We start from the raw sequence: 113,362 nt of genomic DNA on the forward strand, positions 1-113,362 counted from the left end.
TTCGTCACGGAGGCGATGCGGAAGGTCGTCGTGGCGTTGATCGGCACGCCATGCTCGATGTTCGCGAGCCCCGCGCTGCGATGCAGCACGAGCGCGCCGTCGCGCAGGATCCCGATGGTGCAGCCAGGCGATCCGGGGATTCCGAAGGGCGCGAGCAGCGCCTCCACCCGGCGTTCGAGGGCGAGGGCATCAAGGTCGCGCGCTGTCATGTTAAGCAGCCTGCCCTTCGCAAAGGCATGACACAAGCAGGGGGTTGCCGTCCCAGTCATGCGGTGTCTAGGCTGCCATAGCAGCCGGGCCCCTGAGAGCGCCGGCCATGAGGAAACGACGGAATGAAGCTGGGTGCGGCGATCGCCGAGATCATGAAGCGTGAGGGCATCGAGATCCTCACGGGCTACCCGGTGAATCACCTGATCGAGCACGCGGCGGCGATCGACATCCGTCCGATCATGGTGCGCCAGGAGCGTATCGGGCTGCACATGGCCGACGCGATCAGCCGCGTCACCTCCGGCCGCACCATCGGCGCGTTCTGCATGCAGCACGGCCCGGGATCCGAGAACGCCTACGGCGGCGTCGCGCAGTGCTATGGCGAGAGCATCCCGGTCCTGGTGCTGCCGATGGGCTATGCGCGGCGCCTCGCGCATGTCGACCCGAACTTCAATTCGTCGATCCAGATGCGCGGCATCACCAAATCCGCAGAGCCGATCACCTCGGCCGCCGAGTTGCCGAACATCCTGCGTCGCGCCTTCACCCGGCTCAGGAACGGCCGCGGCGGTCCCGTGCTGGTCGAGATCCCGACCGACATGTGGAACGAGGAGGTTCCTGAGCCGCTGAACTACACGCCGGTCATCGCGACGCGCTACGGGCCTGATCCGGCGGACGTGGCGCGTGCGGCCGAGGCCCTGGCGGCGGCGAAGCGGCCCGTCATCTACGCCGGCACCGGCGTGCATTGGGCGCGGGCCTGGCCGCAGCTGCGGCGGCTGGCGGAGCTGCTGGCGGCGCCGGTGACGACGAGCCTCGGCGGCAAGTCCGCCTTCCCCGAGGATCATCCGCTCGCGCTTGGGTCCGGCGGACTCGCCATCCCGAAGCCGGTGCGGCATTTCCTCGACAATGCCGACCTGATCCTCGGCATCGGCTGTTCGTTCACGGAGACGAATTTCGGCGTGAAGATGCCGGCGGGGAAGAAGATCATCCACGCCACGCTGGACCCCGACCATCTGAACAAGGATGTCGCCTGCGATATCGGCCTGGTGGGCGATGCGGCCCTGACGCTCGATGCGCTGATCGCGGAACTCGAGGGCCGCGTGAAGGAAGCGCGCGACGCCGGCCCGGTGGCGAAGGAGATCCAGGGACATCGCGCCGAATGGCTTGCCGCCTGGGCGGCCAAGACCGACAGCGATGCGGAGCCGCTGAATCCCTATCGCGTGCTGCGCGACCTGTGGCGCACGGTCGATGTCGACAACACCATCATCACCCATGATGCGGGGTCGCCGCGCGACCAGCTCTCGCCCTTCTGGGTGGCGCGCACGCCGCTGTCCTATCTCGGTTGGGGCAAGACGACGCAGCTCGGCTATGGGCTTGGCCTTGCGATGGGGGCGAAGCTCGCCGCGCCGGACAAGCTGTGCATCAACGTCTGGGGCGATGCGGCGATCGGCTTCACCGGCATGGATTTCGAGACGGCGGTGCGCGAGCGCATCCCGATCCTGTCCATCCTGCTCAACAACTTTTCCATGGCGATCGAGCTGAAGGTGATGCCCGTCAGCACGGAGAAGTATCGCTCGACCGACATTTCCGGCGATTATGCCGCGATGGCCCGCGCCTTCGGGGGCTATGGCGAACGCGTGACGAAGGTCGCGGACATCGTGCCTGCGATCCGGCGCGGCATCGAGCAGACGAAGAACGGGACTCCGGCGCTGCTGGAGTTCATCACGTCGAAGGAAACCGCCGTGTCCCGTCTGTAGGTCAAGGACGCGGCCACGAGGCGGGGGGAACCCGCCCGGGACACCCAGGGAGGCTGAATGGCGACGGTCGATATCCGCGACGTGCGGAAGGCGTTTGGCAGCACGCAGATCCTGCACGGGGTCAGCGTGGGCATCGAGGACGGGCAGTTCGTGGTCCTCGTCGGACCGTCGGGGTGCGGGAAGTCGACGCTGCTGCGGATGCTCGCGGGGCTCGAGAACATCACGGGCGGCGAGATCGCGATCGGCGGGCGGGTGGTGAACAACGTCCCGCCCAAGGACCGCGACATCGCCATGGTGTTCCAGAACTACGCGCTCTATCCGCACATGACCGTGTTCCAGAACATGGCCTTCTCCATGAAGCTCGCGGGCGCACCGAAGGAGGTGATGGAGCGGGAGGTGCAGAAGGCCGCGAAGATCCTCGGCCTCGAGCAGCTGCTGCATCGCTTCCCGCGCCAGCTCTCGGGCGGCCAGCGCCAGCGTGTCGCGATGGGCCGCGCCATCGTGCGCAACCCGCAGGTCTTCCTGTTCGACGAGCCGCTGTCCAACCTCGACGCCAAGCTGCGCGTGCAGATGCGCTCCGAGATCAAGGAGCTGCACCAACGCCTCAAGGTTACGACGGTCTACGTCACCCACGACCAGATCGAGGCCATGACCATGGCCGACCTGATCGTCGTGATGAACCATGGCCGCATCGAGCAGGCCGGCGCGCCGCTCGAGCTCTATGACCGTCCGGCGAATACCTTCGTCGCGGGATTCATCGGGTCGCCGGCGATGAACATGATGGAAGGACGCATCGAGGGCGGCGCCTTCCGGGGACCCGGCGGCGTGGCCTGGCCGCTGCCGCCGGGCGCGCCGGCCTCGGGCGAGGTGATCTACGGCATCCGGCCGGAGCATCTGCGCCTCGACCCGAATGGCCTGCCCGCTTCCGTGCATGTCATCGAGCCCACGGGTTCGGAGACGCAGGTCGTGATGCATCTGGGCGATGCGTCCGTCATCGGCGCCTTCCGTGAACGCATCACGGCGCGCCCCGGGGAGACCCTGCCGGTCAGCCCCGACACCTCGCTGGTTCATCTCTTCGACAAGGGAACCGGCCAGCGCATCTAGAGTTGGGGCAACACCGACCAGGGAGAGGAAACATGGCGAACATCATCACGCGGCGCAGCATCCTGGGGGCGGGGGCGGGCATGGCTACGCTCGCGGCCGGCGGCGGCGCCTACGCGCAGTCGCGCGTGCAGGCCGCCTCCGGCGTCTCGGCGCCGAACCTGCCGATCGAAAGCGGCGCGACGCTGCGCATGCTGCGTCCCGTCCGCTTCGTCGCGCCGGATGAGGAAGTGTTCCGCGCCAACTGCGCCCGCTTCACCCAGCAGACCGGTGTGCAGGTGCGCGTCGACTTCGTGGGCTGGGAGGATATCAATCAGCAGACGGCGGTGACGGCGAACACCGGCGCCGGGCCGGACGTCATCATCGGCTTCGGCGATGCGCCGCACATCTATGTCGACAAGCTGGTCGAGGTCTCCGACATCGCCGAATACGTCGGCCGCAAGTACGGCGGCTGGATGTTCGTGGGCGAGAAGTACGGCAAGCGGCACGGCACCAACAACTGGATCGGCCTGCCCTTCGGCGGCACCGCCGGCCCCCTGGTGTGGCGCAAATCCGCGGTCAACGCGGTTGGCTACCAGACGCCGCCGTCCGACCTGCCGGGCTTCCTCGAGATGTGCAAGAAGCTGCGCCAGGCCAACAAGCCTGCGGGCTTCGCGCTCGGCAACGCGGTCGGCGACGGCAACGGATTCGCCAACTGGCTGATGTGGTCGCACGGCGCGTCCATCACCGATGCCGAGGGTGCGGTCTCGGTCAACAGCCCGCAGACCCTGGCCGCGCTGAACTACCTGAAGGAGTTGTATCCGACCTTCGTGGACGGCGGCACGATCTCCTGGGGCGACATCAGCAACAACCAGGCCTATGCGGCGAACACGCTCTTCGTCACCTCGAACGGTGTGTCGCTCTACTTCGCGCTGAAGAACGATCCGGCGACGCGCGCCATCGCCGACGACACCGAGCATTCGGTGATGCCGCTCGGCGTGGCGAATTCCTGGCCGAGCGCGCCGCTCACGCTCAACGCCATGGTGTTCAAGCACAGCCGCTTCCCGAATGCGGCGAAGGCGCTGCTCGCCTTCCTGATGGAGCAGCCGCAGTACGAGCCGTGGCTCGACGCCAACCTCGGCTACTGGGCCCACCCGCTGAACGCGTACAAGGACAGCGCCGTGTGGACCAGCGATCCGAAGATCGCGATCTTCCGCGACAGCATGAACAACCAGTTCTGGAATGGCTACAAGGGGCCGATCACCGTCGCCTCCGGCCAGGCCAACGCCGAATACGTGTTGGTCCAGATGTTCGCCGCCGTCGCGTCGGGCCAGTCCACGCCCGAAGCCGCGATGCGCGAGGCCGATCGCCGCGCGCGTCGCATCTTCCGCCGCTGAACCGCGACCCCGGCGGCGCCCCGCGTGGCGCCGCCGGACCGCCACGGAGACCGCCCGATGTCCGCCACCGCCGCCGAAGGCTGGATCAGGAAGAACCAGGAGCAGAACTGGCTGACCCGTCTGCTCGACTGGAAGCCCTTCCTCGTCGTCATGTGCCTGTTGCCGGCGGTCGCGCTGCTGATGGTCTTCCTGACCTATCCGCTGGGCCTCGGCATCTGGCTGGCCTTCACCGACACCACCATCGGACGCAGCGGCGTCTGGGTCGGGCTCGAGAATTTCGAGTTCATGATGGAGGACCCGATCTTCTGGAACGCGGTCTTCTATTCCGTGTTCTACACGGCGGTGGCGACGGTCGGGAAGTTCGGGCTCGGCCTGTGGCTGGCGCTGCTGCTGAACAACCACCTGCCGTTCAAGTCCTTCCTGCGCGCGATCATCCTGCTGCCCTGGATCGTTCCGACGGTGCTGACGGCGATCGCCTTCTGGTGGATCTACAACCCGCAGTTCTCGATCATCTCCTGGGTGTTCATCGAGCTCGGGCTGCGCGACAGCAACATCGACTTCATCAACACCGCCTGGCCGGCACGCTGGTCGCTGATCGGCGCCAATGTCTGGCGTGGCATTCCCTTCGTCGCGATCTCGCTGCTCGCGGGGCTGCAGACCATCTCGCCCTCGCTGTACGAGGCGGCGCTGCTCGACGGTTCCACGGGCTGGCAGCGCTTCCGCTACATCACCTTCCCGATGCTGCTGCCGATCCTGGCGATCGTGATGACCTTCAGCATCATCTTCACCTTCACCGACTTCCAGCTGGTCTACGCGATCACCCGCGGCGGTCCGGTGAACTCGACGCATCTGCTTGCGACGCTGGCGTTCCAGCGCGGTATCGCCGGCGGACAGCTGGGGGAGGGGGCGGCGATCGCCGTCTCGATGATCCCCTTCCTCGTCTTCGCGACGCTCTTCTCCTACTTCGCCCTCGCGCGCCGGAAGTGGCAGCAGGGCGAGTCCAACGACTGAGAAGGGGCCTGCCATGAGCGCCACCGCCGAAGCCCCGCCCGCCCCCAGCAGCGCCGCTGCGCCGCCCGAGACGCTGTCCTGGGACAGCAGGTCACGGCGCATGGTGACGATCTGGGTGCCGCTCGCCTGCTTCCTGCTGATCCTGCTCTTTCCCTTCTATTGGATGAGCATCACGGCCTTCAAACCGAATGCCGAGCTGTACGACTACAACACGCACAACCCGTTCTGGATCACCTCGCCGACGCTCGACCACATCCGGTTGCTGCTGTTCGGGACGTCCTATCCGCGCTGGTTGCTGACGACCATGACGGTCGCGATCTGCTCGACCGTGCTGTCGCTGATCGCCTCGACGCTCGCGGCCTATGCGATCCAGCGGCTGCGCTTCAAGGGCAGCCAGTATGTGGGGCTGGCGATCTACCTCGCCTACCTGGTACCGCCGTCCATCCTGTTCATCCCGCTGGCGACCGTGGTCTTCCAGCTCGGGCTGTTCGACAGCCCGATTGCCCTGATCCTGGTCTATCCGACCTTCCTCGTGCCCTTCTGCACCTGGCTGCTGATCGGCTACTTCAAGTCGATCCCCTTCGAGCTCGAGGAATGCGCGCTGATCGACGGCGCGACGCGGCTGCAGATCCTGCGCCAGATCACCCTGCCGCTCGCGGTGCCGGGCCTGATCAGCGCGGGCATCTTCTCCTTCACGCTGTCGTGGAACGAGTTCATCTACGCGCTCGCCTTCATCCAGAGCAGCGAGCGCAAGACGGTGCCGGTCGCGATCCTGACCGAGCTCGTCACCGGCGACGTCTACCAGTGGGGCGCGCTGATGGCCGGATCGCTGCTCGGCTCCCTGCCGGTCGCGATCTTCTATTCCTTCTTCGTCGACTACTACGTCTCCTCCCTCACCGGCGCGGTGAAGGAATGAGGCGCCTTTCCTGACGGGAGACCCATCCTTGGCGAAGTTCACCATTCTGACGCCGGCCGCGCCCGCGGCCGGCATGTCGTACGGCTATGAGATGGAGGCGTTGACCGCGGTCGGCGCCGAGATCATCGAGTGCCCGCCCACCGAGGAGGGCTTCATCGCCGCCGCGCCCAAAGCCGATGCGGTCTATGCCAAGGGCATGAAGTTCAACGCGAAGATGATCGGCGCGCTGACGAAGTGCCGTCACATCGCCTGCGGCAGCGTCGGCGTCGACTACGTGGACGTGATCGCGGCGACGGCGAAGGGCATCCCCGTCACCAACTGCCCGGACACCTTCATCGAGGAGGTCGCCGACCACGCGATGATGCTGCTGCTGGCGACGCACCGCCGCTGCATCGAGCAGGACCGCATGGTGCGCGAAGGCCGCTGGTCGGAGGGTCGTCCGGCGCTGCTCAAGATCCCGCGCCTGATGGGGCAGACGCTCGGCTTCATCGCCTTCGGCCGTGTCGCGCGCGCGACCGCCCGGCGCGCGGCCGCCTTCGGCCTGCACATGAAGGCCTATGACCCCTTCGTCGAGGAACTGACCATGTCGGCCCTCGGCGTCGAGCCGGCGAGCCTGTCCGAAGTGCTCGCCACCTCCGACTTCGTCTCCATGCACCTGCCCGACACGCCGGAATCGCGCGGCTTCCTCAAGGAGGAGCACTTCCGGCAGATGAAGAAGAACGCGCTCTTCATCAACACAGGCCGCGGGCCGACGGTGAACGAGGCGGCGCTGATCAAGGCGCTGCAGGACGGCTGGATCACCGGCGCCGGGCTCGACGTCTTCGAGGTCGAACCGACCAAGGCGGACAACCCGCTGCACAAGATGACGAATGTCATCCTCTCGCCGCACAACGCCTCGGCCTCCGCGCGCTTCGATCCGGCGCGTCGCCGGCGCGTCGGGCAGGAACTGGCGCTGACGCTTTCGGGGAAGTGGCCGCTGTCCTGCGTGAACCCGACGGTCCTTGCCACCTCCAGCCTGCGGCGGTGGCAGCCCTATGCGATGGATCGCGGGCCGAATTCGTAAGGTCTGCCGGAGGGGCGCCGCCCCTCCGCACCACCCCGCCAAAGGCCGAAAGGCCTTTGGAAACCGATTTTCCGCCAGGACGCGACGGGTTACACCGCAAGGATCCAGGACAGGAGCAGCGACGTGGCGGACGTGATCATCGACATCGGCGGCGAGATCTTCGAGGCCTTCTACGAGGAACGCGACGCCCCGAAGACCGTCGCGCGCTTCCGCAGCTTCGTCCCCTACAGCAACCGCATCATCCACGTCCGCTGGTCGGGCGAGGCCTGCTGGATCCCGATGGGCGATTTCGACCTCGGCCTGGGCTTCGAGAACGCGACCTCCTACCCCGCGCCGGGCCAGGTGATCGTCTATCCCGGTGGCGTCAGCGAGACCGAGATCCTCGTCGCCTATGGGCCGACCTGCTTCGCCTCGAAGGCAGGCCAACTCGCGGGGAACCACGTGCTGACGATCCGCGAGGGGCTCGATCGCCTCGCGGTCGTCGGTCGTTCCGTGCTGTGGGACGGCGCGAAGCCGATCACCTTCCGCCCGGCCTGACCGGGCGGAACGCCGCGGCGCGAATCAGCGCCGCGGGGCCTCCGCGACCTGCGTGTCTTCGACGCAGGCGGTGCGCGTCAGCCAGGGCCAGGGGTCCATCGGCCGACCGTCGCGCCGCAGTTCCACATGCAGGTGCGGACCCGTCGTGCGGCCGGTGCGGCCGACGGCGCCGATCGGCTGGCCGGGCATGACGACATCGCCGACCTGCAGGCCACGCGCGATGCCGGACAGGTGCGCATAGCGCGCCGTCGAGCCATCCTGGTGCCGGATCTCGATCATCACGCCATAGGCGTAGTAGCGGCCGGCGAAGACAACGGTGCCGCCGACGGCGGCACGCACCTGCGAGCCGACGGGGGCGCGCAAATCGACGCCGGGATGGAATCCGCGCCCGCGATAGCCGAAGCCGGAGGAATACTCGCCGGAGACAGGCAGGGCGGTGGGACACGGTGTTGCCGAGGCGACGGCGGGCGCAAGGAGCGCCGCAGCCAGGACCAGGGTTCGCACGCCGCCTGCCGGCGCGAGCGTCCGCAACGGACGCACCGCGTCATTGTCTCCCGCCACTCTGTCAGCCCCCATTGTGGTTCGTGGTCCTGCCCGGTTTGCCGCCGGTCGGGGCATGGGTCAATCCCGCCCGCCGGATCGATCCGGTTGGGGCGCGACGGGGTCACGTCTTGGATTTGAACCGCCGCTGCGCCTTCTGTCGTTCGAGGAAACGGACCACCGTGGCTTCGGAGATATCCCCGGCGATGCCGCGCGGACCGACGAGGATGACCGGTGGTCGATCCTGGTGCCGCATGGTGTAGGCCATGCTGTAGAGCGGCCAGATCCAGTTGTACCCGACATCGACATGGCCCTGGTCCTCGGGCGCCGCGCAGACCGAACACTGGGCGTGTGGCATCATGCCGCCGAGGCGCCCCAGCTCGACCTCGAAGGTCTTTCGGAACGCGACGGCGTCCGCGCTCGACATCACGCTGATGCCGCCGAATCCGGCGATCACGGCGGCCGCAAGCCCGCGCAATGTCGGCGTTCCGATCCATGCCATCACGCGATGCGGCCAGTCGAATCTAGGGAGCAGCAGCAGCGGCAGGAGCGAGATCACGAACAGCACGCCCACGCTGAAGTAGCGCGACGGATAGGCGTAGCGGAAGGCACGGCTGCGCAGCCCGAGCATCGACGGCAGCAGCAGCATCGACACCGGGACGAGGAAGCACAGCAGCACCAGGATCGCGGCCGACCAGCCCGCCGTCAGCAGCAGCCGCGTGACGCCGAGCATAACCAGAAGGCCGGCCGTGAAGACGCCGGCGATCATCCACACGAAGTGTGCCTTGGCGCCGCCCGGATGGGGCCAGGGGTTCACCAGGAAGAAGCCGATCTGGAACGGCGTCGCGCAAAACAGGATGAGCGGCACCAGCACGCGGTTGGCCCGCGAGCGCAGTTGTTCGGACCGCCCCCTGACGAGGGCGCCAAGCGCAAGGAGCGGGTTCGTCAACGCGACCGTCTCGTAGCTCGCGAGCAACAGCACGGCGAGGAGCAGCCGCCACCGGCCCCTCGGGTCGAGAGATGGGTCGAGCGTGAGGGTGACGAAGGCGGTCGTCATCGACAGGGCGAAGACGAGCTCGGTGACGATGAAGTTCGTCAGGAACACCATCGACGCGAGGAAGCCGATCAGGATCACGGCTTGCTGCGACGCCGGCATCCGGGCCTTCAGCACGAGCGCGACCGGGATCAGGATGAGCGTGTAGCTCGTCAGTCCGAAGACGAAGGAACCGAGGGCGATCAGGTCCGGCGAGGCGAGGCCGACCAGCCGAACCGGCCAGGTCGACCAGAGGATCGCGAAGAGCCGGCGCGGGGTCGGGTGCGGGTACCATAGCGGGTCGAGCAGCGACTGGACGACGTAGTTCGCTCCGTCCAGGTGAAGCTGACGGCCGCTGAGGACGCTGATGAGCAGGCAGGCGGCAAGGAAGGCAAGATGCAGCCGGCCCGGTTCAACCAGACGGCCAGGCACGGGTGGCGACATCTGAGTCTCCGGCATGGTGTCGTTCTTGAGGGGAACGAAGACCATGACCGGACGGCCGCTAACCACCGGGCAGGACGCAATCTTTTCCCGTAGTTGGCCGGTCCGTGCTCACGTTTTGGTGTGCGGCCTGCATGCCCAACGGGGGGGCGCGGAGTGTCGCGCTCGGAAGCCGTGGAGGACGGAGGTTTGGCTGGGGGACCTGGAACTGGCCCTCCCGATCTCGCATCTCCCTGACAATGCGGGCCTCTCGGGGCCGGCTGGGGGAAATGTGGGTGGATTGTGGGTGAGCGTCAGGCTGCGAGCAAGGTTCGATTGTAGGCTATTGGGATCTATTCGAACGGTCGGGCTATGGTCCAATATCGCCATGGTGTGAGGGTGAGCACCAACATTGCCAGACGGGAGGACAGTCTACCACTATGCCTGAACCTGACGGTTTCTATGCAGGGTACTTTACATCGAAGGTAGGGCAGGGCTTCTCTTTGCTCTTGCTAACGAACGGTATCCTTGCAGGCGTGGATGTCGCTGGCGTGACCTACGACGGATCGTTCCAGTACGATCCCGTGGATGGCGGATACCCATTTGATGTGATCATTCGGGCACCGGCAAATATTCATCTTGTGCAGGGCCGAGAAACAGGACCAGAAGGATTGACTTATGGGGCCAAATTCAGCCTGCCTGTCGACTTCCTGTCTCGATCTTATGTTACAATTCCAACTGCCCAAGGGCCAGTGAACGCGCGGTTGGTGAAGTTGCGAGACGCACCATGATCGATTTTGTGGTATCTCGGCCGGAGGTGGTTGCGGCTTTTCTCTCGGCACTTGCTGCGGGCTTTGCTGCCTATACTGCGTGGAAAGGACCGCTCTCGGCTGCTCGTTTGGCCGAGGATCTTCGGCGCGACGGACAGGAGGCTGAGGAGAGACGCAAAGCGAAACTAGAAATCTTTGTTGCACTCATGCAGGAACGAAAGTCACTTTGGTCTCCGAGCGGTGTCCGGGCTCTGAACTTAATAGATGTCATTTTCTTTGACGTTCGCGAAGTCAGGGATGCATGGGCGGATCTGTACAATTCATATGACCCTTCTCGTCATGTTCCGATGCATGAGCAAGAGAACCGGATAAGAAAAATGCTGGAGGCGATGGCTAAAGATTTGAAATTCTCAAAAGAACTTAGGGTCGATGACTTTGACCGTCTGTATTATCCAGATTTTATGGCAAAGCGTCGAGAGTTGGATATGTTGCAGACTGATCAGACGCTTCGTACGCTGCGCGGACAAAGCTCGCCAACGGCCAACACCGCCCCGACCGCAAGTGCGTCAAGCCTGTTCCCGCCACCACCTCCCTAAGTCTCTTCAGTGGCTCTGGGCCGCCCCTCTCGGCTAGGCCCCTTTCATTGCGTGGGTCGTCTCTCTTTGGCCATCAGGTTGACCTCTCCCGGTTGTCTAGGGGGTGTGAGGGTTGCCGTTCAACGCATCCCATGCCTGAGATGCTGAGGACGTATTTCTGATTTCCCTTCCGCCTTCCGGGAAAGCCGACTGGACCGCGAGCCTCGCTGGGATTGCTACGCCGTATCCGCCGTCAGGCGATGACGCCGCGGTAATGCAGGGCCCAGGCCCCGAAGCCTGCCCACTCGGTCGCCCCCACAGCGAAATCCCGCCCCCAGCAAGCGCAGACGGCGCCCCGGAAAGATCGCGCCAGGTCCACCAACCCGGGTGGCTGCGGTTGCCCCGAAGGGCCATGCCTGTGCCCGTTGCATACTGCTCCCGGCCCTTGCTGCGCGGCGGCCTCACGCTACCCTCCTTGGTTAGCCGAGGATGCGATAGACGCTGGCCCGGCCGATACCGAGCTTGCGGGCGATGTCCACCGGGCGGACCCCCTCGGCCTTGAGGCGCAACACCTCGGCCGCCTGCCGCTGCGCCGTGGGCACCCGCCCTTGGTACTTCCCCTCGGCCTTGGCCTTGGCGATGCCCTCCCGCTGGCGTTCGAGCATCAGGGCCCGCTCAAACTCCGCGACGGCGCCCAGCATGGTCAGCATGAGGCGCCCGGTCGGGGTCCGCGTATCCACCTCGCTACCGCCCATGGAGAGGACCCGCAGGGCAACGCCTTTTGCCTCAAGGCGGGCGATGATGCCGAGGAGGTCTGCCACTGAACGGGCCAGCCGGTCAGGCTTGGTCACGGCCAGCGTGTCGCCCTCGCGGACATACTCAAGGGCCGCCTCTAGCTGCGCCCGCTTGGCAATGGAGGAGACCCGCTCCGCAAAGACCTTGCCGCACCCGGCGGCCCGAAGGTCCCGGTCCTGTGCCTCTAGGCTGGCTTCCTGTTCCACGGTGCTGGTCCGGGCATAACCCACGGTCATTGCCATTGGTCGTGTGTCCCTGGCCCGGCGAGACTGTCTCGCACGGGTCTTTGACGACGATGGTGGATATCGTCTCAATCGTCAATGATATTCGTGTGAGACATTCCCGGCCCATCGCGAGACGACTCACACGGGCCTGCTCTATTGAGACGTGGGGCCAGCGAGGAGACGGGGATGGACATTGGATTGTGGCTGACCGGACTCGGCGCCATCGGGTCGGTCGTCGGCGCTTACTTCGGATGGAAAGCCCTGAGGCCGCGCCTAAGGGCGCCTAAAGAGGTGCCGAGTGGTGCGGGCGGCAGGGGTGGCGGTGGCCTGATCGAAGGCGGCAGCGGGGTTATCATCGGCGGGCGCGGCGGTGCTGGTGGTGGCCCGGGTGGTGGTCATGGCGGCGAGGGCGGGTCAGGTGTCATCAGAGGCGGGACGGGGATTATCATTGGTGGCGAGGGCGGAGGAGCGGGGCAAGCAGATGGCAAGGGCGGAAAAGGGGGCCGTGCCGGGTGGGCTCAGTTTGGCGACGAGTATCTAGGTAGCGTCCCGGACATCACGCTGCCTGATGGAAGGAAACTGAGGGACGTGATGAGGACAGCAGGTTCGGGAGGAGACGGCGCCTCCGCGCCGCAGCCCAATCAGTGAGTGATGGCGGGCGCGAGGCCCCCCCCCCGGGGGGAAACCCACGATGCCGCTGGCGGTATTGGTCGCTCAGATGCGTGACCCAAAAAAGCCGGCCCCCGCCCGCCAGGGGCACCGCCCAGGGGCTGCGCTGGGGCTCGCCTGGGGCCGTTCGGGACCCCGAGAGCATATCCCGTGCTGCCGGCAGAACGGGCCCTTTGGCGGTGCCTCGGAGGGGCGGGGGACGGCCATCAAAGGACTTCTGGCCCTCTGCGCCCGTCACATGTCCTCCGATGCCTTCCGGCCATCCTCCCACCACGATACGGACACCCGAGGTTCTTCCCCGGCATGGACGAGGTAGCCCGTTCGGATGGCCTCGACGGCCCGGCCGGTAGCCGACCGGGGAACCAGCAAGCAATCAAACAGGGGCAGCGCCAGAGTTTCGTGCTCCCGCCAGAGGATGCCCATGGCGGTCGCCAGCGCGTCCGCCTCAAGGCGCATGAGGTAGTGCGAGAGCGCCCGCTCCCGTCCGACACCCGGGAGGAAGTCGGCGGGGACCAAGAGCGCCGGGCAGCGCATGAAGGGGAACCGGGCGATGACCGCAGCACGGATGCTCGCCAGTGGCGGCCATCCGTCTTCGCGTCCTGCATCCCTGGCCCACCGCTTGGCCGGCCCGCCTGTGCCGATGGTCATGGTGACGAACGCTTTGACGGCCTCCCGGGGGATGCCGGGAAGGGCATACGGGTCTCCCTCGGGCAGCGGGATATTCGCCAGCGCGTGCAGGACGGTCAGGTGTGAGGCCCGCGCATCCACCTCCACTATCGGCTCCCCGCCTATCGTGATGTCCCGGAGGCGGTCCTCCGCTGCCATCCGCTGGTAGGCCACACCGCCACCGCCGAGGGCATAGAGGCGACCATGCCCGGTGCCGTGGTAGGTGCGGCGGAAGACCGGACGCGGGCACCCCGTCACGGGCACCGTCGCGGCCCGTTCATTGAGGGCGGCCACGGTCTCGGTGGCAGCGGCGAGGTCGGCGCCGGCTAACCTTGCCCGGCCGAGGGGCTTCACCTCCACCAACTCAGGTGGTGCGGCAGGCTGGATGGTCTCGGCGTCGATGCGGCGGAAGGCATCCGCGACGGTCCCCGCCGTGACCCGGTAAGCCCCCGCGAGCGCGAGCAAGCGGGCGGTCGGGTGCCATCGCGAAGACCAGCCCCCGCCGTAGCAGCCCGGCATCACTTCGCGGCGGAAGCCGGGGTGGTGGATCAGAAGGCCGGCGGACGTGAGAGCATCGGCGGCGGCCAGTGCCGTCCGGGCCCCGATAGGCTTCCCCGTGAAGGCAGCGGCCCTCCGCGAGTGAGAGATCGGAACACGGCGCCGCCACCACGCCCCGAGAACGGAACCGACGATGGCCCCAAGAGCGCGGCGGAAGTCAGCGGCTTCGCGTGAGCCTCTGGTCCTGCCGCGTGTTTCGACGGCCGATGCGTTGGCCTCCACGGCACCCATGAGGGCCCGCGCGGGTTCCGTGACGGGAGCGATGGTCCAGTCCAGCAACACAGCATCGCGCAGGGCATCCGCCGACAGCGTCGCAGGGCCAGAAACCGTTTCCCGTAATGGCGTGTGGTGCGCTGAGGGTTCCCGGCGCAGTGGACCACCTCCTCCATCCACCATCGAAGGCTTCTCCATCGAGGGATATGCCTAGAGGCGGTGGGAGGTGGGATGTCGCTTCCGGTAAAGCCGACTGGACCGGAAGGACGCAAGGCGATGCCGCACGATCAAGCACCGCGCCGCGTGACTTCCGGTTTGTCCCTCGCGGCACTTGCAAGGGCATCTGCGCGGGTGTTCATCGGGTCCCCGGCGTGCCCCTGCACCCACTGCCAGGTGACGTCGTGGGGTTCCGCCGCTACGGCGAGAAGCTGCCAGAGGTCGGCGTTCAAGACCGGCTTTCCTGCGGAGGTGCGCCACCGGCTGGCCTGCCACTTCGGCAGCCACAGGGACATGCCCCGCACGACATACTCACTGTCGGCATGGACGGCGACGCGGGACGGGTTCAGCAGGGCTTTCAGGCCAGCGATGGCAGCACGAAGCTCCATGCGGTTGTTGGTCGTGTTGGGCTCGGCGCCGGATAGCTCGCGGGTGCGGCCCTCGGGATTGCGGAGGATTGCAGCCCAGCCGCCGCGTCCTGGGTTCGGACGGCAACTTCCGTCGGTCCAGATTTCGATGTGACGCCGAACGTCGCCGCTTGGACCGGCGGCGAGGGCAGAGGAGATGGTGGTCATGGTGGGTGTGGGTCCTTGTGGGCGCATGTCCGCACGTCCCTCCGGGGTGATCCGAAGGGGCGCGCGTTGGTGGCCTTGAGGGGTTGAGGGAGAAAGGGAGGCAACGCACGGCGGCGCCTGCCATCACGATCCGCGAGTAGCACCACCAACGATATTGCCGGGGCGAATCTCGGTCAGATGCGGCGAGGACGGTTTCGGGGCTGTGGAGGTGGCCGGTATTAGCGCCGTGCGGCCGCTCCACGGCCAGCGGTCAAGCTGACTGGACCGGAAATCTTCGGCACGGGGAGGTTCACCGTATTAGCCTTGAGCGTCGAGCACCGAGCATTTCACATGCGGGCGACGTGGCGCACGTCTCGGCGCCGAGCGCAGTGGCAGAGGCCAGTAGTCGCAGCCGGGCGGCGTTTGGCGCTGTGGAGGTCGGCCGTATCGTATGGCATCCAGCCGCACCGCCGCTTGCGGGAAAGCTCCCTGGACCGCGGACGTGTGGCGCGGGGAGATGCACCGTATTGGGCACGAAGCTCATGGACCTCGGCGTCCGCCGTTTGGGCGCGTGGGGAGGGCCCCGGTAGATCAAAGCCCCCACTCACGGCGGGTGACGCTCGGTGCGTGGGGAGGTTCACCATAACTCCCCGCGTCCCGGCGTTCGGCGCGTGCTGAGATAGGCCCTAACTTATGCGCTCCGCCGGTTCCGCGTTTCCGGTCCACTGACTGGACCGCAAATCCTTAGGGCGCGGGGAGGTAGGCCTCAACTTGCGCTCCTCACTGTTCGGGTGGGTGGGGAGATGCATCCTAACTCGCGCTCCTCGCCGCTCGGGTGCGTGCTGAGGTGAGCCCTAACTCACGCCGCCGGCCGCTCGATGCCTGGGAAGATGGGCCCTAACCGCGCATTCAGCCGCATCGTCGTTTTCGGTAAAGCCCACTGGAGCGCGAATGTTTGGGCCTTCTGTGGTGAGCCCTATTGGTCGCGAGGAATGGCCCTCTCGGCTCCCGGCTTCGAAGGGCCTGGAAGGGGCGCCGCATTGCGGCGGCGACGTTTTGGTCTGGCCTCAGGTCCAGCGGACTGGACCGCAACGCCCGAGGCGCCGAACGGCCCATCAATGCAAAGGAGCCGCCCGCGAGCCCGACCGGTGGCGAACGCGCAGTCAATCCGCCGGATCGGCATCTGGCCAATACAAGTGCGACAAGTCCAACTCAGGATACCGCAATAGCGCGAGCGTAGCGGCAGTCGCCTTCAAGCCGGGCCCTTTGTCGTATCGCACATCGCCCTCGGTCGCGCCCCCGCCATGGCCCATGAGGTAATCGCGATGGCGCTTCTGTTGGAAATCGGTGATGGCGTCCGTCAGCCGCGTGATGGCGGTATGGCGGAACGAGTGCATGCCGACGCCCTTCCGATACACCCCGACTTGCTGACGGTAGTAGATGAAATCGCGCGTGAAGCGTGCGCCGCGCCGCCCGTCTTTCCCCTGCGGCGGAAGGTCGGGGAATAGAGGATCGTCCGGGCGCGGCGCCTTCTCGTGGACGTATTGTACGAAGCCCAAGCGGATGACCTCGGGATGCAAAGGAAGAGAGCGGGCCGCATTGCCGGTCTTTAGGCTGCGGCCCTTCTTCCCCGCCGCTTCATCCGCCTCGGTCTCCACGATCTTGAGAAGCCATGTTCCTGCGTCGCATTGCAGGTCGCGCCCGTAGAGGTCTGCGAACTCCTCAAGCCGGCCGCCATGGAACAATGCCAAGAGCGGCAGCCAGAACTTCGCATCGCGGACAATGTGCGGGCCGGACAGGGTGGCGCGGGAGATATCGCGACCCGACCACACGGGCGTCTTGAACAGTGCCGCTAGCTCCGCTGGCGTCCATGCGTCGCGTTGGTCTCGCGCCTTCTTCGGCGCCTGGAAGCGGTGATCCTTCACCAGCTCGTCACGACCGACGACGCTTAACAGCCCTTGGTCCATTGCAAAGCGGAAGAACTGCGATAGCGCAGTGAGGTGGCGCTTCACGGTCTTGTCGGTTAGTCGCGCGGCGTTGCTCGCTTCGGCCTCCGCGATCATGGCCGCGACGCTTTTTGGCGGGGCCTTGCAGGACCGATTGTATAGGGCCGGCATCCTTCGCAGCGTGCCGAGGAAATGCGTCACGTCGCCGCGCTGATACTCGGCCGGCGGACGGTCGCCGCACACTTCGAAGAACAGCCGCAGCGTGGCGCGTTCTTGCCCCATCACCTGATGCCGCGTGCGGTCGATGGTTTCCCTGCGGACGAAATACGGATCAACCAACGAGGAAGCAGAAGGCTGCGCGTGTGTCTCGGCATTGGACGCTGCGGCTGCCTTCGCCTCTGGCGTGGGAGGCATCCCGCTTTCCGGGGACGTGGACTGCACTTCAACGGGTGGCGCGGCGCCGCATGATGGCGCCTCTCCCGTCGCCACTACCAGCGGCTCAAGGCCCAACGTCCGCCGTTCAGCCGTGTCCCACGCCTTCACCGCGACTTCCAGCAAGCCCAGGGCGAGGGGCCGCAGGAGGTGCTCCGGGAGACCATGACGACGAAGCAGCCGCGCGGCCTCATCCTCCATATCCATCGGGTCGTTGTCGGCAATGCGCTGCGCCATGCTCTCACGGGCGTCGCGGATGGCGCGAAGGTCCGCCTCGGTTGCGGTCTCGGGGTCGCCGCGTTCCCATCCATGGGCATAGACGGGTCGCCCGGGCGCGCGCTCCATGCGCTCCCGAAGGTCCCGCTCCAAGGTGTCGCGAAGCTCCGCCGCGAGGATCGGCCCGAGGGCCGCCGTCAGCTTGGTCCCGTCCACACTCACTCTCGCCATCGCAGCGCCGAAAACATCATCGAGCAGCGCCGCCCGATGCTCGGCTTCCCGGAAGCGGCGCGTGCGGAGGCTTAGCGAGACCTCGCCGCGCGGCAAGCCCGGGAGGCGGCGCCGCCAGTAGTAAACGTCATTCTTCCTGGTGATGTGGGTGAGTTGTGGGCGAGCAGCGTGCAAGGGCGGCCTCGGCGTGCTGGCCGACCCGAAAGATGCTGCTTCGTCAGGTGTTTAGGATGCGGTGGCTGGGGGACCTGGATTCGAACCAAGGCTGCCCGGGTCAGAGCCGGGAGTTCTACCGCTAAACTATCCCCCAAGCGGTCTCGGCATCGGCCGAGGGCGGGGCATCTACCACCCTGGTTGCCAGGAGGCAACCACCCTCGCACCCGTTCCGGGGCCGATCAGCGTGCGGTCGTGGAAACTGCTTGCCCGCGCGCCTACATCTCCGGATCATTCGTTAAGGGCCAGTCCTCGACCCCGGCTGGTCCGGACCCTGATATGACCGACGCGTCCGCACCTTTCGTCCCCGATTCCCCGCCCGCGCAGGCGGCAGCGGGCTTCGCGCGGGCGGATCATTGCGGACCGGCCTTCGCCGCGCTCGACCTCGGCACGAACAATTGCCGGCTGCTGGTGGCCGCGCCGACCGCCGGGGGGTTTCGCGTCGTCGACTCCTTCAGCCGCATCGTTCGCCTGGGGGAAGGGCTGGCCACCAGCAACCGGCTGGCCGATGCGGCCATGGACCGCGCCGCGACCGCCCTGCGGGCCTGCGCCGAAAAGCTCACCCGTCGCCCCGTCCGCCGGCTCGAGGCCGTGGCCACGGAGGCCTGCCGGCGTGCCGCCAACGGTCAGGCCTTCCTTGCCCGCATCACCGCCGAAACGGGCCTCCGCCTGCGCATCATCTCGGCGCGGGAGGAAGCGGAACTGGCGATGGAATCCTGCGCTCCGCTCCTCGAACCGCAGGACCGCCGGGCGCTGCTGTTCGACATCGGCGGCGGCAGCACCGAGATCGCCTGGATCCGCGTCCCGCCCGAGGGCGGCGCCCCGGAGCTGATCGGCTATGTCTCCCTGCCGCTTGGCGTCGTGACGCTGGCGGAAAGGGTTCACCAGGACTGTTTCACCGAACGCGGCTTCTGCGAGGTCGTCGCCGAGGTGGCCGAGCACCTGGCGGAATTCGACCGCATCCACCGCATCGGGCAGGAGATCCGCGCCGGCGGGGTGCGGTTGATGGGCACCTCGGGCACCGTCACCACGCTGGCCGGGGTCGCCATGGCGCTGCCGCGCTACCGGCGCCCGCTGGTGGACGGCAAGACCCTGGATTGCGAGGCGGCGGACCTGGCCCTTGGCGACCTGTTCGCCCTGGGGCGGGAGGGGTTGGCCGCGCATCCCTGCGTCGGGCCCGATCGGGTGGAATTCGTCCTGCCGGGCTGCGCGGTGTATGCCGCGATCCGGCGTGTCTGGCCGACGCCGCGCCTCACGGTCGCGGATCGCGGCCTGCGGGAAGGCATGCTGACCCGCATGATGCGCGCCGAGCGCGCCGGGCCCCGTCGCCGGCCGCTGCGCTGAAGGAGAGAACATGGCGAAGCAACCGCCGGCCGCCGGGCGCGGCATGGCGACCCGCCTGCGCACCGCGACGGGCCGCAGCACCGCGAGCCAGCGCTGGCTGACGCGGCAGCTCAACGACCCCTATGTCCGTGCCGCGAAGGAACGCGGCCTGCGCTCCCGCGCCGCCTTCAAGCTGCTCGAGATGGACGAGAAGCTGCACCTGCTCAAGCCGGGGATGCGGGTGGTCGACCTTGGCGCGGCGCCGGGCGGCTGGACTCAGGTGGCGGTGCAGGCTGTGGGGCCCAGGGGCCAGGTCGTCGGCATCGACATCCTGCCGATGGACCCCGTGCCGGGCGCGACCGTGCTGCAGGGCGACTTCACCGAGCAGGAGGCCGAGGACCGCACCATCGCCGCCATGGGCGGCAAGGCGGATATCGTGCTGTCCGACATGGCGCCCAACACCACCGGCCATCAGGCGACGGACCACCTGCGGATCATGGGCCTCGCCGAGATCGCGCTCGACTTCGCCTGCCGCGTGCTGGCCCCCGGCGGAGCCTTCGTCGCCAAGGTGTTCCAGGGCGGGACGGAGAAGGAGATGCTGGCCACGCTGAAGCGCGACTTCGCCGCGGTCCGCCACGTGAAGCCGCCGGCGAGCCGCAAGGACAGCGCCGAGCTCTACGTCGTCGCCACCGGCTTCAGGGGCTAGGCCCGGCAGAGGTAGGTCACGGTCCGGATCCGGCGTTCCTTCAGGTTCGCGACCTGGTTGCGCGCCATCGCCGCGAACTCGTCGCCGAGGAAGGTCTTGAAGGTCACGGCCGGCGGCGGGCGGCCCACCAGGGCTTCGAACCAGGCCTGGCTGTCCTCGGTGGAATCCTCCGTGGTCAGGATTTCGAAGCCGGCCTCGGTGAGCAGCGCCTGCATTTCCGCCGGTGTGGCGAGGTGGCTGATCGACGGCTCGCGTGCCCAGGGCACGGGAAAGTGGACCGGACCGCCTTCCCCCTGCAGGACGTCATAGACGGCGAAACGGCCGCCCGGCTTCAGCACGCGCCGGGCCTCGGCGTACATGCGGTCCTTGGCGGGAATGTTCATGGCCACATGGATGGTCATCGCCGCGTCGAAGGCGGCATCGTCGAAGGGCAGGGCGGTCGCGTCGCCCTGGCGGAACGCCACCCGGTCCGCGAGGCCGACCCAGCCGCTCATCGCCGTCGCCGCGTCGCAGAAGGCCTGGGTCAGGTCGATGCCCGTCACCCGGCAGCCATGCGCCTCGGCGACCGTGCGCGCCGGCCCGCCCAGTCCGCTGCCGATGTCGAGGACATGCGAGGCGGCGTCGAGCCCCAGCGCGGCCGCGATGTCCAGCGTCGCCTTGCGGCCGCGGATATGGAACTCATCCACCGAGGCGAGGTCGGCGGCGCGCAGGCTTGCGGGATCCTTGCCGGCCTGGCGGAACTGCGCGGCGATCGCCGCGGCCAGGTCGCCATCGCCCGCGTAGTGGGTCGCCACCGCATCCGTCATCGTCGCACCTCCTCGGGCTGGAGCATGCGGACCATTGCATGTCCGGCCTGCCGCCCGCGAGGCGGAAAAACCGCCCCTTCCATCGTCGCCCCTCCGCACCGATATCCCGCGGGCCCGAGGAGGAGACGGCGCCATGTCAGGATGCCCCGATGCGGTCAGCCCCGAGGACCCGCCGCCCATCGAGGTCGCGACCGTCTGGTCGCAGCTCCTGGCGGCGGCAAGCCGTTCGGCGCGCGAGGAACCGCTCCTCGCCCCCTTCCTGCATGCCGCGGTGCTGCGCTGGTCCTGCTTCGACCAGGGCCTGTCCGCGGTGCTCGCCCTGCGGCTCGAGGATACCTTCGCCTCCCGCGACCGGCTGTCGGACCTGGTGGCCGAGGCCATCGCCGAGGATCCGGACATAGCCGCCGCCGCGGCCGCGGACCTGATCGCCGTCGGCGCGCGCGACCCCGCCGCGGCCGGCGCGCCGCTCGCGCCCTTCCTCCACTACAAGGGTTTCCACGCGGTGCAGTGGCACCGCGTCGCGCATTGGCTCTGGGGGCAGGGGCGGCAGGCGCTTGCCTATTTCGTGCAGAGCCGCGTCGCCCAGGCCCTGGCGGTGGACATCCATCCCGCCGCCCGCTTCGGCCGGGGCGTCTTCATCGACCACGGCACCGGCGTCGTGATCGGGGAGACCGCCGTGGTCGGCGACGACGTCTCGATCCTGCAGGGCGTGACGCTGGGCGGCACCGGCAAGGACCGCGGTGACCGCCACCCCAAGGTGCGCGACGGCGTGCTGCTCGGGGCCGGCGCCAAGGTGCTCGGCAATGTGGTGATCGGGCGGGGAGCCAAGGTCGGCGCCGGCAGCGTCGTGCTGCGGGACGTCCCACCCTGCGCCACGGTCGCCGGGGTGCCGGCCCGCGTGGTCGGTTGGTGCGCCGAGGCGGTGCCCGCGCTCGCCATGGACCAGAGCCTGCCGAACGAGGCTGCGCCGCCCGGCTGACCCGCGTCGCTGCCTGCCATGCGTGGCCCGCGCTGGACGCGCGCCCCGGTTCGGGGCTAAGGGGCCCCGCCAAGGTTGCGGATCGCCCCGCCGCCGCGTCGAGTCCCTCGCGCGAGAAGGTTTCCCCCCATGGCACCCCCCGACAGCATGCCCTCCCCCGAGGCCCCGGCCCCCACCTCGCGCGTCATCCGGCTCGAGGAGGCCTATGCCTTCGACGACGTGCTGCTGGTTCCCGCCTTCTCCACCGTCCTGCCCGCGCAGACCGACACGCGGACGCGGCTGACGCGGGAGATTTCGCTCAACATCCCCCTGATCTCCGCCGCCATGGACACGGTGACGGAAGCGAACATGGCGATCGCCATGGCGCAGTCGGGCGGCATCGGCGTCATCCACAAGAACCTCTCGCCCGAGGAGCAGGCCGCGCAGGTCCGCCAGGTGAAGAAGTACGAGAGCGGCATGGTGGTGAACCCGCTGACGGTCCACCCGGACCAGACGCTCGCCGAGGTCCGCGCGCTGCAGGAGCGCCACAGCATCAGCGGCATCCCGGTGACCGAACGCGGCACCGGCCGCCTCGTCGGCATCATCACCAACCGCGACGTCCGCTTCGCCACCGACCCGAACCTGCGCGTCTATGAGCTCATGACGCGCGAGAACCTGATCACCGCGAGCCCCGACGTCACGCCCGACCAGGCGCGCGCCCTGCTGCACAAGCACCGCATCGAGAAGCTGCTGGTGGTTGACGACACCTATCGCTGCGTCGGCCTCGTCACCGTCAAGGACATGGACAAGGCCCAGGCCAACCCGAACGCGGTGAAGGACGCGATGGGCCGCCTGCGCGTCGCGGCCGCGACGGGCGTCGGCGAGGACGGGCTGCGCCGCGCCGAGCTGCTGGTCGCCGCCGATGTCGACGTGGTGGTGGTCGACACCGCGCATGGCCACTCCCACGGCGTCATGGCCGCGGTCGAGAAGATCAAGCGCATGTCGAACTCGGTGCAGGTCGTCGCCGGCAACATCGCGACGCCCGAAGGCGCGCTGGCGTTGATCGAAGCGGGCGCGGATGCGGTGAAGATCGGCATCGGCCCTGGGTCCATCTGCACCACGCGCATCGTCGCGGGCGTCGGCGTGCCGCAGCTGACCGCCGTGATGGAAAGCGCCGCCGCCGCGCGGGAGAAGGGCGTTCCGGCCATCGCCGATGGCGGCATCCGCTCCTCGGGCGACCTCGCCAAGGCGATCGCCGGCGGCGCCGACTGCGTGATGATGGGCAGCGTCTTCGCCGGCACCGACGAGGCTCCGGGCGAGGTGTTCCTCTACCAGGGCCGCTCCTACAAATCGTATCGCGGCATGGGCAGCCTCGGCGCCATGGCGCGCGGCTCGGCCGACCGCTACTTCCAGGCCGAGGTGCAGGACAGCCTCAAGCTGGTGCCCGAGGGCGTGGAAGGCCGCGTCGGCTACAAGGGCCCGGTGGGCGCGGTGCTGCACCAGATGGTCGGCGGCCTGCGCGCGGCGATGGGCTATACCGGCTGCGCCACCATCCCCGAGCTGCAGTCGAAGGCGCGGTTCCGCCGCATCACCGGCGCCGGGCTGCGCGAAAGCCACGTGCACGACGTCGCGGTGACGCGCGAGGCGCCCAACTATCGCGCGGAGAACTGAGGTCGTCCGACCGCGGTCACGAACTCGCGAACCTGCAGCCCTTCAGGCATAGCATCATACTCGGCCATCCTGCGGGGCCGGAAACGGAGTCCGATCATGCCCGCGCCGGAAGCGGTCGTCTTCGACGCCTATGGAACGCTGCTCGACGTCAACGGCGCCATGGAGCGCCATGCCGCGCGCCTCGGCGCGCGATGGGCGGCGCTGTCGGCGGAATGGCGCGCGAAGCAGCTGGAATACACCTGGGTGCGCAGCCTGACCGGCGCCGCGCATCACGAGGATTTCTGGCTCTGCACGCGCGATGCGCTCGCATTCGTCTTCGCCCGGCACGGCATTGCCGACGCGGCGCTGGAACGCGACCTGATGGAGGCCTACCGCATCTTGCCGGCCTATCCCGAGGTGCCGGCGATGCTGGCCGCCATCCGCGCGCGGGGCATCACCACCGCCATCCTGTCCAACGGCACGCCCGGCATGCTTGCTGCGGCCGTGGAGGCCGCGGGCCTCGCGAAGCAGATCGATGAGATCCTCAGCGTCGAGGAGGTCGGCGTCTTCAAGCCCGATCCGCGCGTCTATCGGCTGGCCACGCGGCAGTTCGGCTGCCCGCCCGACGACCTCGTCTTCGTCTCGGGCAATGCCTGGGATGGGCAGGCGGCCCATGCCTTCGGCATGCGTGTCGTCCGGGTGAACCGCACCGGGGCGCCGGACGAATACGGCCTGGCCGCCGCGGGAATCCCCGCGCTGACGGACCTGTCCAGCCTCGCCGATCTGCTCGCGTGACCCCGTCCGCCCGCATCGCCGCCGCGATCGATCTGCTCGCGGCGCTCGAGGATCAATGCTTCGCACCCACCGCCCGCCGCCGCCCGGCGGATGCGGTGGCGAGCGATTTCTTCCGCGCCCGCCGCTTCATCGGCGGAGGAGACCGGCGCGCGGTCTCGGAACTCGCCTGGGGCGTGGTGCGGCAGCGGCTGCGGCTCGACTGGCACCTGGCGCGGATCGGCATGGCGCCGACGCCGCGGCTGCTGCTGCTCGCCCAGATGGTGCTCGCCGCGGGGGCGGACGACCATGGCCGGACGCGCCAGGCGGCGGAGGCCGCCTTCGACGGGTCGCGCTACGGGCCGGCCGCGCTCGATGCCGGGGAACGGCGCGCCGCGGCGTCGCTGGCCGGGCGCCCGCTGATCGACGCGGCGATGCCGGACCATGCCCGGCTGAACCTGCCCGAATGGGTGATGCCCGCCTTCACGGCCCGCTTCGGGGCCCGGCTGCCGCAGGAGGCCGCGGCGCTCGAGGCGGAGGCGCCGCTCGACCTGCGCGCCAACCTGCTGCGCACCACGCGGGAGGCCGCCGCCACCATGCTGGCGGGGGAGGGGCTTGCCACCGAACCGACGCCCTTCTCGCCCTGGGGATTGCGACTGCCCTCCCGCCGCCCGGTCACCGGCACCAAGGCCTACAAGGACGGGCTGATCGAGGTGCAGGACGAGGGCAGCCAGTTGATCGCCCTGCTCGCCGACGCCCGGCCAGGGATGCGGGTGGCGGATTACTGCGCAGGGGCGGCGGGCAAGACGCTCGCCATGGCCGCGACCATGGGCAACCGGGGCCGGATCACCGCCTGCGACACCTCCGCCCCGCGGCTGGAAGGGGCGGCGAAGCGCCTGCGGCGTGCGGGCGTGGACAACGCCGAGCGGCACCTGTTCGTTCCCGGCGACCGCTGGGCCAAGCGGCGGGCCGGGTCGTTCGACCGGGTGCTGGTCGATGCCCCCTGCACCGGCACCGGCACCTGGCGGCGCAACCCCGATGCGCGCCTCCGGACGCGGCCGCAGGACCTCACCGAGCTCGTTGCGGTGCAGCATGAGATTCTCGCGACCGCATCGGAACTGGTGCGCCCCGGTGGAAGGCTGGTCTACGCTACCTGTTCACTCCTGCCGCAGGAGAACGAAGAGCAGATGGAGCGTTTCCTGGCGCGCGACCCGCGCTTCAAGCCGGCGCCGCTGGACGGGCTGTGGGCCGCGCTGATGCCGGGCGCGACGGCGCCCTGTGCCGGGCCCTGGCTGGCGCTCTCGCCGGGTGACCAGGGAACCGACGGCTTCTTCTGCGCGGTGCTGGAGCGGGCGACGTGATCAGCATCCGCCGCGCCCGCCCGGCCGACGCGCCGGCGATCGGGGAAATCCACGCGGCGGTGTGGCGGTCGAGCTACGCGGGCATCCTCCCGGATGCCTATCTCGCGGCGCTGTCCCCTGCGCGGCTCGCGGGCTTCTACCAGCGGGCGATCCTCGATCGCCGCGAAGGACATGCGGTCTTCGTCGCGGTCGCCGGCGGGGCGGATGCGCCTGACCGGGGCGTGGGCTCGACCGTCGTGGGCTTTGCCTCCGGTGGCCGCGCGCGCCGCGCCGGCCTCGCGGAGGGGGAGGTGGAGACGCTCTACCTCCTCGAGGACTGGCGGGAACGCGGCGCGGGGCGGCGGCTGATGCGGGCCATGGGGGCGCATCTGCGCGCCGTGGGCTGCCGGTCGGCCATGCTGTGGGTGCTGCGGGCCAATCCGACGCGCTGGTTCTACCGGCACATCGGCGGGCGGGAGGCGGCGCGGGAAATGATCCGCGTCGGCGGCCAGCCGGTCGAGCAGGCCGCCTTCGTCTGGGATCCGATCGAGAGCCTGCTGTCGGCGACCGCCCCGGCCGGCGAGCGGTAGTCTTGCCCGCGACGCGGCGGTGTGCTTCACGCCGCCATGGCCGATCCGATTCCTGATTCCGCCCCCCGCCACGACCGGATCCTGATCCTCGACTTCGGCAGCCAGGTGACGCAGCTCATCGCGCGCCGCCTGCGCGAGGCCGGGGTCTATTGCGAGGTCTGGCCCTTCAACAAGGCCCCCGAGGAGCGCATCCGCGCCTTCGCCCCCAAGGGCATCATCTTCTCGGGCGGGCCGGCCTCGGTCACCGAGGGGCAAAGCCCCCGCGCGCCCGACTACGCCTTCGCCTCGGGCCTGCCGATCCTCGGCATCTGCTACGGGCAGCAGACGCTGGCGCATCAGCTCGGCGGCACGGTCGAGGGCGGGCACGCCGCCGAGTTCGGCCGCGCCTATGTCGACGTGACCGGCGACTGCGCCATCACCCAGGGGGTCTGGGCCAAGGGCGCGCGCGAGCAGGTCTGGATGTCGCATGGCGACCGCATCACCGAACTGCCCCCCGGCTTCCGCGTCGTCGCGAGTTCCGAGGGCGCGCCCTTCGCGCTGATCGCCGACGACAAGCGCCACTACTACGGCACCATGTTCCACCCCGAGGTGGTGCACACCCCGCATGGCGCGGCGCTGCTGCGCAACTTCACCAACCTGGTCTGCGGCTGCCGCGGCGACTGGACCATGGGCGCCTTCCGCGCCGAGATGGTCGCGAAGATCCGCGCCCAGGTGGGCAAGGGCCGCGTCGTCTGCGGCCTGTCGGGCGGGGTCGATTCCTCGGTCGCGGCGGTGCTGATCCATGAGGCGATCGGCGACCAGCTCACCTGCATCTATGTCGACCACGGGCTGATGCGGGCGAACGAAAGCGAGCAGGTCGTCTCGACCTTCCGCGACCGCTTCAACATCCACCTGGTCCACCGCGACGCGTCGGACCTGTTCCTCGGCCAGCTCTCCGGCGTCACCGACCCGGAGGTGAAGCGCAAGACGATCGGCCGGCTGTTCATCGAGGTGTTCGAGGAGGAGCAGAACAAGATCGGCGGCGCCGACTTCCTCGCCCAGGGCACGCTCTATCCGGACGTGATCGAGAGTGTGTCCGCGACCGGCGGCCCGAGCGTGACGATCAAGTCGCACCACAATGTCGGCGGCCTGCCCGAAGGGATGCGCATGCAGCTGGTGGAGCCGCTGCGCGACCTGTTCAAGGACGAGGTGCGCGAGCTCGGCCGCGAGCTCGGCATCCCCGAGGAGATCGTCGGCCGCCATCCCTTCCCCGGGCCGGGCCTCGCCATCCGCATCCCCGGCGACGTGACGCGCGAGAAGGCGGACCTGCTGCGCAAGGTGGACAGCATCTACCTCGAGGAGATCCGCGCCGCGGGTCTCTACGACGCGATCTGGCAGGCCTTCGCGGTGCTGCTGCCGGTGCGCACCGTGGGCGTGATGGGCGATGGCCGCACCTACGACCAGGCCTGCGCGCTGCGCGCGGTGACCTCGACCGACGGCATGACGGCCGATGTCTATCCGTTCAGCATGGAATTCCTCAGCCGCGTGGCGAACCGCATCGTCAACGAGGTGCGCGGGATCAACCGGGTGACCTACGACATCACCTCCAAGCCGCCGGGGACGATCGAGTGGGAGTGAGGCGGCCAGGCTCGCGGTTGCGCGGTCCCTGACGCTCGCACATGGTGGCGCCAATGGCCGGCCGTGACCGGTCCGGAGGACGCGCCATGGAATTGTGGGAACTCTCTGCGACCGAGGCGGTGGCGCGGCTGCGCCGTGGCGAGGTCTCGCCGCTCGAGATGGTGGATGCCGCCGCAGCGCGGATCGCGGCGGTGGAACCCCGGGTCAACGCCCTGCCGATCCGCTTCCTCGACGTCGCGCGCGACCAGGCGAAGGGATTCCGGCGCGAAGCGCGGGAGCATCCCGGCTGGCTCGCCGGGCTGCCCGTCGCGATCAAGGACTACAACGATGTCGGCGGCCAGCTGACGACGCTCGGTTCGCCGATCTACGCGCAGCATGTCGCCCCGACGGACGACCGGACGGTCGCGACGATGCGCGCGAACGGCGCGATTCCGGTCGCGAAGTCCAATGTCCCCGAATTCGCCGGCAGCCATACCTTCAACCCGGTCTGGGGCGTGACGCGCAATCCGTGGGACCTCGGACGCACCGCGGGCGGTTCCTCGGGCGGGGCTGCCGCGGCGCTGGCGGCGCATGAGGTGTGGCTCGCCAACGGGTCCTGCCTCGGCGGGTCGTTGCGCATACCGGCTTCGTTCTGCGGCGTCGTCGGGCTGCGGCCGAGCGCGGGCGTGGTTCCGCGCGGCGATGGGCTGCCGGCCTTCGACAGCCTTTGGGTCGATGGTCCGATGGCGCGCAACGTGGCCGACCTCGCGCTGCTGCTCGACGCCATGGCGGACCTGACCCCGCATGACCCGTTGTCACGACCCGTGCCGGTCGGGGGGTACCAGACGGCCATGATGCGCGGCCGGCCGCCGCGGCGCATCGGGTTCAGCGCGGATCTCGGGCTGCGGAAGGTCGATCCCGAGGTCGCAGCGATCTGCGAGGCGGCGGCACGGCAGTTCGCAACGATGGGAACGGCGGTCGAGGCCGCCTCGCCGGATTTCTCCGGTGCCATCGACGCCTTCCAGGTGTTGCGCGCGCTGCTGTTCGCGGATGTCCGCGGCGGCCTGCTGCCGGCAGAACGCGACCGCATCAACCCCGACATCGTGTGGAACATCGAGAAGGGCCTGACGCTCACCGCCGCGGAGATCATCGAGGCGCGGCGGGCCCGCGCCGCGCTGTTCCACCGAGTGGCGCGCTTCTTCGACGATTTCGACCTGCTCGTCTGCCCCACCGTCGCGGTGCCGCCCTTCCCGGTGGAGCAGCGCTTCCCCACGGAGATCGCGGGGGAGCGGCTGACGACGTATATCGACTGGATGTTCCTCACCTTCGTCATCACGCTCACCGGCTGCCCAGCGATCTCGATCCCCTGCGGCGTGACCGCGGAGGGCCTGCCGGTCGGCCTGCAACTCGTCGGGCCGCCGCACGGGGATGCGGCGCTGCTCGGGCAGGCGCGTCTGATCGAGCAGGCGCTCGGTTTCCGCCAGACGATGCTGGCGGCATGACCGGGGCGGGCGACGCGGCGGGGCTGAAGGCCGCGCTCTGCCGCCACATCGACGAACGGCGCGACGACGTCGTCACGCTGCTGCGGGACTTCCTGCGCATCCGCTCGGTCAACCCGCCGGGCGACACGCGGGAGGCGGCGGATTTCGTGCGCGGCATCCTCGATCGCTTCGGGCTCGAGCACCACACCGTCGCGGCGCGGGAGGACATGCCCAACATCCTCTCCCGCTGGCATGCGCCCCATGTCGGTCGGCACCTGGTGCTCAATGGGCACATGGATGTCTTCCCGGTGTCGGACGACCGGCTCTGGGCGGCGGAGATCGAGGGCGACCGGATCGTCGCGCGCGGCGCCTCGGACATGAAGACCGGGACGCTGGCGTCGATCCTGACCTATTGCCTGCTCTATCCGCATCGCGACCGGCTGTTCGGGATGCTGACGCTGACCGTGGTCTCGGACGAGCAATCGGGCGGGCGCTACGGCACGAAGTTCCTCTTCGACACCCACGCCGAGGACATCGCCGGCGATTGCTGCCTGAATGGGGAACCCAGCGGCCTCGGCAATCTCCGCTTCATGGAGAAGGGCACGCTGCGCTTCGCGCTGTCCGCGACCGGGCCGGGCGGGCATGGCGGCTATCCGCATCGCGCGAACAATCCGATCCAGCAGGTCGTCGCCGCGACGCAGGCGCTCTATGACCGCTACCATGGCCGGCTGGCGGAGATGCCCGAGGAGTTCGCCGCCGTGCTGCGCTCGCCCGAGAGCGTCGCCGCGGCCGACGCGATCCTCGGGCGGGGCGCCGCGGACAACGCGCTGCGCATCACCGTCAATGCCGGCATCATCGAGGGCGGGCGCAAGGCGACGCAGATCCCGACAGGCTGCACGGTGCATGTCGACATGCGCTTCCCCGTGGGCCCCGACCGCGACCGCGTCCGGGCGGAACTGCCGCTGCTCGCCGCGGAATTCGGCTGCGCGCTGACAGTCAACGAGGATCATTCCTATCCGGCCAGCAGCACCGATCCCTTCGGCGAGATGGCCGGCATCCTGCGCGCCAATACCCGCGCGCTGCTCGGGATGGACGCGCCACCCGTGTGCAGCCTGGGCGGCACTGACACGCGCTACTGGCGCTGGCGCGGCATTCCCGCGGTGATCTGCGGCCCGTCCCCGCTCAGCATGGGGACGGACAACGAGCATGTGACGATCGAGGAAGCGATCAACGTGCTCAAGCTGCAGGTGATGTGCGCGGTGGACTACCTCTCGGTTCCCACGGCCGGCTGAGGCTGGCCACGGCCGGAACATCATGCGAACATCTCCGCATGGCTTCCGACACTGTCACCCGCTGTACCTGGGCCGAGCGCGATCCGCTCGAGCGCCACTATCACGACACCGAATGGGGCGTGCCCGTGCGCGACGCCCGCGCGCTGTGGGAATGCCTGATGCTGGAGGGCTTCCAGGCCGGCCTGTCCTGGACGGTCATCCTGCGCAAGCGCGAAGGATTCCGGGCCGCCTTCGCCGGCTTCGACCCGGTGAAGGTTGCTGCCTTCGATGAAGCGGACATCGTCCGGCTCCTGGCCGATCCCGGCATCGTGCGGTCGCGTGCCAAGATCGAGGCGACCATCGCGGGCGCGCGCATCTTCAACGCGATGCAGGCGGCCGGCGAGGATTTCGCGGCGTTCTGCTGGTCCTTCACCGGCGGCGTGCCGGTGCGCGGCGACGGGTCGAGCGTGACGCCGCTGTCGGAGCGTGCCTCGAAGGAGCTGAAGCGCCGCGGCTTCAAGTTCGTCGGCCCGACCATCGTCCATGCCTGGATGCAGGCCGTCGGCATCGTCGACGACCATGTGCCCGGCTGCTTCCTGCACCGGGCGCGCTGAACCGTGTCGAAGGCCACGCGGGCGACGACCATGCTGGCCAAGGCTGGCGTCGCCTTCACCGTTCACACCTACGCATATGACCCGGATGCCGACAGCATCGGGATGCAGGCGGCCGAGGCGCTGGGCGAATCCCCGGCCCGCGTGCTCAAGACGCTGATGGCGCTGGTGGACGGCAAGCCGGCCTGCGTCATCGTCCCCTCGGACCACGAGGTGTCGATGAAGCGCCTCGCCGCCGCGTTCGGGGGCAAGTCGGCGCAGATGATGAAGCCGGCCGAGGCCGAGCGCGTCACCGGCTACAAGGTCGGGGGCATCAGTCCCTTCGGGCAGATGCGCCTGGTGCGCACCGCGATCGAGGAACAGGCCCTCGCGCACGACCTTGTTTACATGAATGGCGGGCAGCGGGGGCTGCAGGTGCGCCTCGCCCCGCGCGACGCCATGGCGGTGCTGAAGGCCATCGCCGCGCCGCTGGTGGCGTAGCGCGGAGGAGCGGCCGCCATGCGCCTTGGCGGCACGGCACAGAGTTCCTATTTTGTTCTATTCTCGCGATCGAGGGGGCGGTAGGGCAGAGCGCCAATGCAAGCGTCCCTGGATCTCGGCGACATGCCGCTGAAGCGCCTTCCGCGCCTGTATTTCTGCCTCCTGATGGGCCCTGCGGAGGAGGCCGCGTTGGAAGACCTCGGTCTCCAGGCGGCCCGCGGCGGTGCGGGCTGGCGGCGGACGAGCTTCGGCAGACATCACCTCTCGCTGCATTTCCTGCGTGAATGCGCGCGCCCGCCGCCCCGCCTTGTGCTCGCAGCCGAGCGGGCGGCGCGCGGCCTCGTGACGCGATCCTTCGACATCGTCTGCCGGGACCTCGTCTGCATCCGGACTCCGAGCACGCGGGCCCATCCGTTCCGATTGATCCTGCGTGCCGAAAGTCCCGCGCTCATGGCGCTGCATGCCGAGCTCGGCGAACGCATGGCGCGTCAGCGGCTCCGGCCCGCAGCAGGACTGGTGCCGCATATCACCTTGGCGTCCGGGTCGACGGCCCTGCCATCGGGGGGGGTCATGCCGATCCGGATCGCGGTGCGGGAGGTCGCGCTCGTCCACAGCGGTCTGGATCTCGACGTCCGGGGGCGCTTTCCGCTCGCGGCCTGAAGCGGGTCGGGATCAATCCCGCCCCGGATCACCCAGCGGAAAGTACTGGCGATACGGCCGCGCCTCGTCGAGCGCCCGCGCGTAGGACGGTCGCGCCAGCAGCCGCGCGCGGTAGGCGCGAAGGTTCGCGAAGCTCGGATCGATCGGATGGGTCCAGTCGGCGTAGAGCAGCGCCGGCGCCGCCCCGCAATCCGCGAGGGTGAAGGACGCGCCGGCCGCCCAGTCGCGGCCCGCGATCCGCGCGTCGAGCCAGGCATAGGCGGTCTGCAGCGTCGAGCGCGCCTGGTCGACGCCGAAGGGATCGCCCGCGCCGGCGGGGCGGATCGCATCGAGGACCACCTTCTGCATCGGCGTGAGCAGGTAGTTGTCGACGACGCGGTCGATCAGTCGCACCTCCATCGCGGCATCCCGATCTTCCGGGATGAAGCGCACCGACCCGGGGTGACGCTGGTCGAGATGCTCGATGACGAGGCTGGCTTCGGCGATCACCGCAGCGCCGTCCTCGAGAACCGGGAACTTGCGGAATGGCCAGAGCGCCGTCAGCGCGGCGGCATCCGCCGCGTTGCGGAGGTTCACCATGCGGAAGGCGAACGGCGTCGCGTTCTCGTAGAGCGCGACCAACGCCTTCTGGCAGTAGGCGGAGAAGGGGTGGGCATGAAGTGTCAGCGTCATGGCGATCAGCCCTCCCGCGCGCGGCGGTAGCGCAGGATGACCGACCCGACCTCGAGGCGCCGGCAGTCGATGAGCGTCATGCGCGCCCCCGGGCGACCGTTGCGGAAGAAGGGCTCGCCCGCGCCGAGGAGCTCCGGCGTCACCATCAGCCAGAACTCGTCCACCACATCCAGCGCCAGAAGGCTGTTGGCGAGGTTCGATCCGCCGAAGGCGAAGATGTCCCCGCCGGTGACCTCGCGCTTCAGGCGCGCGACTTCGGCGGCAAGGTCGGGCCCCGCGATCCGGGCATTCCAGCCCGGATCGCCCGTGAGCGTGCGGGAGACGACCGTCTTGGGCAGGCCGTTCATCAGCGGCGCGTAGGAGATCTGCGCGGCGACGCTGGAAGGATCGGTTTCCGCCGGGCTCCAGAACCCCTTGTTGAAGAGGAAGTTCACCCGCCCGTAGATCAGGTGCCTCGCGCGGGAGAGGGCGGCGAGGGACCATTCGCGCTCGACCTCGTCCGACCATGGCGGCGGGGCGAACTCGCCGCCGGGTTTGACGAAGTACCCGTCGAGGCTCGTGAAGATGGACAGGACCAGGTCGGCCATGGGTTCCTCCCGCCAGTCTTTAACTGCTTGCTATTTGCAATCGGTGGATTCCTGCTCTGACCGATCCTAATTTGCAATCAGTATGACGTCGCCATCACCGATTGCTGAACCGCACCGTTCCGGCTGCCCGATCAACCTGGCGCTCGAGACGCTCGGCGATCGCTGGAGCCTGATCGTCATCCGCGACATGATGTTCGGGAACCGGCGCCACTTCCGCGAATTGCTGCAAGGGTCGACGGAGGGCATCGCCTCCAACATCCTGGCCGACCGGCTGAAGCGACTGGTCGCGGCCGGGCTGCTGACGCGCCGCGACGACCCGACGCATCGGCAGAAGGCCATCTACAGCCTGACGGAAGCGGGGATTCAGTTGCTGCCTGTGCTCGCGCAGCTCGGCGCCTGGGGACGCAGGCACAGGCCGACGACGCCCGATCTCGCGATCCGCGCACAGCTGCTCGAGGAAGGTGGACCCGCGCTGTGGGAGGCGTTCATGGACGAGCTGCGCCATCGCCATCTCGGCGCGCCCGATCCGGGCACGCGGGTGCTGGCGCGGCTGACCGCCGCCCATGAGGCCCTGGCCGCGAAAACGGCGTAGCCTGGGCCAGCGAATCACCGGAGACGCCCCGTGCCCACGCCGATCACCATCCACGGCATCAAGAACTGCGACACGATGAAGAAGGCGCGTGCCTGGCTCGACTCCCACGGCGTTGCGCATGCCTTCCACGACTACAAGACCGCGGGCATCGACGCCGCGACGCTGCAAGCGTGGGCGAAGAAGGTCGGGTGGGAGACGCTGCTCAACCGCAGCGGCACCACTTTCCGCAAGCTGCCCGACGGCGACAAGGAAGGCCTGACCGAGGCGCGCGCGCTGGCGCTGATGCAGGCCCAGCCCTCGATGATCAAGCGCCCGGTCCTCGCCCTCGGAGACAGGTTGCTCGTCGGCTTCGACGCGGCGGCATACCAGGACGCGATCGCGTCACTGCCGCGCGACTGACCGAAGCGCCCACCGCGGACCATCCCGCCGGAGGCCGGCGGCCTCCGGCGGGACGCGCCCGTGGGATGGACGTCACAGCGTCCGTGCGAGCGCGACGAGCTGGTCCGCCGCCTTGCCCCAGCCTTCGTGGAAGCCCATGGCCTCGTGCTTCGCGCGGGTCTCGGCATCGGCGTGCCGCACGACGGCGCGGTACAGCGTGCCGCTGCCCTGCGGATCGAAGGTGAGGGTCCCCGACATGAAGGGCTCCGCCCGGGGGCGGTAGTCCTCCTCCATCGCATCGGTCCACACCAGGCGCCGCTCCGGCACGATCTCGAGGAAGCAGCCGCTCTGCGGCATCGCCTCGCCGTCCGGGCCGCGGATCACCGATTTGAAGCGCCCGCCCGGACGCAGGTCGATATCGAAATCGGTGGCGCGCCAGGGCACCGGACAGAACCATTGCTCGAGCAACGCAGGCTGCGTCCAGCAGGCCCAGACCTTGGACGGGGGAACATCGAGCAGACGCTCGAAGACCAGGTCGCGCTCGGGATCGACAGCGGCCCCCATCACGGCGCGTCCTGGAACACGCCGATCATCCACAGCACGCCGAAGCGGTCCTGCACCATGCCGAAGGCCGGGCTGAAGAAGGTCGCGCTGATCGGCATGCGCACCTCCCCGCCGTCCGACAGGCCGGTGAAGAAGCGCTCGGCTTCCGCCGCGTCGCGCGCGGGCAGGGAGACGCCGAAGCCGGCGAACTTCGCCGCTCCCGCGCAATGCCCGTCGGAGATCATCAGGGGCAGGTCGCCGATGCGGATCTCGGCGTGCATGATCTTGTGCTCGGACCCGGGCGGCATCATGCCGGGCGGCGGCGGTTGCGGGCTGTCGCTGTTGCGCATCAGCATCGCCGTCGTCGCGCCGAGCGCCTTCGCATAGAAGGCGATCGCCTCCTCGGCGCGGCCTTCGTAGAAGAGATAGGGGGTGATGGACATGCCGTATCTCCGTCTCAGGCGTTCACGAGGACGCTGAAGCCGCCATAGATCATGCGCTTGCCGTCGAAGGGGGCGTCGACGCCCTCCATCTTCATGCGCGGGTCTTCCATGATCTTCTTCCAGCCGGCGTCGCGGACGTCCTTCGATGGCCAGGTGATCCAGGAGAAGACGACCGTCTCGTTCTCCTCCTGCTTCACCGCCATGCGGAAGGAGGTGAGCTTGCCTTCCGGCACGTCGTCGCCCCAGCACTCGACCATCGACACCACGCCGAATTCCTTGAAGATCGGCGCGCAGCGCTCGGCATGTTCGCGATAGGCGTCCTTCTTCGCGCTCGGCACCGCGAGCACGAAACCATCGACATACATCGGACTTCCTCCTTGTTCCCGGCTTCAGGATTCGTGGAACGCCGCCTCGAGTGCGGCGGCGTCGATCTTCACCATCTGCATCAGCGCGGCGATCACGCGGCCGCGCTGGGCTCCGTCGCCGGCCTTCATCAGGCGCGGCAAGGCCTCGGGCACCACCTGCCAGGCGACGCCGAAGCGATCCTTCAACCAGCCGCAGGCCTGCGCCTGGCCGCCGTCCAGAAGCGCGTTCCAGACCCGGTCCAGTTCGGCCTGATCGGCGCAGAGGGCAACCAGGGAGAACGCATTCGTGAAGCCTTCCCCGGGGTTGCCGTTCATCGCGAGGACCGAGGTGCCGGGCAGGCTGAATTCCACCAGCAGGACGCCGCCCTCGGGCCCCGGGCCGCCCGGCGGGATGCGGACGACATCGCCCATGCGCGCACCCGGGATCGTCGCGCAGTAGAAGCGCGCCGCCTCTTCGGCTTCGCTGGCGAACCACAGGTTCGCCGAGATCGTCGTCATGGCCCGGTTCCTTCCCGCTGGCCCGGCACCGCGAACAGGCATTCGATGTAGCGGCGCAGGTGGTGCATGCATTCGATGGCGGGGGCCGGGCCGCCGGCGGCCTTGGCGAGCACGAAGCCGCCCTGGATCACCGCCATGATGTGCAGGGCGAGCCCGGCCGCCGAGACGCCCTCGATGCCATGGGAGGCGAAGGCCGCCTCGATCTCCGCCTCCAGCGGCGCGAGATGGCTGCGGATGCCGGCCTCGCAGGCGGCCTGCAGCGCGGGATGGGTCGAGAAGGTCTCCTGCACCATCATGCCGATGAGGCAGGTGAAGTGCGGGATCTCGCCGCGCAGGATCGCCGTCCGGAAGTCGACATAGGCCAGCACGCGCTGGAGCGGATCGGCGTGGTCCCGCCAGCCGGAGCGGACGAACAGCGCCTCGAGCCACTCCAGGAACCGTGCCGCGGCGGCGATGCCGAGCTCTTCCTTGCTGCGGAAGTGGTGGAAGAACGCGCCCTTGGTCACGCCGGCGGCGCGGCAGAGGTCATCGATCGAGGTGGCCTCGTAGCCCCGCGTGCGGATCTGCACGAGGGCGGCGTCGAGCAGCCTGGCCCTGGCATCCCCGGTGCGGCGCGGCGTCCTTTCCATGACGAGGAACATACCGACCGGTTGGTATGTTTGGCAACCCAAGATTGCGATGCTTGACGGCCGCGGCTGCGGCCCCGGAGGCTGACCGGACGGCGGGCGACAGATCCTGCCGCTGGGAGGAAGCCATGCCGAAGCGAATGCTCGGCGCCGCGCTCGCGGCGCTGATCGCGGCCATGCCGGCCGCCGCGCAGCGCACGCTGATCATGGGCGTCCAGACGCCGCCCTCGGCGCTGGACCCGCATTTCCACAACACCACCAACAACACGATGATGCTCATGCAGATCTATGAGCGTCTGTTCGAGCTCGACAATCGCGCGGTGCCGCAGCCGCGCCTCGCCACCTCCATGCGGGCCATCGACGAGCTGACCTGGGAGGTGAAGCTGCGCCCCGGCGTGCGCTTCCACGACGGCACGCCGCTCGAGGCCGCGGACATACCCTATACCTTCGCGCGCATCCCGACGGTGCCCAACAGCCCGGCGCTCTATACGCCGGCGGTGCGCGTCATCAGCGCGGTCGACATCGTCGACGCGACGACGATCCGCATCCGCACGCATGAGCCGAACCCGCTGATGGCCTTCGACATGGCGGCGCCGTTCATCCTCTCCCGCCGCATCCACGGGGACAATCCGGCGACCTCGGACTTCACGAGCGGGCGGCTCGCCATCGGTACCGGGCCCTATCGCCTCGTCTCCTTCGCCCAGAACGAGCGGATGGAGATCGCCCGCAACCCGACCTACTGGGGCGCGCCGGAACCCTGGGACCGCGTGACGATCCGCTTCATCCCGCAGGCCGCCTCGCGCAGCGCGGCGCTCCTGGCCGGCGAGGTGGACCTCATCGACTACGTGCCCGTGCAGGACGTCGAGACCTTCCGCCGCGACCCGCGCTTCGCGCTGTTCGAGGTCGACAGCGTCACCTACGTCTACCTCTTCCCGGATTCGATGCGCGATACCTCGCCCTTCGTCGCCGATCGGCAGGGCAACCCGCTGCCGGGCAATCCGCTGGCCGACCGGCGGGTGCGGGAGGCGCTCTCGCTCGCCATCAACCGGGAGGCCATCGCGACGCGGCTCTACCAGGGCCAGGCCAGCCCCGCCGACCAGTTCGCCGCGCCGATCGCCGAGCACCGCCTGCCGGCGCCGGGTCCGCTGCCGCACGACATCGCCCGCGCCCGCGCGCTGCTCGCCGAGGCCGGCTACCCCGACGGCTTCCGGCTGACGGTGCATGGGCCGAACGGGTTCTTTCCGTCCGACCAGAACCTGCTGCAGGCGCTGGCGCAGCAATTCACCCGCGTCGGCATCGAGACCACCGTGCAGGCGCTGCCGCCGGCGAACCTCTTCACCCGGGCGACGAACCGCGAATTCTCGCTCTTCATGACCTATTTCAGCAGCTACCTGACCATCAACCCGCTGCGGCAGGTGGTGGCGACGCGCAACCCGGACCTCGGCTTCGGCCCTTTCAACCGGCAGCGCTACTCCAACCCCGCGATCGACGAGCCGCTGCGCCTCGCGCTGACGACGATGGACCCCGAGCGCCGCCAGGTGCTGACGCATCAGGCAGCGCGTGCCCTGCAGGAGGACAAGGGCGTCATCCCCGTGATCTTCCTCCGCAACACATGGGCTGGTCGTCGCGACCGGGTCGTCTACGATCCCTCCCCGGTGAACCACACCACGGCGGTGCTCGCGCGTCCGCCGAACTGAAGGACAGAGAGAGCGCCCATGCCCGACGCCGCGGCCCGCGACAGCATCTTCGCCGCCATCGATGCGAATTTCGACCGCCAGGTGGCCTTCCTGCAGGAACTGGTGCGCTTCCCCTCCCTCCGCGGGCGCGAGGCGCCGCTGCAGGACTGGTTCGCGCGCCAGATGGCCACGCGCGGCTATGCGGTGGACCGCTTTTCCATCGCCGATGTGCCGGACCACCCGAAGATGGCGCCGATGGTCGATGCCGATCCGGCCGCGAGCATCCAGGTCGTCGCCTCCCATCGTGCCGCCAACCCCACGGGCCGCAGCCTGATCCTGCAGGGCCACATCGACGTGGTGCCGGAAGGCCCGCACGGGATGTGGACCTACCCGCCCTATTCCGCGACCATCCGCGACGGCTGGATGTACGGCCGTGGCGCGCATGACATGAAGTCCGGCGTCGCCTGCATGGTCTTCGCCATGGACGCGATCCGCGCCGCGGGCTTCGAGCCCGCCGCCGATGTCTACGTGCAGACGGTGACGGAGGAGGAGAGCACCGGCAACGGCGCGCTGGCCGCCCTGCTGCGCGGCTACCGCGCCGATGCCGCGCTGGTGCCCGAGCCGACCGGCCATACCATCACCCGCACCCAGACCGGGACGATCTGGTTCCGCCTGCGCGTGCGCGGCGTGCCCGTCCATGTCGCCGTCGCGCAGGACGGCACCAACGCGATCATGTCGGCCTATGCGCTGATCAACGCGCTGTACGCGCACACCAAGGTGCTGAACGCGGAAGCGAAGTCCAACCCCTGGTATGCGGACATCAAGGACCCGATCAAGTTCAACCCCGGCATCATCCGCGGCGGCGACTGGGCGTCCTCGACCCCCGCCTGGTGCGAGGTGGATTGCCGCATCGGCCTCGTGCCCGGCATGACGCCCGAGGAAGCGATGGCGCGCGTCGAGGCCTGCGTGAAGACGGCGGCCAAGACCGACGCCTTCATGGCGAACAACCCGCCCGAGATCATCTGGACCGGCTTCCAGACCGACCCCTACGTGCTCGAGCCCGGCAGCGAGGCGGAAGCGGTGCTCGCCGCCGCCCATGCTTCGGTGCATGGGGGCGAGATGCCCGAACGCCGCACCACGGCGGTCAACGACGCGCGCTACTACGGGCTCTACTTCGGCTTCCCCGGCCTCTGCTATGGGCCCAAGGGCGAAGTGGCGCACGGTTTCGACGAACGCACCTCGATCGAGGACCTCCGCACATGCACGAGAACCATCGCGACCTTCATCGCCGACTGGTGCGGCCTGCGCCCGAAGGGCTGAGGCGACGCGCGCTGCTGGGCGCGGCGGGGGCGGTCCTCGCCGCCCCCGCGCTCGCGCAGTCGGACTGGCCGAACAAGGCGATCCGCCTGGTCGTACCCTTCGCGCCCGGCGGGTCGTCGGACGTGCTGGCGCGACTGATCCAGCCGGGCCTCGGGGCTGCGCTCGGCCAGCCGGTGGTGGTTGAGAACCGGTCCGGCGCGGGGTCGATGCTCGGGACCGAGGTCGTCGCGCGCTCGCCGGCGGATGGGTACACGCTGCTGTTCGCGGACCTGCCCTACGCCATCGTGCCGGCGCTGCAGGCGCGCATGCCCTATGACGTCGAGAAGGACCTGGTCCCCGTGGTCATGGTCGGCGCGGCGCCGCTGCTGATCTTCGGCCATCGGTCCCTGCCGGCGCGCAACGCGGCGGAATTCGCGGCACTCGCGAAGGCGCGACCCGGGCACTACACCTTCGGATCGGGCGGCGTCGGCGCGGCCTCGCACATGATGGGGGAGCTGTTCCAGATCGCCACCGGCACGCAGCTGACGCACGTGCCCTATCGCGGCGGCGGGCCGGCGATCCAGGATCTCGCGGCGGGCAACCTGAACACGGTGTTCGTCACCGTGGCGTCGGCCGCGCCGCAATTGTCCTCAGGGCAGATCACCGGGCTCGGCGTGATGTCGGCCGAGCGCATGCGCAGCCATCCCGACATTCCGACCTTCCGCGAACAGGGGATCGACCTGGTGGCGGAGCATTGGTGGGGGTTGCTCGCGCCCGCGCGCACGCCGGATCGGATCATCGAGAGGATCGCCGCCGCCATGCCAGCCGTCCTGGCCGCGCCCGACATGGCGCCGCGGCTCGAGGCGCTGGCGGTGATCCCGCGCAGCGACGGGCCGGCTGCCTTCGGGGCGCGCATCCGCCAGGACGTCGCCCGCTACGGGGAGATCGCGCGCACGCGCGGCATCACCGCGCAGTGACGCTCGCCGCCTTTCTCGGCCGCGTCGCCGCGGATGCCGCGCTGGCGGAGGATTTCGCGGCGATCTGCGACACCGGCGGACGCTTGCAGGGCAGCGCGAGCGCCGCCCGCGGCTTCGCGCTGATGGCCGAACGCATGGCGGCGATCGGGCCTGTCAGCGATGAGCCGACGCCCTACGCCGGCTGGACCTGCCACGAGGCGCGACTGACCGACCTCGCGAGCGGCCGCGACCTTGCCTGCGCGCCGCTGCTCGGCGCGGCGGCGACGCCGCCTGAAGGGCTCGTGCTCGACACGCTCGATTGCGGGCGCGGGGCGCCGGGGGCCTATGGCGAGGCGGCGGGGCGCGCGGTCCTGGCGCGGCACGAATATCCCTTCGCGGCCTGGACGGTGCATCGGCGCGTCAAGCTGAACGCCGCGGCCGAGGCCGGCGCCGCCGCCTTCCTGATCGTTCAGCCGGAACCGGGCGTGGGCCCGGTCTCGGGGTCGAGCGGGCGTGGGGGCGGGGAGGGGATCCCGGCGCTCGGCATCAGCGCGGAGGCCGGGGCGCTGCTCGCCGAGGGCCGGCGCGTGCGGGTCACGCTGCGCGGGGAGGACCATGCGGCGACGACGCCGACGCTGGTGCTCGACCTGCCCGGGCGCAGCGAGGACCGCGTGGTGCTGTCGGCGCATCTCGACGGACATCCGCTGGGGGAGAGCGCGATCGACAACGGGACGGGCCTTGCCGCCGCGCTGTGCCTCGCGCGCGCGGCCGCGCCCTTCGTGCCGGACTGCCCGCGCGGGCTGACGCTGTGCGTCTTCGGCGCGGAGGAATGGGCGCTGGCGGGCTCGCGCGCCTGGCTGGCCGCGCTGCCGGCGGAGCGGCGGGCGCGGATGGCGGTGAACATCAACCTCGATTCCATCGCGGGCGGGTCGTCGCTGACGGCGCTGACGAGCGGCTTCGCCGGGCTCGGCCCGTTCCTGCGCGACGCGGCCGCGGCGGTCGGCCTGCCGCTGCGCACGCACCTGCCGCTGATGACGAATTCCGACCATGCGAACTTCGCCGCGCAAGGGATTCCGGCGGCGCGGCTGGTGTCGGGATTCGACGAGCCCGGCAGCGCGCTGCGCTACCTGCTGACGGCGGCCGATACCCGCGCCGTCGTGCCCGTGCAGGAACTCAAGGCGGCGACGATCACAGCCGGGGCGTTGCTGTGGGCGGCGTTGTCCGCCCCGCCCGAGGCGCTGGCCGCCCTCCCTAGCGCCAGATAAGGGCTTCCAAAGGCCGTTCGGCCGATGGGACCCCAAGGACGTCGCACGGCAACGTCCTTGGGAACCCGCGGCGGGGAGAGTCCGAGAGGGGCGGCGCCTCTCTCGGAGACCCTTCCGCCCCGCTGCGGTCGATGGTCTTCTGCGCCCCGGACCAGTCGGGGGAAACGGATTTGTACGACTACATCATCGTCGGCGGCGGTTCCGCCGGCTCGGTGCTGGCGCATCGCCTGTCCACGCCCGGCGCCAACAAGGTGCTGCTCTGCGAGGCCGGCCCCGACACCCCGCCCGGCCAGGTCCCGGCGACGATCCTCGATACCTATCCGGGCCAGGCCTATTTCGATCCGCGCTTCCACTGGACCGAGCTGAAGGTCCGCACGCAGGTCGTCTCCCACAACAACCCCGATGCCGACCGGCCGCCGCTGCGCAAGTACGAACAGGCGCGAGTGCTGGGCGGCGGGTCCTCGATCAACGGGCAGATGGCCAATCGCGGGGCGCCGCACGACTACGACGAGTGGGAACGGCGTGGTGCGGCCGGGTGGAACTGGGATGCGGTGCTGCCCTACTTCAAGAAGGTCGAGCGTGACCTCGACTTCGACAATGAATGGCATGGACGCGAGGGCCGCATCCCGGTCCGCCGCATTCCCGAAGCCGAATGGCCGGTGCATTCCAAGGCGACGGCCGAGGCCTTCCGCCAGGCGGGGTTCAAGAAGCTCGACGACCAGAACGGCGCCTTCGAGGACGGCTACTTCCCTCTGACGGTGAACGTGACCGAGACGCGCGTCTCGGCCGCGATCGGCTACCTGGATGCGGAGACGCGCAAGCGGCCGAACCTGACGCTGTCCACCGACACGCAGGTGATGGGCCTGATCTTCGAGGGCACGCGCTGCACCGGCATCCGCGCCCTGGTGAAGGGGCAGGAACAGGCGTTCCGCGGGCGGGAGGTGATCCTCTGCACCGGTGCGATCCATTCGCCGGCGCATCTGATGCGCGCGGGCATCGGCCCCGCGGCGCATCTGAAGGAGCACGGCATCGAGGTCCGCGCCGACCTGCCCGGGGTGGGGCAGGGGCTGATGGACCACCCGGCCATCTCGCTGTCCTCCTTCATCAAGCCCGAGGCGCGGCTGAACCGGACGAAGCTGCGTCGGCACATGCTGGTGGGGCTGCGCTTCTCCTCGGGCATCGAGGGCGCGCCGCCGGGCGACATGTTCATGTCGGTGGCCAGCAAGTCGGCGTGGCACGCGGTGGGCGAGCAGGTCGGCTCGATGCTGACCTGGGTGAACAAGACCTATTCCCAGCGGGGGCAGGTGCGGCTGGTCTCGACCGACTGGCGGGCGCATCCGGATGTCGAGTTCAACCTGCTGTCCGACCGGCGCGACCTCGAGCGGCTGATGATCGGCTTCAAGCTGGCCGCGGCGCTGAACCTCTCCGCCCCGCTCGCCGCCGTCTCGGCGGATCCCTTCCCGGCCTTCTATTCGGACCGGGTGCGGCGGATCGGCGTGGTGAACACCAAGAACCGGCTGATCACGTCCTTCATCGCGAAGTTCCTCGACGGGCCGGCGGCGCTGCGCCGCGCCTTCATCGACCGCTTCGTGGTGGAGGGCTTCACCTTCCGCCAGGTCATGGAGGACGACGAGGCGCTGGAGGAGTTCATCCGCAAGGGGACGATCGGCGTCTGGCACGCCTCCTGTTCCTGTCGGATGGGGGCGGATGGGGACCCGATGGCGGTGGTCGACGCCGCCGGGCGGGTCCGGGGGGTGTCCGGGCTGCGGGTGGTCGACGCCTCGGTCTTCCCGGTCGTGCCCTCGGCGAACACCAATTTCCCGACGCTGATGACGGCCGAGAAGATGGCCGACGCGATCCTGTCCCCGGCCGGCTGATCGCCTGCCGCGGCGCACACGCAGGGCCTTGGCGGGGTGCCGGGGGGGCGGGCATGCTCCCGTTCGGGCCGGCCGCAGCAGGGACGGCTTGGAACGACAAATGGGAGACTGAAGAATGATCAAACTGGGCACCCGGATCGCGGGTGTGGCGGCGGCAGCGATGCTGGCCTGGGCCGGACAGGCCGAGGCGCAGCAGGCCCCGGCCGACACGGTCGCCGCCATCCGCGCGCGCGGACAGCTCATCTGCGGCGTCGCGGTCAACGCGCCGGGCTTCGCGCTGCCGGACAGCCGCGGCGAATTCCGCGGCCTCGACGTCGACACCTGCCGCGCGGTCGCGGCCGCGATCCTCGGCGACGCCACCAAGGTGCGCTTCGTGCCGAACACCACGGTGCAGCGCTTCCCGATGCTGCAGTCGGGCGAAATCGACATCCTGGTGCGCAACACGACCTGGTCGATGGCGCGCGAGACGCAGCTCGGCCTCGCCTTCGCCGGCATCAACTTCTACGACGGCCAGGGATTCATGGTCCGCCGCTCCTCGGGCATCACCTCCGCCCGGCAGCTCGACGGCGCGACGGTCTGCGTCCAGCCCGGCACGACGACCGAGCTCAACCTGACCGACTACTTCCGCACCAACCGCATGCGCTTCACCCCCGTGGTGATCGAGCAGGCGGAGGAAATCCGCGCCGCCTTCGTCGCCGGCCGCTGCGACGCCTACACCAACGACGCCTCCTCGCTCGCCTCCTTCCGCGCCACGCGCACGACGGATGCGAACGAGTTCGTCCTGCTGCCCGAGATCATCTCGAAGGAGCCGCTCGGCCCGGCGGTCCGCAAGGGTGACTGGCGCTTCTTCGACATCGTGCGCTGGTCCCTGTTCGCCCAGATCGCCGCGGAGGAGATGGGCCTGAATAGCGGCAACGTCGAGGAGATCGCCCGCACCACCACCAACCCGGACATCCAGCGCCTCGTCGGTCGGACAGGCGACCTGGGCCGGTCCATGGGCCTCGAGAACGACTGGGCGGTGCGCATCATCCGCCAGGTCGGCAACTACGCCGAGATGTACGAGCGGAACATCACCCCGATCGGCATCCCGCGCGGCGTGAACAACCTGTGGAACAACGGCGGCCTGCACTACGCACCGCCGATCCGCTGAGGTAATGGGTAGGGGCGCGGCGACGCGCCCCTACCGCATCAGGTAGTCGACGATCGCGCGGCGCGCGGCCGCATCCCGGACCCCGTTCCCGCCCATCCAGAGGCCGGGGAACATCTCCTCCGGGTCTTCCAGGAATTCCGACAGCCGCGCCGCCGTCCAGGCGCCCTGCGCCCCGCGCAGCGCGGGCGAGTAGTCGAAGCGCGGGTCGCCGCCGATACGGCGCCCGGCGAGGCCCGCGAGGTTCGGGCCGGGGCCGGGCGGGGCGCCGGCGTCGGCCGCATGGCAGGAAACGCAGCGGGCCTCGAAGGCGGCGCGGCCGTCCTGGGCCAGCGCCGGGGCGGCGAGCAGGGCAAGCGTCAGCACGGTCGCCAGACGGCCGGGGGGACCGAATGCCCCCCAAATCCCCCCTCCGTCCTCGATCACCTGGAGGGGCGGTCCTGGGGCGAGGGGGCGTTCGTCCTCCCGCTCATAGCCCGTATTCGATCCGCACGATCCGGTCCGTCCCGCTCTCCCCGCCCCAGGCCTCGCCCGCGATGCCATCCATCTGCCGGACGTTGGCGCCGCTGCGGTCGGAGGGGAAGGCGAGGAAGCCCTCGGTCGTCGGGTCGAAGCGCAGGATGGCGTTGGCCGAGAAATCCGTGACCCAGACCTTGTCCGTCGGATCGACCCAGACGGAGTAGCAGCGGGGCCGTTCCCCCGGCAGGCGCCACACGCCCCACCGCCCGGTCATCGGGTCGTGGACGGAGAGGTTCCCGCTGTTCCACTCGCTGACCCAGAGCCGTCCGCGGCTGTCCGTCCAGACCCGACGCGCACCTTGGTTGGGCGTCGGCGGTTCGAGGATCTGGACACGCAGCGCTTCGGCCGTCGTCGCCTCCGTGTCGATGCGCGCGAGGTGGTTGCCGGCGAGGGAGACGTACCAGACCGTGCCCTGCGGCGTCTTCGTGATGCCATAGGGGCCGCGACCGCGCGGGGCCTCCCAGACCTCCATCCGCTCGGTGGCGGGCACGAAGCGGCCCACCACGCCATTCTGCCCGGTGAACCACAGCGTGCCGCGATCGTCGAACACCGCGGTGTTGAGGTTCGCGTCGTTGAAGCGCTGCGGCAGACGCCACAGCGTGACGCGATGGTCGGCGGGATCGACCCGTGCGATGGCGTTCTGCCCGCCCTCGGTGACCCAGGCCGCGCCATCCGGCCCGCGGATGACGCCATGCGGCGCCGCCCCGGGGCCGAGGGTCACGACGCGGATGGCGCCGCTCCGCGGATCGAGCCGGTTCAGCGTGCCGTTGCGCTGCCCGCAGAACCAAACGGTCCCATCGCCAGCGGCCGTCACGTCGCGCGACCCGACGCGGCCCGACCCTTCCGTGCGGGCGTTGAACCACGTCACGCGGTAGCCCGGCGGCGTGGCGTTGGCGGATGCGAAGATGGGCGCGGCCGCCCCCGCGGCGGTCAGGGCGATCATGTCGCGGCGACGCATGGCGGTCCTCCTTCCCGGGAATGGACGCGCCATCATTTCGTGCGCAGACGGGCGCCCGCAAGCCTCACGAGGGCGGCGGAGCGACCGGTAGCGCGGAGGTGTAGGGCTCGATGCGGTAGGTGTCCTGCCGCAGGATCGAGATCCGCCCGTTGGGGCCGTAGCGCGTCGACCCGTCCGGCGCGCGGCCGACGGTGTAGCGCCAGGCGCCGATCTGGCCCTCGGAAGCCAGGCGGCGGCCGATCCGCTCGACCTCCGGCCCGCTCCCGAGCGCGGCGAGTTCGGCCGGCGTGAGACCGATGATGATCTCGTCCCGCTGGGAGACGACGCGGAACAGCAGGATGGAAGGTGCCTGGGCCCGAGCGGGCGCGATGCTGGCGGCGACCATGGGCGTCGCCAGCAGCGTCAGGCGGCGGGAGAGGAACGGCATCGTCGTGGTCCTGGACCGGTGGCCGCCCCGCCTGTTCCCGGGCCTGGCGTGGCGTGGCGCCATCCTACGCCAGCCAGGCGCCGGCGCGAGCGATGCATGTCACGTGCAAACGACGAAGGGCGGCGGATCGCTCCGCCGCCCCTCGGGCATTCCGAAACTGCGCCTGGGTCAGCCGACCGTCAGGCGCCGCTCCACGACCTGCTGCTTCATCGACTTCTGCAGCTTCTCGAAGGCGCGGACCTCGATCTGGCGGACGCGCTCGCGGCTGATGTTGTACTGCTGCGAGAGCTCCTCGAGCGTGGTCGGCTCCTCCTTGAGCCGGCGTTCGATCAGGATGTGGCGCTCGCGCTCGTTGAGAGTCTTGAGCGCGCCGTTGAGCAGGTCGCGGCGGTTGGACATGTCCTCCCGCTCGGCGAGTTCCTCCTCCTGGCTCTCGCCGTCGTCGACCAGCCAGTCCTGCCATTCGCCCTCGCTGTCGGCGCGGACGGGGGCATTCAGGCTGTGGTCCGGGCTGGCGAGGCGCCGGTTCATGCTGACCACGTCCTGTTCGGGGACCTGGAGGGCATGGGCGATCTTCGCCACCTGCTCGTCCTTGAGGTCGCCTTCCTCGAGCGCGGACATCTGCGCCTTCAGGCGGCGCAGGTTGAAGAACAGCTTCTTCTGCGACGCCGTGGTGCCCATCTTCACGAGCGACCAGGAGTGCAGGATGTATTCCTGGATGGCGGCGCGGATCCACCACATCGCATAGGTGGCCAGGCGGAAGCCGCGCTCCGGGTCGAAGCGCTTCACCGCCTGCATCATGCCGACATTGCCTTCGGAGATCAGTTCGCCGACGGGCAGCCCGTAGCCGCGGTAGCCCATGGCGATCTTGGCGACGAGTCGAAGATGCGACGTGACCAGCTTGTGTGCGGCCCGTTCGTCACCATCTTCCTTCCAACGGCGCGCCAAGTTCAGCTCTTCCTCTGGCGAGAGCATCGGGAACTTGCGGATCTCCTGCAGATAGCGGGAGAGGTTCCCTTCCGTCGCCATGGGAATGGCCATGCTGGAAGCCATGGGTCATCTGCCTCCTGGGCCGGGCGGACCCCCCGTGACGGCGGGGCGCGCAAGCGGCCTAACCTCGGTTGTGTCGCCTCCCTCAGGGCCCTGAGCCCGGGCCGCCAGCCCCGGTCACGACGGGGCAGGCCGGACGGGGTGCTGAGCGGCACCCTTCGGAATCCGACAACGCCCTTGTACCGCTCCCGGTTTCGCAGCGCAAGAAAAACCGACTGCAATAGTCGGGTTACTGGCTGTTACCATCCAGCAACGCGACGAGGGTCCTGAGGTCGTCCGGCAAGGGGCTTTCGAAGGATAGGGCCTGTCCGGTTACGGGGTGCGCGAAGCCGAGCGTCGCGGCGTGCAGCGCCTGGCGGGGGAAGGCCAGCAGGGCGCTGCGCGTGTCCTCGGGCAGCAGCCGGGCCGAGGCGGGGCTGCGCCGCAGGTAGACCGGGTCCCCCACCAGGGGGTGGCCGATATGGGCCATGTGGACCCGGATCTGGTGCGTCCGCCCGGTCAGCAGCCGGCATTCCACGAGGGAGACGGCCGCCCCCCAGGCCCGGCGCAGCTTGTAACGGGTCGTGGCCGGCTTGCCGCCCCGTGTGACCACGGCCATGCGCTTGCGGTCGGCCGGGTGGCGGCCGATGGCGGCGGAGACCTCGCCCTCGGTCGGCGCCGGCAGCCCCCAGGCGAGGGCCAGGTAGGCCCGGTCGAGGTCGCGGGCGGCGAAGGCCTCGGACAGCGCGCGGTGGGCGCGTTCGGTCTTGGCCGCGACCATGACGCCCGAGGTGTCCTTGTCGAGGCGGTGGACGATGCCCGGCCGCTTCTCCCCGCCGATGCCGGGCAGGTCCTCCCCCGCATGGGCGAGCAGCGCGTTGACCAGCGTCCCGTCGAGATTGCCCGGGGCCGGGTGGACGACCAGGCCCGCGGGCTTGTCGACCACGATCAGGTCCCGGTCCTCGTACAGGATCGTCAGCGGGATGGCCTGGGGCTGGGGCGTGGCGGGGACGGCCGGCGGGATCTCGACCGCATAGCGGGCGCCGGCGCGGACTGATTCGGACGGGTCGGTCATGGGCGCGCCGTCGCGCGAGGCGTGGCCGGCCTCGATCAGCGCCTTGACCCGGGAGCGCGAGAGCGAACCTATGGCATCCGCGAGGAAGCGGTCGGCGCGGCTGCCGGCGGCCTCAGGGGGTGCGAGGGCTTCGACGCGCTCCGGTTCGGTGGACGAGGGGGTAGGGGTGGCTGGGCTCAAGGCTCTGGTGATCGGAATGGGGGTGCTGATCGTCGTCGGCACCGTGGCGCTGGGGATCGTGCTCGTCCAGCGGCTTGGCGGCAGTCAGCCGCCGGCGCGCATGGCCCAGCACGTCCTGGGGGAACCGGAAGGCAGCCGCATCGGGGGAATCGCGGCGATCGACCGGTCCCTCGCCATCTGGGTGCTGCGGCCCGACGGCGAAAGGGTCGTGCTGGTCGATCCCGCGAGTGGGCGGCGGACCGGCGAGATCCGCCTGCGCGACTGAGGCGCCCCATGGTGCACCGCAAGCCGCATCTGCCGCAGAAGACCTGCGCTGCTTGCGGCCGGCCGTTTGCCTGGCGGCGCAAATGGGCGCGGGTGTGGGACGAGGTGCGCTTCTGTTCGGATGCGTGCCGCGATGGGCGACGTGCGGCGGCGCGCAGAAGGGTGCTTGATCAACCGGCCGGGGAAGGCTAGAAGCCCGCCCCTGGCCAGGGTCCCATTCGTCTAGAGGCCTAGGACACCGCCCTCTCACGGCGGCAACAGGGGTTCGAATCCCCTATGGGACGCCAACCAGCCCTCAAGGGCTTGATCGGCCAGGAAATCTAGGACATTCCAGGGCTTGAGCGCCGTCCGGTGATACAAACGGATGGTCCAAATGGTCCTGAGCATGGCCCGCCCCACGAAGCACCCGAAGTCCGGCGTCTACCGAGCACGCAAGGTCGTCCCTGAGGACCTTCGGGCGGTCATCGGGAAGCGGGAACTCATTGCCTCCCTGCGGACCAAGGACCCCTCCGAGGCGAAGGCTCGTCACTCGGCCGCGATGGCTGCTCTGGAGGCCCGCCTTGCCGGAGCGCGCGCCGAGGTCGCCAGGATAGTCACGCGCCTGACTGCGCGCCAGATCGCCGAGATCGCCGGGGAGGTCTACCACGCAGAGGTCCGCGCCGCCGAGGATGCTCCGGGTGCAGCAGCGGCGCGCGAGGCCGCCCGAGATGCGCTGATGGACCGCCTAGACGGGCATCATGGCGCCGATGAGCCGGACGAGCGCGAGTTTGTTCCCGGGCACGCCGAGATAGCCGAGGCTCGGGCTGTTCTCGCCACGCGCGGCATCGCGGCTGATGGCGACACCCTCCGCGACCTCGCATCGGCGATCTACTCCGCGCGCACCTACTCGGCCGACGTAGCGGTGCGCCGGGCGAAGGGCGATTGGCGGCCTGATCCTGACGCTGGACGGTTCCCTGCGCCGCCGACACAGGCCGAAACGCAGCGCCCCTCTCCGCGCGGTGCTTCGGGGATGGGTCCCCCCCGCAAGTCCCACCCCCGGGGGGTGTTCGGCGTCGTGCCGGAAGACCCGGGGGTGGTCTTCGGGTCCCTCTAGGCGGCTCCGAACCCGACAGGGGAGCCGCTGCCAATACTCTTTCATTTCAACTTGCTATCTAGTGACACCGTCAGCAAACGTGTGTCAGCCATGAGAATCGCTCAAGCATACGGATCGAAAAACACTACCATTAAGGCCGACGTTATCGAGAGATACGTCTCGACTTATGGGCGGGCTCTCAAAGAGAAGGGTCTCGTCCGATCGTATGTAGATGCGTTTGCAGGATCAGGTTGGCGCGATCTTGGAGGTGGTCAGTCGGAGCCGGGCGCTGCGATCCGGGTGCTTCAAGCCGAACAGCCGCTAGAGCGGTATGTCTTCGGTGATCTATTAAGACGAAACATCGCGTCGTTGCAGGAAGAAGTAGCCGCCATAACCGCCGCGCGGGAATCGCAAGGACTGCACACACCGCAGCCCGACTACTTTGTTGGTGACGCCAAGGAGTTGGTTGCTAGGGAGTGCGCGTGGGTGACGGCGCATCCGAGCCGACGCACGGTGATGTTCCTCGATCCATTCGGCATGCAAGTTCGTTGGGCGACTGTCGAGCAGATTGCTGCAACGGGGCGGTGTGACCTCTGGATGCTCGTGCCGACTGGGCAGGCTCTAATCCGCTGCATGCCCAAGAAGGGCGAAGCGCCCCCCGAGCACGCTAGCGCCATCGACGAGTATCTTGGTGGCCCGTCGTGGCAATCTGAGTTCTACAACGAGCGCGCAGCGAGCAGCGTCGGAGACCTCTTCGGTCAGACTTCGAAGGACCGAGAGTTGGTGACAGCCAATGACATCGCTCGATTCTTCATCGAGAGGCGCCTCAAGGCTGTATTCCGTGGAGGCGCACACCCAACTGGGCTACCGCTCTACCGGAGGGGAACAGAGGCGTTTCGCCTCGTCTTTGCATGCGCAAACCCTTCGAAGGCCGCGCACGGACTAGCGTTGCGGTTCGCCTCGGAGTTCATTCGGTGGGCGCAAACGCCTCGCTAGGCAGACCGTTCCAGATGCGGCCGTCGAGCCGCCGCCCCGCTACCGCCTTGCTGACTTTGGCGAGAGTGCCGCTCTTGCTCGGAGCCCAGTTGCCCCACTGTTTGAAGTGAAACGGCACGCCCGCTCTCTTGCAGTCATCGCGGAGCCCGCGAAACCAGGCCGGGTCGCTAGGACGCGCTCGGGCGCCACTTTCTCCGCCAGCGATCACCCATCCGATCTTGCCGCGCCCCGGCGCCGAGATCAGCCAGTCGCGAACGTCCAGGGCGCTCAGCAGCGGCTCGGCTGAGATGAAGTGCACGACGGATGGCGTGCCCAGGAGATGCGGCACGCGGCGCTGAGCCTCTGTTTGGTTCTCGGTGGTCGTCCCAAGCCAGACATTCGAATAGCCTCCGCCCCAGTCCTGCGGGAGATACCGTGCGATCAATTGGGGGCGCTTTGTGAGCAGTAGCCAATCCAGCGCTGGCGTTGCGCGGATTAGCTCCCAGAGCTTGCTCCGGTGTGCCACGACCTCGGCGCGGTTCTCGAACACATCGGCCATGCTCGCGCAGAAGACTCGCTTGCGCGCTCCCAACCGCACGGCTTCGGCGTTCCACCGAAGAGGTTCCCTCCAATGGGCCTCGCCGAAGAACCGGCGCGGTGCCCGAGCGCCCCAGATGCCAGCGGAGAACCGACGCGCAATGGCCTCCGCATAGCAGTTGTCGCACGCCGGAGAGACGCGCGCGCATCCCCACCAGGGGTTGAACGTGTGGTCCGTCCATTCGATACGGCTAAATTTTGCCATGGGATGAGCACTCTTTGTCCGAGTCGGGCCCTATCTGCATATTCCTCGCATAGAGATCGAACTGTGTCCGCTAAACCGTTCGCCGGGACCGGAGGCGCCCGCATGAGCCCTGCGCGGTAAGGTCGCGATTGGCGGATTGTGGTGATCCAGCAGGGTGATACAAATGACCTGTTGTTCGGCGCCCAAACCCCAGGAAAACCCTAGGACTCCGCCCATCCCCTATGGGACGCCAACCTTTCCACTAGGTTGGCTTTGCAACCCGGCCGATGTTCCAAGGTTTCTCCAAAGGCATCCCGACACGTGGTGGGATATCGCCGCGCTCAGAGCCTGATCCGCCGGACCGTGGATCTACGTCCTGGCTGACATGGGGTGCGTCCGCGGAGCTGTTGCGCCCGAATGCGGGTGAGTTGGGGCGGACCCTGGGGAACGGCCTTCCATATCCACGCGAAGGCCGCAACCGCGTGTCTCCAGCCTCCGGTGACTGGCGCGACGCGTCGGACCCTTCGCAGCCATGGCTGTCCGCGAGGGGGCGACCATTCGGGACCAGCCAACCAGAGGGCGAAGCCCGCGGGCGTGAGGCTCAGGCGGCGGCGGAGATCGGAACAACCTCGACGGCGCCGCGCGTCGCAATGAGCGCCTTGCCATCCGCCCGGACGGAGACGGGCACTCCCTTTTGAAGTTCGTGCTGGGGGCCGTGAACCTCGGACAGCTACGGGGCGGCATGCGCTCCAACGCGCGGCAAAGGGGCAGGAGAAGGCCTCTGGCGCGACAAGCGACAGGGGTGACGTCCCGTTATCAGGACCGCATCGCGGCGGCGACGGATCGGCCGCTGTTCATCGAAACGGCGCCCGAAGGCATCCGCGCGCATACCGTTACCGAACGGGAGTTCATCCGCGACGGAATTGCCGACGAGGTTCGCCGAGTCCTCTCAGCGCTCCTCCGGCGGACCGGCCGGGCGGTACGCGTTTGTCACGGAGATCGCGTGGGATCTATCGAATCCGGGACGCGGGATGACCTGTCCGCCCAAGCGAAACGGCCCCGATGCATCGCTTGGCGGGCGTCACCTCGGAAGGCCCCATCACCCGTCCGACCGCATCCCCGTATCGCGCAGGAACTGCCGCCAACGGGCGGTTTCCTGGTCCAGGAACTGTGGCAGCCGGTCCACCGGCGTGATGCAGGCCTCGGCGCCGCGCGCCTCCAGCCGCGCGATGTAGTCACGGTCCATGCTGATCTCGTGCATGGCTTGCCGCAGTCGCGTGAGCAGCGGGGCCGGCGTATGGAGGGGCGCATAGACGCAGAGCCAGAGCGAGAACTCGACATCCCGAATCCCGAGTTCTCCCAATGTCGGCACCTCGGGCAACACCGCGGACCGGCTTGCGGAGGACACCGCGAGAGCACGTACGGAACCACCTCGGATATGGCTGAGGGAGGTGGTTATGCTGTCGAAGAGGAAATCGATCTGCTCGCCGAGCAGCGCCGTCAGCGCCGTCGCACTGCCGGTGAAAGGCACCTGCAAGGCACGGAAGCCGGCACTGCGCTGGAACATCTCCGTCACCACGTGTGGTGAGGAACCCGGGCCGAAGGTGCCGAAGCTCAGCTCGTCCGTCCGCTGCCGGCCGCGTGCGATCAGCTTCGTGATATCCGCGATGTCCGTGCGCTTGGGGAGGACCACCAACACGTTCGGCAGCGCCGCCACCGTGCCCACCGCCGCCAGGTCCTTCGCCGGATCGACACGCGAACCGGGGATGAGGAGTGGCGTCATGGTATGCGTGCCGAGCGTACCGAGGACGAGGCTGTAGCCATCCGGCTCGGATGCCGCGACCTGCGCATGCCCGATGCTGCCGCCGGCGCCGACGCGGTTCTCGACCACGACGGGCTGGCCGAGCGCGTCCTTCAGCTTTTCCGCCACCATGCGGCCGATGAAATCGGCAGGCCCACCCGGGGCGAAAGGTGCGACCAGCCGCAGGGGACGCGTCGGCCAATCCTGCGCGTGGGCTGCTGGGGCCGCCAGGGTCGCAAGGCCGGCTGCAAGGGCAGTACGACGGGTGATCATGTCAGGGCGTCCTCCGGCTGTGAGCTCTTCACCGGAGCGAATTCCCGCCGGATGGGCTCATCATGTTCGCCCACCGACGGCACACGCCGGGCGGGGATCGTCGTGCCCGCAGGTGTTCCCGGCGGGACCAGCATCCTCAGGGGGCCTTCCGCGAGCATGACATCCATGAAGCGGGCCTGCGGATGCTCGGCGAGCTCGGGCAGCCCGTTCATCCGGGCATAGGCAATGCGACCCGCTTCGCAGCGCTGGATCAGCGTGTCGCGCGGCAGATCGCGGAAAATCGCCGTGATCTCTGAATCCAGCGTGGCGCGGTTCGCGGCGCGGAGCGTCGTGGTCGCGAAGCGCGCATCCTTCGCCATGCCCGGCCGCAGCAGCACCTCCGCGCAGAAGCGTTCCCATTCGCCTTCGTTCTGCACCGCGACGAACAGCGTGCCGTCGGCACAGCGATACGCGCCATAGGGCGTGATGGTCGGATGATGCAGGCCGGTCCGTTCCTGCGCATATCCGCCATAGGCCCACTGCAGGTACGGGACGTTCATCCAGTCGGCGATGCAATCGAACATGGAGATGCGGATCGGGCGGCCGCGTCCGGTGCGATGACGCGCGTGCAGCGCCTGCAGGATCGCCTGATAGGCATACATCCCGGTGGCGATGTCCACGATCGAGATGCCGACGCGTGCCTCCGCCTCGGCCGTGCCGGTGACGCTGCACAGGCCGGATTCCGCCTGGACCAGCAGGTCATAGGCCTTCATGTCGCGGTACGGCCCTTCGGCGCCGTAGCCGCTGATCGAACAGGTGACGAGGCGGGGATTGCGGCGGACCAGTTCCTCGTCACCGAGGCCATAGCGCTCGACGGCACCGGGGGAAAGGTTCTGGATGAATACATCCGCCCTCTCCAGCATGCGCAGCAGGAGGTCGCGGTCGGCGGCATCACGCAGCCCGACCGTCATCGCCTCCTTGCCATGGTTGAGCCAGGAGAAATAGGCGCTCTGGCCCAGCGCGTAGCGGTCGTACCGGCGGGCGAAGTCGCCCTCGCGCCGTTCGACCTTGATGACCCGCGCACCGGCCATCGCGAGACGGCATGACGCGAAAGGCGCGGCGATGGCCTGCTCCAGCGATACTACCAGAATGCCTTCGAGGTCGCCGGTCATGCGGAACTGCCCCTGTATCGCTGAGCTGACCGCGCGCTTGTGCAGAGGTGGTCTGGTTCCTACAAGGATCTTGAGGATATGGTGGCCATAGGAAATCACTATGAGTGGCCTCGATGCGCGGGCGCTCCGCTACTTCGTCGGTATCGTCACGGAAGGATCCATCACGCGGGCGGCGGAGCAGCTCAACGTCGCGCAACCGGCGCTCAGCCTGCAGGTGAAGAAGCTCGAAGCGGTGCTGGGGACGGAGCTCCTCCACCGGACGGCCCGCGGGGTCACGCCGACCGAGGCCGGGCTTCGGCTCCTGGACTACGCCAGGGACATCCTGAAGCTGATGGAGTCCGCGCGCGAGGAGTTGCGCAGCGCGGCCTCCGAACCGATTGGCGATGTCAGCCTCGGCCTGCCGCAATCCGTCTCGATGGTATTGACCGTACCCCTGGTGGAGACGGTGCTGGCGACCATGCCGAAGGTCCGTCTGCATGTGGTCGAAGCGATGACCGGCTACATTCCGGGTTGGCTGAGGTCAGGGCACCTCGATCTCGGGATGCTGTTCCGCAGCAGCGATGCGACGGGGCTTGTGACGCGGCGCTTCCTCGACGAAAGCCTGTATGTCGTCGGACCACCCGGTGCCTTCCCGGTCGCGGGGCGGAAGGGCGCGTACCGCTGCGGCAGCGTGCCCTTCTCGACCCTCGGCGGCCTGCCGCTGATAGCGCCCGGAAGGCCGCACGGGCTGCGGGACCTGGTGGATGAGGCAGCGCGCAGCCAGGGCGTCGAACTGCATCCGATCGTCGAGGTGGATGCCATCGCGCCGATGCTGGAGCTGACGGCGCGGGGTGTCGGCCATTGCGTGCTGTCATACGCCGTGGTGCGGGGCGCGATCGAGGAAGGGCGCGTGTCGGCCGCAAGGCTCGTCGATCCGCCGATCCGCCGTTCCATCTTCATCTGCCGCGCGGCCGATGCGCCGATCTCGCGTGCCTCGCGGGAAGTGGAGGCGCTGGCCTGCCGGTTGATGGCGGAACTGGTCACCAGTGGCCTGTGGTCCGCGGATCTTGCGGGCGATGCCACCCCATAGCGTCGGCTTATGACCGCCAGCTAAAGCCTGTCTTTGTCCTGCCCCGCCCCGCCGACGCATCCTGCCGGCCGATCCTTCCGGGAGACGAGCGTGTGATGGGGCAGGGCTATGACGGCCGCGTGGACGTGCGCATCGAGCAGCGCGGCGATCGTGGCGTGGTTGCGTATGTCACGATCGAGAACTCGGCCAAGCTCAACACACTGAACAGCGGCCTCATGAACGCGTTCGCGGAGACCATCCGTGACCTTGGCCGACGCCAGGACCTGCGCGTCGTTGTCGTCACCGGCGGCGGCGAGAAGGCGTTCATCGGTGGTGCGGACATCCGCGAACTGGCGGAACTCGATCCGATCGTCGGCAAGGCCTTCATCGAGAAGGTCCACACCAGCTGCCGCGTCCTGCGCGAACTGCCGGTCCCCGTGATCGGGCGCATCCAGGGCTACGCCCTCGGCGCGGGGCTCGAAGTGGCGGCGGCCTGCGACCTGCGGATCGCGGCGGACAAGGCCGTGTTCGGCATGCCGGAGGTGTGCATCGGCATTCCTTCCGTCGTCGAGGCCGCGCTGCTGCCCGGCCTGATCGGGTGGGGGCGTACCCGGCAGATGCTGATGCTGGGCGAGAACATCGGCGCGGCTGAGGCACTGGAATGGGGCCTCGTCGAGCGCGTGGTGCCGATGGCGGAACTGGATGCGGCGGTCGAGCAATGGGTCGCGAAGCTGGTTGCAAACGGCCAGAATGCCCTCACGGTCCAGAAGAAACTGATCCTGGATTGGGAGGTCCTGCCGATGGACCAGGCGATTGCCGCCGGCATTCCCGCGCTGGCCGGTTCCTTCACCAGTGACGAGCCGAAGGCCTTCATGAAGGCATTCCTCGAGCGGCCGCGACGGCGGGACGTGGCATAGTGTTCGTGCTGTGGCGTGGCGCGCCGCGGCCCGGTGGGGCGATCCAGGGGAACTGAAGACGTGCAAAGCGTGATGTTCGAACGCCGGAGGCTCGCCATTGCCGGCGCCGCATTGGTGACGGCAGCGGCGCGGCCCGCGCTGGCGCAGGACGCCTCGGCCGCACCGCTGCGCATCGTCGTTCCCTACTCGGCCGGGGGACCGACGGACGTGCAGGCGCGTGTGCTCGCCGGACATCTCGAGCGGGTTCTCGGGCGGCCCGTCGTCGTCGAGAACCGCACCGGTGCAGGCGTCCTGGTCGGCACGGAGGCGGTGGCGAAGGCGCGACCGGACGGGCAGACGCTGCTGCTGACCACCGTCGCCCATGCCGTGAATCCAAGCCTGCTGCCACGCTTGCCCTACGATACCGAGCGCGATTTCGCGCCGGTCGCGCTCGTCGCCACTGTGCCGCTGGTGATCCTGGTCCGCCCGGATCTGCCGGCACCGGACGGGCGCGCGTTCCTGGCCTGGCTGCGCGCGCAGCGCGGGCGGGCGACCTACGGATCGGCAGGCGTCGGCAGTGCGCCGCATATCGGCACCGCCCTGCTGCTGATGATGGCCAATGCGCAGGCCGAGCACGTTCCCTATCGCGGCACCGCACCGGCCATGACGGACCTCGCTGCGGGACGCATCGACTTCTATCTCGACGCGGTCGCGACAGGCATTGCCCAGGCGCAGGGCGGCAGCGTGCGGGCACTCGCCGTCACCTCCGCATCGCGCAGCGGGGCCGCGCCCGAGATGCCGACGCTCGCGGAGCAGGGCCTGCCTGGCTACGAGGCCTACACCTGGAGTGGCATCTTCGCGCCGGCCGGCACGCCGCCCGACACGGTGGCGCGGCTCAACGCCGCGGTCAGGGAAGCCGTGGCCGACCCGGCGCTGCGTCGCCGCTTCGCGGAGATCGGCGCCGAGCTCGCCGCGCCGGCGGCACCCGAGGCGCTCGGCACCTTCGTGCGCGCCGAGATCGCGAAATGGTCGCAGGTGGTCGCCTCGTCCGGGATGAGGGCGGAATGAGCGCTTCGCCCTTCGACCCACGCAGCCATCGGCTGGTTCCCGAACAGCGGTGGTTCGAGGATTTCCGCATCGGGGAGCGCTTCTCGCTCCCCAGCCGGACCATGACCGACGCGATTTTCCTCGCCTTCCAGGCGGCATCCGGCGACAACCACCCGGTGCATTACGACGTGGAGTATTGCCGCGCGCACGGCATGCCGCACATGCTGGCGCACGGGTTCCAGGTGGTGATCCAGACGGCCGCCGGTGCTGGCCTCTTCCCGCATCTCGTCGAGGATTCGCTCAAGGCGTTCCTCGAGCAATCCAGCCGCTTCCTGCTTCCGGTCTTCGTCGGCGACACGCTGTATCCGGCGCTGGAGGTGGACGAGCTGTCGCCGAATCGCAGTTCCGGCGTGGTCGGGCTGCGCAGCACCGTTCACAACCAGCGCGGCGAGCTCGTGCTGGAGGGCCGACATCGGTACCTGCTGCGGAAGCGCGCCGGCAGCGCCTGACGGCCGCGGGCGGTCCGATCCTTGCGGCACGGCGCAGCGACGACGCCGCGTACGTCACGGGCCAGCATCTGTCCGTCAACGGCGGATTCGTGATCTCGCTACGGGGTCGCGACCCCATCAGGTCGACCAGGAGATGAGGGCGACGTTGCGCGTCGTCCTGGCTGGCGTCGCAGGGATGCGGGTTCCGTCGCAGCCTTGATGGCCCAGGAAGGCGCGGCAGGGCGGCGCGACGGCAATATCGGCGATGCTGCCAGGGGCTGATCAGGACGGCGCGCGGCCGCCCCTGCCCATCGGCTATGGCGTGGATCCTTATCGAGCGGTCCCCGCGCGAGCGGCGCTGCCCCGGCCTGCGGCGCCACTCCTTCCGGCGCCCCGCACTGATTCGGAGGCCGCCGCGGCCCCATCGCCGCCCACGCCCCATCGTCCCGCCAGGACTCTGCCGCCATCGTTTCCATCCAACCCGGTACCGCCTGGATCGGATCTCGACCCTGGTCCGTCGTCAGCGCCAGTCACGCGGCTCCGGCCGCGCGATCGCGGTGCACAAAATCACACAAATCAATCCGCACCTCCGGCCTCGATCGTCATAGAGATGGCCAACGCGAATGGAGTTCCACTCGCATGAAGTCGCGATAACGCCGCGTATTACTGAATAGGCGATAAAAAATAAACGCTGCACAACTGCAGGTTTATAAATGCCATGAGGCGATGATGCGTGCCTGGTACTCGGCGGCGCAGGATGGAAGGCGCGCTCCGACTTTCGGTGCAACCGGCAACCGTCGTGGCGCGGCCGTCTTCGGCTCCCGCGACGCTCAGGAGGCAAAACGATGAGTGACAGCACGATTATCCTCGGCACGCCCGGGAACGACACGATCCCCGGCTCCGCCGATACCGATGTCATCCTCGCAGGGCGCGGGGACGACGTTGTCTCGGCGGGCGCCGGCGCTGACGTCATCATCCCCGGCTCCGGTTCCGATGCGATCGACGGGGGCGCCGGCGAGGACACTCTGGTCCTGCAGGGTGACCTGAATCGCTACACCTTCACCCGCAACGACGACGGCTCCGTCACGGTGGATGCGAAAGGCAACTCCGACATCCAGGGGACCAAGACCGTCACGAATGTGGAGTTCGTGAGTTCCACCTCCGGCGATATCGTCGACATCTCGACCGTCGCCCCGTGCTTCGCGCTCGGCACCCTGATCGGGACGCCCGGCGGGCCGGTGGCGGTCGAGGCTTTGGCGGAAGGCGATCTGGTGACGCGCGCGACGGGTCAGCCCGGCCGCGTCGTGTGGGTCGGGCGCCGCACCGTCGACATCGAGCGTCATCGCTGGCCGGACCTCGTGCGCCCCGTCCGCATCCGTGCCGGAGCCCTGGCGGACGGCGTGCCCTCGCGCGACCTGTTCCTGTCGCCGGAGCATGGATTGCTCATCGACGGCGCCCTGGTGCCGGCGGGCTCGCTGGTGAACGGCCGTACCGTCGTGCAGGAAGGGGGCATCCGCTTCGTGACCTACTTCCACATCGAACTGGAAGCGCACGACATCCTCCTCGCCGAGGATACGCCGGTCGAATCCTACCTCGACGTCGGCAACCGCTTCATGTTCGAAGGCAGCCCGGTCGTCGCGATGGAGCCGCGCTTCGATGCACCCGCCGGCAAGGACTTTGCCTGGTGCGCGCCCCGCATCGAAGGCGGAGAAGCGCTTGCCGCGATCCGCACCCGGCTCATGGCGAAGGCCGATGCCTTCGGCTTCCGCGCGACCGCCGCTGCGGCGCTGCACCTGTCTGCGGATGGGCAGGTGATCGCCGGACGGCCGCTGGGCAACGACACCTGGCGTTTCGAGCTTCCGGCCCGCGTCGCGGATGTCCGCATCCGGTCGCGGAGCGCCTGTCCGGCGGCCGACAGCAATGCGTGGGAAGGCGACCGGCGGCAGCTCGGCGTGGCGGTGCGGCGCATCACCCTCCGTGCTGCGGCGGGCCAGGACATCGCGGTCGCGATGGATGATCCGTCGCTGTCGCGTGGCTTCCATCCTGTGGAAGACCAGGGTGGCGCCGTATTCCGCTGGACGGACGGGAATGCCCTGCTGCCCGCGGGCCTGATGTCCCGCCTCGAGGGGCCGGCGGTGCTGGAGATCCAGCTCTGCGGCACCCTGCGCTACTGGGAACCCCTGGCCGCCGAACGACGCGCAGCATAGCGGCGACGGCGATGGGCGCGCGACCCACCAACCTGTCGCGAGCCCATCGTCCGTGTCCGGCCTGGCCGGCCGGTCCATTCTTCGGGGCAGGGATGCGTCTCACTCGCGGTGCGAGTTGATGTCCGGCGCTCTCCGCCCTCAGCGCGGAGACATGCCTTGGACGATGCCCACGCCCTGAGCGCGCTGCCGCACGCGGAGGACCCCACCCTGGCGGCAACCACCGGCCTTGCGCCAACGGCCACGGCCGGCGAGCCGAGAGGTCGGGCCGAGCGTATCGAAGGCGACTACCTGACCGGCTGGGCGTGGATTCCCGCCAGGCCCGACGAGATCGTCCATGTCGAGGTCTTCGTCGGGGAGACGATGGTGGCGCGCATCGCTGCCGACGCCTTCCGCAAGGATCTGCTCGATGCCGGCATCGGGGATGGCCGCCACGGCTTCATGCTCGGCGGCGTGTCGGCGCTGATCAACGCGCCGCGCGAGCTGGTCAGCATCCGGTTCGCCGATGGCGGCGGCGATCTTCCCAACTCCCCGCGCTGGGTCCAGCGGCGGGGTGGCGATCTGGACGCCGCCACCACCGCCTTCATCCGGACCGTGATCTCCGACACGGTCGCGGCCGCCGCGGCGCCAGCCGAGCTCGATCCTGCCTGCGCCCTGCTGACCGGCCTCCTTGCCGAGGTCATGGACGCGCGCACGGCGTTGTCCGCGGCAACCGGCCTGCCGGCGCCATCGCGCCTCGACCAACTCGCCGCAGGTCAGGCGCACGGCATGCTGCGGGAGCTGGCGCAGACCTTGCGCGGCCAGTACGCGCCATTGTCGCTGCCGGACGCGGACGAGCCATTGGTGTCCGTGATCATCCCCGTCCACAATAACTTCGACTTCACCTACCGTTGCCTCGAATCCATCATCGAGGAAGGCGCCGCGGCGCCCTTCGAGGTGATCCTCGTCGACGACGCGTCGACCGACGCAACGGTCCTCGCCGAGTTCGTCGTCAGCGGCGCGTTCAGGGTCGTGCGCAACGCCTCCAATCTCGGCTTCCTGCGGTCGGCCAATGCCGGGGCGCGTGCGGCACGTGGAGAGCTCCTCTTCTTCCTCAACAACGATACCCGCGTGACCGAATCCTGGCTCGACGAGCTGGTACGCTGCTTCGAGCTCCACCCCGACATCGGCATCGCGGGATCGAAGCTGATCTATCCCGACGGATCCCTGCAGGAGGCGGGCGGAACCGTCTGGCGCCTGGGGGATGCCGCCAACTGGGGCCACGGCGCCGATCCGGCGCTGCCGCGCTACTGCTACCTGCGGGATACCGACTATGTCTCGGGCGCCGCGCTCATGATCCGCCGTTCCCGGTTCGAAGCCCTCGGCGGCTTCGACGAGCGATTCGCGCCGGCCTACTACGAGGATACCGATCTCTGCTTCCAGGTGCGGGAAGCAGGCCACCGGGTGGTCGTGCAGCCGCTGTCCCGCATCGTGCATCACGGCGGCGCCACGTGCGGCCAGTCTGCCGACGGCCCCGGCGCGAAGCGGTACCAGCGCATCAACCAGCGGAAGTTTCGCCAGAAGTGGGAGAAGGTGCTGGCGCGGCACGGCTTCGCCAATCACCAGCCCGAGTATGAGGCCGAGCACGCGGTGAAGCGGCGGGCCCTCTTCATCGATGAGACGGTTCCCACGCCGGATCGCGACGCCGGGTCCTGCGCCGCGCTCGCGCATATGCGGCTGCTCGTCGCTCTCGGCTACAAGGTGACCTTCCTTCCCGCGAGCAACATGGCGCGGATCGATCCGTACACGGCCGCGCTGCAGCGTCTCGGCATCGAGTGTCTCTACGCGCCCTACTACCAGTCCACGGAGGATGCCTTCCGCGCGATGCGCTTCCCGCCGGACCTCGTCTACCTGCATCGGCATGCCAACGCGTCGAAGTACATGGGGCTGGTGCGGCACCATTTTCCCGGCGCGCGCATCGTCTACAGCGTCGCCGACCTGCATTTCCTCCGTACCCGCCGGCAGGCCGAGATCGAGGCCGATGAGGCAGTGGCGGCCCGTGCGGCCGCGCTCGAGACCTCCGAGCTCCATGCCGTGGGCGCGGCGGACCGGGTGATCGTGCATTCCCTGGAAGAGGAACGCCTGCTGCGCGACCGCGTCCCCGGCGCCGCGGTGTCCGTGGTCGCCTGGCCCGTCGACACCGTGGCGCTGCAGACGCCACTTGCCGAGCGCAGCGGCGTCGCCTTCGTGGGCGGCTATGCCCATGTGCCGAATGTCGACGCGGCGCGGCATCTCGTCTCCGCCGTCATGCCCCTCGCACGAGAGACGCTGCCGGAGCTCTGGACCTTCCTCGTCGGCAGCAATGTTCCCCCAGCGGTGGCGGCGTTGGCTGGCCCCGGCGTCGAGGTGGTCGGCTATGTGCCGGACCTGCGCGACATCTTCTCGCGGGTCCGCTGCACCGTCGCGCCGCTGCGCTACGGTGCCGGGATCAAGGGCAAGGTGCTCATGAGCCTCGCCCACGGGGTGCCCTGCGTCATGTCCCCGATCGCAGCGGAAGGGATCGACCTGCCCGAGGCGCTGCTCTGGCTTGTCGCTGATTCCGACGCGGCGATGGCGGAGAAGATCGTGGCGTTGCACGAAGACGACGCGCTGGCTGCCAGCCTCGCCGATGCCGCGCGCTCCTTCGTCGAGGCGCGGTTCAGCGAGGTGGCCGTCCTGCGCGACCTCGCGGCGGCTCTCTGAAGGAGGCGCCGGTCGAAACGGCCAGTTCCGACCGGTATCCGCCGCGCGGACAATCGACGGCGTCGCCGTCGCCCATCCCGCCGCAGTGTCTCACGATGTCGTGCCGGCCGAGCCTGGACCCTCCGCAGGAGCGGCGGCGCGGTCTCCGTCATGCGCGGCGCCCGCGTGGTGTCTCCGCTTCGCCGCCCCAGGCGACGGAAGAGGTCCCTACCCGGAATGCGCCGTGGTCGGCTGGTCGGACCCGAGCACGCCTCGCAGCGCCGACTGCCAGAGATCCTTGCCCGGCCCGTCCTCGATCGAGACATGGACGCCGAGAAGGCTGATGCCGCGGACACGGGCCGGAATGGGCTGATCCGGCAAGCGGTCCAGGCACAGGCGCAGGATGTCCCCGACGATGACGTGCCGCACGCCGTGCAGCATCGCTCCGCTCGATGAAACGTCGCCCACCGGCACTCGCTGGACATGCATGCCGAACAGGACCTCGCAGTCCTCGTTCAGGGGGAAGCGCGGCGCGTCGCGCCGCTCATCGAGCCCATCGGCGATGGCCTCGACAGACGTCTGCGGGTCGAGGGAGCGGTGACCCCACAACACGACGCCCGCATCTTCCCGCGGTTCTTCGGCGGCCATTCATCCTCCGGCATCGAATGCCCCCATCGCAACCATAGAGGGAATTCCTGGGATGTGACTTCACCTTATGCGGCGGAGCTGCTCGGATCCCTCCCTGGCCTCGGCAACGGCCGCGTCGACGCTCCATGCATCCGGACCGCGGCGGTGCGCGACCGTACCATCCGGCCCCAGCGCGACCAGATGCAGCCACCCGTTGTCGAACAGCGCCTGCACCGCCGGGTGCCGCCCCAGGATGTCGTCGACGGCCTCGCGCGGCGCCGCCACCACGACGCACAGCCGCAAGGGCTCATGGACCAGGTTCTCGCCGTCATGCACCGACTGCCAGGGCAGGCCGGTGCGCAGCGCGCCGCCATTGCCTTCCAGGACGCCGATGCCGCCGGTGACGTTGTGCAGCAGCTTGTTGCCGCCGCCGAAGGCCTCGGGTGCGACGACCGACCCATAGTATTGCAGGCTGATCCAGCTCGCGACGACGACAGGCGCGGTCAGGATCAGCTCGAGCACGCGGAACCCCTCATCCGCCCGCCAGTCGTAGTCGTGCAGGAAGGCCCGCCCGCCGAGGTCGCGCCCCGCGGTCATGGCGCGCGGCGCGGCGATGAAGGCGCGGCAGCCGGCGAGGCCCCATTCGGGCCGCGTCTCCGCCCAGTCGCGCCCGTGCCGGGCAACGGCCTTCCCGGTCGCGGCCCGCGGCAGCCGCAGCGCCCGTTCCGCCCGCGCCAGCGCCGCCGCGCGCGCGAGCCAGGCCCGCGCCTGCCGCAGCGGCGCCTGGTGCGCGGCGGACGCATGGTCGCCGGCGAAGACCGCGACCTCGTCGCTCGTCGTGTCGTGCAGCCCGGCGACGAAAAGCGTGTCCTCCGGAATGACGATGCCCTTCGCCGCGAGCCCCTGCCGCACCTCGGCCTCGTTCAGCAGCGCGGCGAGCAGCCTTGCGCTGACATCGCCCTGGTACCCGCCGCAGGCGCCGCATTGCAGCGCGCTCGCATGCGGATTGTTCGTCACCCGCGCGCCGTGGCCGACCAGCAGCACGAGCGGCGCGAAACCCTCCGTCAGCGACATGGCGCGCAGCACCGCCTCGGCGGTCGCGACCCGCGTCGCCGCGGGCAGCGCGCCGTCGAAGCGCGGCGCCGGCATGGCCTTCGCCGCGCGGCGAAGGCCGAAGGACTCCCGCAGCAGCGTCCAGCCATGCAGCAGCCCCGCGGATTCCACGAAGGCGAAGGAGGACACCGCCGCCTGGCTGAACCGCCCCCAGGCACGCTTCGCCCGCGCCGTGATGCGCGCGCGCTCCGCGCCCTTGTCGCCCGGCACCGCGTCGCAGCTCATCAGGCCCGGGCGCAGCAGCACCGGCAGCCGGTTCTCGACCACGTCCGAGGCGAAGGGCCGGTGCGCCACCGGCAGGCCGAAGAAGCCCGCGAAGCCCTGGGTGCGGATGCCGGGGTCGAGGGATTCCAGCGCCCGGCGCAGCACCTCGGACCGCACGTCGATGCAGAAGGCCGCCTGCAGGGCGGGACGCGCCGGCGCGGCCACGACGGGCGCCGTCCCGACCGCGGCGAGCACCTCCCGCTGCGCCGAATGGTCCGCCGCCGCCTGGAGAATAGCGTCGATCGCGTCCTCCGCGGTCGGCAGCACGGGCTCGGCATGGGCGGCGAGCACCTCCCGCCACCGCGCCTCGATCGCCGGCGTGTGGCGGGCATAGAGCGCCTCCTCCCAGACCAGCCGCACGGCCAGCAGCCCGGCCAGCGTGCCATCGGTCCCGCCGGCGAGTTCCGCCTCGAAGCCGCGCTGCCTGGCGAGCTGCGCCCAGCCGCCCAGCGTCATCAGCAGCCGGTGCAGCAGCGTCCCCAGCGCCGCCTCCGGCACGCCCAGCGCATCGAGCGCGCGGCCGGTCGCGGCCTCGGCCGCCTGCGGGGCCGCGGCGACATGGGCGCAGAAGCCGGACAGGCCGAGGATCTCAGGCGTCAGGTCGCGCAGCGCCGTCGCCCGCCAGGAGGCATAGAGCGAACCGCGATCCTGCATCGGCCACAGCGCCTGGCCGGCATCGAACCAGCCCCCGGCGAAGGCGCCGAGCCGCTCGGCGATGATGCCGGGCCAGTCGGTGCCGGTCGCCTCCGCGACAAGGTCGGCGACGGTGGGCAGCGCGACGGGCGGGGCGACGGGCGCGGTCAGCGCCTCGCGCAGCGCGGCGATGTCGGCCGGGCGGTGCGCGTCCGGCGCGGCGGCGAGTGCGGCGGCGAGGTCCGCCTCGGTGATCGCGCCGGAGGCGATGCGCCCGGCATACCAGGCCCGCGGCATGGTGGCGCGCAGCCCGCCGACGCGCCGCAGCCGCGCCGCGGTCGTGGCGAGGTCCTCCTCCGCCTGGCCGAGGAAGGGGTTGACCGCGACCGTGGCGGCCAGCGGCCAGGCCGGCGGGATGGCGCGCTCGGCCTGCATCAGCGCGGCGGCGAGCGCCGGCACGGCGGGGGCGGCCTGGTGGGTGTCGAAGGGCATCATCGGCCTCCTCTCAGGCGGCGTTGCGCAGCGACCAGCCCCGCAGGAGCCGGTCGGTCAGGGCGTTGACGTAGAGGCCGTTGGCCAGGTGCACGCGCAGGCCGGCAGCGGCCGGGTGCTGCGCCCAGAGCGGGAAGGTCGCCTGCGCGAAGGCCGTCAGCCCGAAGCCGAGCACCGCGAGCACGATCAGCACCCATTCGAGCGCGCCGGGCGTGGGCGCGGGCGGCAGGATGCCGGCGGTCAGCGCCTCGGCCGCGCGCTGCAGGGCGAAGTAGCCCACCGCCGCCGCAGCCGCGGCGATCGAGGTGCGCAGCGCGAGCGGCCCCGGCGCCGCATCGGCGAAGCCCTGGGCGAGCAGGTATGCGACGCCGAGCACCAGGATGGCGCCGAGCGCGATCGCCTGCGGCGACTTGCCGTCGAAGCCGAAGGCGGCGCCGATCAGCGCATAGAGCGCGAGCGCCGCGAGGAAGGCCCGCCCGACCGCGCGCCCGCCGGGCACCGCGACCGGCCCGGGGCGCGGGATCGCCGCGACCTTCGCCACCGCCCCGCCCGCCGCGAGGAAGGCATGCGCCTTGTAGAGCGAGTGGGCGAGGATGTGCAGCAGCGCGAGCGGGAACAGCGCGAGCCCGCATTGCAGGATCATGAAGCCCATCTGCGCTATGGTGGACCAGGCGAGCGCCGTCTTGACCGCCGGCTGCGTCAGCATCACCAGCCCCGCGAACAGCGCGGTGAAGCCGCCGATCATCGCGAGCGCGGCGAGCACGCCGGGTGCGGCCAGCATCACGTCGGCGAAGCGGATCAGCAGGAAGCCGCCGGCATTGATCAGCCCGGCATGGAGCAGGGCGGAGACCGGCGTCGGCGTCTCCATCACCTCGGTTAGCCAGCCATGGGTCGGGAACTGCGCCGACTTCAGCAGCGCGGCGATGGCGAGCAGCGCGGCCGCGCCGGCCGCCGCGACGGGGGCCTGGCCGGCCCGCGCACCCTCGAGGATCGCGCCGATATCAGCGGTGCCGAAGCCGAGGCCGAGCAGCAGCGCCGCCGCGGCGAGCGCGACATCGCCGGTCCGCGCGAAGATCGCCTTCTTGCGCGCCGCCCGCCGGGCCGCCGGCCGGTCGGGATAGAACAGGAGCAGCCGTTGCAGCCCGAGCCCCGCGCCGATCCAGGCCAGGACGAGCAGCACCATGTTGCCCGCCTGCACCAGCAGCAACGCGGCGGCGAGCGTCAGGCAGAGCCAGCCGGTGAAGGCGCCCTGCCGCGCCTCCCCGTCGAGGTAGGTCGCCGCGTAGCGCACCACCACCCAGCCGACGAAGGCGACCAGCAGCAGCATCGCCGTCGAGACCGCGTCGATGCGCGCCAGGCCCAGCGGCGCGCCGCCCGGCCCGGCGAGGAGCAGGACGCCGAGGCTCGCCACCGCCACGCCCAGCGCGGCGAGGGCGGCGAGGCCGGCGAGACGCAGGCTCGCGGCCGGCCGCAGGCCGGGGCCGCGGAGGGCGACCAGCGCCGCGGCGGCCAGCGCCAGCGGGGCGAGGAGGGGCAGGAGATGGCTCGGCATCGGCGTCGGGCGCTCCGTCGGGCTTGGGATGGGCGCCGGATAGCAATCGTCGATATTGCAAGAAATGACATTGTTTCTATCGTATCGTTCACATGAACAGAACGATATGCCCGAGCTGAACTACCATCACCTGCGCTACTTCCACGCCGTCGCGCATGAGGGGAACCTCACCCGCGCCGCGGCGCGGCTGAACCTCGCGCCCTCGGCGCTGTCGGCGCAGATCCGCGCGCTCGAGGACCGCCTGGGTCAGCCGCTGTTCGAGCGCAGCGGCCGGCGGTTGGTGCTGACGGAGGCCGGGCGCATCGCGCTCGCCCATGCGGATGCGATCTTCGCGGCGGGGGAGGAACTGGTCGCGACCCTGCAGGAGACGCGCCGGGCCCAGCGCATCCTGCGCGTCGGTGCGCTCGCGACGCTGTCGCGCAACTTCCAGCTGGCCTTCCTGCGTCCCGTGCTGGGCCGGCCGGATGTCGAGGTGATCCTGCGCTCGGGCGGCATGGCGGAGTTGCTGCGCGCGCTCGCCGACCACGAGCTCGACGCCGTGCTGACCAGCGAGGCACCGGCCACCGGCGGCTTCGTCGCGCATCGGCTGGCCGAGGAACCCGTCAGCCTGGTCGGCCGCCCCGCGCTGCTGGCCGGGCGCGCGAGCCTCGCCGAGCGTCTCGCCGCCGCGCCGCTGATCCTGCCGACCCCGGACAGCGGCTTGCGCGCGGGCTTCGAGGCGCTGCGCGAGCGGCTCGGCGTCACGCTGCTGATCGCGGCGGAGGTGGACGACATGGCGATGATGCGCCTGCTCGCGCGCGAAGGCGTGGGCCTCGCGGTGCTGCCGCCGATCGTCGTGCGCGACGAGCTCGCCTCGGGTGAGCTGCTGGAAGCCGAGCGCCTGCCGGGCCTGGTGCAGCCGTTCCACGCCGTCACCGTCACGCGGCGCTTCCCCAACCCGCTGCTGGCCGAGCTGCTGCGCCGCGAGTCCGTGCCGCGCCCGACCGCTCTCAGCCTGTGACCGGCGCCACCTTGCGCCGCCGGCGCTCCAGCGCCCGCGCGCTCACCGCCCGCGGGGGCAGGCGCTGGAAGCGGGCGCCCTCCGCGCTCTTCACCAGCGTCAGGCTGCGACTGTGGAAGGCTTCGAGCCCGGGGCGATGCCCGATCGATATCATCGCCGCCTCCGGCAGCGCCTCGACGATCAGGTTCATCATGGCGTCCTGGTTCGCCTCGTCCAGCGCGGAGGTCGCCTCGTCCATGAAGATCCATCGCGGCCGATGCAGCAGCAGCCGGGCGAAGGCGAGGCGCTGCTGCTCGCCGAGCGAGAGCACGCGGTCCCAGCGTTCCTCTTCGTCCAGCCGCTCCGCCAGGGCGTCGAGGCCGACCTGCCCGAGCGCTTCCTGCAACTGCGTGGGCTCGAACTCGTCGACGGGGCGGGGGTAGCAGAGCACGCCCGCGAGCGTGCCGAGCGGGAGGTAGGGTCGCTGCGGCAGGAAGGCCATGGCGGCGCGCGGCGGCGTCACGATGCGTCCGCCGCCCCACGGCCACAGGCCGCCGATGGCCCGGAACAGCGTCGATTTGCCGGTGCCGGACTCGCCCTTGATGAGGACGCGCTCCCCGGGCGCGACGACAGCGGAGGCGCCGGCGATGACCGTGGTGCCGTCGGCGAAGGCGATTTCGAGCGCATCGAGCACCAGGCTTTCGTCGGCGCCTTCCTGGGCTTCCTCGATGGTGATCGTCGGCTGCGCGGGATCGGCTGCGACGGCGTCGAGGTCATCCAGTGCATCCTGGAATGCGACCAGCCGCGACACCGCGCCCCGCCATTCGGCGATGCGCGGGAAGCTGTCGACGAACCAGTTCAGCGCCGCCTGCACCTGGCCGAAGGCCGCGCCCACCTGCATCAGCACGCCGAGCGACATCGCCCCCGCGAAATAGGCCGGCGCCGCCACCACGGTGGGGAACACCATGGCGAGCGTGCCATAGGCGCTGGTGAGCCACATCAGGTTGCGCTGGCTGCGCATCAGGGCGTGCATCGCATCCCGCACCCGGCCGAACAGCAGTCCCAGGCCTCGCCGCTCGTCGGGCTCGCCGCGGATCAGGGCGATGCTCTCGCCGCTTTCGCGCGCCCGCGTCAGGCCGAAGCGGTAATCGGCCTCGGCCGTGGTGCGGCGGACGTTGATGCCCACCATCGGCCGTCCGACCAGCCAGGTCGCGGCGGAACCGAGTGCCGCATAGAGCACCGCCGCCCAGACCATGTAGCCCGGGACCTCCACGGCATGCCCCGCGAGGGTGAAGGCGAGCGGCCCCGACAGCGACCACAGGATGCCCACGAAGGCGATGAGCGTGCTGACGGAAATCAGCAATCCGACGCTGAACTCGATGGCGAGCTCGGTCGCGACCCGCGCATCCTCGGCGATGCGCTGGTCCGGGTTGTCGGCTTCGGCGGCGCCGGCCTCGAGCTGGTAGTGCCGCGCCTCGCGCATCCAGGCGCCGGTGAGCCGTTCGGTGAGCCATTCGCGCCAGCCGAGCTGCAGCAGCTGCTTGAGGTAGAGCTGATAGACCGCAGCCGCCATCGACGCCGCGGCGAGCGCCAGGAAGACGAGCATCTGCGTGCGGAAGGCCGCCGCGTCGCGGTGCTCCAGCGCGTTGAAGAAGTCGCGGTTCCAGGTGTTGAAGCGGATCTGGATTCCGACCTGCACCAGCGTGAGCAGCACGACCCCGAAGAGCAGGGGCCGCGCATAGCCACGGTCCGGCGCCGTCAGCCAGGCGCGCCCCCATCGTGCAAAGCCCCGCAGGTCCGGGGTGGACGGCCGCGGGGCAGGGGTGACGTCGGTCTGGGTCATGGCGCTCGGCACCGTGGTGGCGGGCGCCGTGGCGCCGGCCCCGCCGGGATGGGGGGTGGATCGGTCGGGACCGGCGCCTGCCGGAGCGGTGCGGGCCGGTCAGCCCGCGAAGCCGCGTCCGACAACGAGCGAGACGAGGAACAGCACCAGGAAGATGACGAACAGCACCTTGGCGATCCCGCTCGCCGTCGAGGCGATTCCGCCGAAACCGAGGACGCCCGCGACCAGCGCGACGACCAGGAAGATCAGGGTCCAGTAAAGCATCGGGGTCCTCCGTTTCTCCGTGCCTCATCAACGCGGACCGGGCGGAAGGGTTGCCTGCAAAGCAAAGCGCCGCCGGGGTTTCCCCCGGCGGCGCCCGACGCCGTCGCGGCGTCACTGCGTCAGAGCGTGCCTTCCCAGCTGCGCACCTGCTCCTCGGCCCGTTCCTTGGCGATGCCGTAGCGTTCCTGGATGCGGCCGACGAGCTGGTCGCGCTTGCCTTCGATGACGTCCATGTCGTCGTCGGTCAGCTTGCCCCACTGCTCCTTCACCTTGCCGGTCAGCTGCTTCCAGTTGCCGGCGATGCGGTCGCTGTTCATGGCGATCTCCTTCCGATGATGCGGGCGCCGGGATGGCGCCGCCTCCGGATGGGGAACGCCCGCTCGCGTCCGGAGTTGCCCTCAGAGGCCCGGCGCCCGGCCGGGATGCACGGCCTGGTAGACGGCGATCGCGAGGGCGAGCGGCTCGAAGGGCTTGCTCACGACGAAGGCCGGCTCCACGCCTTCCGCGGTCAGCAGGCGCTCCGGATAGGCGGTGACGAAGATGACCGGCACCTCCATCCCGCTCTGGATGCGCGCGACCGCCGCACTGCCGTCCCCGCCGCGCCCGAGGTTGATGTCGGCGAGGATGAGTCCCGGGCGAAGCTGGGTCGCCTTGCGGACGGCATCGGCTTCCGTCGCCGCGACGCCGACGACCTTGTGACCGCAGGCTTCGACCAGGCGTCGCAGGTCCAGCGCGATGATCGGCTCGTCCTCGATCACCAGGATCTCGGTCGATGCGACGCCGCGCAGCGCGTCGCGGCCATTCTGCAATTCGGCGGCGGCCTGTTCGGCGGTCAGGTCGAGCACGGCGGCCGCATCCTCGACCGCCAGGTCCTCGAGCGCGGTCAGCAGCAGCATGTGGCGCTGCGGCGTGGCCAGCCCGGTTTCGTCCGGCCTCGACGGTGCGGCGCGCGCGACGGCGGCGTAGAGCGCGAGGCGCGGGGGCAGGGAGGGGAGCGGCGCGCGGAGCGCGGCGGCCACCAGCGCGTCGCCGCGGTCCCGGTCGCCGGTCGCCGCGCGGGCGAACCGGCGCGCATACGGCAATGCACGGAGCAACTCTGCCTGCGGGGCTGCGTTCATCTTGGCACCTGTTCTGCGAAGTCCATTATGCGGTCCATGGAAATGCCATGTCGGGTGCGGGGCCGGCCAGCCGGTTGCGGGGCGGCGCCATGACGCCCGGCGGGGCGGAGTTCCGGGCCGCGCTTGCGGCGCTGACACCCCAGTTGCGTGGCTTCGCCCGTTTCCTGGCGCGGGACGCAACGCGAGCCGACGATCTCGTGCAGGAAGCGCTGCTGCGGGCGCTGGAACACGCGGACTCCTGGCAGGAAGGGACGGAGCTGCGGGCCTGGATCTTCCGGATCCTGCGGAATGCGTTCCTGGACGAGGAACGCCGGCGGGGCAGCGAGCGCCGAAGCCTGGCCGCCATGCCGGAACCAAGCATTCCCTTGCCCGCCCAGGCCGCGGCGGCCGATCTGGCGGATCTGGCCCGCGGGCTTTCCGATTTGCCGGCACCGCAGCGCGAGGCCTTGCTCCTGGTGGCTGCCTTGGGGTTCGAGGTGGCGGAGGCCGCGGCCATCACCGGGTCTCCGGCCGGCACGGTGAAGGCACGTCTGTCCCGCGCGCGCGCAACGCTGGCGCGGCGGTTCGACGCGCGGACCTGACGAGCCGGGGCGGGGCGAAAGGGCCTCCATACCGAGCGGAACGAATCCCCCGGACCCTAGTTTCATGCGTTCAACGCATGTCTGTTATGCAGAATTCGCAATCACCGGATTGCAACCGCTCGCAGGCCCCGTCCGTTGTCCGGGCATGATGACGGTCAGCGACAGTGCGGCCCAGCCGGTGGCGAACGCGCCGGTGCAGGGCTTCCACCAGGAGCTGGTGGCGCTCCTCCCGAAATTGCGGGTCCAGGCCCTGTCCCTGACCCGCAATCGGGCGGATGCCGACGACCTCGTTCAGGCGGCCCTCGCGAATGCTCTCGCGGCGCGGGAGAGCTTCGTTCCGGGCACGAACCTCGGCGCCTGGATGTACCGCATCCTGCGCAACCGCTTCATTTCCGACCGCCGCCGGGTGCGGGAGACCGTCGATATCGATGACACGCCGGCCGATGCCTTCGCGCGGCCCGGCGGCCAGGAGGACAACCTCGCGCTGCGTGAACTCCGCGTCGAACTGGCGCGCCTGCCGGCCGATCAGCGGACCGCGCTGCTGATGGTATCGGTCCAAGGCATGTCCTACGAGGAAGTCGCCGAGGCGATGGGTTGCGCCGTCGGCACCGCGAAGTGCCGCGTCTTCCGTGCCCGCCGGACCCTCGAGGCCCGCCTGATGGGCGAGGGGCCGGCCACCGCGCCGCGCGCCGCGCGCCGTTCCGGCGCTAGCGCCGCCGCCGCCGCGCCGCGTAACATGCGCGGAGTGGAGGACGGGCGGCTGGCCGCCGTCGCGGAACATGATGGATTCATCTGACGAGGAGAAGCGGGCGGTGCCGCAGGGCATCCGCACGCGTCGGACACGGGAGCCCAAATCCTCCGTGTCCGACGCGGCTTTCGACATCTGGTTGCGGCGCGGCCTGCACCGGATGTTCGACGACGTGGCCCGTGAGCCCATTCCTCCCGAGTTGCTCCGCCTGATCGAGGAGGACCGCAAGAAGTGACGGGCGGCGCCGAACCGGCGCCATCGCGCCCGCACGCTGTCTTCAGCGGGGTCCGGGGCCGTCTCCTGGCACTGGCGACGGCGGCCACGATACCGATCGCCGGCATCGCCGGCAGCAATGCCTGGACGGCCTACCAGTCGGCGCTCGCCCAGGGACCGCGGAATGCGATGATCCTGCGGGAAGTCGCGGTCGCACGCCACGGCGCCGCCGTGGAAACGCTGCGGGAGATCGTCACCGGCCTGGCCCTGCGCGGCCACCTCCTCGACATGTCGCCCGAGGCTTGTGACGCTCAGCTCGCCCGCCTGCGCGGCCTGACACCCGAACGCTACTCGAATTTCTGGGTCCTGGACCCGGATGGTCGGCTTGTCTGCAGCGGCCTGCCTGCTCCCCGCGGGGAGAGCTACGCGCACCTCGACTACGTCCCCGCGGTCCGGCGCAGCCATGCCTTCGAGTTCGGCGAGTTCACCATCGGTATGCTGTCGCAGCGGGCCGTGTTACCTGGCGTCGCCCCCATTCTCGGCCCCGACGACACCCTCCGCGGAATGGTGGGGGGCAGCCTGTTCCTCGGCTTCTTCCTGCGCTCGGACCGCGGCACGCAGGTCGCGGGCGACCGCAGCGTCTGGCTGATCGACCAGGATGGGTCGGTGCTGCCCTTCGGTTCGGCGGTCGCCGGCGCCTTGCCACCCCCGGACATCCTGGCCCGGATCGGCCGCAACGGAGAGGAGGAGGTCCGGGGCCGCGCGCGGGACGGCACCGACCACGCCTGGTCGGCACAGGAACTCGAGCCCGGCCTGCGCCTGTTGGTCGGACTGCCGGTCCAGGCCGAGGTGGCAGCCGCCCAGGCCGCGCTCCTGCGGCGGTTGCTCGAACTCGGACTGTTCCTCACCGGCTGTCTCGCCGCCATCGTGTTCGGCGTCGAGATCGCCGTGTCCCGGCCGCTGCGCCGGCTCGCCGCGCGCGTGCGGGGCTGGGCCCCGGGCAGTCCGCTGGCCCGCGACCCCAAGGCCGCGGGCCCGAAGGAGGTCCGCGATCTCGATCGGGCCCTGGCCGCCGCCGCCGCCGCGCTCACCGAGCGCGAGGAAGCCCTGACCGGCGCGCTGCGTCAGCGCGACCTGCTGATGGCCGAGATCCATCATCGGGTGAAGAACAACCTGCAGATCGTCGCCTCCCTGCTGAACCTCCAGGCCGGCCGGCTGCGCAGCGCGGCCGCCCAGGCCGAGTTCGCGGTGGCGCGCGACCGGGTGCAGGCCCTCGCGACGCTGCATCGCCACCTCTATCTCCACCAATCCTTCGAACGGATCTCGCTCCGGCCGTTCCTCGAGGAATTGTCGCGGCAACTCGGCGACGCCCTCGGCACCGGCCCGGACAGCGGCATCGCGATCCGGATCGCGGCGGAGGACATCGAGCTCAGCTCCGACCAGGCGATCTCGCTCGCCCTGCTGATCACCGAATCGGTCAGCAACGCGATGCGGTACGCGTTTCCCGATGGGCTCGGCGGCACGATCGACATCTCCCTGGCGGTGGATGGCGAAGAGGCGCTGCTGGTGATCAGCGACGACGGCGTCGGCCTCGGCGGGGCCGAACCGAACGGCGATGGCCTCGGCCTGCAGCTGATCGAGGGCTTCGCCGCGCATCTCGGCGGCAGCGCCGAGATCGCGGGGGAGCACGGCACCCGCATCGCCGTGCGCTTCCCCATCCATCACCGCAGCGTCGAAGACACCCTCCGCGGCGCTGCCTGAGGTCGCCGCCGGCCCGCTCACGCCGGGGCCGGCATGCCTTCGGGCAGGGCAGGGGTGTCGGACGCGACCTGGCGCCGCGGACGTTCCAGCCGGGTCGCGATGGCCTCGACGCTCCGCAGCACGCTTCCCGGCCTGGCGGCGGCGAGCTGTTGCGCGGCCGGTTCCTCGGGCGCGAAGCCGGCGACCGTCGCCGTGTCGCGGGCGGCATGCGCCAGCACCCGGCGCAGCCGCGCGGCCGACACCGGCAGCGACGCACAGGCGATCGCCAGATCGGCCGGTTCCCCGGGCGCGGCGAGACGCCAGCCGGCTTCGGTAGCAAGGCCGGTGACGAGGCCCGCCAGTGCACGGTCAGCCGCGCCCGCGACCGGCAGGACGCGGATCGCCGGGGCGGTGGCGTCGGGCAAGGGGTCCTCCGCCAGCCCCGTTGCGAGGGCCGCGAGGCCATCCCCGATGCGGTTCGCCGCCGCGGGCCCGACCGCCCCGGCGGCCCGGTCCGCCGCCAGGGCGAGGGCCGCGGGCAACACGAGTTCGCGCAGGGCCGCGGCGGTCCCCGCCTCCTCCTGCCGCGCCTCGGCGATCTGCTGCGCCCCTTCCGGATCGGCGGCGAGGAAGCGCTGGTAGAATCGCAGCGGCGCGGGCAGCGCCTCCCCATTGCCGAGGAGGATCTCGAGGAAGCCGAGGGCGGGCACGTGGCGCCCGAGGATGGCGAGGCATGCCGTGATCGGCGGCGCCAGGAGCAGCCCGATCGGGCCCCACAGCACCGTCCACACCGCCGAGGAGACCAGCAGCGCCAGCGGCGAGATGCCGGTCGAGCGTCCATAGATCAGCGGCTCGAGCACATGGGTCACGATGCCGTCCACCACGGCGAAGACCAGGAGCACGAGGAGGGGCTCGGTCCAGCCCTCGCCGGTGACGAAGGCGGCGACGAGCGGCATCGCCACGGCGATCCAGGCCCCGAGGAAGGGGATGAAGCGCAGCATGAAGCCGAGGACGCCCCACAGCGGCGCGTTGGGCACGCCGATGAGTGCCAGGCCGGCGCCCATGCCGAGGCCGAACACGGCGTTCAGCAGCATCTGCATCAGGAGGTAGCGCCCGACGCGATCGGTCGCATCCGCCATGGCGCGCGTCGTCCGATGCAGGTCGTTGAGCCCGGCGAGACGCAGGAAGCGGTCCCGCACGTCCTCGCGCTGGATCAGCAGATAGGCCATCAGCAGCAGGGCGATCGCGAGCGAGGAGACGGGCCCCGCGAGCATGGATGCGAGGCCGAGCAGCGCTCCGAGGTTGCTCGGTCCGCTCGCGCCGACGGGTGCGACATTGACCGTTTCGGGGACGCTGCCGGTGCCGCCCAGCTCCTCGGCGAGACGCCGCAGCGTGCGCATGGCGCGATCGAGCGCGCCGGAGCCCTCGGACAGGGCGTGCAGCTTGCGGACGAGGTTGGCTTCCCAGTTCGGCAGATCCGCCGCCAGGTTCAGCATCTGCGAGGTGACGAGCAAGGCGCCCGCCCCGATCACCCCGAGGGCGACGACCAGCAACAGCAGCACGGCGAGCGGTCGCGGCAGGCCCAGCCGCTGCAGCAGCCGCGCGGGCGGGACCAGGACGACCGACAGCAGGAGCGCGAGGGCCATCGGGATGAAGACGTCGCGTCCCAGGTGCAGCACCGCCAGGACCATCAGCGCGGCAATCAGCCAGAGCGGGCCGGCGGTGCCACGGCCTTCGCGCTGTGGTGTCTCGATCTCAGCGGGCACGGCCGCCTCCCATCCGTTCACGCAAAGGGGAACGCGCCGGCCCCGGCGCCGGTTGCGAGGCGATGAAACTCGGGCGGTCGCGCGTCGTTGATGTCGCAAGGGCGCCGGTGGGTGAGCCCCATCGTCCCGATCCGCGAAGGAGATCCATTCATGCGTGCGAAGGTGCAGACCAACGAGACCCCGACCCTGACCGAGGCCGCCGCCGCGGAGCTTGCCGGCCTGCGGGAGCGGGTCGATGCGCTGGTGCGCGAGCACCTGACGCCCGCGATCGACGGCGCCGGGGAGCGGGCCGAGGCCGCCCAGGCGGCCCTGCGGGCGCAGGCGGATGGCCTGGCCGAGCGCGTGCGCGAGCAGCCCTTTGTCGCCCTCGGGGCGGCGGCCGTGGTCGGGATCGCCATCGGCGCGCTGATGCGGCGCTGACCATGGGCCCGCTGAGCCTGCTCGGCGTCGCGGCGGAGGCGGAGGGACTGCGCCTCCGCCGCAGCTGCGGCCTCGCGGCGCGCCGGGCCGGCTGGCTCGGCGGCGCGGCGGTGTTCGGCGTGGCGGCGCTCGCTCTGCTCCATATCGCGGCCATCGAGCTGTTGGTGCCGCGGTTCGGGCTGGCGGGTGCCTGCGGCCTCATGGCGCTTGCCGATCTGTTGCTGGCGACCGTGCTTGTCGTCGTTGCGCGGCAATTGCGGGACCCGGTCGCGGAAGAAGCCCTGCTGCTGCGCCGCGCGAGCCTGGCGGCGGCCACGAGCGGCAAGGCTCTCATGTCGGGCGCCTCGGGCGTTGCGCCCGTGGTCGGCGCGATCGCCGGGACGGCGCTGGCGGAGTGGATGCGGCGCCGCTGACATACGGGCGTCGGACAAGCGAAAGGCCCGGGAGCCACCGCCCCGGGCCTTGCTGTCACGGTTCAGATGGCGGCCGGTTCGAGAACCATCGCAGTGCACCACTGCCCGGATGCGTCGCGATAGACGACCCACCAGGGATCGGCCGGGTCCTGGGGGGTGATCGCGAAGCGCGCCAGGCAGCGGCCCCCGGCGGTGCGCACCTGAATCGGGACGGGAAAGACGCGAATCATGCCCGGGGCTCCTCTTTTCGCGGCATCGCAAGGCCAACGTGGCGCAGCGGGCGGGGTTGCAGCCCCTCGCGGCCTTGTGTTTCGCCCCGATCGCTAAGTCGGGCGCCGACGCATGACGGCAACAGGGAGCAGGGCCGCGAGGCAGCCCAGCGCGACCGCGAGGAAGGTGTCGCGGAAGGCGAGCATGCTCGCCTGCTGCAACACCATCTGGCCGAGATAGTCCTGCGCCATCGCCTGGCGGGTCCATTCGTCGACGCCGCCCTCGGACAGCAGGCGTTCGACCTCGCGCAGCACGCTGCGCGTCGCCGCGCGGCCTTCCTGGGTGGCGTTGAGCGCCTGGGCGTGGAACTGGGTGCGGCGTTCGAGCAGGATGGACAGCAGGTTCACCCCGATCGCCCCGCCGAACTGGCGCGCGAAATTGACCGCGCCCGACCCTTGCCCGACCCAGCGGGGCGGCAGGGCGCGCAGCGCCCCGGCGTTCATCGACGGCATGGCGAGGCCGAAGCCGATGCGCCCGATCAGGATCCAGATCGCGAAGGTCCAGAAGGCGGTGTTGGTGTCGACGCCGGTCATCAGCCAGGTCGACAGCGCGAACAGCGTCAGCCCGATGCCGATCGGCAGCCAGGGCGGCAGCCGGTCCGCGAGCCGCCCCGCGATGGGGAAGACCAGCACCATGGCGAGACCGGCGGGCATCAGCAGCAACCCCGCGCGCGTCGGCGTGTAGCCCTGCACCGTCTGCACGAAGAGCGGCGCGAGGTAGGTCGATCCGAACAGCCCCGCGCCATAGACGAGGCCCACCGCCGCCGAGCAGGCGAAGCCACGCACCGCGAACAGGCGCGGGTTGAGCATCGGCGCATCGGTGTGCAGTTCCCACAGCACGAAGCCGATCGCGGCGGCGGCGGCGATCGACAGCTCGATCACGACGCGGTCCGAGGACCAGCCTTCCCGTTGGCCGCTCGACAGGCCCGTGAGCAAGGCCAGCAGCGCAACGACCAGCAGCGCGAAGCCGGGCCCGTCGAAACGCCGCCGCGCACCGGTATCCGCTGGCCCCGGCATGAAGATCAGTCCCAGCACCAGGCCGAGCAGCGCCGCCGGCACGCCGAGGAAGAACACCGACCGCCAGCCGAAATTGTCGACGATCAGCCCGCCCAGCGTCGGTCCGAGCGCCGGGGCCAGCACCACGCCCACGGCATAGAGCCCCATGGCCGAGCCGCGCCGGTCCGCCGGGAAGACCTGGAAGATGATCTGCATGCCGAGCGGCTGGACCATCCCGGCCGAGGCACCCTGCAGCACCCGGCCGGCGATCAGCACGCCTTCGTTCGGCGCCGATCCCGACACGATGGACCCGACGACGAACACCACCAGCGCCGCGGCATAGGTCAGGCGGCAGCCGAAGGTGTCGACCAGCCAGCCGTTCAGCAGCATCGTGCCCGTCACGGCGGCGAGGAAGGCCGTCGCGATCAGCTGCGCATGGTCCTGCCCGATGCCGAAGGCGCCCATCACCTGCGGCAGCGCGACGTTGACGATGGTGGCCGAGAGGATCGTCGCGACGGTGCCGATCATCGCCGCGAAGGTCACCAGCACGCGGTAGGGCGCGCCCCAGCGGGCCTGCAGTTCCTCGATGCCCGGCCCGGCCCAGGCACGCCGCGACGGACCGCCGAGTGCGGCCTCACTCACGCGCGGCGGCCTCGACCTCGACCATCATGCCCGGGCGCAGCAGACCATCCGCGGCGCCGGACGGCAGGGCGATGCGCACCGGCAGGCGCTGGGTGATCTTGGTGAAGTTGCCCGAGGGGTTGGGGCTCGGCAGCAGGGCGAATTCGCTGGTCGCGGCGGCGCCGACGCGCTCGACCGTGCCCTCGAAGGTGCGGCCGGGATAGGCATCGACGCGCAGGCGGACCGTCGCGCCGGGGCGGAAGAAGCGGATCTCCGTCTCCTTCACATTGGCCTCGACGCGCACCCGGGCCGGATCGTGGACCAGCAGCAGGCGCTGGCCGGGGGTCACGTATTCGCCGGGATCGACGAAGATGCGGTCCACCACGCCGTCGAAGGGCATCAGCAGGGTGCGGTCGCGGATCTCGAGCGCGATGCGGTCGCGCTGGGCCGTCAGCTCGCGGATCTGCGGCTCGGTCGCGTCCAGTTGCCGCTGCAGGACAGTCAGTTCCTCGCGGGCCGCGCCGGCATTCGCCAGCTGCGCCTCCACATTGCGGATCTCGGCGGCAACGGCGAGGACGCGCTGAGTCGCGGTCTCCAGTTGCGCGCGCGTCTGCTCGTGGCGCTGGCGCGTGCCGCTGCCGGTGCCCATCAGCTGCACGGCACGGGCGAATTCTCCCTCGGCATAGATGCGCTCGGCCTCGGCGGCGGGGAGCTGCGCGCGGGCGGCCTCGAGCCTGGCGCGCTGGGCGTCCTCCTGGCTGCCGGTCTGGCGGTCGACCATGGCGAGGCGCGCTTCCAGTTCCGCGCGGCGCGCGGCAATGCCGGCGAGGCGCGCTTCCGTCTCGCGCAGGGCGATCTCGGCCTCCCGGCTGTCGAGGCGGAGCAGCACCCCGCCCTGACGGACCGTGTCGCCGGCAATGATGTCGAGCTCGGTGATCCAGCCGGGCAGGCGGCTCGACAGGGTGACCATGTCGGCCGCGATGCGCGCGTCGTCGACGAAGACGGTGGTGAACTGGCGGTGCAGCCAGGTCGTCCCGCCAGCGAGCACGGCGAGGATGGCGGTCAGCGCGACGGCGATGCGAAGGCGGCGCCGCACGGTGCGGCGGGCGGTGATGGCCGGCTGCTCGCGCAGCGGCGTACTAGAGGGGCCGGCGTCCATGCCTCAGCACCGGGCGCGCTGCGCGCTCGCCTGGCGCCCTCGTGCCGCCCCACCATCGGGTCCGATCGGACATGGGACGATGTTAGGCCGCTGCGGGGGGGCCGACCAGGGGCCTGCCGGTTGACAGACGCCCCCCGCCCGCTACGCCTTTGCCGCAACGCAGCAGGAGGACGCCATGGCTCGCCATCTCAAGAAGGGCCGCGACGCGGAAGCCCGCGCCGAAGACGACGCGAAGGTCCGCGCGACGGTCGAGGGAATCCTCGCCGACATCGCGGCGCGCGGCGATGCTGCGGTGCGGGAGATGTCGATCCGGTTCGACAAATGGGACCGCACGGATTTCCGCCTGACCGATGCCGAGATCAAGGACTGCCTGTCGCAGCTCTCGGCGCGCGACCTGGACGACATCCGTTTCGCGCAGGAGCAGGTGCGCAACTTCGCCCAGCACCAGAAGGATGCGCTGCGCGACATCGAGGTCGAGACGCTGCCGGGCGTGGTGCTCGGCCACAGGAACATCCCGGTGAACTCGGTCGGCTGCTACGTGCCGGGTGGCAAGTATCCGCTGCTGGCGTCCGCGCACATGTCGGTGGTCACGGCGAAGGTCGCGGGCTGCAAGCGGATCGTGACCTGCGCGCCGCCCTTCGAGGGCAAGCCCGCGCCGGCGATCGTCGCCGCGCAGCACCTGGCCGGCGCGGACGTGATCTATTGCCTCGGCGGCATCCAGGCAGTGGGCGCGATGGCGCTCGGCACGCAGACCATCGATCCGGTCGACATGCTGGTCGGCCCCGGCAATGCCTTCGTGGCGGAGGCCAAGCGGCAGTTGTTCGGCCGCGTGGGCATCGACCTGTTCGCCGGTCCGACCGAGACGCTGGTGATCGCCGACGAGACGGTGGATGGCGAGCTCTGCGCCACGGACCTGCTCGGCCAGGCCGAGCACGGCCCGAACTCGCCCGCGATCCTGCTGACCAATTCCGAGAAGCTGGCGCGGGAGACGATGGCCGAGGTCGAGCGCCTGCTGACCATCCTGCCGACCGCCGGCATCGCCCGGAAGGCCTGGGAGGACTACGGCGAGGTCATCGTCTGCGACAGCGAGGAGGAGATGGTGCGCGAGGCCGACCGCATCGCCTCGGAGCACGTGCAGGTCATGACGCGCGACCCGGACTACTTCCTCGCGAACATGACCAATTACGGCGCGCTGTTCCTCGGGCCGCGCACCAATGTCTCCTACGGCGACAAGGTGATCGGCACCAACCACACCCTGCCGACGAAGAAGGCCGCGCGCTACACGGGCGGGCTCTGGGTCGGGAAGTTCCTCAAGACCGTCACCTACCAGCGCGTCCTGACGGACGAGGCGGCGACGATGATCGGCGAATACTGCTCGCGCCTCTGCATGCTCGAGGGCTTCGCGGGCCATGCGGAGCAGGCGAATATCCGCGTCCGGCGCTATGGCGGGCGCAACATCCCCTACGCGACCGCGGCGGATTGAGCGATGGACCTGCCGAGGACGCCGTCCTTCCGCCTGGACGGCAAGCGGGCGCTGGTCTCGGGCGCGGGGCGCGGCATCGGGCTCGCCGCGGCCGCGGCGCTGGCGGATGCGGGGGCGCATGTGACGCTGCTCTCCCGCACCGCGCGCGAGATCGAGGCGGCTGCCGAGGCGATCCGCGCCCGCGGCGGCGCGGCTGACACGCTGGTGCTCGACGTACTGGATGCGGAGGCCGCCGCGCGCGCCATCGCCGCCACCGACCCCTTCGAGGTTCTGGTGAACAACGCCGGCACCAACCGGCCGAAGCCCTTCGCCGACGTCACGCATGACGATTTCGACGCAGTGATGGACCTCAACGTCCGTGCGGCGTTCTTCCTCGGCCAGGCGGTCGCGAAGCGGCTGCTGGCGGCGGGGCGCGGCGGGTCGATCATCAACGTCTCGTCCCAGATGGGCCATGTCGGTGCGGCGAACCGCACCATCTACTGCGCCTCGAAATGGGCGATCGAGGGGCTGACCAAGGCGATGGCGGTGGAGCTCGCACCGCAGGGCATCCGCGTGAACACCCTCGGACCGACCTTCATCGAAACGCCGCTGACCAGGCCCTTCTTCGAGGACGCCGCCTTCAAGGCGAGCGTGCTGACCAAGATCAAGCTCGGCCGCATCGGCCAGGTCGAGGACCTGATGGGCGCGATCCTGTTCCTCGCCTCCGACGCCTCGGCGCTGATGACGGGTGCCGCGCTGGTGGTGGACGGGGGCTGGACGGCGGACTGAATCGCCAGGCCGGCCTCGACGAAGGTCTGAACGTTCGGGATGGCGGACGAACGCTCCGATGTCGCGAGCCTCGACCACGCGGTCGCGGCCATCGACAAGGGGCCGCTCTTGCCGGAGCCGATCGCGACGATCGCCGCGATCCAGGCCGGCTAGAGGTTCCGCCGCTCCGCCCGCAGCGTCGGCAGGCCGATTCCGGTCGCGTCGAAGCCGCCATCGACCGCGATGACCTGGCCGGTGAGGTAGGAGGCGCGGTCGGAGCAGAGGAAGAAGATCGCCTCGGCGAGCTCCGTCTCGAGCCCATAGCGGTTGAGCGGGATGGTGTCGTGATAGTCGCGGCGAATCTCGGGCGTATGCACCGCCTTCGCCATCGCCGTGTCGACCGGGCCCGGCGCCACCGCATTCACGCGAATGCCGAGCGCGGCGAGTTCCACCGCCTGCTGCTTCGTCAGATGCGCGAGCCCCGCCTTGGACGTTCCGTAGGCGACGCGCAGCGTGGAGGCGCGCAGGCCGGAGATGGACGTGATGTTCACCACAGCCCCGCCGCCGGTCTCGGCCATGATCGGCGCCGCCGCCTGGGTCGCGAGGAAGGGCCCCGTCAGGTTCACCGCCAGCACGCGCGCCCATTCCTCGGGCGTGGTGTCCAGGATCGGCTTGAACACGGCGGTGCCGGCGTTGTTCACCAATGCATCGAGCCTGCCGAAATGCGCCGCCGCGCGCCGTACCGCGGCCTGCACGCCGGCCACGTCGGCGACGTCGCAATGCAGCGCCAGCGTCTCCTCCGGCCGCGCCAGTTCCGCCATGGCGTGGCCGAGCAGCTCGCCGTCGATGTCGAGCAGCGCGACACGCCAGCCTTCGGCCAGGAAGCGCCGCGTGGCGGCGAGGCCGATGCCGCGGCCGGATCCGGTGACGAGCGCGACCTTGCCGCTCATGGCGTGAGTCCTCCGTGTCTTGTCGCGCATGCTTCCATGGTGCTGCCGACCTGCCCAGCCCTGGGGGTTCGCGCGGGGCCCGTGTCATGCTCGGATGCGGTCGCGAACCGAACTGAGGAAACGCCCGATGACCGCCCCCGACCGCATGCGCGCCCTGCTGGCGCGGCCCGACTTCGTCGCCATGCCCGCCGTCTGGGACGGGCTGACGGCCAGGATGACGGCCGCCGCCGGCTTCCAGACCGCCTTCCTCTCGGGGTCCTGCGTGGCGGCGAGCCGGCTCGGCGGGCCGGACCTCGATCTCGTGACCTTCGCGGAGATGTTCGACAGCTTCAACATGGTGCATGGCGCCGCGCCGGACCTGCTGGTGCTGGCCGATGGCGACCATGGCTACGGCAATCCGATGAACGTGCAGCGCACCGTCCGCGCCTATGGCCGTGCCGGCGCCGCAGCGATCCTCATCGAGGACAAGATCACCCCGCGCGCCCTGACCGCCGCCGGCAAGCCCTGCCTGCCGCGGGAGGAAGCGCGCATGAAGGTCCGCGCCGCGGTCGAGGCGGCGAAGGAATCCGGCATCCTCGTGCTCGCACGGACCGATTGCCGCCCGACCGCCGGCATCGACGAGGCCGTGGCCCGCATCGAGATGTTCGTCGAGGAAGGGGCGGACATCCTCTTCCTCGACAGCCCCGCCGATGACGAGGAGATCCGCCGGGCCGTCGCCGCGGCCAAGGGGCGGCCGTCCTTCGCGGTGCTCTCGCCCGGCGCGCCGCGGGCCACGCCGGACCGCAAGCGTGCGGCGGAACTGGGCTTCAAGATCGGTACCTATCCGACCGGATTGCTCTCCCCGGTCGCGGCGGGCATCAAGGCGGGCCTCGCGGCGCTGAACGCCGGTGAGGCGGAAGCGTCCATGGCCCTTCCGCCGCCGGAACTGCGCACGCTGCTGGGCTACGGGGACTACGACGCGCAGGCGAAGCGCTTCATCCCGAAGGGTTGACCGATCGAGGCCGGCGAGAGTCTCGCCGGCCTTTTCTCGCATCTGCACAACCTGGTCTGGTATCAGGAAGGATCGACCGTCCGGAGATCAGCCCTGAACACCTCCGCCGCTGCCGCCATCCCCGCCACCGCCGAGGTCTCGGCGCTGCGCGACCTGATCCTGCGCAAGCTGACCTATACCCTCGGCAAGACGGCCTCGGAGGCGCACGACCGCGACTGGTTCATGGCGACCGCGCTGGCCGTGCGCGACCATGTGGTCGACCGCTTCCTGGCGCAGATGCGCGACCGCCCGGCCGCTTCGGGCAAGACGGTCTATTACCTGTCGCTGGAATTCCTCATCGGGCGCTTGCTGCGCGAGAACATCTCCAACCTCGGCCTCACCGAGGACCTGCGCGCCGCACTCGCCGAGCTGGGGGTCACGCTGGACCAGGCGCGGCTCGCGGAACCCGACGCGGCGCTCGGCAACGGTGGCCTTGGCCGGCTCGCGGCCTGCTTCCTCGAGAGCATGTCGAGCCTCGGCATCCCGGCCTTCGGCTACGGCATCCGCTACGATCACGGCTTGTTCCGCCAGATCATCCGCGACGGCTGGCAGCAGGAGTACCCCGAGGACTGGCTCACCTTCGGCAACCCCTGGGAATTCGCCCGACCCGAGATCCGCCACCGCATCGGCTTCGGCGGCGAGGTCGCGACCGAGAACGGCCATGAGGGCGAACCCCGCCATCACTGGCATCCCGGCGAGACGGTCGACGCCGTCGCCTACGACACGCCGGTGGTCGGCTGGCGCGGGAAACAGGTGAACCATCTGCGCCTGTGGCGTGCCCGCGCGCCGGACCCGATGCGGCTCGATGCCTTCAACCGCGGCGACCACCTCGGCGCGCTGGCCGGGCAGGTGCGCGCGGAGGCGATCTCCAAGGTCCTCTATCCCTCGGACGACAGCCCGGCGGGACAGGAACTCAGGCTGCGCCAGGAATACTTCTTCACCTCGGCCGCGCTGCAGGACCTGCTGCGACGGCATCTGCGCGCGGAAGCGACGGTGGCGAACCTCGCGGATCACGTCGCGATCCAGCTGAACGACACGCATCCCGCGATCGCCGTCGCGGAACTGATGCGCCTGCTGGTCGACGAGCACGAGCTGCCCTGGGAGGAGGCCTGGCGCATCACCTGCGCTGCCACCTCCTACACCAACCACACCTTGCTGCCCGAAGCGCTCGAGACCTGGCCGGTGCCGCTGATGGAGCGGCTGCTGCCGCGCCACATGCAGATCATCTACCGCATCAACGCCGAGCACCTCGACGCCGTGCGCGCGGGCCATCCGGGCGACGACCGGCTGCTCGCCTCGGTCTCGCTGATCGGGGAGGATCACGGGCGGCGCGTGCGCATGGGGCAGCTCGCCTTCGTGGGCTCGCACAAGGTCAACGGCGTCTCGGCCCTGCACACCGGCCTGATGCGTCAGACGGTGTTCCGCGACCTGAACGGCCTGTTTCCCGGCCGGATCGTGAACAAGACCAACGGCATTTCCTTCCGCCGTTGGATGATGCAGTGCAATCCGGGGCTGACGGCGCTGCTGGTCGACGTGATCGGGCCGCGCGTGCTGGATCAGCCCGGGGCACTGGTCGAACTCCGCGCGCTCGCCGACGACGCTGCCTTCCAGGGGCGGTTCGCCGCGGTGAAGCGGGCGAACAAGGAAGCGCTCGCGCTGCGCATCCGCGAACAGATCGGCGTCAAGGTCGATCCCGGCGCGCTGTTCGACGTGCAGATCAAGCGCATCCACGAATACAAGCGGCAGCTGCTGAACGTGCTGCAGACGGTCGCACTCTACGAGGCGATGCGGGCCGAGCCGATGCGCGACTGGACGCCGGTGGTGAAGGTGTTCTCCGGCAAGGCGGCGCCGGGCTATCATCGCGCCAAGCTGATCATCAAGCTCGCCTGCGACGTCGCACGGGTGGTCAACCGCGATCCGTCGGTGCGCGGGCTGCTGAAGGTCGCCTTCCTGCCGAACTACAACGTCTCCGCCGCGGAGGTGATCGTGCCGGCGGCCGATCTGTCGGAGCAGATCTCCACCGCGGGGATGGAGGCGTCCGGCACCGGCAACATGAAGCTGGCGCTGAACGGCGCGCTGACCATCGGCACGCTGGACGGCGCGACAGTCGAGATGGCCGAGCATATCGGACGCGAGCATCTGTTTCTCTTCGGTCTCTCGGCCGCCGAAGTGGCCGAGAAGCGCGCCAATGGCTGGCGCGGCGGGACGGCGATCGCGGCCTCGGACTGCCTTGGGGAAGTCCTGGACGCGATCGGCGGCGGGGTCTTCTCGCCGGACGACCACGGCCGCTACCGCCCGCTGGTGGACAGCCTGACGGCCGAGGACTGGTTCATGGTGGCCGCCGATTTCGACTCCTACCTCGCGGCGCAGACGCGCGCGGCGCAGCTCTATCGCGATCCGCAGGCCTGGCGGCGGGAGGCGGTGCTGAACACGGCGGGAATGGGCTGGTTCTCCTCGGACCGTTCCATCGCGGAATACGCGTCCGACATCTGGGGCGTTCCTGTCGCGCCATGACCCACTGGCACGCGGAGGAGGAAGCCGTCGCCGCGATCCTCGCCGCGCGCCATGAGGATCCCTTCGCGCTGCTCGGGCCGCATGAGGTGGCCGGCGGCGTCGTCATCCGTGCCTTCGTTCCGGGAGCCGACACGCTCGCCGCAATGGTGGGCGACGAATCCTGGCCGTTCGAGCGCCGCTCCGAGGCCGGTTTCTTCGAAGCGTTTCATCCGGGCGCCGCGCGGCCGCGCGGCTATCGGCTGCGGGCGACGCGCGGCGACGATGCCTGGACCTTCCTCGACCCCTACGCCTTCGGCCCCACGCTCGGGCCGCTGGACGACCACCTCCTGGTCGAGGGCACCCATGCGCGACTCTTCGCCCGGCTCGGCGCGCACCCCTGCCTCCACGAAGGCGCGGCAGGCGTGCGCTTCGCCGTCTGGGCGCCGGGGGCCCGGCGCGTCTCGGTCGTCGGCGACTTCAACGCCTGGGACGGGCGACGCCACCCGATGCGCAAGCGTGTCGATTCCGGCTTGTGGGAGATCTTCCTCCCCGGCCTCGCGGAAGGCGCGTGCTACAAATACGAGATCCTCGGCCGCGACGGCGCGATCGTTCCGCTGAAGGCGGATCCTTTCGGCTTCGCGGCGGAGCTGCGTCCGGCGACTGCTTCGGTCGTCGCGCGCACCGACCGCCATGCCTGGGCCGACGCCGCCTGGATGGCGCGACGCGCGACGGGCGATGCGCGCCGCGCGCCAATGACGATCTACGAGGTCCATGCGGGGTCCTGGCGCCGCCATCCCGACGGCCGCTTCTACAGCTGGGACGAGCTCGCGGACGCGCTGATCCCCTATGTCGCCGATCTCGGCTTCACCCATCTCGAGCTGATGCCGGTCAGCGAGCACCCGCTCGATGCCTCCTGGGGCTACCAGCCGATCGGCCTCTATGCCGTCACGGCGCGGCACGGGCCGCCCGAGGGCCTGGCGCGCCTGATCGACCGCGCCCATGCGGCGGGGATCGGCGTCATCCTCGACTGGGTTCCGGCGCATTTCCCGCTCGACGCGCCGGGTCTCGCGCGCTTCGACGGCGGGCCGCTTTATGAGCATCCGGACCCGCGGCGCGGCTTCCTGCCCGGCTGGGGCACGGCGGTCTTTGACTTCGGCCGCAAGGAAGTCGCGGCTTTCCTCGCGGCGAACGCCCTGTTCTGGCTGAACCGCTACCACGCCGACGGGCTGCGCGTGGATGCCGTGTCGTCGATGCTTTACCTCGACTACGACCGCCCGGCGGATGGCTGGACACCGAATGAGGACGGCAGCAACGTCAACCGCGAGGCCGTCGCCTTCCTCCAGCACGTCAACGCCCTGATCGCGCAGGAGGCGCCGGGCGCGCTGACCTGCGCCGAGGAAGCCTCCGCCTGGCCCGGGATCACGGCGCCGCCGGGCGGCACCGGCCTCGGTTTCCGCTTCAAGTGGAACATGGGCTGGATGAACGACACGCTGCGCTACGTGGCGCAGGATCCGATCCATCGCCGCTGGCACCACGGTCTCGTCACCTTCGGCCTGATGTATGCTTGGAACGAGGCCTTCATCCTGCCGCTCAGCCATGACGAGGTGGTGCACGGCAAGGGCACGCTGCTCGGCCGGCTGCCGGGCGACGACTGGCAGCGCTTCGCGACGCTGCGCTGCTACTACGCCTTCATGTGGGGACATCCGGGCAAGAAGCTGCTGTTCATGGGGCAGGAGTTCGGCCCGTGGCGCGAATGGTCCGAGGAGCGTGAATGCGACTGGTGGCTGCTGCAGCACGCGCCGCATCGCGGCCTCCAGGACCTGGTGCGCCATCTTAACCGACTGCATCGCGACCACCCCGCGCTGCATGCACGCGACTGTGAACCTGACGGTTTCCGCTGGATCGAGGCGGATGACGCGGCGAACTCCGTCTTCTCCTGGCTGCGCTTCGATGGCGCGGGAGGGCCGCCCGTCGCGGTTGTGAGCAACTTCACGCCGCTGCCGCGTCCGGGCTACCGGATCGGCCTGCCCGCCGCGGGCCGTTGGCGTGTCCTGCTGAACACCGATGCCGCAGCCTTGGGCGGCAGCGGCGCCGGGGCACTTGGCGACGTCACCGCCACGGCCGAGCCGATGCACGGCTTTCCTGCCTCGGCTGCCATCGACCTGCCGCCGCTCGGCGCTCTTTACCTCGAAGCGGTTTCCTGGACGGCGCCCGAGGATGCATGATGCCGGCAACACACGAAGGGGGTTCGCGAGATGCCGGATGACCGCCCGACCATTGGCCCGCCCTATGCGCGCCACGCCATGGCCTACGTCCTCGCGGGCGGCCGCGGGTCGCGACTGCTGGAACTGACGGACCGCCGCGCCAAGCCGGCGGTCTTCTTCGGCGGCAAGTCGCGCATCATCGATTTCGCGCTGTCCAACGCGCTGAATTCGGGCATCCGGCGCATCGCCGTCGCGACGCAATACAAGGCTCACAGCCTGATCCGCCATCTGCAGCGCGGCTGGAACTTCCTGCGACCCGAACGTAACGAAACCTTCGACATCCTGCCGGCGAGCCAGCGCGTCGACGAACGGTCCTGGTATCTCGGCACGGCGGATGCCGTGTTCCAGAACCTCGACATCATCGAGGATTATGCGCCGCGATTCATGGTGATCCTCGCCGGCGATCACATCTACAAGATGGACTACGAGAAGATGCTCGCGCAGCACGTGGAGACGGGCGCCGACGTCACGGTCGGCTGCATCACCGTCCCCCGTGCCGAGGCGTCCGGGTTCGGCGTCATGCATGTCGATGCGGCGGACCGCGTGACCGCCTTCGTGGAGAAGCCGGTCGATCCGCCGCCAATTCCCGGTCAGCCGGACCACGCCCTCGCCTCGATGGGCATCTACGTCTTCGACCTGAAGCTCCTTGCGGACCAACTGCGCCGCGACCATGCGGACGGCGCTTCGTCGCATGATTTCGGCAAGGATCTGATTCCCTACCTCGTCCGGCACGGCCGCGCCTTCGCCCATCGCTTCGAACGGTCCTGCGTCCGCTCGGGCGCGGAGGCCGCGCCCTATTGGCGCGATGTCGGCACCGTGGACGCGTATTGGCAGGCCAATATCGACCTGACGGAGATCGTGCCCGAACTCGATCTCTACGATCGCGAATGGCCGATCTGGACTCACGCGGAAGTGACGCCGCCGGCGAAGTTCGTCCATGACGAGGATGGGCGGCGCGGCGAGGCGGTCTCCTCCCTCGTTTCCGGCGGGTGCATCGTGTCCGGTGCGCGGGTGCGGTATTCGCTCCTGTCGACGGGCGCGCATCTGCATTCCTATGCGTCCCTGTACGGTGCGGTGGTGCTGCCGAATGTCAGCGTGGGGCGGGGGGCGCGCCTCACGAATGTGATCGTGGATCGTGGTGTGGCGATCCCCGATGGCCTGGTGGTCGGCGAGGATCCGGTCGCTGACGCCGCGCGCTTCCGGCGCACGGAAGCGGGGATCTGCCTCGTCACCCAGCCGATGATCGACAGGCTCGGCTGATCCATGGGCTTCGAGGTTCTCGCCGTCACGTCCGAGGCCTATCCCCTCATCAAGACGGGCGGCCTGGCGGATGCCGCCGGCGCGTTGCCGGCGGCGCTGGCGCAGGAGGGCGTTGCCGTCCGCACGCTGCTGCCAGGCTATCGCACCGTCATGGGCGCGCTGCCGAAGCCGCGCGTCCTGCTCGACCTGCCACGGCATTTCGGCGGCGCGGCGCGGCTGCTGCAGGCGCATCAGGGGGGACTCGACCTGCTGGTGCTCGATGCGCCGCACCTGTTCGACCGGCCGGGCGGGCCTTATGTCGCGCCGGGCGGCGGGGATTGGGGCGACAACGCCATCCGCTTCGCCGCCTTTGCGAGCGCGGCCTCGATCGCCGCGCAGCATCTCGGCGTCGCGGCGGTCCATGCGCATGACTGGCAGGCGGGGCTGGTGCCGGCCTATCTGCGCTTCGCGCCGAAGCGCATTCCCTGCCTGTTCACCATCCACAACATGGCGTTCCAGGGGAAGTTCCCGGCGAGCGTCTTCCCCGCCCTGGGGCTGCCGCCCGAGGCCTTCGCGCGTGAAGGCCTCGAGTACTATGGCGCGGTCGGATTCCTGAAGGCAGGGCTGTGGTTCGCGGATGCGATCAACACCGTCTCGCCCTCCTATGCCGAGGAGATCCTGACGCCGGAGGGCGGCATGGGCCTCGACGGGCTGCTGCGGGGGCGCGCGGGCGACCTGCACGGCATCCTCAACGGCCTCGACGTGGTGGATTGGAACCCGGAGACGGATCGGCATCTCGCCGCGCGCTTCTCGGCGGCTGACCCGGCGCCGCGCGCGGCGAACAAGGCGGCGGTGCAGAACGCCTTCGGGCTGGCGCCAGATCCAGCGGTCCCGCTGTTCGCTTTCATCGGGCGACTCGCCTGGCAGAAGGGTGCGGATCTTTTGCTCGAGGCCGCGCGGGTGCTGATGGACGGCGGCGCCCAGTTCGCCCTGATCGGATCGGGCGATGCGGCGCTGGAACAGGCCTGCAACGCCTTCGCCGCGGCGCATCCGGGCCGTGCCGGCGTCTTCATCGGCTTCGACGAGGGCCGTGCACGGCAGGTCTATGGCGGCGCGGATGCGATGGTGGTGCCATCGCGCTTCGAACCCTGCGGGCTCGTACAGCTCTCGGCGCTGCGCTACGGCGCGCCGCCCGTCGTCGCGCGCACGGGCGGGCTGGCGGACACCATCATCGACGCCAATCCGATGGCGCTCGCCGCGGGCTGCGCCACGGGCGTGCAGGTCGCGCCGGGGCGTGCGGATTCGCTCGCTGCCGGGTTGCGGCGCGCCCTGGCGCTGTTCCGCGATGCGCCGACTTGGCGCGCGATCCAGGCGCGCGGCATGGCGACGGACGTGTCCTGGGGGCCGTCGGCGAAGCGCTACGCCGCGCTGCTGAAGGGCATCGCCGCGCGGCATGGATGAGGGCGCGCCGGCGCCGCTCGGCGTCCACCTCGTCGAGGGCGGGGCGAACATCGCCATCCCGGCGCCGGGCGCGACGGCGGTCGATCTGTGTCTGTTCGATGCGACGGGCGCGCGGGAGGCGGCGCGCTGGCGCCTGCCTGGCCGGACTGGCGATGTCTTCCACGGCTTCGCGCCGAGCCTGACCGAGGGCGCGCGTTATGGCCTGCGTGCGCACGGCCCGGCGGAACAGCATTTCGACCCCGCGAAGCTGCTGCTTGACCCCTGGGCGCGCGCGATCGACCGGCCTTTCGCGCTCGATCCCACCATGTTCGAAACGGGTGCGGACAGTGCCGCCGCCATGCCGAAGGCGGTGCTGACCGCGCCGCTGCCGCCCACCGCACCGCCGCGCATCACCGGCGGGCGCGTCATCTACGAACTGCATGTCCGCGGCTTCACCCGCACCCATCTGGGCATCCCCGAGGCGATCCGCGGCACCTTCGCCGGCCTCGCGCATCCCGCGGCGATCGGGCATCTGCGGCGGCTCGGCATTACGCATGTCGAGCTCATGCCCTGCGCGGCCTGGGTGGATGAACGGCACCTGCCGCCGCTCGGGCTGACCAACTACTGGGGCTACAACACGGTCGGCTGGCTGGCGCCCGATCCGCGCCTCGCGCCCGGCGGCATGTCTGACGTCCGCACCGCCGTCGCCGCCCTGGCCGAGGCCGGGATCGGCACCATCCTCGACATCGTGCTGAACCATTCGGGGGAGGGCGACGAGCATGGGCCGACGCTCTCGCTGCGAGGCCTCGGCGATGCCGCCTGGTATCGCACCCGGACCGGCGCGCCCGGGCGCTACGCGAACGAGACCGGCTGCGGCAACAGCCTCGCCTTCGATCATCCCTGGCCCTTGCGGCTGGCGATGGATGCCATGCGGCACTGGGTGGCGCAGGCCGGTCTCGCGGGGTTGCGGCTCGACCTCGCGACGACGCTGGGGCGGCGGGCGGGAGGCTTCGATCCCCTCGCACCGCTGCTGCAGGCGATGCGGCAGGATCCCGTGCTCGCGGATCGCTGGATCATCGCCGAGCCCTGGGATGTCGGGCATGGCGGCTATCGCCTGGGCGCCTTTCCGCCCGGCTGGGGCGAGTGGAACGACCGCTTCCGCGACGAGACGCGCCGCTTCTGGCGTGGCGATGCCGGCAGCCTTGGCGGCTTCGCGACGCGCTTCGCGGGATCGCGCGACGTCTTCGGCACACGTCCCGCGACCGACAGCGTGAACTTCGTCACGGCGCATGACGGGTTCACACTGGCCGACCTCGTCAGCCACGCGCGGAAGCACAATGCGGCGAATGGCGAGGGCAACCGCGACGGCGCGGACGAGAACCTGTCCTGGAACACCGGCGTCGAAGGCGCGACCGACGATCCCGCCATTCTCGCGCGGCGAAAGGCGGATGTGCGGGCGCTGCTGGCGACGCTGCTCGCCGCGCGCGGCACGCCGATGCTCTCCATGGGCGACGAGGCCGGGCGCAGCCAGCAGGGCAACAACAACGCCTGGTGCCAGGACAACCCGTTGTCCTGGTTCGACTGGGCCAGCGCCGATGACGGGCTGGTCGATTTCACCGCGCGGCTGGTCGCGGCGCGACGCCGGCATCCCGCACTCGCCTCTGCGGCGCCGCTGACCGGCACGGTCGATGCGGGCGGCGAGGCCGATGTGCGCTGGTTGCGCTTCGATGGCGCGCCGATGACCGATGGCGACTGGATTCATCCGGGCGCGCGCAGCGTCGTGGCATTGCTCCATGCCGTGGGCGATCGCGTATTGGTCGTGCTGCACGGCGACCAGACCGAGGCGACGCTGCACCTGCCGCCGCCACGCGCGGGGCATTGCTGGACGCTGATCGCCGACAGCGCCGATCCGGCGCGGGAGGGCGAGGTCCGCGGTCGGCTGCCGCTCGCGCCGCGGTCCGTCATCTGGTGCGCGGAAGCACCTTCCGCGCCGCGAGCCGCCACCGCCCCCGATACGGCGCTGCTGGCCGAACTCGCCGCAGCCGCCGGGATCGCGACGGCCTGGCACGACATCGCCGGCACGCGCCATGCGGTGCCCGAGGGCACGCTGCGCGCGCTGCTCGGCGCGCTCGGCCTGCCAGCGGAAACCGCGATCCAGGCGCGCGACAGCCTCGCCCGCCGCCGCGCCGCTCCGCGCACGACGGCGCAACACGCCGGCCGTTGCGCCCCGCCGCCGGAGGGCCGCCGCTTCGGCGTCGTCGCGCAGACCTTCGCGCTGCGCCATGCGGCGGACCAAGGGATCGGCGACTATGGCGCGCTCGCGCGCCTCGCCGCCGTGGCGGGTCGGCGCGGCGCGGCGCTGATCGGCCTCAGCCCGCCACACGCGCTGATGCCGGTCGAACGCGACCGCGCCAGCCCCTACCAGCCCTCCGACCGCCGCTTCCTCGAACCCGTGCTGCTCGACGTCACGGCGCTGCCCGATGTCGGCGGCGCGCCCGCCGTGCGCGCGGCGCTCGCCGCGGCCGAACCCGTCTTCGCGGCACTGCGTGGCAGCGCGCTGGTCGACTACCCCGCTGTCTGGACGGCGAAGCGCGGCGTGCTCGAGGCCGCATTCCGGGCGCTGCCGCCGGACCATGCTGCCTTCCGCGCGCTGGACGAGTCGGCGCTCGCTGATTTCTGCACCTTCGCCGCGCTCGCCGACCGCCATGGACCGCGCGCTGCCTGGCCGTCCGGCCTTGCGCATCCGGCCGATCCCGCCGTCGCGCGCTTCCGCGCCGAACAGGCCGACGCCATCCGCTTCCATGCCGCGTTGCAATGGTTCTGCGACCGGCAACTCGCCGCGGCCGCTGCGGCCGGGCCGGGACTCTATCGCGACCTCGCCGTCGGCGCCGCGCCTGACGGCGCTGAAATCTGGTCCCAGCCCGGCGCCTTCCTGGACGGCTTCTCGATCGGCGCGCCGCCCGATCCCTTCTCGGCCGAGGGCCAGGTCTGGGGCCTGCCGGTGCCGAACCCGCACGCGTCCGAGGCCTCGGGCCATGCCGGCTTCGCCGCGCTGCTCGTGGCCAATATGCGCCATGCGCGGGCGATGCGGCTCGATCACGCGATGGGGCTCGAGCGGCTTTTCGTCGTGCCGGCGGGGGCCCGGGCTTCCGAAGGCTGCTACCTGCATGGCGATGGCGCCGGGATGCTCGCGACCCTGGCGCGCGAAAGCCACGCGGCCGGCTGCGCCGTGGTCGGGGAGGCGCTCGGCACTGTGCCCGGGGGCTTCACCGACCGCCTGTCCGATGCCGGCGTGCTCGCCTATCGCGTGCTGTGGTTCGAGCGCGACGGCGCGGGCTTCCGCGACCCGCGGACCTGGCCGGCCTTGGCCGCCGCTTGTGTCTCCACCCACGACCTCGCGCCGCTCGTCGGCTGGTGGGAGGGTGCGGAGATCGTCGAACGCGCCGCCCTCGGCATCGCCGCCGCGGAACCGGCGCTGCAGGACCGCGCGCGCGACCGCGCCGTGCTCTGCGCCGCCTGCGGCATCCCGGACGGCCCCTACGGGCCTGAGGCCGCCGCCGCCGTCCACGGCTTCGTCGCCGCCGCACCCAGCGCGCTGATGCTCGTCCAGGCCGAGGATCTCGCCGGCGAGCGCATCGGCGTGAACCTGCCCGGCACCGACCGCGAGCGCCCCAACTGGCGCCGCCGTCTGCCCTTCGTGCCCGAGGCGCTGTTCGAGGGCGACCTGCCGCGCGCCATTCTCGGCGCGCTGCGCGAACGCGGGGCCGATGACGGCGGCCCGCCGAGCCTGTAGAGCATCCCCGTGACACTCATCGGCAGGGAGAATACGCCATGACCGACACGCTCATCGGCACGGGTGAGGAGGCCACCGCAGGCCGCACCGTCACCGTGCACTACACCGGCTGGCTTTTCGACCCCGAGGCGCCGGACAACAAGGGCCGCAAGTTCGACAGTTCGCGCGACCGCGGCGATCCCTTCAGCTTCGAGCTCGGCGCCGGCTACGTCATCCAGGGCTGGGACAACGGCTTCGCCGGCATGAAGGTGGGCGGCCAGCGCACACTCGTGATCCCGCCGGAACAGGGCTACGGCGCGCGCGGCGCCGGCGGCGTCATCCCGCCCAACGCGACGCTGCTGTTCGAGGTGGAACTGCTCGCGGTCGACTGACCGCGCGGCGATGACACCGCGCGACCTGGTGCGGCTGCTGCCGATCTTCCTCGGCACCGCGATCGTGCCGCTGGACAGTTCGGTGAACGTCGCCTTTCCCGCGATCGTCGTCGCCTTCGGACTGGAGGTGGCGGCGATCCAGTGGATCCCGATCTGCTACGTGCTGACCTATGGCAGCCTGATGCTGGCGGTCGGACGGATCGGCGACATCTTCGGCCATGCGCGGGTGTTCCGCATCGGGCTCGCCTGGTCGGCGGTGGCGCTGGCTCTCTGCGCGCTGGCGCCGACCTACGGCGCGCTGCTCGGCGCGCGGGTGCTGCAGGGGATCGGCGCGGCGCTCGCCATCGGTTGCGGGCCTGCGCTGGCGGCGAACCTGTTCCCGGAAGGGATGCGCGTGAAGGCGCTCGCGGCCTATGCGACCGGTTTCGCGGCGGCGCAGGCGAGCGGGCCGCTGCTCGGCGGCGTGCTGGTGCAGGCGATGGACTGGCAGGGCGTCTACTGGTTCCGCGTTCCGCTGGCGCTTGCCGCGCTGTGGCTGGCGCGCGGACTGCCCGCCGCACCCGTCGCCAAGGCGCGCGAGCCCTTCGACGCCGCGGGCGCGGTGCTGCTGACCACCACCGTCGCGACGGCGCTGCTGGCGGTGAACCGCGCGCCGGCGCCGGTCGCGCTGCTGCTCGCCGTGATCGCGGTCGGGAGCCTCGCGGGCTTCCTGTGGCGGAGCGGGCGGGCCGCGCGGCCCATCATCGATCTCGGCCTGTTTCGGCGACCTGGCTTCGCGGCGTTGAACCTCGCCAACGCCATGGTGAACTTCGCCGCCTTCGCGGTGATGCTGGTGGGGCCCTTCTACCTGGTGCGCGTGGCGGGGCTGTCCGCGCTGGCTCTCGGCGTCATGCTGGCGGCGAGCCATGGCGGGGCGGTGCTCGGGGCCTCGCTCGGCGGCTGGGCGGTGCCACGTTTCGGGGCGCGGGACGTGGTGCTGACGGGCGCTGCGCTGACCGCGGCGGGGCTGCTCGGCGTCGCGACCTGGGGGGCGACGACGCCGCTGCCGATCTTGATGGGGACGCTCGCGGTGCAGGGCATCGGCACCGGCCTGTTCACCCTGGCCTATACCGATGCCGTCACCGCGACGATGCGGCGGGAGGATCGCGGCGTCGCCGGCAGCCTGACCACGCTGACGCGCACGCTCGGCGTCGTCGCCGCGGCCTCGCTGCTGACGCTGCTGCTCGGCGTGCGGGAGGCGGCCTTCGTGGCCGGCGGTGCCGCGCCCACCGCCGCCTTCCTCGCCGCCTACCGGGAGGTCTTCCTGGTCGCCGCGGCGCTGGCGCTGCTCGTTCTGTTGGTGCTGCGGCTCAGGCCGCGCGCTTGATCATGTCGGCGGCCTTCTCCGCCAGCATCAGCACCGCCGGGTGGATGTTCGACGACGGCACCAGCGGGAAGACCGAGGCGTCGGCGACACGCAGCCCCTTCACCCCCCGCACGCGGAGTTCCGGATCCACCACCGACCGGTCGTCGGAGCCCATGCGATTCGTGCCGCAGGGATGATAGACGGTTGCGCCATTCGCCCGGATGTAGTCGAGCACCTGGTCCTCGGTCTCCACGGCCAGGCCCGGCGATTCCTCGCGCTGGATCAGGCCGGCAAAGGGCTCGGTGGCTGCGATGCGGCGGCCGAGCTTCGCGCTCTCCAGCATGATGCGAATGTCCGAAGGCGCCGTAAGGTAGTTCGGGCGGATGATCGGCTTGATGTCGGCGGACGGCGCGCGGAGCGACAACTCGCCTCGACTGTCGGGACGGCAGACGCAGAAGTTGAACGTGAATCCCGGATACCTGGCGAGCGAACTCGCCCCGAGCGATTGGTCGCCGAGGCTGAAGTTCACGAACTGGAACTGCACTTCCGGTTCTTCGGATCCTGGCAGCACGCGGGCGAACAGGCTCGCCTCGGACGCACCGACCGCCATCTGGTTCTTGCCGCGCAGGAACCACCCCAGGCCAAGCCCCGCCGCACGCACCGGGTTGGCCATGATCTCGTTCAGCGTCCCGCAGGGCTTGGTGCGGAAGGCGTAGCGGATCATGAAGTGATCCTGCAGGTTCTTGCCCACCTCCGGCGCGTGCACGGCGGTGGGGATGCCCATGGCCTGCAGCGCGGCGCCGTCGCCGATGCCGGACAGCATCAGGAGTTTCGGGCTTTCGATGGCGCCGGCGCAGACGATCACCTCCCGCCGGGCGCGATAGGTCTCGTTGCCCTCCGGACCGCGCACCACGACGCCGACGGCGCGTCCGTCCTGCAGAAGGACGCGCTGGCCGAGGCGTTCGGTGTGCACCACGAGGTTCGGTCGCCCGAGCGCGGGCTTGAGGTAGGCCGTCGCCGGCGACCAGCGCCAGCCGCGATGGACGTTGAGCTGGTTCGGCGCCACGCCCTCGAACCAGGCGGCGTTGTTGTCCGGGTTGCGCTCGAAGCCGAGGCGCATGCAGGCCTCGATGAAGGCGCGGCAGCCGGGGGAGGGTTCCGGCACCTCCCCGATCCGCACCGGGCCGTCCTTGCCGCGGTACGCGCTGTCCGGGCCCGCGAAGGTCTCCAGCTTCTTGAACGAGGGCAGGCAGTCCTCGTAGGACCAGCCGCGCGCGCCGGACTGCGCCCAGCGGTCGTAGTCGCGCGGGCTGCCGCGCAGGAAGACCAGGCCGTTGACGCTGCCCGACCCGCCGATGACGCGCCCGCGCGGCCAGTAGAGGCTGCGCCCGTTCAGCTCCGGCTCGGCCTCGGTCTGGTAGTTCCAGTCGAACTTCCGCGTGACGTAGAGCCGCGCGAAGCCCATCGGGATGTGGATCCAGGGGTTGCGATCCCAGGGCCCGGCCTCGAGCAGGATGACCTTCACGTTGGGGTCCTCGGACAGCCGGGCGGCCATCACGCAGCCGGCGGACCCCCCGCCCAGGATCACGTAGTCGGCCTCGCGCTGGCTGTCGCTCACGGTTCCATCCCCTGACTGCTTTGCGGGGAGGATAGCCGAAGCGCCGCGCCTGGCATCCCCCCTGGCATTGCCTCGCGCGCGCGGCGCCACCTAGGCTTCGTCCGGGGAAACGGACAGGAACGCGCGGGACCATGCCCGACGACATCAGGTTGCATCGGCGGCATCTGCTGGCTGCGGGCGGCGCGGCGCTGGTGGGGCCTGTGCTTGCTCAGCCGGCGGAGTGGCGGCCGACCCAGCCGGTCCGGATCGTCGTCGCGGCGGCGCCGGGCGGCACGCTCGACATCCATGCGCGGGCGGCACAGCCGCTGCTCGCCCAGCGGCTCGGCCAGGCGGTGGTGGTGGAGAACCAGGGCGGCGCCGCAGGCCGCGTCGCGGCCATGCAGGTCGGGCGCGCCGCGCCGGACGGGCATACGCTGCTGGTGGGCTCGGGCGACGGCATCGTGCTGCAGGACATCCTGCTGAGCGCGCGCCAGGGCCGGGCGCGAGCGAACCTGCGCGCGGTGACGATGACGATCAGCGCGGCGCAACTGCTGGTGACGCACCCACGGTCGGGCCTGCGCAGCGTGCGGGACTACGTCGCGGCGCTGCGGACACGTGGCGAGCGGGTGACCCTCGCCGTCCCCGGCATCGGCGGCATCGCGCACATCATCAGCGAGATGGTGAACCGGCAGCTTGGCCTGAAGGTGACGCATGTGCCGTATCGCGGCGGCGGGCCGGCGATGCTCGACCTGCTGGCGGGGCAGGTGGATGCGATGATCATCACCCTGCCGGCGGTGACGACGCATGTAAGGGAAGGGCGGCTGGTGCCGCTCGCGGTCTCGACGCTCGCGCGCGATCCGGCGCTGCCGGATACGCCGTCCTTCGCCGAGAGCGTCGCGCCGGGCTTCGACGTGCCGAGCACCCAGGGCGTGCTGGTGCCGACGGGCACGCCCGATCCGGTCGTCGCCGCCCTGTACGCGGCATGGCGCGATGCGCTCGCCGACGCGGGCGTGAAGGCACGGCTCGAGGCGCTGGGCTTCGTCATCCACGCCAGCAGCCCCGCCGAATTCGAGCGCAGCCTGGCGGACTCCGAAGCCCGCTTCGCCGAGGTCATCTCCGCCGCCGGCATCCGCTCGGAAGACGGCTGAACCCGCGCCTCAGGCGTGGTGACAGGCGACCTCGGTGCCATCCGGCTGCGCCGTCAGCACGGGGCGATCGCGCCGGCAGAGATCGCTCGCGCGCGGGCAGCGCGGGTGGAAGGCGCAGCCTTCGGGCGGGGAGAGCGGGGAAGGGAGTTCGCCCGCGATCGGGCGGAACGCGACGCTCGCCGCGTCCAGCCGCAGCTTCGGCACGCTGTCGAGCAGGGCCTGCGTGTAAGGATGCCGCGGCGCGGCGTAGATCCGCGCGGCCGCCCCGATCTCCACGATCCGTCCCAGGTACATGATCGCGACGCGGTCCGAGACATGCCGCACGACGGACAGGTCGTGCGAGATGAACAGGCAGGTCAGCCCCAGCGCCGCGCGCAGGTCGAGGAAGAGGTTGAGGATCTGCGCCTGGATCGACACGTCGAGCGAGGCGACCGGTTCGTCGCAGACCAGGATTTCCGGCTGCATCGCGAGCGCGCGCGCGATCGCCACGCGCTGGCGCTGCCCGCCCGAGAACTGGTGCGGGAAGCGCGTCGCGACCGCGGGGTCGAGGCCGACCCGCGTGAGCCAGTCGGCCACGAAGGCCGGCGCGGCCGCGCGGGTGACGAGGCCATGCGCGATCGGCCCCTCGCTGATCGTATCCCCGATGCGCCGGCGCGGGTTGAGCGAGGCGAAGGGATCCTGGAACACCGTCTGGATGCGCGTCGTGGTCTTGTGCCCGCCGCGCATGACGGGTTGGCCGTCGACGCTGATCGCCCCGCCGCTCGGCGGCAGGATGCCGGCGACCATGCGCCCGAGCGTCGACTTTCCGCATCCGGATTCGCCCACCAGGCCGAGCGTCTCGCCCTTGCGGATGGCGAAGGAGACGTCGGAGACGGCACGCACCGTGCGCGTCTCGACGGTCGCGCCGAAGGCGGCGGCGATGCGGTCGCCGATGGTCAGCCGCGGATCGAAGCGGCGCGTCAGCGCGCGGGCTTCCACCAGCGCGGTCATGCCGCCGCCTCCAGCGGATGGTGGCAGAGGAAGAGGCGGCCGTCGCTTTCCACGCGCGGCGGCGGCGGCGCGGCGCAGGCGGCATCCGCCCGCGGGCAGCGCGGCGCGAAGGGGCATCCCGGCGGCAGGGCGAGCAGCGAAGGTGCCGTGCCGGGGATCTGGCGCAGGCGTTGCCCCGGCTCGGCCATCGCCGGCAGGCTGTCGAGCAGGCCGCGCGTGTAGGGGTGGCGCGGGGCGCGCAGCACCTCGCCGACCGGCCCGCTTTCGACGATGCGGCCGGCGTACATGACCAGCACGCGGTCCGCGAGGGAGGAGACGGTTGCGAGGTCGTGGCTGATCCAGATCAGCGCCGTGCCGCTCTCGCGCGCCAACGCCTTCATCTCGGCGAGGATCTGCGCCTGGATCGAGACGTCGAGGGCGGTGGTCGGCTCGTCCGCGACGATCAGTTCCGGCCCGTTCAGCAGCGCCATGGCGATGGCGACGCGCTGGCGCATGCCGCCCGAGAACTCATGCGGGTAGTTGGACAGGCGCGAGGCGGCCTCGGGGATGCCGACGCGGGTGAGCATGGCGGCGGCGCGTTCGGCCGCCGCGCGGTCGGAAACCCACGCATGGGCCTGCAGCGCGAGGGCCATCTGCTGCCCGATGGTCAGCACCGGGTTGAGCGTCGCCTGCGGGTCCTGGAAGACCATGGCGATGCGGCGGCCGCGCAGGGCGCGCATCTCCTCGGGCGGCAGGCCGACCAGGTCGCGCCCGGCGAAGCAAATGGATCCGCCGACGATCCGCCCCGGTGGATCGACCAGGCCGATCAGCGAGAAGCCGGTGACCGACTTGCCCGACCCGCTTTCCCCCACGAGGCCGAGGATCTCCCCGGGCGCGAGGCTGAAGGACACGCCGTCCACCGCCTTCGCCACCCCGGCGCGGGTGAGGAAATGCGTGCGAAGGTCCGTGACCTCGAGCAACGGGGCCGTCATCGCCCCCTCCGCGGAGCGCTCATCGCCGCAGCCTGGGGTTGGTCTGGTCGCGCAGCTGGTCGCCGACCAGGTTGATGCCGACGATGAGCACGATCAGCGCGAGGCCCGGATAGACCGAGATCCAGTACCGCCCGCTCATCATGTACTGGAAGCCGTTGGCGATGAGCATGCCGAGCGAAGGCTCCGTCGGCGGCAGGCCGAGGCCGAGGAAGGAGAGCGTGGCCTCGAGCGAGATGGCGTTCGCCACCTGCACCGTCGCCACCACGATCAGCGGCGGCAGGACATTGGGCAGGATGTGACGGAAGACGATGTGCAGCGTGCCGAGCGGCGTCGCCGCGGCAGCCTCGACATAGTCCTTGCGGCGCTCGGCACTCGCCGCGCCATAGGCCGTCCGCGCGAAATAGGCGTATTGCGCGGCGACCAGCGCGATCACGAGCTGCGACTTGCCCTGGCCCAGTACCGCCACGAGCACCAGCGCCAGGAGGATCGCCGGGAAGGACAGCTGCAGGTCCACCACCCGCATGATGGCGGTCTCGATCCACCCGCCCGCCTGGGCGGCGAGGATGCCGAGCAGCGCGCCGATGGACAGCGCGACCAGCCCCGCCGCCACGCCCATCTGCAGCGAGATGCGCAGCCCATAGAGGATCGCCGAGAACAGGTCGCGCCCCTGCGCGTCCGTGCCCAGCAGATGCGGATAGCCGTTCGATCCGACGAAACCCGGCGGCCGCCGGGCATCCATCAGGTTCAGCCCGGCGAGGTCATAGGGATCCTGCGGCGCGATCCAGGGCGCGGAGAGCGCCGCACTGACGATGATCAGCACGATTAGTGCGGCGGCGAGCGCCACCTTGTTCTCGGCGTATTCGCGCCAGAAGGCGTTCATGCCGCCGCCCCGTGCCGGCGCAGCCGCGGGTCGAGCAGCGCGTAGGAGAGATCGACCACCAGGTTGATCGTCACGAACAGGAAGGCCACCAGCACCAGGTAGGCGACCATCACCGGCCGGTCGAGCGAGGTGATCGAATCGATGATCAGCTTGCCCACGCCGGGCCAGGAAAAGATCGTCTCGGTCACCACCGCGAAGGCCAGGGTCGATCCGAGTTCCAGCCCGAACACCGTGACGATCGGGATGGAGATCAGCCGCAGCACGTGCCGGCGCAGGATGGTGCGGTCCTTCAGCCCGGCCGCGCGGGCGAACTTCACCGTGTCGGTCAGCATCGCCTCCCGCGTGCCGGCCCGCGACAGGCGGATCATCATCGCGAGCTTGAACAGGCTGAGGTTCAGCGCCGGCAGCAGCAGGAAGGACAGGCCCTCGAGCGTGAGAAAGGACCAGCCGATGCCGAAGACCTCGACGGTCGGCCCGCGATCTCCTGCTGGCAGCCAGTCGAGGTTCACCGCGAAGGTCAGGATGAGGATCAGCCCGACCCAGAAGGTCGGCACCGAGAAGCCCAGCACCGAGACCGCCATGATCGCCCGCGCCACCGGGCTGTCCGGCCGGTAGCCCGCATAGACGCCGAGCGGCACCCCCACCAGCGTGCCGATCAGGACCGCGGCCAGTGCCAGTTCCAGCGTCGCCGGCAGGCGCGACAGGATCAGGTCCAGCACCGGCATGCCGAACACGAAGGAGGTGCCGAAATCCCCCCGCAGCAGACGGCCCAGGAAGGCCAGGTACTGCTGCCAGAGCGGCAGGTCGAGCCCGAGCCGGCGGATCGCCTCGGCCCGGATGTCCTGCGTCGCGTCGGGGGAGATCAGGACGTCGATCGGGTTGCCGATCGCGTAGACGCCGGCGAAGACCAGCGCCGACATCGCCACCATGACGAGCGCGGCCTGGAGCAGGCGCTGGATGACGAAACCGAGCATGCGCCGACTATCCGGCAGTTTACAGGCCGCGCAAGGCATTCCAGCATCCCCGGCGCAGGACGCTTCCCCCGGAGACCAAGAACATGACGAGCGCATTCCGACGCCTCGCCCTCGCTTCCGTCGCCGCGGCCGCGCTGGCGGCCGGCGCGGCTTCCGCCCAGACGCTCACCATGGGCGTCATCGCGGGCCCCGAGAGCATCGACCCGCATTTCACCGCCACGGGCACCCATTCTGAGGCGCTGAAGCACGTCTTCGACACCCTGACCCATTCGGGCGACCAGCTGCAGATCGAACCGGGCCTCGCGGAATCCTGGACCATCGTGAACCCCACGACCTGGGAGTTCCGCCTGCGCCGCGGGGTGAAGTTCCACGACGGATCGGACATGACGGCCGAGGACGTCGCCGCGTCGATCCGCCGGATGCAGGTGCTGACGGGGCCCAACCCCACCAGCATCTATGTCCGCCGCGTGCGGGAGGTGCAGATCGTCGACCCGCACACGCTGCGCGTGGTGACCGACGGACCGGCGCCGACCCTGCCCAACGACTTCATCCGCCTGTTCGTCGTCTCCGCCCGCGCCACTGCCGGGCTGACGCCCGAGACCTCCAACGAGGCCTTCAACAGCGGTCGCGCCGCGATCGGGACCGGCCCCTACCGCTTCGGGTCCTGGACGCCGCGCGAGCAGTTCACGGTCGAACGCAACGACGGCTACTGGGGCGCCCGCCCGGCCTGGGCGCGGCATGTCCGGCGGGAGATCTCCAACCCCGCTGCGCGCGTGGCGCAGCTGCGCACCGGCCAGGTGGACATGATCGTCCGCGTGCCCGCCGCCGACGTGCCGACGCTCGAGCGCGAGCGGACCCTGGCGGTCACCAAGGCCGAGACGGTCTATGTCTTCAACCTCGCCCTCGACCAGCGGGAGACGACGCCGCAGGTGACGGCGCGCGACGGCTCGCGCCTCGCGGCCAACCCCTATCGCGACCCGCGCGTGCGGGAGGCGATCGATCTCGCCATCGACCGCCGCGCGCTGGCGGAGATCGCGATGGAAGGCATGGGCACGGCGCAGAGCCAGATGGTCACGCCCAACATCTTCGGCTTCAACCCGGCGATCCAGATCCCGGCGCCGAACGTGGCCCGTGCCCGGCAGTTGCTCACCGAGGCCGGCTACCCGAACGGGTTCCGCATGGTGCTCAACTTCACCAACAACCGCCTGCCCGGCGACAACGGCGTCGGTACCTCCATGGCGCAGATGCTCGCGCGCATCGGCATCGAGGTGCAGGCCGCCGGCCAGCCCGCCGCCGTCATCTTTCCCGCCCGCGCACGCGGCGAGCTGTCCAACATCATGGCCGGCTGGGGCACGCTGACGGGCGAGGCGAACTACTACTACGCGGCGAACGCGCATTCGAACAACCGCGAGCTCCGCCTCGGCGCCTTCAACTGGAACGGCTATGCGAACCCCGAGGTCGACCGGCTGATCGAGGCGGCGAATGTCGAGCTCGATGACGCGAAGCGGCGCGAGTTGCTGCAGCAGGTCGGCGCGCTGTTCACCGCGGACCGCGTGGTGATCCCGATCGCCGCCGTGGGCTCGGCCTGGGCGACGCGCCGCGACCGCGCCACGCTGCGCGTCGGCCGCAGCGACGAGGAAACCTACGCCTGGGACGTGGCGCCTGCCTCGCGATGAGGATCGCCGACTGCAACTGGGCCGATATCGAGGCCTACCTCACGCGCGACGACCGCTGCGTGCTGCCCTTCGGCAGCACGGAGCAGCATGCGGGCCTGTCGCTTTGCGTCGATGCGATCCTCGCCGAACGTGTGGCGGTGGAGGCGGCGGAGCCGCTCGGCGTGCCGGTCTATCCGGCGATGCCCTTCGGCCTCGCGCCGTACTTCGGCGCCTTCCCCGGCAGCGTCTCGCTGCGCGTCGAGACGCTGCTCGCCGTCGCGCGGGATCTCATCGCCTCGGCCGCGCGGTCGGGCTTCCGGCGCATCCTGATCGTCAACGGCCATGGCGGGAACGCGCCGGTGGGCGCGCTGGCGCAGGAGATCATGGCCGAGGATCCGCGCCTCTCGATCAGGTTCCACAACTGGTACAACGCGCCGCGCACCTGGGCGGCGGCGATGGCGGTCGACACCTCCGGCAGCCACGGCAACTGGATGGAGAACTTCCCCTGGACGCGCCTCGCCCACGCGCCGGCGCCCGAGGGCACCAAGCCGCCGGTCGATATGGCGTTGATGAAGGCCGCGCCGCCGGCCCGCGTGCGGGAATTGCTGGGTGACGGCAGCTATGGCGGTGCCTGGCAGAAGCCCGACGCCGACATGGCGCGCATCTGGGCGGAAGGTGTGGCCGAGACGCGCGCCGCGCTGGAAGGTCCCTGGGGCTAACGCAGATCCCGATCAGGCGGATGTGCCTGATCGGGTGACGATGTTCGTCAGAGCGAGGACTCAGCCCGGCGGGACGGTCTTGGCCATCGGCGGCAGGGCCGCGACGCGGGCGTACCAGGCCTCGAGCTTCGGATGGCCCGGCCGCCAGGGCTCGTGCGAGTAGCGGAAGTCGAGGTAGCCGAGCGCGCAGGCCACCGCGATCTCCCCGATCGTGTCGAGGTTGCCGAGGCTGTCGGCCTCCGCCTCCAGCACGTCCAGCGCGCGCGTCACCTTGGCCTGCTGCTGGACGATGTAGGTCTTGCGGCCTTCGTCCTGCGGCAGCGCGACCTCGCGCCGGCGGGGCTGCGTCGCATCCAGGATGCCATCGCCGAGGGCGGCGAGCGTCAGCGCCTTCCAGCGCGCCGGGCCCGGCGGCGGGATCAGCTTCGGCGCATCGCCCACGCTGTCGAGGTATTCGCAGATCACCGGGCTGTCGTAGAGCACCTGGCCTTCATCCGTGACGAAGGTCGGCACCTTCGACAGCGGGTTGATGGCGGCCAGCGCGGGGTCCGAGGTCGGGATCGTCCAGTAGTCGATCTTCCCGTCGATGCCGCGCTTGATCGCCGCGGCGTGGCACTTCCGGACATAGGGGCTGTTGGGCGAGTAGGCGAGCTTCATGCTCGGGCGTCCTCCGTTGCAGTGGGCGGGATGTTCCTGCGGCCATCGCCATCCGTCCAGCCCGGGTCTAGCCTCGACGGAAGGAGGAACCGTCCATGATCGAGACCACCGAGGACATTCCTACCCGCGACGGGGCGATGGAGACCTTCATCGTCCGCCCGGAGCGCGACGGCCCGCATCCGGCCGTGCTGATGCTGATGGACGCGCCGGGCATCCGGGAGGAACTGCACGACATGGCCCGGCGTCTTGCCACCGCGGGCTACTGCGTGCTGCTGCCCAACCTCTATTACCGCGCCGGCCGCGACACGAAGTTCGGCCCCGGCGTGATGACGCAGGGCGACCCCGAGCGCGACCGCATGCGCGCCATCCGCACGAAGATGACCATCCCGCCGGTGATGGAGGATGTCGCGGCGATGATCGCCTTCCTCGACCGTAGTGGCATCGCCTCGCCCGGCGCCATCGGCGTGCATGGCTATTGCATGAGCGGCCCCTACGCGCTGGCCGCCGCGGCGCGCTATCCGGGCCGCGTCGCCGCCGCGGCGTCCTTCTACGGCACCTGGATCGTGAGCGACGCCGAGGAGAGCCCGCACCTCACCCTGGGGAAGGGGCGCGCGGAGCTCTACATCTCCTGCGCCGAGCATGACGAGCTCGCGCCGCTTCCCATGGTCGACGAGCTGCGCCGGCTGTTCGAGGCCTCGGGCGCGGCGGGCGAGCTCGAGGTTCATCCCGCCGTCCACCACGGCTTCGCCTTCCCCTCGCGCTGGTGCTACGACAAGCCCGCCGCCGAGCGGCACTGGGAGCGGCTGATCGCGCTCTATCGCCGTCGGCTCTAATTGCCGGCCTGCGGGCCCTGCAGCTCGGCTAGCATCTCCTCCTCGACCGTCAGGTGCAGGCGCAGCAGCGCCTCCAGCGCGAACAGGGTGCGGCGCAGCTCGGCCGAGATCCCGCCCCAGGCGCCATCGTGCTCGGCCAGGCGCAGCAGCGTCGCGATGCGTTCGGTCAGTGCCTCGATCTCCGCATGCATGCGGATCAGCGGCGCCATCGGGTCGCGCCCGCCGAGCCGCCGCGCGGCCTCGGGGTAGAGCGCGCGCTCCTCCTCCTGCTGGTGCGGCAGCACCTCGCTGCGCAGGCGCCGTTCCAGCGCGGCGAGGGCCGGCAGGCAGTCGGGCGCCGGTCCGATCGCCTCGGCGCCCTCGCGCAGCGCCTCGGCCAGGCGGCGCAGGCCCGCGTGCTCCTCGTGCCGCTCCACCAGCCCCGCCTCAGCCGGCAGGGCATGCGGCGCCTGTTCCTCCGGCCCCGGCCGCAGCGCGCCGAGGGCGTAAAGGATGGCGAAGACGTCGATCGCCTCCTGCACCAGCGCGCCGGCCAGCGGCGCCAGCCACCCCGCCGCGGCGAAGCCCATGGCAATGCCCGACATCCCCATGCCGAGCGCGATCGCCTGCAGCGCCACGCGGCGCGACCGGCGCGCGATGGCGATGGCCTCGGCGGCACGGTCCACGCGGTCGACCAGCAGCACGACGTCGCCGGCCTCCGCCGCCGCCGCGGTGCCCGCGGCACCCATGGCGATGCCGACATCGGCCGCGGCGAGCGCCGGCGCGTCGTTCACCCCGTCGCCGACCATGGCGGTCGGCGCGGCGGCGGCCTCGCTGCGGACGGCGGCGATCTTGTCGGCGGGCGCCTGGCCGGAAAACACCTCGTCCAGCCGCAGGGCGCGGCCGAGCGAGGCCGCCGCCGCTGCACGGTCCCCCGTCACCAGCACGATGCGTCGCACGCCGAGCGCGCGCAGCCGTCGCACCGCGCGCGGTGCTTCCTGCCGCACGCCATCGGCCATGACGAAGGCGGCGACGACACGCCCGTCCATCGCCAGCCACGCGACCGATCCCGCTGCCGCGGCCACTTGCGCCGCGACGCCGAAGCCCGCCTGCGGATCGATGCCGGCGGCATGGAGGAAGCCCTCGGCGCCGAGCAGCAGCGTATGGCCCTCGACCATGCCCGTGACACCGCCACCGGCCACCTCGGCGACCGTCTCCGGCACCGGCAGGGCGATGCCGCGCGCCGTCGCCGCCGCGACCAGCGCTGCCGAGACGGGATGCGTCGAGCCCTGCGCGATGGCGCCCGCGAGCCGCAGCGCTGCCTCGCGTCCGATCGCGGGATCGGCGTCGAGCGCCGCGAGCCGCGGCCGGCCGGGGGTCAGCGTGCCGGTCTTGTCGAACAGCACGGTGCGCACGCGCGCGAGCCGTTCCAGCGCCCCGCCACCCTTGACCACGATGCCGCGCCGCGCCGCGCGCCCGATACCGGCGACGAGCGCGACGGGCGCGGCCAGGATCAGCGGGCAGGGGGTGGCGACGACCAGCACGGCGAGCGCGCGCAACGGATCCCCGGTCATGAACCAGGCCGCTGCGGAGAGCGCTGCGGTGAAGAGCACGAAGCCGAGCGCCCATTGGTCCGCCAGCCGCGCCAGCGGCGCGCGTGCCGCGGCGGCCTGTTCGGTGAGGCGCAGGATCGCAGCGTAGGTGCTGCCCTCGGCATCCTGGCTGGCGCGCAGGCGGAAGGCGGCACCGGCATTCACGCCGCCGCTGCGCACCAATGCGCCGCGACGGAAGGCGGCCGGCAGCGGCTCGCCCGTCAGCATGCTCTCGTCGAGCGTCGCCGTCGCGTCCTCGAGCACGCCGTCGGCGGCGACCGTTTCGCCGGGGCGCACCAGCAGCAGGTCGCCGGGACGGATGGCCGATGCGTCGATCTCCTCGATGCTGTCGCCGTCCACCCTGGCCGCACGGCGCGGCGCGCGGGCGACGAGGTCCGTGAGCGCGCGGGTGGCGCGGCCCTCGGCCCAGGCCTCCAGCGCCTCGCCCCCCGCGACCATGAGGCCGATCACCGCCGCCGCCGCCGCTTCGTCCAGCAGCACGGCACCGAGGATGGCGGCGAGCGCCACGGCATCCACGCCGATGCGTCCGCCGAGCAGCGACCGCACGAGGCCGATGCCGACATGCGCGGCGACCGGCAGGCCGGCGGCGGACCAGATCCAGTGGGCGGCCTCGCGCTGGCCGGCCAGCAACGCGACCGTGCCTGCAACGAGCCCGGCCATCACCCAGGACAGCAGGAGGTAGCGACGCATGGTCAGGCGGTCACAGCGGTCATGACCGCATATTGCCGCGTTCTCCGGCTGCGCGCTTGCCCGAGATCAAGTGACGGCCGGGGGCTTCGCAGGCCGTCCCGCCTGCGCCTATCGTGACGGCGGGAGGGTCCCCGGCCGCGCCGGCGAAGGCCCGCGTGACGGGATGAGATGGCGGAACGATCGACCAGGCTGTTGCTGATCATCCTCGGGGCGATGTTCCTGCAGCAGACCTTCGCCACGCTCGGCCGCTCGCTGCCGCCCATCATTGCGCCCGCGATCCTCGATGATCTCGCGATCGATCCGGCATGGCTCGGCATCTATGTCGGTGCGGCGGCCTGCGCCGCCCTGCTGTTCCAGCTGGGCTGCGGGTCGTTCATCCTGCGGTATGGCGCGATGCGGATGAGCCAGGTGGCGCTCGTTCTGCTGGGCATCGGCATGGCCGTGGCGACGACGGGGCCGCTGGTGCTCTTCCTCGTCTCCGCGGTGATCGGCGGCGGCGCGGCGGCGATGTCCACGCCGGCCAGTTCCCACCTTCTGGGTCGCTATTCCCCGCCGCGGCAGGCGCCTCTGGTCTTTTCCATCAAGCAGACGGCGGTGCCGGCGGGACTGCTCATCGCCGGCATCCTCGGGCCCTGGCTGACCGGCCTGACGGGATGGCGCGGCACCCTGCTGATCGCCGGCGTGTCCTGCCTGGTCTTCGCCGTGATGCTCGAGCCGCTGCGGGCTGAATTCGATTCCGATCGCGTACCGGACCAGGCCTTCCGCCTGTCGGACTTCCACCGGACCATCGCGAGCGTCGTCGGCACGGGCGACCTTAGGCGTCTGGCCTTCGCCTGCTTCGCCTTCAACGGGTTGCAGACGGTCTTCACCTCCTATTTCGTCGTGGCATTGACCGAGCTCGGCCACGGGCTTGCCGCCGCCGGCTTCGTCTTCTCGGCGGCGATGGTCGTCGCGGTCCCGGGACGCATCTTCTGGGGCTGGCTGGGCAGTGGGCGCGTCGATCCGGCCGTCGTGATGTGCTGGCTCGCCCTCGGCATGGCGGGTGGGTCGGCCGCGATGGCGCTGCTCGGACCCCATTGGCCGCTGTTGCTGATCGGCCTGGTGGCGACGGTGCTGAGCGCGACCGTCATGTCCTGGCACGGCGTGCTGCTCGCCGAGGCTGCGCGCCTCGCAGCGCCTGGCCAACGTGGCGCGGCGACCGGGGGCGTGCTCTCCTTCGGGCAACTCGGCGGGCTGATCCTGCCGCTGGTCTATTCCGGCGTGCTGCTGGCGACGGGCAGCTATGGCCTGGGCTTCGCGGCCTGCGGCCTGCCGGCGCTGGTCGTCGGCATTGCCCTGCTGCGGGCGCCGCGCGACGCGGATTCACGATAGGAAGGAGAGGAACCATGGCGGACGGCTT

At 70.3% G+C, this 113,362-nt stretch carries 104 protein-coding genes, 2 tRNA genes and 1 pseudogene (2 of these 107 running past the window's edge); 64 read left to right on the plus strand and 43 right to left on the minus strand.

Annotated elements, in window-relative coordinates:
* Positions 1-269 (minus strand): annotated as a pseudogene (locus GWK16_RS25365) (serine hydrolase domain-containing protein) (its annotated part extends 775 nt beyond the left edge of the window); the annotation flags it as partial.
* A 63-nt stretch (positions 270-332) separates the two neighbouring features.
* Here GWK16_RS25365 and GWK16_RS19550 point away from each other — a divergent pair.
* From GWK16_RS19550 to GWK16_RS19580, 7 genes are all read left to right on the plus strand, one after another.
* Complete coding sequence (locus GWK16_RS19550; protein WP_170055653.1) at positions 333-1,961, plus strand: thiamine pyrophosphate-requiring protein; 1,629 nt, start codon at positions 333-335, stop codon at positions 1,959-1,961.
* Between the two features lie 57 nt (positions 1,962-2,018).
* Positions 2,019-3,065, plus strand: a complete 1,047-nt coding sequence (locus tag GWK16_RS19555; RefSeq protein WP_170055654.1) for an ABC transporter ATP-binding protein — start codon at positions 2,019-2,021, stop codon at positions 3,063-3,065.
* A gap of 32 nt (positions 3,066-3,097) precedes the next feature.
* Entirely contained in the window at positions 3,098-4,438 is a 1,341-nt protein-coding gene (locus GWK16_RS19560) for an ABC transporter substrate-binding protein (protein WP_170055655.1), read from the plus strand.
* 57 nt (positions 4,439-4,495) lie between these two features.
* The gene (locus GWK16_RS19565; RefSeq protein WP_170055656.1) at positions 4,496-5,449 is read left to right on the plus strand and encodes a carbohydrate ABC transporter permease; all 954 of its coding nucleotides are present in this window, start codon (positions 4,496-4,498) and stop codon (positions 5,447-5,449) included.
* A gap of 13 nt (positions 5,450-5,462) precedes the next feature.
* Entirely contained in the window at positions 5,463-6,365 is a 903-nt protein-coding gene (locus GWK16_RS19570) for a carbohydrate ABC transporter permease (RefSeq protein WP_170055657.1), read from the plus strand.
* Between the two features lie 28 nt (positions 6,366-6,393).
* Positions 6,394-7,428 carry a C-terminal binding protein gene (locus GWK16_RS19575; RefSeq protein ID WP_211187580.1) on the plus strand — a complete coding sequence of 345 codons (1,035 nt, stop codon included), beginning with the start codon at positions 6,394-6,396 and terminating at the stop codon, positions 7,426-7,428.
* A 123-nt stretch (positions 7,429-7,551) separates the two neighbouring features.
* A complete protein-coding gene (locus GWK16_RS19580) occupies positions 7,552-7,965 on the plus strand; it encodes a DUF3830 family protein (protein ID WP_170055658.1) in 414 nt (137 codons plus the stop codon).
* Between the two features lie 24 nt (positions 7,966-7,989).
* On the opposite strand, the gene GWK16_RS19585 is transcribed toward GWK16_RS19580, so the two are convergent.
* The gene (locus GWK16_RS19585) at positions 7,990-8,469 is read right to left on the minus strand and encodes a M23 family metallopeptidase (protein ID WP_338144519.1); all 480 of its coding nucleotides are present in this window, start codon (positions 8,467-8,469) and stop codon (positions 7,990-7,992) included.
* 160 nt (positions 8,470-8,629) lie between these two features.
* Positions 8,630-10,027 carry a hypothetical protein gene (locus GWK16_RS19590; protein ID WP_170055660.1) on the minus strand — a complete coding sequence of 466 codons (1,398 nt, stop codon included), beginning with the start codon at positions 10,025-10,027 and terminating at the stop codon, positions 8,630-8,632.
* A gap of 371 nt (positions 10,028-10,398) precedes the next feature.
* On the opposite strand from GWK16_RS19590, the gene GWK16_RS19595 reads away from it, so the two are divergent.
* Positions 10,399-10,749 (plus strand): hypothetical protein, encoded by a 351-nt coding sequence (locus tag GWK16_RS19595; protein WP_170055661.1) that lies wholly within the window; start codon positions 10,399-10,401, stop codon positions 10,747-10,749.
* On the plus strand, positions 10,746-11,324 hold the full coding sequence (locus tag GWK16_RS19600) for a DUF6680 family protein (RefSeq protein WP_170055662.1): 579 nt from the start codon (positions 10,746-10,748) through the stop codon (positions 11,322-11,324). The genes GWK16_RS19595 and GWK16_RS19600 overlap by 4 nt, the downstream gene beginning before the upstream one ends.
* A gap of 458 nt (positions 11,325-11,782) precedes the next feature.
* Here GWK16_RS19600 and GWK16_RS19605 read toward each other — a convergent pair whose 3' ends face one another.
* From GWK16_RS19605 to GWK16_RS19625, 5 genes are all read right to left on the minus strand, one after another.
* Complete coding sequence (locus tag GWK16_RS19605) at positions 11,783-12,334, minus strand: recombinase family protein (protein WP_170055817.1); 552 nt, start codon at positions 12,332-12,334, stop codon at positions 11,783-11,785.
* An 891-nt stretch (positions 12,335-13,225) separates the two neighbouring features.
* Positions 13,226-14,122 carry a hypothetical protein gene (locus tag GWK16_RS19610; RefSeq protein ID WP_170055663.1) on the minus strand — a complete coding sequence of 299 codons (897 nt, stop codon included), beginning with the start codon at positions 14,120-14,122 and terminating at the stop codon, positions 13,226-13,228.
* 593 nt (positions 14,123-14,715) lie between these two features.
* Positions 14,716-15,219, minus strand: a complete 504-nt coding sequence (gene rnhA, locus GWK16_RS19615; RefSeq protein WP_170055664.1) for a ribonuclease HI — start codon at positions 15,217-15,219, stop codon at positions 14,716-14,718.
* A 1,142-nt stretch (positions 15,220-16,361) separates the two neighbouring features.
* Complete coding sequence (locus GWK16_RS19620; protein ID WP_170055665.1) at positions 16,362-18,197, minus strand: DUF6538 domain-containing protein; 1,836 nt, start codon at positions 18,195-18,197, stop codon at positions 16,362-16,364.
* A 62-nt stretch (positions 18,198-18,259) separates the two neighbouring features.
* Positions 18,260-18,333 (minus strand) — tRNA-Gln (locus GWK16_RS19625).
* Positions 18,334-18,515: 182 nt separating this feature from the next.
* Between GWK16_RS19625 and GWK16_RS19630 the strand changes: the two genes are divergently transcribed.
* Both GWK16_RS19630 and GWK16_RS19635 read left to right on the plus strand, forming a co-directional pair.
* Positions 18,516-19,580 (plus strand): Ppx/GppA phosphatase family protein, encoded by a 1,065-nt coding sequence (locus tag GWK16_RS19630; protein ID WP_170055666.1) that lies wholly within the window; start codon positions 18,516-18,518, stop codon positions 19,578-19,580.
* Positions 19,581-19,590: 10 nt separating this feature from the next.
* Positions 19,591-20,265 carry an RlmE family RNA methyltransferase gene (locus GWK16_RS19635; RefSeq protein WP_170055667.1) on the plus strand — a complete coding sequence of 225 codons (675 nt, stop codon included), beginning with the start codon at positions 19,591-19,593 and terminating at the stop codon, positions 20,263-20,265.
* Here GWK16_RS19635 and GWK16_RS19640 read toward each other — a convergent pair.
* Positions 20,262-21,071: a class I SAM-dependent methyltransferase gene (locus GWK16_RS19640; protein ID WP_170055668.1), complete on the minus strand. Its 810-nt coding sequence runs from the start codon at positions 21,069-21,071 to the stop codon at positions 20,262-20,264. The two genes, GWK16_RS19635 and GWK16_RS19640, sit on opposite strands and share 4 nt — an antisense overlap.
* A 133-nt stretch (positions 21,072-21,204) precedes the next feature.
* Between GWK16_RS19640 and cysE the strand changes: the two genes are divergently transcribed.
* The 11 genes from cysE to GWK16_RS19695 all read left to right on the plus strand — a co-directional run bounded on the left by cysE (position 21,205) and on the right by GWK16_RS19695 (position 32,479).
* A complete protein-coding gene (gene cysE / locus GWK16_RS19645) occupies positions 21,205-22,050 on the plus strand; it encodes a serine O-acetyltransferase (protein ID WP_170055669.1) in 846 nt (281 codons plus the stop codon).
* A 129-nt stretch (positions 22,051-22,179) separates the two neighbouring features.
* Positions 22,180-23,700 carry an IMP dehydrogenase gene (gene guaB / locus GWK16_RS19650; RefSeq protein WP_408903926.1) on the plus strand — a complete coding sequence of 507 codons (1,521 nt, stop codon included), beginning with the start codon at positions 22,180-22,182 and terminating at the stop codon, positions 23,698-23,700.
* A gap of 96 nt (positions 23,701-23,796) precedes the next feature.
* Positions 23,797-24,474: a haloacid dehalogenase type II gene (locus GWK16_RS19655; protein WP_170055670.1), complete on the plus strand. Its 678-nt coding sequence runs from the start codon at positions 23,797-23,799 to the stop codon at positions 24,472-24,474.
* The gene (locus GWK16_RS19660) at positions 24,471-25,811 is read left to right on the plus strand and encodes a methyltransferase domain-containing protein (RefSeq protein WP_170055671.1); all 1,341 of its coding nucleotides are present in this window, start codon (positions 24,471-24,473) and stop codon (positions 25,809-25,811) included. The genes GWK16_RS19655 and GWK16_RS19660 overlap by 4 nt, the downstream gene beginning before the upstream one ends.
* Positions 25,808-26,380, plus strand: coding sequence for a GNAT family N-acetyltransferase (locus tag GWK16_RS19665; RefSeq protein WP_170055672.1), 573 nt, complete (start codon positions 25,808-25,810; stop codon positions 26,378-26,380). The genes GWK16_RS19660 and GWK16_RS19665 overlap by 4 nt, the downstream gene beginning before the upstream one ends.
* A gap of 36 nt (positions 26,381-26,416) precedes the next feature.
* Positions 26,417-27,997, plus strand: a complete 1,581-nt coding sequence (guaA, locus tag GWK16_RS19670) for a glutamine-hydrolyzing GMP synthase (protein WP_170055673.1) — start codon at positions 26,417-26,419, stop codon at positions 27,995-27,997.
* An 86-nt stretch (positions 27,998-28,083) separates the two neighbouring features.
* The gene (locus GWK16_RS19675; protein ID WP_170055674.1) at positions 28,084-29,478 is read left to right on the plus strand and encodes an amidase; all 1,395 of its coding nucleotides are present in this window, start codon (positions 28,084-28,086) and stop codon (positions 29,476-29,478) included.
* Entirely contained in the window at positions 29,475-30,749 is a 1,275-nt protein-coding gene (locus tag GWK16_RS19680) for a M20/M25/M40 family metallo-hydrolase (protein WP_170055675.1), read from the plus strand. Before GWK16_RS19675 ends, GWK16_RS19680 begins: the two co-directional genes overlap by 4 nt.
* Positions 30,750-30,787: 38 nt before the next feature.
* Positions 30,788-31,342 carry a DNA-3-methyladenine glycosylase I gene (locus tag GWK16_RS19685; protein ID WP_170055676.1) on the plus strand — a complete coding sequence of 185 codons (555 nt, stop codon included), beginning with the start codon at positions 30,788-30,790 and terminating at the stop codon, positions 31,340-31,342.
* A 3-nt stretch (positions 31,343-31,345) separates the two neighbouring features.
* Complete coding sequence (ybaK, locus tag GWK16_RS19690; RefSeq protein ID WP_170055677.1) at positions 31,346-31,819, plus strand: Cys-tRNA(Pro) deacylase; 474 nt, start codon at positions 31,346-31,348, stop codon at positions 31,817-31,819.
* 123 nt (positions 31,820-31,942) lie between these two features.
* Positions 31,943-32,479 carry a 2'-5' RNA ligase family protein gene (locus GWK16_RS19695; RefSeq protein ID WP_170055678.1) on the plus strand — a complete coding sequence of 179 codons (537 nt, stop codon included), beginning with the start codon at positions 31,943-31,945 and terminating at the stop codon, positions 32,477-32,479.
* A 12-nt stretch (positions 32,480-32,491) separates the two neighbouring features.
* Here the strand turns inward: GWK16_RS19695 and GWK16_RS19700 are convergent, their stop codons facing one another.
* Both GWK16_RS19700 and GWK16_RS19705 read right to left on the minus strand, forming a co-directional pair.
* Complete coding sequence (locus GWK16_RS19700) at positions 32,492-33,151, minus strand: glutathione S-transferase family protein (RefSeq protein WP_170055679.1); 660 nt, start codon at positions 33,149-33,151, stop codon at positions 32,492-32,494.
* A 5-nt stretch (positions 33,152-33,156) separates the two neighbouring features.
* The gene (locus GWK16_RS19705) at positions 33,157-33,738 is read right to left on the minus strand and encodes a dihydrofolate reductase family protein (RefSeq protein ID WP_170055680.1); all 582 of its coding nucleotides are present in this window, start codon (positions 33,736-33,738) and stop codon (positions 33,157-33,159) included.
* Between the two features lie 82 nt (positions 33,739-33,820).
* Between GWK16_RS19705 and GWK16_RS19710 the strand changes: the two genes are divergently transcribed.
* Both GWK16_RS19710 and GWK16_RS19715 read left to right on the plus strand, forming a co-directional pair.
* The gene (locus GWK16_RS19710) at positions 33,821-34,330 is read left to right on the plus strand and encodes a winged helix-turn-helix transcriptional regulator (protein WP_211187583.1); all 510 of its coding nucleotides are present in this window, start codon (positions 33,821-33,823) and stop codon (positions 34,328-34,330) included.
* Between the two features lie 30 nt (positions 34,331-34,360).
* On the plus strand, positions 34,361-34,729 hold the full coding sequence (locus GWK16_RS19715; RefSeq protein WP_338144520.1) for an ArsC family reductase: 369 nt from the start codon (positions 34,361-34,363) through the stop codon (positions 34,727-34,729).
* Between the two features lie 72 nt (positions 34,730-34,801).
* On the opposite strand, the gene GWK16_RS19720 is transcribed toward GWK16_RS19715, so the two are convergent.
* Genes GWK16_RS19720 through GWK16_RS19740 form a run of 5 tightly spaced genes read right to left on the minus strand, consistent with a single transcriptional unit; the run spans position 34,802 to position 37,186 of the window.
* Entirely contained in the window at positions 34,802-35,272 is a 471-nt protein-coding gene (locus GWK16_RS19720) for an SRPBCC family protein (protein ID WP_170055681.1), read from the minus strand.
* Positions 35,272-35,694, minus strand: a complete 423-nt coding sequence (locus GWK16_RS19725) for a VOC family protein (protein ID WP_170055682.1) — start codon at positions 35,692-35,694, stop codon at positions 35,272-35,274. Before GWK16_RS19725 ends, GWK16_RS19720 begins: the two co-directional genes overlap by 1 nt.
* Before the next feature lie 14 nt (positions 35,695-35,708).
* A complete protein-coding gene (locus GWK16_RS19730; RefSeq protein WP_170055683.1) occupies positions 35,709-36,059 on the minus strand; it encodes a DUF1428 domain-containing protein in 351 nt (116 codons plus the stop codon).
* 24 nt (positions 36,060-36,083) lie between these two features.
* Complete coding sequence (locus GWK16_RS19735; RefSeq protein ID WP_170055684.1) at positions 36,084-36,557, minus strand: VOC family protein; 474 nt, start codon at positions 36,555-36,557, stop codon at positions 36,084-36,086.
* Positions 36,554-37,186 carry a TetR/AcrR family transcriptional regulator gene (locus tag GWK16_RS19740; RefSeq protein ID WP_170055685.1) on the minus strand — a complete coding sequence of 211 codons (633 nt, stop codon included), beginning with the start codon at positions 37,184-37,186 and terminating at the stop codon, positions 36,554-36,556. Before GWK16_RS19740 ends, GWK16_RS19735 begins: the two co-directional genes overlap by 4 nt.
* Positions 37,187-37,311: 125 nt before the next feature.
* Here GWK16_RS19740 and GWK16_RS19745 point away from each other — a divergent pair, with 125 nt between their 5' ends.
* From GWK16_RS19745 to GWK16_RS19770, 6 genes are all read left to right on the plus strand, one after another.
* Entirely contained in the window at positions 37,312-38,880 is a 1,569-nt protein-coding gene (locus tag GWK16_RS19745; RefSeq protein WP_170055686.1) for an ABC transporter substrate-binding protein, read from the plus strand.
* 18 nt (positions 38,881-38,898) lie between these two features.
* Positions 38,899-40,179, plus strand: a complete 1,281-nt coding sequence (locus GWK16_RS19750) for an ArgE/DapE family deacylase (protein ID WP_170055687.1) — start codon at positions 38,899-38,901, stop codon at positions 40,177-40,179.
* Positions 40,119-41,135, plus strand: coding sequence for a tripartite tricarboxylate transporter substrate binding protein (locus GWK16_RS19755; RefSeq protein ID WP_170055688.1), 1,017 nt, complete (start codon positions 40,119-40,121; stop codon positions 41,133-41,135). The genes GWK16_RS19750 and GWK16_RS19755 overlap by 61 nt, the downstream gene beginning before the upstream one ends.
* On the plus strand, positions 41,132-42,379 hold the full coding sequence (locus tag GWK16_RS19760) for a M28 family peptidase (protein ID WP_170055689.1): 1,248 nt from the start codon (positions 41,132-41,134) through the stop codon (positions 42,377-42,379). Before GWK16_RS19755 ends, GWK16_RS19760 begins: the two co-directional genes overlap by 4 nt.
* A gap of 170 nt (positions 42,380-42,549) precedes the next feature.
* Entirely contained in the window at positions 42,550-44,256 is a 1,707-nt protein-coding gene (locus GWK16_RS19765; RefSeq protein ID WP_170055690.1) for a GMC family oxidoreductase, read from the plus strand.
* 115 nt (positions 44,257-44,371) lie between these two features.
* Entirely contained in the window at positions 44,372-45,406 is a 1,035-nt protein-coding gene (locus GWK16_RS19770) for an amino acid ABC transporter substrate-binding protein (RefSeq protein ID WP_170055691.1), read from the plus strand.
* A gap of 30 nt (positions 45,407-45,436) precedes the next feature.
* Here the strand turns inward: GWK16_RS19770 and GWK16_RS19775 are convergent, their stop codons facing one another.
* The 5 genes from GWK16_RS19775 to GWK16_RS19795 form a co-directional block, all read right to left on the minus strand.
* Positions 45,437-45,769 (minus strand): c-type cytochrome, encoded by a 333-nt coding sequence (locus GWK16_RS19775; protein WP_170055692.1) that lies wholly within the window; start codon positions 45,767-45,769, stop codon positions 45,437-45,439.
* A gap of 103 nt (positions 45,770-45,872) precedes the next feature.
* Positions 45,873-46,880, minus strand: coding sequence for a Vgb family protein (locus GWK16_RS19780; RefSeq protein ID WP_170055693.1), 1,008 nt, complete (start codon positions 46,878-46,880; stop codon positions 45,873-45,875).
* A gap of 64 nt (positions 46,881-46,944) precedes the next feature.
* Positions 46,945-47,307 (minus strand): hypothetical protein, encoded by a 363-nt coding sequence (locus GWK16_RS19785; RefSeq protein WP_170055694.1) that lies wholly within the window; start codon positions 47,305-47,307, stop codon positions 46,945-46,947.
* 168 nt (positions 47,308-47,475) lie between these two features.
* Positions 47,476-48,360 carry an RNA polymerase sigma factor RpoH gene (rpoH, locus tag GWK16_RS19790; RefSeq protein ID WP_211187586.1) on the minus strand — a complete coding sequence of 295 codons (885 nt, stop codon included), beginning with the start codon at positions 48,358-48,360 and terminating at the stop codon, positions 47,476-47,478.
* 226 nt (positions 48,361-48,586) lie between these two features.
* On the minus strand, positions 48,587-49,591 hold the full coding sequence (locus tag GWK16_RS19795) for an RluA family pseudouridine synthase (protein ID WP_170055695.1): 1,005 nt from the start codon (positions 49,589-49,591) through the stop codon (positions 48,587-48,589).
* On the opposite strand from GWK16_RS19795, the gene GWK16_RS19800 reads away from it, so the two are divergent.
* The 5 genes from GWK16_RS19800 (at position 49,578) to tcmP (ending at position 51,923) form a co-directional block, all read left to right on the plus strand.
* Positions 49,578-49,856, plus strand: a complete 279-nt coding sequence (locus tag GWK16_RS19800; protein WP_338144521.1) for a hypothetical protein — start codon at positions 49,578-49,580, stop codon at positions 49,854-49,856. The genes GWK16_RS19795 and GWK16_RS19800 overlap by 14 nt on opposite strands.
* Before the next feature lie 8 nt (positions 49,857-49,864).
* On the plus strand, positions 49,865-50,047 hold the full coding sequence (locus GWK16_RS19805; RefSeq protein WP_170055696.1) for a DUF2256 domain-containing protein: 183 nt from the start codon (positions 49,865-49,867) through the stop codon (positions 50,045-50,047).
* Positions 50,048-50,066: 19 nt separating this feature from the next.
* Positions 50,067-50,142 (plus strand) — tRNA-Glu (locus GWK16_RS19810).
* 86 nt (positions 50,143-50,228) lie between these two features.
* Entirely contained in the window at positions 50,229-50,948 is a 720-nt protein-coding gene (locus GWK16_RS19815) for a DUF6538 domain-containing protein (protein WP_170055697.1), read from the plus strand.
* 90 nt (positions 50,949-51,038) lie between these two features.
* On the plus strand, positions 51,039-51,923 hold the full coding sequence (tcmP, locus tag GWK16_RS25905; RefSeq protein ID WP_170055698.1) for a three-Cys-motif partner protein TcmP: 885 nt from the start codon (positions 51,039-51,041) through the stop codon (positions 51,921-51,923).
* Here tcmP and GWK16_RS19825 read toward each other — a convergent pair.
* From GWK16_RS19825 to GWK16_RS19835, 3 genes are all read right to left on the minus strand, one after another.
* Entirely contained in the window at positions 51,895-52,704 is an 810-nt protein-coding gene (locus GWK16_RS19825; protein ID WP_170055699.1) for a DUF5131 family protein, read from the minus strand. The two genes, tcmP and GWK16_RS19825, sit on opposite strands and share 29 nt — an antisense overlap.
* A gap of 1,078 nt (positions 52,705-53,782) precedes the next feature.
* On the minus strand, positions 53,783-54,757 hold the full coding sequence (locus GWK16_RS19830; protein WP_170055700.1) for a Bug family tripartite tricarboxylate transporter substrate binding protein: 975 nt from the start codon (positions 54,755-54,757) through the stop codon (positions 53,783-53,785).
* The gene (locus tag GWK16_RS19835; RefSeq protein WP_170055701.1) at positions 54,754-55,908 is read right to left on the minus strand and encodes a CaiB/BaiF CoA transferase family protein; all 1,155 of its coding nucleotides are present in this window, start codon (positions 55,906-55,908) and stop codon (positions 54,754-54,756) included. Before GWK16_RS19835 ends, GWK16_RS19830 begins: the two co-directional genes overlap by 4 nt.
* Positions 55,909-56,008: 100 nt before the next feature.
* Here GWK16_RS19835 and GWK16_RS19840 point away from each other — a divergent pair, with 100 nt between their 5' ends.
* From GWK16_RS19840 to GWK16_RS19865, 6 genes are all read left to right on the plus strand, one after another.
* A complete protein-coding gene (locus GWK16_RS19840) occupies positions 56,009-56,977 on the plus strand; it encodes a LysR family transcriptional regulator (protein ID WP_170055702.1) in 969 nt (322 codons plus the stop codon).
* 119 nt (positions 56,978-57,096) lie between these two features.
* The gene (locus tag GWK16_RS19845; RefSeq protein ID WP_338144522.1) at positions 57,097-57,873 is read left to right on the plus strand and encodes an enoyl-CoA hydratase; all 777 of its coding nucleotides are present in this window, start codon (positions 57,097-57,099) and stop codon (positions 57,871-57,873) included.
* Between the two features lie 72 nt (positions 57,874-57,945).
* On the plus strand, positions 57,946-58,920 hold the full coding sequence (locus tag GWK16_RS19850) for a Bug family tripartite tricarboxylate transporter substrate binding protein (RefSeq protein WP_170055824.1): 975 nt from the start codon (positions 57,946-57,948) through the stop codon (positions 58,918-58,920).
* Complete coding sequence (locus tag GWK16_RS19855) at positions 58,917-59,408, plus strand: MaoC family dehydratase (RefSeq protein ID WP_170055703.1); 492 nt, start codon at positions 58,917-58,919, stop codon at positions 59,406-59,408. Before GWK16_RS19850 ends, GWK16_RS19855 begins: the two co-directional genes overlap by 4 nt.
* Before the next feature lie 824 nt (positions 59,409-60,232).
* Positions 60,233-61,594 carry a Hint domain-containing protein gene (locus GWK16_RS19860; protein WP_170055704.1) on the plus strand — a complete coding sequence of 454 codons (1,362 nt, stop codon included), beginning with the start codon at positions 60,233-60,235 and terminating at the stop codon, positions 61,592-61,594.
* A gap of 156 nt (positions 61,595-61,750) precedes the next feature.
* Positions 61,751-64,312, plus strand: a complete 2,562-nt coding sequence (locus tag GWK16_RS19865) for a glycosyltransferase (protein WP_170055705.1) — start codon at positions 61,751-61,753, stop codon at positions 64,310-64,312.
* 207 nt (positions 64,313-64,519) lie between these two features.
* Here the strand turns inward: GWK16_RS19865 and GWK16_RS19870 are convergent, their stop codons facing one another.
* Genes GWK16_RS19870 through GWK16_RS19880 form a run of 3 tightly spaced genes read right to left on the minus strand, consistent with a single transcriptional unit; the run spans position 64,520 to position 68,972 of the window.
* Complete coding sequence (locus tag GWK16_RS19870) at positions 64,520-64,939, minus strand: PilZ domain-containing protein (protein WP_170055706.1); 420 nt, start codon at positions 64,937-64,939, stop codon at positions 64,520-64,522.
* A 60-nt stretch (positions 64,940-64,999) separates the two neighbouring features.
* Positions 65,000-67,420 (minus strand): putative inorganic carbon transporter subunit DabA, encoded by a 2,421-nt coding sequence (locus GWK16_RS19875; RefSeq protein WP_170055707.1) that lies wholly within the window; start codon positions 67,418-67,420, stop codon positions 65,000-65,002.
* A gap of 13 nt (positions 67,421-67,433) precedes the next feature.
* Positions 67,434-68,972: a proton-conducting transporter transmembrane domain-containing protein gene (locus tag GWK16_RS19880; protein WP_170055708.1), complete on the minus strand. Its 1,539-nt coding sequence runs from the start codon at positions 68,970-68,972 to the stop codon at positions 67,434-67,436.
* A 106-nt stretch (positions 68,973-69,078) separates the two neighbouring features.
* Here GWK16_RS19880 and GWK16_RS19885 point away from each other — a divergent pair, with 106 nt between their 5' ends.
* Positions 69,079-69,972: a LysR family transcriptional regulator gene (locus GWK16_RS19885; RefSeq protein ID WP_170055709.1), complete on the plus strand. Its 894-nt coding sequence runs from the start codon at positions 69,079-69,081 to the stop codon at positions 69,970-69,972.
* On the opposite strand, the gene GWK16_RS19890 is transcribed toward GWK16_RS19885, so the two are convergent.
* From GWK16_RS19890 to GWK16_RS19905, 4 genes are all read right to left on the minus strand, one after another.
* Positions 69,962-71,794, minus strand: coding sequence for an ABC transporter ATP-binding protein/permease (locus tag GWK16_RS19890; protein ID WP_170055710.1), 1,833 nt, complete (start codon positions 71,792-71,794; stop codon positions 69,962-69,964). The two genes, GWK16_RS19885 and GWK16_RS19890, sit on opposite strands and share 11 nt — an antisense overlap.
* Before the next feature lie 99 nt (positions 71,795-71,893).
* Positions 71,894-72,058, minus strand: a complete 165-nt coding sequence (locus GWK16_RS19895) for a DUF1328 domain-containing protein (RefSeq protein ID WP_170055711.1) — start codon at positions 72,056-72,058, stop codon at positions 71,894-71,896.
* Positions 72,059-72,177: 119 nt separating this feature from the next.
* Positions 72,178-72,375, minus strand: a complete 198-nt coding sequence (locus GWK16_RS19900; protein WP_170055712.1) for a CsbD family protein — start codon at positions 72,373-72,375, stop codon at positions 72,178-72,180.
* An 81-nt stretch (positions 72,376-72,456) separates the two neighbouring features.
* On the minus strand, positions 72,457-73,176 hold the full coding sequence (locus GWK16_RS19905) for a response regulator (RefSeq protein WP_170055713.1): 720 nt from the start codon (positions 73,174-73,176) through the stop codon (positions 72,457-72,459).
* An 89-nt stretch (positions 73,177-73,265) separates the two neighbouring features.
* On the opposite strand from GWK16_RS19905, the gene GWK16_RS19910 reads away from it, so the two are divergent.
* From GWK16_RS19910 to GWK16_RS25795, 4 genes are all read left to right on the plus strand, one after another.
* A complete protein-coding gene (locus GWK16_RS19910; protein WP_170055714.1) occupies positions 73,266-73,757 on the plus strand; it encodes a sigma-70 family RNA polymerase sigma factor in 492 nt (163 codons plus the stop codon).
* 145 nt (positions 73,758-73,902) lie between these two features.
* Positions 73,903-74,553: a sigma-70 family RNA polymerase sigma factor gene (locus tag GWK16_RS19915; RefSeq protein WP_248291508.1), complete on the plus strand. Its 651-nt coding sequence runs from the start codon at positions 73,903-73,905 to the stop codon at positions 74,551-74,553.
* A 28-nt stretch (positions 74,554-74,581) separates the two neighbouring features.
* Positions 74,582-74,740 carry a NepR family anti-sigma factor gene (locus tag GWK16_RS19920; protein WP_456306762.1) on the plus strand — a complete coding sequence of 53 codons (159 nt, stop codon included), beginning with the start codon at positions 74,582-74,584 and terminating at the stop codon, positions 74,738-74,740.
* On the plus strand, positions 74,737-76,479 hold the full coding sequence (locus GWK16_RS25795) for a histidine kinase dimerization/phosphoacceptor domain -containing protein (RefSeq protein WP_170055716.1): 1,743 nt from the start codon (positions 74,737-74,739) through the stop codon (positions 76,477-76,479). Before GWK16_RS19920 ends, GWK16_RS25795 begins: the two co-directional genes overlap by 4 nt.
* Before the next feature lie 17 nt (positions 76,480-76,496).
* Here the strand turns inward: GWK16_RS25795 and GWK16_RS19930 are convergent, their stop codons facing one another.
* Positions 76,497-78,224, minus strand: a complete 1,728-nt coding sequence (locus GWK16_RS19930; protein WP_170055717.1) for an AI-2E family transporter — start codon at positions 78,222-78,224, stop codon at positions 76,497-76,499.
* Between the two features lie 150 nt (positions 78,225-78,374).
* On the opposite strand from GWK16_RS19930, the gene GWK16_RS19935 reads away from it, so the two are divergent.
* Entirely contained in the window at positions 78,375-78,644 is a 270-nt protein-coding gene (locus GWK16_RS19935) for a glycine zipper domain-containing protein (protein WP_170055718.1), read from the plus strand.
* 2 nt (positions 78,645-78,646) lie between these two features.
* Entirely contained in the window at positions 78,647-79,057 is a 411-nt protein-coding gene (locus GWK16_RS19940) for a hypothetical protein (RefSeq protein ID WP_170055719.1), read from the plus strand.
* Positions 79,058-79,119: 62 nt separating this feature from the next.
* Here GWK16_RS19940 and GWK16_RS19945 read toward each other — a convergent pair whose 3' ends face one another.
* The 3 genes from GWK16_RS19945 to GWK16_RS19955 all read right to left on the minus strand — a co-directional run bounded on the left by GWK16_RS19945 (position 79,120) and on the right by GWK16_RS19955 (position 82,102).
* Positions 79,120-79,287, minus strand: a complete 168-nt coding sequence (locus tag GWK16_RS19945) for a hypothetical protein (protein ID WP_170055720.1) — start codon at positions 79,285-79,287, stop codon at positions 79,120-79,122.
* A gap of 93 nt (positions 79,288-79,380) precedes the next feature.
* The gene (locus tag GWK16_RS19950) at positions 79,381-80,964 is read right to left on the minus strand and encodes a DHA2 family efflux MFS transporter permease subunit (RefSeq protein WP_211187590.1); all 1,584 of its coding nucleotides are present in this window, start codon (positions 80,962-80,964) and stop codon (positions 79,381-79,383) included.
* Complete coding sequence (locus GWK16_RS19955; protein WP_170055721.1) at positions 80,957-82,102, minus strand: HlyD family secretion protein; 1,146 nt, start codon at positions 82,100-82,102, stop codon at positions 80,957-80,959. The genes GWK16_RS19950 and GWK16_RS19955 overlap by 8 nt, the downstream gene beginning before the upstream one ends.
* Before the next feature lie 175 nt (positions 82,103-82,277).
* On the opposite strand from GWK16_RS19955, the gene hisD reads away from it, so the two are divergent.
* On the plus strand, positions 82,278-83,585 hold the full coding sequence (hisD, locus tag GWK16_RS19960) for a histidinol dehydrogenase (RefSeq protein WP_170055722.1): 1,308 nt from the start codon (positions 82,278-82,280) through the stop codon (positions 83,583-83,585).
* Positions 83,586-83,588: 3 nt separating this feature from the next.
* Positions 83,589-84,353 (plus strand): SDR family NAD(P)-dependent oxidoreductase, encoded by a 765-nt coding sequence (locus GWK16_RS19965; protein ID WP_170055723.1) that lies wholly within the window; start codon positions 83,589-83,591, stop codon positions 84,351-84,353.
* Positions 84,354-84,502: 149 nt separating this feature from the next.
* On the opposite strand, the gene GWK16_RS19970 is transcribed toward GWK16_RS19965, so the two are convergent.
* On the minus strand, positions 84,503-85,282 hold the full coding sequence (locus GWK16_RS19970; RefSeq protein ID WP_170055724.1) for an SDR family NAD(P)-dependent oxidoreductase: 780 nt from the start codon (positions 85,280-85,282) through the stop codon (positions 84,503-84,505).
* A 127-nt stretch (positions 85,283-85,409) separates the two neighbouring features.
* On the opposite strand from GWK16_RS19970, the gene GWK16_RS19975 reads away from it, so the two are divergent.
* From GWK16_RS19975 to GWK16_RS20010, 8 genes are all read left to right on the plus strand, one after another.
* Positions 85,410-86,273 (plus strand): isocitrate lyase/PEP mutase family protein, encoded by an 864-nt coding sequence (locus GWK16_RS19975; RefSeq protein WP_170055725.1) that lies wholly within the window; start codon positions 85,410-85,412, stop codon positions 86,271-86,273.
* Between the two features lie 144 nt (positions 86,274-86,417).
* A complete protein-coding gene (locus tag GWK16_RS19980) occupies positions 86,418-88,826 on the plus strand; it encodes a glycogen/starch/alpha-glucan phosphorylase (protein ID WP_456306763.1) in 2,409 nt (802 codons plus the stop codon).
* Positions 88,823-91,030, plus strand: a complete 2,208-nt coding sequence (gene glgB, locus GWK16_RS19985) for a 1,4-alpha-glucan branching protein GlgB (RefSeq protein ID WP_170055726.1) — start codon at positions 88,823-88,825, stop codon at positions 91,028-91,030. The genes GWK16_RS19980 and glgB overlap by 4 nt, the downstream gene beginning before the upstream one ends.
* Before the next feature lie 30 nt (positions 91,031-91,060).
* On the plus strand, positions 91,061-92,329 hold the full coding sequence (glgC, locus tag GWK16_RS19990; protein WP_248291510.1) for a glucose-1-phosphate adenylyltransferase: 1,269 nt from the start codon (positions 91,061-91,063) through the stop codon (positions 92,327-92,329).
* Positions 92,330-92,332: 3 nt separating this feature from the next.
* A complete protein-coding gene (gene glgA / locus GWK16_RS19995; RefSeq protein WP_170055727.1) occupies positions 92,333-93,769 on the plus strand; it encodes a glycogen synthase GlgA in 1,437 nt (478 codons plus the stop codon).
* Positions 93,762-97,541: a glycogen debranching protein GlgX gene (glgX, locus tag GWK16_RS20000; RefSeq protein ID WP_170055728.1), complete on the plus strand. Its 3,780-nt coding sequence runs from the start codon at positions 93,762-93,764 to the stop codon at positions 97,539-97,541. The genes glgA and glgX overlap by 8 nt, the downstream gene beginning before the upstream one ends.
* 38 nt (positions 97,542-97,579) lie before the next feature.
* Entirely contained in the window at positions 97,580-97,912 is a 333-nt protein-coding gene (locus GWK16_RS20005; protein ID WP_168042460.1) for an FKBP-type peptidyl-prolyl cis-trans isomerase, read from the plus strand.
* A gap of 10 nt (positions 97,913-97,922) precedes the next feature.
* Positions 97,923-99,278, plus strand: coding sequence for an MFS transporter (locus tag GWK16_RS20010; protein ID WP_170055729.1), 1,356 nt, complete (start codon positions 97,923-97,925; stop codon positions 99,276-99,278).
* Here the strand turns inward: GWK16_RS20010 and GWK16_RS20015 are convergent.
* The gene (locus GWK16_RS20015) at positions 99,262-100,875 is read right to left on the minus strand and encodes a GMC family oxidoreductase (protein ID WP_338144523.1); all 1,614 of its coding nucleotides are present in this window, start codon (positions 100,873-100,875) and stop codon (positions 99,262-99,264) included. The two genes, GWK16_RS20010 and GWK16_RS20015, sit on opposite strands and share 17 nt — an antisense overlap.
* Positions 100,876-101,006: 131 nt before the next feature.
* On the opposite strand from GWK16_RS20015, the gene GWK16_RS20020 reads away from it, so the two are divergent.
* Positions 101,007-102,002 carry a Bug family tripartite tricarboxylate transporter substrate binding protein gene (locus GWK16_RS20020; RefSeq protein ID WP_170055730.1) on the plus strand — a complete coding sequence of 332 codons (996 nt, stop codon included), beginning with the start codon at positions 101,007-101,009 and terminating at the stop codon, positions 102,000-102,002.
* Between the two features lie 9 nt (positions 102,003-102,011).
* Here GWK16_RS20020 and GWK16_RS20025 read toward each other — a convergent pair whose 3' ends face one another.
* From GWK16_RS20025 to GWK16_RS20040, 4 genes are read right to left on the minus strand one after another with little or no spacing between them, the layout of a single operon-like run.
* Positions 102,012-102,992: an ABC transporter ATP-binding protein gene (locus GWK16_RS20025; protein WP_170055731.1), complete on the minus strand. Its 981-nt coding sequence runs from the start codon at positions 102,990-102,992 to the stop codon at positions 102,012-102,014.
* Positions 102,989-103,963 (minus strand): ABC transporter ATP-binding protein, encoded by a 975-nt coding sequence (locus tag GWK16_RS20030; RefSeq protein ID WP_170055732.1) that lies wholly within the window; start codon positions 103,961-103,963, stop codon positions 102,989-102,991. Before GWK16_RS20030 ends, GWK16_RS20025 begins: the two co-directional genes overlap by 4 nt.
* 19 nt (positions 103,964-103,982) lie before the next feature.
* A complete protein-coding gene (locus tag GWK16_RS20035; RefSeq protein ID WP_170055733.1) occupies positions 103,983-104,843 on the minus strand; it encodes an ABC transporter permease in 861 nt (286 codons plus the stop codon).
* Entirely contained in the window at positions 104,840-105,817 is a 978-nt protein-coding gene (locus GWK16_RS20040; protein ID WP_170055734.1) for an ABC transporter permease, read from the minus strand. Before GWK16_RS20040 ends, GWK16_RS20035 begins: the two co-directional genes overlap by 4 nt.
* 83 nt (positions 105,818-105,900) lie before the next feature.
* On the opposite strand from GWK16_RS20040, the gene GWK16_RS20045 reads away from it, so the two are divergent.
* Complete coding sequence (locus GWK16_RS20045) at positions 105,901-107,493, plus strand: ABC transporter substrate-binding protein (protein WP_170055735.1); 1,593 nt, start codon at positions 105,901-105,903, stop codon at positions 107,491-107,493.
* Positions 107,490-108,191, plus strand: a complete 702-nt coding sequence (locus GWK16_RS20050) for a creatininase family protein (protein ID WP_170055736.1) — start codon at positions 107,490-107,492, stop codon at positions 108,189-108,191. Before GWK16_RS20045 ends, GWK16_RS20050 begins: the two co-directional genes overlap by 4 nt.
* A gap of 60 nt (positions 108,192-108,251) precedes the next feature.
* Here GWK16_RS20050 and GWK16_RS20055 read toward each other — a convergent pair whose 3' ends face one another.
* Positions 108,252-108,848, minus strand: coding sequence for a glutathione S-transferase N-terminal domain-containing protein (locus GWK16_RS20055; RefSeq protein ID WP_170055737.1), 597 nt, complete (start codon positions 108,846-108,848; stop codon positions 108,252-108,254).
* Between the two features lie 95 nt (positions 108,849-108,943).
* Here GWK16_RS20055 and GWK16_RS20060 point away from each other — a divergent pair, with 95 nt between their 5' ends.
* Positions 108,944-109,681 (plus strand): dienelactone hydrolase family protein, encoded by a 738-nt coding sequence (locus tag GWK16_RS20060; protein WP_168042470.1) that lies wholly within the window; start codon positions 108,944-108,946, stop codon positions 109,679-109,681.
* Here GWK16_RS20060 and GWK16_RS20065 read toward each other — a convergent pair.
* Positions 109,678-111,963 carry a heavy metal translocating P-type ATPase gene (locus tag GWK16_RS20065; protein WP_170055738.1) on the minus strand — a complete coding sequence of 762 codons (2,286 nt, stop codon included), beginning with the start codon at positions 111,961-111,963 and terminating at the stop codon, positions 109,678-109,680. The two genes, GWK16_RS20060 and GWK16_RS20065, sit on opposite strands and share 4 nt — an antisense overlap.
* A 168-nt stretch (positions 111,964-112,131) precedes the next feature.
* On the opposite strand from GWK16_RS20065, the gene GWK16_RS20070 reads away from it, so the two are divergent.
* Together GWK16_RS20070 and GWK16_RS20075 are read left to right on the plus strand one after the other, a co-directional pair.
* Positions 112,132-113,334 (plus strand): MFS transporter, encoded by a 1,203-nt coding sequence (locus GWK16_RS20070; protein WP_170055739.1) that lies wholly within the window; start codon positions 112,132-112,134, stop codon positions 113,332-113,334.
* Positions 113,335-113,348: 14 nt separating this feature from the next.
* A protein-coding gene (locus GWK16_RS20075) for an MBL fold metallo-hydrolase (RefSeq protein ID WP_170055740.1) crosses the window boundary here: on the plus strand, positions 113,349-113,362 show its beginning. Its footprint extends 859 nt past the window's final position; only the first 14 of its 873 coding nucleotides appear in the window; it begins with the start codon at positions 113,349-113,351; its stop codon lies off the right edge, out of view.

Origin of the sequence: Neoroseomonas marina (genome assembly GCF_012927745.1) — a bacterium.
GTDB lineage: Bacteria > Pseudomonadota > Alphaproteobacteria > Acetobacterales > Acetobacteraceae > Neoroseomonas > Neoroseomonas marina.

Excerpts from the sequence above, each read along its gene's own strand:
- GWK16_RS19550 (WP_170055653.1), top strand. The coding sequence starts at position 333 with ATGAAGCTGGGTGCGGCGATCGCCGAGATCATGAAGCGTGAGGGCATC.
- GWK16_RS19555 (WP_170055654.1), top strand. The coding sequence starts at position 2,019 with ATGGCGACGGTCGATATCCGCGACGTGCGGAAGGCGTTTGGCAGCACG.
- GWK16_RS19560 (WP_170055655.1), top strand. The coding sequence starts at position 3,098 with ATGGCGAACATCATCACGCGGCGCAGCATCCTGGGGGCGGGGGCGGGC.
- GWK16_RS19565 (WP_170055656.1), top strand. The coding sequence starts at position 4,496 with ATGTCCGCCACCGCCGCCGAAGGCTGGATCAGGAAGAACCAGGAGCAG.
- GWK16_RS19570 (WP_170055657.1), top strand. The coding sequence starts at position 5,463 with ATGAGCGCCACCGCCGAAGCCCCGCCCGCCCCCAGCAGCGCCGCTGCG.
- GWK16_RS19590 (WP_170055660.1), bottom strand. The coding sequence starts at position 10,027 with ATGGTCTTCGTTCCCCTCAAGAACGACACCATGCCGGAGACTCAGATG.
- GWK16_RS19595 (WP_170055661.1), top strand. The coding sequence starts at position 10,399 with ATGCCTGAACCTGACGGTTTCTATGCAGGGTACTTTACATCGAAGGTA.
- GWK16_RS19600 (WP_170055662.1), top strand. The coding sequence starts at position 10,746 with ATGATCGATTTTGTGGTATCTCGGCCGGAGGTGGTTGCGGCTTTTCTC.
- GWK16_RS19605 (WP_170055817.1), bottom strand. The coding sequence starts at position 12,334 with ATGACCGTGGGTTATGCCCGGACCAGCACCGTGGAACAGGAAGCCAGC.
- rnhA (WP_170055664.1), bottom strand. The coding sequence starts at position 15,219 with ATGACCACCATCTCCTCTGCCCTCGCCGCCGGTCCAAGCGGCGACGTT.
- GWK16_RS19630 (WP_170055666.1), top strand. The coding sequence starts at position 18,516 with ATGACCGACGCGTCCGCACCTTTCGTCCCCGATTCCCCGCCCGCGCAG.
- GWK16_RS19635 (WP_170055667.1), top strand. The coding sequence starts at position 19,591 with ATGGCGAAGCAACCGCCGGCCGCCGGGCGCGGCATGGCGACCCGCCTG.
- GWK16_RS19640 (WP_170055668.1), bottom strand. The coding sequence starts at position 21,071 with ATGACGGATGCGGTGGCGACCCACTACGCGGGCGATGGCGACCTGGCC.
- cysE (WP_170055669.1), top strand. The coding sequence starts at position 21,205 with ATGTCAGGATGCCCCGATGCGGTCAGCCCCGAGGACCCGCCGCCCATC.
- guaB (WP_408903926.1), top strand. The coding sequence starts at position 22,180 with ATGGCACCCCCCGACAGCATGCCCTCCCCCGAGGCCCCGGCCCCCACC.
- GWK16_RS19655 (WP_170055670.1), top strand. The coding sequence starts at position 23,797 with ATGCCCGCGCCGGAAGCGGTCGTCTTCGACGCCTATGGAACGCTGCTC.
- guaA (WP_170055673.1), top strand. The coding sequence starts at position 26,417 with ATGGCCGATCCGATTCCTGATTCCGCCCCCCGCCACGACCGGATCCTG.
- GWK16_RS19675 (WP_170055674.1), top strand. The coding sequence starts at position 28,084 with ATGGAATTGTGGGAACTCTCTGCGACCGAGGCGGTGGCGCGGCTGCGC.
- GWK16_RS19680 (WP_170055675.1), top strand. The coding sequence starts at position 29,475 with ATGACCGGGGCGGGCGACGCGGCGGGGCTGAAGGCCGCGCTCTGCCGC.
- GWK16_RS19685 (WP_170055676.1), top strand. The coding sequence starts at position 30,788 with ATGGCTTCCGACACTGTCACCCGCTGTACCTGGGCCGAGCGCGATCCG.
- GWK16_RS19695 (WP_170055678.1), top strand. The coding sequence starts at position 31,943 with ATGCCGCTGAAGCGCCTTCCGCGCCTGTATTTCTGCCTCCTGATGGGC.
- GWK16_RS19700 (WP_170055679.1), bottom strand. The coding sequence starts at position 33,151 with ATGACGCTGACACTTCATGCCCACCCCTTCTCCGCCTACTGCCAGAAG.
- GWK16_RS19705 (WP_170055680.1), bottom strand. The coding sequence starts at position 33,738 with ATGGCCGACCTGGTCCTGTCCATCTTCACGAGCCTCGACGGGTACTTC.
- GWK16_RS19710 (WP_211187583.1), top strand. The coding sequence starts at position 33,821 with ATGACGTCGCCATCACCGATTGCTGAACCGCACCGTTCCGGCTGCCCG.
- GWK16_RS19720 (WP_170055681.1), bottom strand. The coding sequence starts at position 35,272 with ATGGGGGCCGCTGTCGATCCCGAGCGCGACCTGGTCTTCGAGCGTCTG.
- GWK16_RS19725 (WP_170055682.1), bottom strand. The coding sequence starts at position 35,694 with ATGTCCATCACCCCCTATCTCTTCTACGAAGGCCGCGCCGAGGAGGCG.
- GWK16_RS19730 (WP_170055683.1), bottom strand. The coding sequence starts at position 36,059 with ATGTATGTCGATGGTTTCGTGCTCGCGGTGCCGAGCGCGAAGAAGGAC.
- GWK16_RS19735 (WP_170055684.1), bottom strand. The coding sequence starts at position 36,557 with ATGACGACGATCTCGGCGAACCTGTGGTTCGCCAGCGAAGCCGAAGAG.
- GWK16_RS19740 (WP_170055685.1), bottom strand. The coding sequence starts at position 37,186 with ATGGAAAGGACGCCGCGCCGCACCGGGGATGCCAGGGCCAGGCTGCTC.
- GWK16_RS19745 (WP_170055686.1), top strand. The coding sequence starts at position 37,312 with ATGCCGAAGCGAATGCTCGGCGCCGCGCTCGCGGCGCTGATCGCGGCC.
- GWK16_RS19750 (WP_170055687.1), top strand. The coding sequence starts at position 38,899 with ATGCCCGACGCCGCGGCCCGCGACAGCATCTTCGCCGCCATCGATGCG.
- GWK16_RS19755 (WP_170055688.1), top strand. The coding sequence starts at position 40,119 with ATGCACGAGAACCATCGCGACCTTCATCGCCGACTGGTGCGGCCTGCG.
- GWK16_RS19770 (WP_170055691.1), top strand. The coding sequence starts at position 44,372 with ATGATCAAACTGGGCACCCGGATCGCGGGTGTGGCGGCGGCAGCGATG.
- GWK16_RS19780 (WP_170055693.1), bottom strand. The coding sequence starts at position 46,880 with ATGCGTCGCCGCGACATGATCGCCCTGACCGCCGCGGGGGCGGCCGCG.
- GWK16_RS19785 (WP_170055694.1), bottom strand. The coding sequence starts at position 47,307 with ATGCCGTTCCTCTCCCGCCGCCTGACGCTGCTGGCGACGCCCATGGTC.
- rpoH (WP_211187586.1), bottom strand. The coding sequence starts at position 48,360 with ATGGCTTCCAGCATGGCCATTCCCATGGCGACGGAAGGGAACCTCTCC.
- GWK16_RS19805 (WP_170055696.1), top strand. The coding sequence starts at position 49,865 with ATGGTGCACCGCAAGCCGCATCTGCCGCAGAAGACCTGCGCTGCTTGC.
- GWK16_RS19815 (WP_170055697.1), top strand. The coding sequence starts at position 50,229 with ATGGTCCTGAGCATGGCCCGCCCCACGAAGCACCCGAAGTCCGGCGTC.
- tcmP (WP_170055698.1), top strand. The coding sequence starts at position 51,039 with ATGAGAATCGCTCAAGCATACGGATCGAAAAACACTACCATTAAGGCC.
- GWK16_RS19825 (WP_170055699.1), bottom strand. The coding sequence starts at position 52,704 with ATGGCAAAATTTAGCCGTATCGAATGGACGGACCACACGTTCAACCCC.
- GWK16_RS19830 (WP_170055700.1), bottom strand. The coding sequence starts at position 54,757 with ATGATCACCCGTCGTACTGCCCTTGCAGCCGGCCTTGCGACCCTGGCG.
- GWK16_RS19835 (WP_170055701.1), bottom strand. The coding sequence starts at position 55,908 with ATGACCGGCGACCTCGAAGGCATTCTGGTAGTATCGCTGGAGCAGGCC.
- GWK16_RS19840 (WP_170055702.1), top strand. The coding sequence starts at position 56,009 with ATGAGTGGCCTCGATGCGCGGGCGCTCCGCTACTTCGTCGGTATCGTC.
- GWK16_RS19850 (WP_170055824.1), top strand. The coding sequence starts at position 57,946 with ATGTTCGAACGCCGGAGGCTCGCCATTGCCGGCGCCGCATTGGTGACG.
- GWK16_RS19855 (WP_170055703.1), top strand. The coding sequence starts at position 58,917 with ATGAGCGCTTCGCCCTTCGACCCACGCAGCCATCGGCTGGTTCCCGAA.
- GWK16_RS19860 (WP_170055704.1), top strand. The coding sequence starts at position 60,233 with ATGAGTGACAGCACGATTATCCTCGGCACGCCCGGGAACGACACGATC.
- GWK16_RS19870 (WP_170055706.1), bottom strand. The coding sequence starts at position 64,939 with ATGGCCGCCGAAGAACCGCGGGAAGATGCGGGCGTCGTGTTGTGGGGT.
- GWK16_RS19875 (WP_170055707.1), bottom strand. The coding sequence starts at position 67,420 with ATGCCCTTCGACACCCACCAGGCCGCCCCCGCCGTGCCGGCGCTCGCC.
- GWK16_RS19880 (WP_170055708.1), bottom strand. The coding sequence starts at position 68,972 with ATGCCGAGCCATCTCCTGCCCCTCCTCGCCCCGCTGGCGCTGGCCGCC.
- GWK16_RS19885 (WP_170055709.1), top strand. The coding sequence starts at position 69,079 with ATGCCCGAGCTGAACTACCATCACCTGCGCTACTTCCACGCCGTCGCG.
- GWK16_RS19890 (WP_170055710.1), bottom strand. The coding sequence starts at position 71,794 with ATGACCCAGACCGACGTCACCCCTGCCCCGCGGCCGTCCACCCCGGAC.
- GWK16_RS19895 (WP_170055711.1), bottom strand. The coding sequence starts at position 72,058 with ATGCTTTACTGGACCCTGATCTTCCTGGTCGTCGCGCTGGTCGCGGGC.
- GWK16_RS19900 (WP_170055712.1), bottom strand. The coding sequence starts at position 72,375 with ATGAACAGCGACCGCATCGCCGGCAACTGGAAGCAGCTGACCGGCAAG.
- GWK16_RS19905 (WP_170055713.1), bottom strand. The coding sequence starts at position 73,176 with ATGAACGCAGCCCCGCAGGCAGAGTTGCTCCGTGCATTGCCGTATGCG.
- GWK16_RS19910 (WP_170055714.1), top strand. The coding sequence starts at position 73,266 with ATGACGCCCGGCGGGGCGGAGTTCCGGGCCGCGCTTGCGGCGCTGACA.
- GWK16_RS19915 (WP_248291508.1), top strand. The coding sequence starts at position 73,903 with ATGATGACGGTCAGCGACAGTGCGGCCCAGCCGGTGGCGAACGCGCCG.
- GWK16_RS19935 (WP_170055718.1), top strand. The coding sequence starts at position 78,375 with ATGCGTGCGAAGGTGCAGACCAACGAGACCCCGACCCTGACCGAGGCC.
- GWK16_RS19940 (WP_170055719.1), top strand. The coding sequence starts at position 78,647 with ATGGGCCCGCTGAGCCTGCTCGGCGTCGCGGCGGAGGCGGAGGGACTG.
- GWK16_RS19945 (WP_170055720.1), bottom strand. The coding sequence starts at position 79,287 with ATGATTCGCGTCTTTCCCGTCCCGATTCAGGTGCGCACCGCCGGGGGC.
- GWK16_RS19955 (WP_170055721.1), bottom strand. The coding sequence starts at position 82,102 with ATGGACGCCGGCCCCTCTAGTACGCCGCTGCGCGAGCAGCCGGCCATC.
- hisD (WP_170055722.1), top strand. The coding sequence starts at position 82,278 with ATGGCTCGCCATCTCAAGAAGGGCCGCGACGCGGAAGCCCGCGCCGAA.
- GWK16_RS19965 (WP_170055723.1), top strand. The coding sequence starts at position 83,589 with ATGGACCTGCCGAGGACGCCGTCCTTCCGCCTGGACGGCAAGCGGGCG.
- GWK16_RS19970 (WP_170055724.1), bottom strand. The coding sequence starts at position 85,282 with ATGAGCGGCAAGGTCGCGCTCGTCACCGGATCCGGCCGCGGCATCGGC.
- GWK16_RS19975 (WP_170055725.1), top strand. The coding sequence starts at position 85,410 with ATGACCGCCCCCGACCGCATGCGCGCCCTGCTGGCGCGGCCCGACTTC.
- glgB (WP_170055726.1), top strand. The coding sequence starts at position 88,823 with ATGACCCACTGGCACGCGGAGGAGGAAGCCGTCGCCGCGATCCTCGCC.
- glgC (WP_248291510.1), top strand. The coding sequence starts at position 91,061 with ATGCCGGATGACCGCCCGACCATTGGCCCGCCCTATGCGCGCCACGCC.
- glgA (WP_170055727.1), top strand. The coding sequence starts at position 92,333 with ATGGGCTTCGAGGTTCTCGCCGTCACGTCCGAGGCCTATCCCCTCATC.
- glgX (WP_170055728.1), top strand. The coding sequence starts at position 93,762 with ATGGATGAGGGCGCGCCGGCGCCGCTCGGCGTCCACCTCGTCGAGGGC.
- GWK16_RS20005 (WP_168042460.1), top strand. The coding sequence starts at position 97,580 with ATGACCGACACGCTCATCGGCACGGGTGAGGAGGCCACCGCAGGCCGC.
- GWK16_RS20010 (WP_170055729.1), top strand. The coding sequence starts at position 97,923 with ATGACACCGCGCGACCTGGTGCGGCTGCTGCCGATCTTCCTCGGCACC.
- GWK16_RS20020 (WP_170055730.1), top strand. The coding sequence starts at position 101,007 with ATGCCCGACGACATCAGGTTGCATCGGCGGCATCTGCTGGCTGCGGGC.
- GWK16_RS20025 (WP_170055731.1), bottom strand. The coding sequence starts at position 102,992 with ATGACCGCGCTGGTGGAAGCCCGCGCGCTGACGCGCCGCTTCGATCCG.
- GWK16_RS20030 (WP_170055732.1), bottom strand. The coding sequence starts at position 103,963 with ATGACGGCCCCGTTGCTCGAGGTCACGGACCTTCGCACGCATTTCCTC.
- GWK16_RS20035 (WP_170055733.1), bottom strand. The coding sequence starts at position 104,843 with ATGAACGCCTTCTGGCGCGAATACGCCGAGAACAAGGTGGCGCTCGCC.
- GWK16_RS20040 (WP_170055734.1), bottom strand. The coding sequence starts at position 105,817 with ATGCTCGGTTTCGTCATCCAGCGCCTGCTCCAGGCCGCGCTCGTCATG.
- GWK16_RS20045 (WP_170055735.1), top strand. The coding sequence starts at position 105,901 with ATGACGAGCGCATTCCGACGCCTCGCCCTCGCTTCCGTCGCCGCGGCC.
- GWK16_RS20050 (WP_170055736.1), top strand. The coding sequence starts at position 107,490 with ATGAGGATCGCCGACTGCAACTGGGCCGATATCGAGGCCTACCTCACG.
- GWK16_RS20055 (WP_170055737.1), bottom strand. The coding sequence starts at position 108,848 with ATGAAGCTCGCCTACTCGCCCAACAGCCCCTATGTCCGGAAGTGCCAC.
- GWK16_RS20060 (WP_168042470.1), top strand. The coding sequence starts at position 108,944 with ATGATCGAGACCACCGAGGACATTCCTACCCGCGACGGGGCGATGGAG.
- GWK16_RS20065 (WP_170055738.1), bottom strand. The coding sequence starts at position 111,963 with ATGCGTCGCTACCTCCTGCTGTCCTGGGTGATGGCCGGGCTCGTTGCA.
- GWK16_RS20070 (WP_170055739.1), top strand. The coding sequence starts at position 112,132 with ATGGCGGAACGATCGACCAGGCTGTTGCTGATCATCCTCGGGGCGATG.